Origin of the sequence: Dactylosporangium darangshiense (assembly GCF_039537565.1) — a bacterium.
In the GTDB taxonomy this organism is placed as follows: Bacteria; Actinomycetota; Actinomycetes; order Mycobacteriales; family Micromonosporaceae; genus Dactylosporangium; species Dactylosporangium darangshiense.
In genome coordinates, this window is the sequence record NZ_BAABAT010000015.1 from 55,902 (window position 1) to 171,244 (window position 115,343).

Below are 115,343 nucleotides of genomic sequence, written 5' to 3' on the forward strand. Positions count from 1 at the left end.
TCGAGGCGCACGGGATCATCGGCGGCGGGTCCGGCCACTCCTCCTACGAGGAGCTGCCGTGGATCCGGCGGGTGAAGGAGTACCTCAGCGAGGCGCAGCGCCTCGGCGTGCCCGAGCTGCACATCTGCTGGTCGCACCAGGCGAAGGCGGAGACCGCCAGCGCGGTGTGCAAGGTCGGGCACCGGGGGCGGCGCTTCGGCATCGAGCAGCTGACGCTCACCCCGGCCGGGCGGCGCGACCCGCTCTTCCACGGCCTGCCCGACAGCTTCGACGTCTTCACCTCGCACGTCGACGCGGTGTACGACGTGCCGGCGTCCTCGCCGCTGGGGCCGGTGACGGAGCTGGCCTACGGCGAGGTGTACCGCAACGAGTCCCTCGCCATCGGCCCGACCGCCCGCACGCTGCAGGTCCACCCGGAGCTGACCTCGGGCATCGCCGCCGCCCTGGCCCGGGTCCGCCGCCCGCAGCTCGTCGCCGAGGGGCACCTCGGCCCGTCCGAGGCCGACTACGCGGCGTTCCTCGAGGAGCTGGACTGGGCCGACCTCGAGATCCGGGCAAGGATGCGGATGCTGCTGGACAACTGGCTGCGCTACTACGTCGCCTCCGCGATGAGCCCGGCGGTCGCGGCCTCGGCCCATCGCTGAGGGGCCGCCGCGGTCAGCTCGTGAACATGCCGGTGACGTTGAACCAGGTGCCGGTGATGCCGCGGGCGGCCGGCGAGGCCAGGAACGCGATCGTCTCGGCGATCTCGGCCAGGCTCGGGGAGCGGCGCAGCATCCGGGCCGCGTCGAGGCCGGCGTGGATGCCGGCGAGCGTGCCCTCGTCGATGGCCGCGTTGACCGCCTGCAGCTTCGGCAGCGTCAGGGTCTCCAGGATGCCGGCCACCCAGATGCCCATGACCCGCACGCCGCGCGGCCCGATCTCCATGGCGAGGTTGCGCACGAGCGTGTCGATGGCCGCGTCCGCCGGGCCGGTGCTGCCCATCATCGGGCTGCCGTGCGCCGAGCCGCTGTCCAGCGCGAGGATGACCCCCTCGCCCTGGGTGACCATGCGCTGCGCGGCGGCCCGGGCGGTGATGAAGTTGGTGGTGATCCCGTTGGTGACCGCGCGGGACAGCTCGGCGACGCTCATGTCGATCAGCGGGATGCCCTGCACGTCGCCGCGCGGCACCAGGTTGAGCGACACATCGATGCGCCCGACGCTCTCGGCGTGCTCCTCGACCGCCGCCTCGTCGTAGGCGTCGACGACCGCGGCCTCGGCCTTGCCGCCCTGCTCGCGGATGCGCGCGGCCAGCGCCTCGAGCGTCGCCGCGGTGCGGCCGGTCAGGTGCACGGTCGCGCCCCGCCGGGCGAACTCCTCCGCAACCGCCGTGCCGATGTCGCCCGCCGCGCCGTAGATGATGACGTTCACTGCTGTGGCTCCTCGTGTCGTTCCCGGCCGTGTGCCGTGGACGCGAGGTGTAACGCCGCCCTCCCGCGGGACTCATCGGTCCCGGTTGCAGAATTTTCTATTCGAGTTGGAGGGCCTGGGTGACGACGAGGTCCTCGATGCCGAGCAGGAAGCGCTCCATGTCGGGGCGGGGCAGGACGGCGGCGTCGGCGGTCATCGCGAGCTCGAGGCTGCCGGGGGCGTCCTGCGCGTCGAGGGCGAACGTGGTGTTGCGCCGCGGCGCGTGCTCCAGCGGCCAGGTCAGCGTGGTGCGGGACCGGGCGTGGTCCAGCGGCTCCGGCTCCGGGCCGGCGTAGCCGAGGATCGGCATCAGCCCGCGGGTGTCGTTGACGAAGCACGAGTGGTCGCAGGCGGCCTGCAGGGCGGCGATGTCGCGGTCCAGGGCGAGCTTGTCGTAGTACGCGTGGCGCTGGGCGGACAGGGCGGCGCCGAAGCTGCGCCGGACCAGCCCGGCGAAGTCGCCGCCGGTGCCGGGCAGGTGCAGCAGGCCCTCCTGGGCGATGGTGTTGACCGCGCCCGCCATGCCGGGCCGGAAGCGGTTGTTCACCACGATCTGGAAGACGGCGTCGGGCGCGCCGCCGAGCCGGGCCGCGGCGGCCGCCGCCGCGGCGAGCAGCACCGCGTGCTGGTTGACCGCGAGGCCCGCGGCGACCCGGTCGAGCGCCAGGGCGAGGGCGGGCGAGTTGAGCACGGCGTTGGGGAAGGCGTCGGCGGCCGGCCGGCCGGCCCGGTCCGGGAACTGGCTGGCGGGGCCGCGCTCGAGCTTCTCGCGCCAGGACCGGCGGGCGGCGGCGTCGGCGCGGCGGCCCCGCTCCGAGACCTGGTACGCCGCCTCCTCGAGCGGCTGCTGCCGCTGCTCGTCGCCCGGCTCCCGGCCCGCGCACAGCGCGGCGCAGTCAGCGAGCAGGTTGCGCAGCCCCCAGCCGTCGGAGGCGGTGTGCGACACCGACAGGATCACGTAGGCCGCGCGGCCGCCGGCGAGCACCGCACCGACCCGCAGCGGCAGCTGCCGTTCGGCGTCGAACGGGATCGCCGCCAGCTCGTGGTAGAAGGCGTACGCGGTCTCGACGACGTCGCCGGGCTCGGACGCCCGGGTGTGCACGTCGATCGCGCCGGCCGTGTGCGCGACCTGCTCGAGCCGGTCGCCGTCGAAGCGCAGCGTGGTGTGCAGCGAGTCGTGGTGGCGCAGCAGCGCCCGGATCGCGTCGCCGAGGCGGTCCATCGGCAGCGGCGGGTCCAGCGGCAGGCCGCCGGCGACGTTGTACCGCGCAGCATCGTCCCCGAGCCGGCGCACCACGTCCCAGATCGCGCTCTGTCCCCAGGTGGCCGGGCCGGTGCCGGAGCGGGCGCCGGCGAAGGCGATCTGCGACTCCACGCGAGGAAGTCTCACGGATCGATGGACGGTTGTCGACGCCAGGCCCGGGCCTATATACCGGGCGCCGCTGCATTGTCCTGGCCGTGCGCCGCGATCATGGGAGGCGGCCGGCGACGGCGGCGAGGGGGTCGGCGTAGCAGGCGTCGAGCACGGGGGCCGCCGCGCCGCGGACCAGCGACACCGGCCCGGCGAGGGCGGCCGGCAGCACCGGGGTCCCGTCGTGCGGCAGCGCGGTGCGCTCGCGCGCGGCGGCGACGAGGCCGTCGAAGTGCTCCGGCGCGAGCAGCACGCTGCCGCCGACGACGACCACGTCCGGGTCGAAAAGGTCGAGCAGGACGCCGATCGCGGCGCCGATGCCGCGGGCCCGCTCGGCCAGTAGCCGGTCGGCCGCGCCGGCGTGCGGCGTGTCGCCGCGGGCCACGGCGACGAGGTCCTCGATGTGCGCGCCGCCGGGCACGAGGTGGTGTTCCTGAGCGGCGGCGATGACCGCGGCGTCGCCGGCCACCGACCTCAGGCGATCGGGCCGGGCTGTCCCGATGAGGTGGTCGATGGTGCCGGCGGCGGACCGGCGTCCGCGGGCGATCCGGCCGTGCAGCACGTGTGCACAGCCGATGGCGTCGCCGACGAGGACGTACAGGACGTCGTCGACGCCCTGCGCCGCGCCGCCGCGGGCCTCGGCGAGGGCGAGGGAGCGCACGGTCGAGTCGACGGCCGGTTCCGGCAGTCCGTCGACCCGCAGCCCGTCGCGCAGGGCCACGTCGCGCCAGCCCAGGCCGGGGAACTCGCGGACCACGCCGGTCTCGGGCACCACCCAGCCGCCGACGCAGGCGCCGTAGCCGAGAATCCGGCCGGGGCCGGCGCCGTCGTGGGCCAGCACCTCGTCGACGAGGCGGCGGGCGCGGGCGGCCACCGGACCGGGGCGGGTCGCGGCGCCGTGCGCGCGGGCGCGCAGCGCGACGACCTCGCCGGCGAGGTCGACCAGGCCGGCGGTGATGCGCCGCGGGCCGATGTGCACGCCGACGAAGCGGTGCCGGGTGCGGTCCAGCTCGACCGGCACGCGCGGGCGGCCGGGCTCGCGGGCGGCGGGCGCGGGCTCGTGTACCTCGGCGATGAACCCGGCCCGGAGCAGCTCGGCGGTGATCTTCGTGACCGCCGTGGGGCTCAGGCCGACGGCGAGCGCGATCTCGGAACGCGCCAGGGGCCCGCGGGTGCGGACGGCGCGCAGGACGGCGCCGGCGTTGCGCCGGCGCAGCCCCTCGAGCTGCAGGCCGTCGCCGTCGTTCACGCCGCCGCGCATCCTTTCGGCGTACCGCAACGTGCCGGTCGGTGCTTCCACTGCACGGACACGCTTTCCCGCACGATCGGGGGCGAATCCGCTCCGGCGGAGGATGCCGTCTTATGCGGATAAAGGCGATAAGTCCGGCCTCCGGAGGAGGCCGGACTTATCGGACACGCGGGGGATCGGGCGCTGTGCGTGGTCAGCGCAGGGGCATCGGGGCTCGTGACGGGGCGGCGCCCGGGGTCGTCGGCTCGGACATGCAGGGGTTCGGGCGCTGTGTGGTCAGCGCAGGGGCATCGGGGTTCGCGACGGGGCGGCGCCCGGGGGCGTCAGCGAGCGGCGGCCGGAGGTCCGCGGTGGTGGGGCGGAGGCGAGGAGGAGTTCGGCGATCCGGTGGCTGCGCCAGCTGCCCACCGCGGTCGCGCCCGCCGCGGCGGCCTCGTCCGCCTCCGCGCGCAGGCGGAGCGCCTCGGGGGTGCGGGAGCGGGCCTCCAGCAGCGCCGCCCGGTGGTACAGGATGACCGCCAGCTGCGCCTTCACGCTCGCGAAGTCCTGCCGGCGGGCGGCGTGCACGTACTCGTCGGTCACGGACAGGGCGGCGTCGCTACGGCCGGCGGCCGCCAGCGCGATGGACGCGGCCAGCAGGGGCCAGGGGCGCAGGGCGTACGGGTTGATGCGGAGATCGGACCGCAGCTCGGCGGGGGAGAAGGCGCCCCGGGCCACCCGCAGCGCGGCCCAGTCGCGCAGCGCCGTCGCGGCCTCGGTCAGCAGGCGCTCGCAGGCCTCGGGGGGTGCGGCGGGGGAGAAGTCGTCCACGAAGCGGGCCAGCGCCTCGGCCAGCCGCGGCCCATACGCCCAGGGGTTCTCGGCGGCCAGGATCCGGTACGCCTGGACGCGCTCGTAAGGGCGAGGGTAGTGCTGCAGCAGGACCACGCGGGCCCACGTCACCATGCCGGGATCGACCAACGGATACCTCCGACTCGTCGTGAGCCGCGAGCTTATGCCGAAGAAACCGCAGGTCAACAGGCCTTTTCGACCGATCGATCAGAGCCGCTCGGTGCGGTATGCTGATCTCACCTCCAACCACCGCACGCCCTCGCGATGCGCACGTCATGCACAGGCGCGCCCAGCAGGGCCGACGATGCGAAGGCCGATGCCGCTCATGGAAGGGGCCGCCGAAGCCACGGCGATGGGCGCGTCGAGCCGATCGCGCGGGCGCGCTCGTAGTGCACCTGCCATCGGATGGCTGCGGCGCCGCAGGTCTTGAGGGGGTGCGGGTGGAGCGGAGCTCCCCCGCCGCGAGCGCAGCGAGCCAATGACACAGCACCGAAATTGCAGATGCTGCGAAACGGCGTGCTGTGCTTGCGTCAAGATACGCAATAACATCGATGCGTCCTATTGCGAAGGACCGATGCTGGACGCATCGGCCCTCCGCTACGCGCGATCAAGCGTCATCGGTTTGAGCACGTGGCACGATGAGGTGCCGTTGCGGGTTGCAATGACGGTGTCGGCAGCACCGCCGTTGCTTCGTCACATCGTTTCGTGGGCGGGCTCGAAGCGGCCCCGCTTCGCGCCGTCCACAAACGATTCCCAATCCATGGGCGTAAATTGCAGAATTGGCCCGTGAGGATCCTTGCTGTCGCGCACGCCGATTCCTGTGTCGACGGTCGCGACCTCTACGCAATTCGCGCCGCCATTGCCGTTGCTCCGGCTGCTCTTACGCCAGGCTGCATGTTGAAAATTCGTGGTCATGCATAGCACACCTCCCTTCCTGGCGGACTCCCCAGCGGTCAGAGGGCGTCGAGCAGGCTCTGGATCATGCCGGTCGACTCCTCCGGCGTGAGTGCTCTCGTGCTGAGGCGTTCGAACTCGAGCCGGTAACGCTTGACCTCTGCAGGCTGCTCCTCGTAGTAGTCCCCGGCAAGCCCTTCGAGATACACGACATCCAGGTGGGCGACGTCCGGGAACTCCAGCAGTGCGACGGAACCGCCGAGGAACGCATGCTCGCCCGCGTCGAACGGCAGCACCTGCAGCGTGACGTTGGGCAGCTGGGCGACCTCGATGAGCCGGCGCCACTGGCCGGCCATGACCTGCGGGCCGCCGACGTGGCGGCGGACGACCGACTCGTCGACGATAGCCCACAGCTCGAGCGGCGACGGGCCCGACAGGCGTTTCTGCCTGGTCTTTCGCAGCTCGACGCGGCGGTCGTTGGCCGCCTGCGGGTCGTGGCTGCGGCCGCTGCCGATGAGCGCGCGCATGTAGTCCTCGCTCTGCAGCAGGCCGGGTAGCACGATGGGCTCCCAGACCTTGGCCGAGGACGCGTCGGCCTCCATGCCGACGAAGTTCCCCGGGCGCATGACGTCCTTGTAGTCGGTCCACCAGCCGCGCTGGCGGGCCAGCCGGGCCAGGGTCATCAGGGCGTCGCGGTAGTCGCTGTCGCCTACGCGGTACAGCGTGAGCAGGTCGTTGACGTCCCGCGGGGTCACCGGGACCCGCGCGTTCTCGATGCGGGTGACCTTTGCCGAGTGCCATTCGAAGTGCCGGGAGACCTGCTCCTGGGTGTAGCCCGCGTCCTCGCGGCACTTCTTCAGCTCGGCGGCCAGCCGACGGCGGCGCAATGTTGGCCCCTCGTCGACAGCCACCGTTACCTCCTCGGGCGTTCTGGTGGTGTCCATCTGCACGTCGATGACCCTAGTCGCTATCCAACTTCGACGTTGTCCGATACTCCGAGTCTAGTACTCGTTGCACTACGCGCAGTGCTTGGTACATGATGCTTGGGACGTCGAGGATGAACCCCCATTCATTCATGATCTCCTTTTGCCCAGTGCCGAGGAGCGTGATTGCGGTGCTTGCCAACAGCTACTACCTCATTGCGCACGACGACCGGACGGGCCGTTCCCGGCTGCACCCGAGAGCGACCGGCCTCGGTCTCGCGGCGGGCCTGCTGGGCGAGCTCATGCTCTTCGGCCGGCTGCGTGCGATGACCGGCGATCTCTACGTTGTCAGCCACGAACCGCCCGGCGACTCCCTCGCCCATACCCTGCTCGACCTGCTCGTCGCACAGCCCCAGCACAAGGAGATCCGCACCTGGCTCGCCTATCTGTCGCAGGACGCGGCGGACCAGGTCGGCGAGCGGCTGCTGCGGGCCGGCGTGGTGGAGCCGGTGACGCGGCGCAAGCTGCTCAGCGCGCAGACCCTCTACATGCCCGTCAGCCCCGACCAGCGCAACGCCGCCGCCTGGGAGTCGATCCGGCTCGCCGAGGCGCTCGGACGGCGCCGGTCGATGAACCTCTCCGACCGCGTGCTCGTGGCACTGGTCGTGGCCACCGGCCTGACCCGCTACGTCTTCTTCAGCCCGCAGCAGCAGCGCGACTGCATGCAGAACATGCCCGGGATCATGAGCTCCCTCCCCGACGACCTCGTCCAGCTCGTGCAGTACACCGAGGCCGCCGTGGGCTCCGCCCTGGCCGCCGGCCGCCGCTGAGCCCCGCCTCAAGGAGAGACGAGAACATGGCGCGTACCACCCTGACCGGGCCCGACATCGTCACGCGGGGGCTGGCCAGCAACCGCCTCGGCGTGCCGTCCGTGGTGTTCTTCGGCGTCGCCGGGGCCGCACCGCTGACGGTGATCCTGGGCGCGATATCGACGATCTACGCCGTCGTCGGCAACACCGCTGTTCCCCTGGTGTACTTCGTGGCCGCCCTCATCCTGTCCCTGTTCACCGTCGGCTTCGTGGCCATGAGCCGGCACATCGTCAACTCCGGCGCGTTCTACAGCTACATCAGCCACGGGCTGGGCCGCATGATCGGCGTGGCGGCGGCGTTCATCGCGCTGCCCGCCTACGCCGCGATGCAGATCGGCCTGCTCGGGCTGTTCGGGGTCGTGGCGAAGGGCATCCTCGCGGCCAGCGGGGTGAAGGTCAGCTGGTTCGTGTGCGCGCTCGTCGGCTGGTTCCTCGTGGCGATCCTCGGCGTGCTGTGGGTGGACCTCAGCGGCAAGGTGCTCGCGGTCCTGCTCACCGTCGAGATCGCGATCGTGCTCGTCTACGACTTCGTCATGCTCGCCCACCCGCACGGCGGCCGGGTCGACTTCGGCCCGCTCAACCCGCAGCAGCTGGCCACGCCTGAGGTGGTGGCGATGCTGGTGCTGGCGATCGCGGGGTTCGTCGGCTTCGAGGCCACCGTCGTGCTCTCCGAGGAGGCGAAGGACCCGAAGAAGACCATCGGCCGCGCCACGCACTGGGCCGTGTTCCTGCCCGGCCTGCTGTGCGGGGTCTCGGCGTGGGCGATGTCGGTCAACGCCGGCGACATCGTCGGGCGGGCCAAGGCCGACCAGACCGACCTGGTGTTCAACCTCGTGGCGGCGTACGTGCCCGAGGCGCTGGTCAACATCGGGTACATCCTCTTCCTGACCAGCGTGTTCGCCGCGATGCTGGCGTTTCACACGTCGGTGACCCGCTACCAGTTCGCGCTCGGCCGCGAGCGTGTGCTGCCGCGGATCTTCGGCGTCGCGCACCCGCGCACCGGTGCACCGATCGCGGGCTCGCTCACCCAGAGCGTCCTCGCGCTGGGCGTGCTCATCCTGTACTTCGTGACGGGCACCGACCCGCTCGTGCACCTGTTCGCGTGGATGACGGTGGTCGGCGGCCTCGGCGTGCTCATCCTGATGTGGGCCACGTCGGCGGCGGTGGTCGGCTTCTTCCTGCGCAACCGCCGGCGGGAGAACGTCTGGCGCGCCCGCATCGCCCCGATGCTGGCGTTCCTGCTGCTCAGCGTCGTGCTCGCGGCGACCGTCATCGGCCTGGGCCAGCTGCTGCAGGTCAAGGCGGACTCGCCGTTCAACTGGGTCTTCCCGACCGCCTACGCGGTCTGCGCGACCTTCGGCGTCGGCTGGGCCGCGATCATGCGCGGCGCCCGGCCCGACGCCTACGCCGGCATCGGCCGCGGCACGGAGGGGTTCGTGGTGCCGGAGGGCGTCTTCGGCCGTCCCGCGCGCCCGCACCGGGTCACCGCCGACGTCGCGCACCACGCGGCCTAGCCGCATCCGTTCTCGGGAGAGGATGCTCATGACGCACGCCATTCAGGACGTGGTCGTCCGCGACATCGATCCGGTCGGCACCGAGGAGATCACCGAGGTGCTGGTCGCGGCGATGAGCGACGGCGCCGTCGCGCGCTGGCTGATGCCCGACGCGGCGCTGCGCCGCGAGTCGAGCCCGGCGTACTTCGAGATCTTCGCCGAGCACGCGGTGCGCTGCGGCGAGGTGTACGCCAGCGTCGACCCGATCGACGGCAAGCTCTCCGGGGTGGCGCTGTGGTTCCCGCTCACCCGGGCGCTGCCGCCGCCGGTGGACTACGACGCCCGGCTCAAGGAGGTCACCGGCCCGGCCTTCGACCGCATCTGCGTGCTCGACGCGGCTCTGGAGGCCGAGCACCCGCTCGTGCCGCACCACTACCTGGCGTTCGTCGCGGTGCGGCCCGACCGGCAGAACCTCGGCATCGGCAGCTCGCTGCTGGCCCGGCACCACGCAAGGCTGGACCGTGCGGCCCTCCCGGCGTACCTGGAGGCCAACGACCCGCGCAACCGCGAGCTGTACCTGCGCCACGGGTACACGAGCCGGGCGCCGGTGCTGCTGCCCGACGGCCCGCCGGTGTGGCCGATGTGGCGGGATCCGCTGCTGTAGGAGGGAAACGCTGCTACAGGAGGGGAACTAGGCAGCGGTTGGGAACTCGTAGAGCCAGTACTGCTGCTCGTCGATGCGCTGGGCCTTCACGTCGCCGGAGAGGCGGTGCAGCATCAGGCGCACGACGCGGGCCATGTGCCGCACCTCGTCGGTGCGGTTGCAGAAGTCCAGCGCGATCAGGCCGTTCTGCGCCGCCGCGGTGAGGTACATCTGCGTCACGAGCTCGCCGAACGCCGTGGCGGCCCGGGAGTCCGCCTGGGTCGCCACGAAGCCGCAGTACCAGATCCGGCCCTCGGCGTAGTGCGCGGGCCAGCGCCGCTCGAAGTACGCCGGTGAGATGAGCGGCACCGCGTCGAGCTCGTTGGTGTAGATCGAGAGCCCCCGGACCGTGTCGTCGGTGTCGAGGCAGAGGTACTTCGCGATCCGCGCGTCGCCCATGACGTCGTCGAACTCGTGGCGGTACATGAGATGGCGCTGGACGGCCAGCGCGTTGAGATCGGCGAATGCCTCCGAGTAGAGCGTCCACGCCGCTTCGCGTAGTTCGCCCTGCACTTGATCGACAATCTTGACGTTCATGTCCAGCACTCCGATCGCCGTCGGCCAGGCACGTGTTCCGGGGGTGGCAGTCGATCAACTGTCTTCGATCGATTGTGTATTGAGAGTAGTCCAAGTGTCACCGAGTGCAATATGGTGACTTCATTCCGTCGCCATTTGCGATCTCCGGAGGGTCCATGGACCGCCACGACGGCCCACCGCCAGCCCCCGAACTCGTCATTGACCTCGACCGGGTCGCCGCCGCATTCCGGACGCTCACCGCCGGTTTGCCAGGTGTCAATGTGCACTTCGCCATGAAATCGAATCCGCACCCGGAGATCCTGGCGCTGCTGCACGCGCTCGGGTGCCGCTTCGAGATCGCATCGGCGACCGAGCTCGACGCGCTGCTGGCGATCGGCGCCGATCCGGCGCAGGTGCTGTCGAGCAACCCGGTCAAGCCGATCGCGCACATCGCCCGCCAGCACGCGGCCGGGGTGTGGCGCTTCGCGTTCGACTCCGAGGACGAGCTGGACAAGCTCGCCGCGGCGGCGCCCGGCGCGGCGGTGCTCGTGCGGCTGGCCGCGCACCAGATCCGCAGCGGCGTGCCGAGCGAGGGCAAGTTCGGCGTCGACGTCGACGCCGCGGTGACGCTCATGCTCGCCGCCCGCGAGCGCGGCCTGCGCCCCTACGGCGCGGCCTTCCACGTCGGCTCGCAGATGCTCCTGCCGCATGCCTGGCGGGCACCGCTGCGCGCCGTCGCGTACGTCATGAACAAATTGGCCGCCGAAAATGTCTTCTTGCACATGGTGAACCTCGGCGGCGGATTTCCGGCACGGTACGCCGGCAGGACGCCGCCGATGACCGACTATTGGGCGACGATCGGCGCCGGCCTTGCGCAGCTGCCCTATCCCGTCGCCGCCGTCTGCGAGCCCGGCCGCGCCCTCGTAGCGGAGGCCGGCCGGCTCCGCGCGAACGTGATCGGCACCGCCGTGCGGGGCGGGCGGCGCTGGGCGCACCTGGACGTGGGCGCCTTCAACGGGCTCATGGAGAGCCTCGAAACCGGCAACCAGCTGCGGTTTCCCGCCTCCGACTCGCGGGGCAGCGCGCGGCGCGACCGGTTCCACCTCACCGGGCCGACGTGCGACAGCCAGGACACGATCATGTTCGACGTCGAGCTGTCGGCGGACCTGCGCACCGGCGACCAGGTATACCTCGACGGCACCGGTGCGTATACCACAGTATATGCCTCAAGATTCAACGGCTTCGATGTGCCTGCTGTGCGTTGTGTGACTGGTGTGGCCATTGAAACCAGTGATAACGCTGCGTACTGTGGTTGATGCGTTCAGTTTCCGCGAAGCTCCCGTGTACTTTGTCGGAGGAACCGTGTCCCGAACCCGCCGGGTCGTCAACGCGCTCGCCGCCGCCGCGCTCTTAGCCCCCGCCGTCGTCGTCGCCACGGCCGATCCGGCCGCCGCGGCCGCCGATGCGGTCGCCTCCGGCGGGTACGCCGCCGTCATCAAACGCACCTCCTACGGCGTGCCGCACATCAGCGCCAACAGCATCGGCAGCGTCGCCTTCGGCCAGGCATGGGCCTACGCCGAGGACCGCTTCTGCGACCTCGCCGACCAGATCGTCAAGGTGCGCGGCGAGCGCTCCCGCTGGTTCGGCCCCGGACCGGACGGCGCCAACCTCGCCACCGACTTCGCCTACGGCTCCCTCGGCCTCTACGACCGCGCCCGCACCCAGCTCGCGCAGCTGCAGCCCGAGGAGCTGCAGATCGTCAACGGCTACGTGCGCGGCTACAACGCCTTCCTGGCCACCCGGGGCGCCGCGCGCGTGCCCGGCTGGTGCGCCGGGCAGCCGTGGATCGCGCCGATCACCAATGTGGACCTGCTGGCCTACGAGCGCGACATCGCCCTACTCGCCAGCGGCGGCGCGCTGCTCGCCCCGATCGCCGCGGCCACGCCGCCGAGCGCGGCCGCGGCGCTGCCGATCTCGCCGGCGCTCACCCGCGACGGCGTGGAGCAGCTGACCGGCCAGAGCAAGTCGCTGTCCAGCAACGGCTGGGCCCTGGGCGCCGACAAGTCGCAGAGCGGCAAGGGCATGCTCATCGGCAACCCGCACTTCCCGTGGGAGGGCGAGCTGCGCTTCTGGGAGTCGCAGCTGACGGTCGCCGGCAACGTCAACGTCTACGGCGCGAGCCTGGGCGGCCTGCCCGGCGTGCAGATCGGCTTCACCGACAAGGTCGCGTGGACGCACACGATCGCCGCCGGCTCGCGCTACACGTTCTACCTGATGACGCTCGACCCGTCGTCGCCGACGAAGTACATCGTCGACGGACAGTCCGAGGCGATGACCGGCAAGTCGGTCACCGTCAAGGTCAAGCAGCCCAACGGCTCGCTGCAGAGCCTCACCCGCACCATGTGGTCGACGCGCTACGGCCCGGTCCTGGACCTCTCGGCCATCGACCCGTCGCTGGGCTGGAACGGGCAGACCGCGATCAGCTACCGCGACGCCAACATCGACAACGACCGGCTGACCCGGGTCTGGTGGAACATGGCCCGCGCCACCGACGTCAACGGGCTGCGCGCCTCGATCTCGCGCGACCAGGGCATCCCGTGGGTCAACACGATCGCGACCGACTCCTCCGGCAACGCCTTCTACGTCGACTCCTCGCCGACGCCCAACCTCTCGCCGGCCTCGCTCGCCGAGTGGTCGAGCAACCCCCTCGGCCTGCTCGACGGCAGCAACAGCGCCAACGCCTGGGTCGTCGCGCCCGGCGCCCGCTCGCCCGGCCTCGTGCCGTTCGCGCAACAGCCGCAGCTGCAGCGCCGCGACTACGTGTTCAACTCCAACGACAGCCACTGGGTGCCCAACGCCAACCAGTTCCTGACCGGCTTCACGCCGCTGCAGGGCCCGGAGGGCACGCCGCTGACGGTGCGCACCCGGCAGAACGTGAAGCTCATCAACAGCGCCGCGAAGTTCGACCTCGCCGGCCTGGGCACCACGATTCTGTCCGGCGACACGTACACCGCCGCGCAGCTGGCCGCCTACACCGTCACCGCCTGCCGGGCCCGCGGCAGCAGGCCCGTGGTCGTGGACGGCGCGAGCGTCGACGTCAGCCCCGGCTGCACCGTGCTTGCCAACTGGGACAAGCAGTTCGAGCTCGCCAGCCGCGGCGCGGTGCTGTGGCGGGAGACCGTCGGCGCCGTCGTGGCGAACAACCCGGGCGCGCTGGACGACGCCGGTGCCCTGTTCGGCACGCCGTTCAACCCCGCCGACCCGACCCGCACCCCGCGCGGCGGGCCCTCGTCGCCGGACGAGCTGCTGGCCGGGCTGGCCCGGGCCATCCTGCGGATGCGGGCCGTCGGCCTCGCGCTCAACGTGCCGATGTCCCAGGTGCAGTACACCGTGAAGAACGGCCAGAAGATCCCGGTGCCCGGCTCGACGGAGAACATCGGCATCGCGAACATGGCGCAGTACCAGCCCCTGCCGGGCTCGTCCCTGGAGCCGTTCATGGACCCGGGCACCTTCGTCGCCGGCAGCGACCTCACCGACAAGGGCTACGTCGTGAACTACGGGACCAGCTTCCTGCTGACCCTGGCGTACACGTCGAGCGGGCCGTCGGCCAAGTGCATCCTCACCTTCAGCGAGTCCGGCGACAGCGCCTCGTCGCACTACACCGACCAGACGCAGCTGTACTCCCAGAAGAAGCTGCGCGACTGCCGGTACTCGGACTCGGCGATCAGCGCCGACACCCAGTCGGTCGAGGTGATCGCGGCCACCGCCTGATCCACCGCCCCCGATCTCCGGATACAGGGCCCTGACCTGCTCGGCTGGTTTGCCGGGCGGGTCAGGGTCTAGGGTCTCGGTGAGCGGGGCACACGGCGGTGTCGAGCCGGGAGGTTGGCATGCAGGCCCAGGACCGGCCCAACATTCCGCTCCCAGCCACCGCGATGTCACCCTCCGTGTCCGTGCCGGTACCGGCGCCGCTGCGGCCCTCGTCGTTCCGCTCCCGCGTCTCCTGGGTCGGCCGCACCCTGGCGCCACGATCGCGCCGCGCCGCCACGATCGCCCCGGCCGCCTTCGACGACGAGACCACCGAGGACATCACGGCCCACACGGCCGGGGGAGCCTGGGCCATCGAACGGGTGCTCGCCGAGCGGGCCGTCGAGCCGCTGTTCCAGCCGATCGTCGAGCTGCACTCGCTGCGGCCCGTCGGCGTGGAGGCGCTCGCGCGCGGGCCCGCCGGCAGCGCCGTGCAGCGCCCGCGGGCGCTGTTCGCGGCCGCCGTCGCGGCCGGGCGCCTCGCGGAGCTCGACACGCTGTGCGCCGAACGGGCCCTCGAAGTGGCGCGGGGCGCGCCGGTGCCGCCGCCGCTCGTGTTCGTCAACGCGGAGCCGGCCGTCGTCGACCAGCCGCTGTCGGCGCGGCTGCTGGAGCTCATGACCGACGGGCCGCCGTTCCGGATGGTCCTGGAGTACACCGAACGCGCCCTGTCGTCCCGGCCGGCGGCGCTGCTGCAGCTCGCCGCGGCGATTCAGGCGCACGGGCACGGGCTCGCCCTCGACGACGTCGGCGCCGACCCGATGTCGCTGGCCTTCCTGCCGCTGCTCGAGCCCGAGGTCGTGAAGCTCGACCTGCAGCTGCTGCGGGCGCCGCACGCGCCGCGGACCGTGGAGGTGGCCGCGGCGGTCAGCGCCGTCGCGGAGCAGACCGGCGCGCTCATCGTCGCCGAGGGCATCGAGACCGCCGAGGACCTCGCCAACGCCAGGGCGCTCGGCGCCCACTGGGGGCAGGGGCTGCTGTTCGGCGGCCCGGCCCCGATCGAGCGAATGGCGCCGGGCGAGGCCGGTGCCGCCGCGGTCCTGCGCCCGTCGCGGCCCGGCCTGCACCTGCCGGCCGGCACGCCGTTCGAGGCGGCCGCGGCGCGGGGCAAGGCGCGCACCGGCACCGCCGAGGCGTTCGCCGCGCACCTCGAGCACGTGCTGCGCCGGGCCGGCTCGGGCGCGGTGGTCCTCGCCTCGTGCACCGACGCGGACACGGCGCGCTCGTGGCTGCCGTCGCTGCACGGCCTGTCGGAGCTGGCCGCGTTCGTCGGCCTGGTCGCGCCCGTGCACCCGGCGTCCGTCGGCCCGAACGTCCACTTCGCCCCCGGCCCGTCCACTGTGGACTCCGCGACGGAGGAGTGCGCGGTGGTCGTCGTCGCGCCCCGCTACACGGCGGCGCTGTGCGGCCGGGGAACCCGCGACGCGCCGGCCTTCGCGCACACCGAGGATCGCGCGCTCGTCGCCTCGATCGCGCGCATCATCCTGCAGCAGCTGCCCCGCTGAGGTTTGTTCCTGGCACCACGGACGTGGCAGCGAAGCGGTGTCTGGTGGGAACAACGGTCGTGCGTTGCACGGACCCGAGTCCATAAAGGACAACACAACGAAAACCGCTGGCTCCACCGATTTTCTGGTCCCTAACGTCATCGGGGTGACCAACACCTTCGTGCACCACCTCCAGCACCATGACGGGGTGCTGCGGGTGCCGCGCGCCGGCGCCGTCGTCTGGGACGACGAGGAGCTGCACGTCGCGGCGCACCGCGCCGACCCCGAGGGCTACGCGCTGTCCGCGCTCGCGCCGGGCGCGCTGGCCGGGCAGCGCGCCCGGATCCTGCTGCGCCTGCTCACCGCCTCCTGGGCGGGGATCGAGCCGGGCACGCGGGACACCCTGAACCGGGTGACCCGGGTCCTCGCGCTCGGGCTGCCGCCCGCCGACGTGCTCACCGTGCTGCTCGCGGCGCGCCGGCGGCGGGCCAACCACAAGCACGTCACGCGCACCACGCTGGCCGTGCTGTTCGAGCACCCGCACGCCGCGGAGCTGATCCGGGCTCGGCGCGGCATGGCCGTGGACTGTTTCGAGCACGCGCTGGGCAAGGCGACCGCGCGCGGGCGGTACGCCGCCGGTGGCGTCGCCGCGCTCTACGAGCCCGCGGGGACGGCCGTGCTCGCGCCGCCGCCGGCCACGCTCGACCTGGACCTCGCGGGGGAGCGGCCCGGCACGGTGACCGCCACCAACCGGGGCGACCTCGCCGCGACGCTCGTGCACGCCCTGCGCGGCGGGCCGAGCGCCGAGCTCGAGGCGGCCGCCGACGGCTACGCGCGCGCACTCACCGACGGCATGCCGCGCTACGGCGGGCGGATCGCGCTCGTCGTGGACGCCTCCGCGTCGATGCGCGGCTACGGCAACCGCGAGTGGGCCGTGATGTCGCAGGTCGCCGCGCTGCGGATGGTCCTGGACCGGCTGTGCGAGCGGCTGGTCGTGGTCCAGGCCGGCGGGCTGCCGGACGGGCGGCCGGGCGGGCACACCGACCTCGCCGGCGCGGTGCTCGACGCCGTCGCGCACGAGCCCGACGTCGTGGCCGTCGCCTCCGACGGCTACGAGAACGTGTACCCGGGCGACCTGGCCCGGGTGGCCGCCGCGCTGCCGGGCGCCGGGGTGCGCGCGCCGGTCGTGTTCTGCCAGGCCGCGTTCGGCCGGGCCGACGACCTGTCGCTGCGCCGCGCCGCCGACGGGCTGCCGCTGCGCACCTTCTGGCACTCGGCGGACCTCGCCGCGCTCGTGCTGTGGATGCTGTCCCATGTGGACGGTGCCGAGGCCGGCCGGTGGATCGGCCGGGAGCTGCGGCGCCGACTCGACGTATTGGAGGTTCAGCTGCGATGAACCAGCTCGCCATGCTCCCGCGCGCGGTCGACGCGTCGGGCTTCCGCCTCGGCACGCCGCAGCGGGCCGGCACGCTCACCATGGTGCCGGTCTTCGGCCCGGCCTACCCGGGGATCGTGCCGCCGCGCAGCGGGCTGAAGCTCAGCCGGGTCGTGCACTACGGCCAGGTGGAGCTGACCAACCCGGCCTCGTCCGGTGTCGCCATCGTGCCGCTGCACGTCGGCTACATCCAGGACGCGGCGCAGAACCACGCCCTGTGCCGTTCGGCGTTCATCGCCGCCGGGCAGACGCTGCGCTTCGACGACGCCTGCTGCGTGCAGGAATCGCAGGGCGGCTACCTCGCCGGCCGGGACGACCAGTGGTTCTTCGTCCTGCCGGTGGAGCTGCGGGCGGCGGCGCTGCGCCAGCGGGGCGTCGCGCAGTACAGCAAGCTGTGGTCGGCGATCGGCTCGTTCAACGGCCGCTACGGCCTGCCGGCGCGCGGGCACCTCGAGCAGGTGCTCACGCGGCAGCGGGCCGGGCTCACCCAGTTCCAGAGCCGCCTCGAGCCGCTCGACGGGCAGCTGGGCGCGCTGTTCTTCGTCGGCGGCGCGCTCGCCGGGGTGGAGATCGCGCCCGACCCGGCGTACTTCGCCGAGGTCTGGACGGCCCTGGCCTGCTTCGCCTACGGCCCGGCCGCCTGGTTCTCGGCGGGCGAGCCCGGCGAGGGCGCCGCCCTGAGCGCGACCAGCGTCGACGGGCTGCGGGCCGAGCTCGCGGCGCGCCGCCGCGGGGTGGCCGACGAGGTCGCCGAGTGGCTGGCGCGCGCCGCGTGGCAGCCGGGGGAGCCGGTCGAGGAGGAGCGCTACCTCGGCCTGCGCCTGTCCACCGTGGACAGCGGCCCGGTCGCCGGGCAGTACGTGACCGACGGCGACCGGCTCGTCTACGCGTCGTTGTTCGCGACCGCGGCGTAAATGCTTTGACCGCAACGGTTCGCCGGCGGTTGAATAGAGGACATGCGGGACTGAGTCAGGCCCGGCGACAGCCCCTCCGATTCCACATCGGGGTAACCGAGGGATTGCCTGAGAAGCAATAAACCTAGTCAATGCCGCACCGGCGCTGGCCGCCTGCCCGCACCAACCTGAGCCCCGGCTCCCCGGCAACGGGGGGCCGGGGCTTGATCGTTATCATCCGGCGCATGGGATTCTGGGGATACGTTGCCGCGGCCCGCACGCCGGACCCGGCCGCCCTTGGCGTCGCGATCGGCGCCGTGCTCAGCGACGACGACCTCGGCGGGGGCTGGCGGCTGTTCCAGGCCGAGGGCAAGGGCGACCCGGGGCGGCTCGCCCGGTCGATCGCCGAGCGGACCGGCGCACCGGCGCTGGCCGCGTTTGTGCTGGACAGCGACTGCGCCATCCTCGCCGCCGCCACCGGCCCCGGCGAGGCCCGGCAGGTCGCCGTCAACCCGCAGCTGCTGGAGGACTACGGCCCCCCGGAGGACGAGGAGCTGCTCGACGGTGCCGAGGCCGTCGCCGCGCTCGTCGCGTGGGCCGAGGCCGCCGGCTTCGAGCCGGACCCCGACGCGGTCGCCGCCGCGCTGGACGCCGACGAGACCTTCGTCGAGGAGAAGCTCACCGCGCTCGCCGAGGTTATTTCAGGCGCTCGTTGAGGCCCTCGAGAAACTCGAGCACGCCAGGCGGCCCGTCGACGATGAGATCGGCGCGGGCCGCCAGCTGCGGCACCTCGTCCGACCCGCTGCACACCTTCAGCCCGGCCACGCCCGCCTCCCGCAGCCGCTCGACGGCGTCGAAGGCGGCCAGGTCGCCGAGGTCGTCGCCGAAGTAGGCCACCGAACGGGCGCGGTGCCGCCCGACGATCGCCTCCAGCGCGTGGCCCTTGTCCACGCCGGGCGGGCGCAGCTCCAGCACCATCCGGCCCGGCTCCAGCGCGAGCCCGTGCCGGCCGGCCAGCTCCCGCAGCGGCTCGCGCAGCGCCTCGAGCGCCGCCTGCGGCTCGTCGGCCCGGCGGGTGTGCACCGCCACCGACATCGCCTTGTCCTCGACGGCCACGCCGCGCAGGTGCGGCCGGTCCAGCAGCGCCGGCAGCTCGGCGCGGGCCGCCGCCACCCCGGGCGGCACCGGCTCGGACACCACCGAGCGGCTCTCCCAGTCCCAGCGCTGCATCCCGTAGAGCCCGAAGATCGCGAAGTGCTCCAGCGCGGCCAGGTCGCCGAGGTCCCCGAGGCGCAGGACCGCCTCCACCGGGCGCCCGGTGATGATCGAGACCGAGCCGATCAGCTCGGCGAGGCGCCCCAGCGCGGCCACCATGCCGGGAAACGGCCGCGACTGCCCCGGGTCGGCGACGATCGGCGACAGCACGCCGTCGAAGTCGAAGGCCAGCGACGCCTCCCGCGGGCGGTCCAGGATCGCGGCCAACCCGGCGGCCCCGGCCGCCGAGTCCGGGGTCCTCAGCACCATGTACCGAAGGCTACCGGACGCCACCCCGGGGTGACCCGACGGTGACGCGGCGCACAGCCGCGTAGCTTTTTCGTCAAGAACATGGCCCCCGCGCCCGGCCGGCGCTGTGATGCCGCCATGAGCTCGGTGAGCGCGGGGGATCGACACCGCTTGACGGTGCTGGGCGGGCTGGCGGCGCTGTCGCTCGATGCGATGGCGTCCGTCGCGTACGGGCCGGAGGCGGTGGTGCTCGTCCTCGCCGCAGCCGGGAGCGCCGGGCTCGGGTACGCGCTGCCGGTCACCGCCGCCATCGCGCTGCTGCTGGCCGTGCTCACCCTGTCGTACCGGCAGGTGATCGCCGCCTTCCCCGACGGCGGCGGCGCGTACGCCGTCGCGAAGGCCCGCCTCGGCCGCCGCGCGAGCCTCGTCGCCGCCGCCTCCCTCGTCGTGGACTACGTGCTCAACGTCGCCGTCTCCGTCGCCGCCGGCGTCGCCGCGCTCACCGCCGCCTTCCCGGCGCTGCTGCCGTACACCGTCGAGCTGTGCCTCGGCGTGCTGGCCGCGATCACCGCGGTCAACCTGCGCGGCGTCGCGCACAGCGCCCGCGCGTTCATGCTGCCCACCGCGGTGTTCGTCGGCTCGGTCGGCGTCGTGGTCGTGCTCGGCCTGCTGCGGAGCGCGCCGCCGTCGCCGCCGTCGCTCTCGGGCTCCGTCGGGCCGCTGCTGCTGCTCAAGGCGTTCGCCAACGGCTGCGCGGCGCTCACCGGCGTGGAGGCGATCGCCAACGCCGTGCCGTCCTTCCGGGCGCCCGCCGTGCGCCGCGCCCAGCGCACCGAGGTCGCGCTCGGCGCGCTGCTGGCCGCGATGCTGCTGGGGATCGCGGCGCTGATCGCGAGGTACCACATCCATCCGCAACCCGGCACCACCGTCCTCGCGCAGATCACCGAGCGCGCCCTCGGCCACGGCGCCGGGTTCTACGTGGTGCAGGTGGCCACCACGGTCCTGCTCGCCCTCGCCGCGAACACCTCCTTCGGCGGCCTGCCGGTCCTCGCCCGCCTGCTGGCCACCGACCACTTCCTGCCGCACGTGTTCGCGTTGCGCGCCGATCGCCAGGTGTACCGCTACGGCGTCCTCGTCCTGGCCGGCGCCTCGGCCCTGTTGCTCGTGGCCGCCGGCGGCAGCATGAACGCGCTCGTGCCGCTCTTCGCCATCGGCGTCTTCATCGGCTTCACCATCGCCCAGGTCGGCATGGTCCGGCACTGGCGCGGTCGCGGCCACCGCGCGCGTCTCGTGCTCAACGCCACCGGCGCGGTGCTCACCGCGACCGTGCCCCTCGCCCTCGTTGACGCGCCGCACCGCGACCTGGGCCGCCCGATCGCCACCTTCGTCAACGCGCACTGCGCCGGCCGCCGCACGTTCGCGCTCATCGCCGAGATCGAGCCGGCGCACCCCTGGGAGCGCCTGCTGCGCAACCACCGCGGCGCCGTGATCGACCGCGCGCTGCGCCGCCACACCACCGCCATCGTGTGCCGCATGCGTTTCCGCCTCTCCTCGTGATGGAACGGCCTGGCACGCCGCAGTGGTCAGGACGCCCGATCGCTCGCCGAACAAGTAGCCCTGCGTTCGTCGCCCCGGCGCGGTCCGCCCTTGTGCGGACCGCGCCGCTCATGAGTCGGGCACGGCCAGCGTGATGGCGGCGGGTACGGCCTCGGCCTCCAGGCGCTTCACGCGCTTGCGGGCGCCGCCGTCGAGCTCCAGCAGGACGGGTTCGGCGAACTCGGCGTACACCTTCCTGGCGCTGGCGATTCGCACGAACGGTGACTTGTCGGTGCGGCCCGTTGCCATGCGGCCGATCGTGCGGGCCCACTGCAGGACGCCGTGCGCGGTGGCCACGCCGACCTCGAGGCGGCCGTCGAAAGGGCTTGCGTCGTCGAAGGCCTTGATGCCGCCGGCGATCGTGCCGATGTTGCCCAGCAGCAGGCAGGTCGACGGGCCCTCGAACCACGGCTGGTCGTCCACGTGCACGATGGTGTGGACCGGGGCGTCGCGGACGTGCCGCAGGGCCGTGCGGACGTAGGCGAAGCGGCCGGCGCGGCGCTTCAGGCGGCGGTCGGCGTCCTCGATCAGGGCCGCGTCGAAGCCGGCGCCCGCCATCACGGCGAAGTGCTCGCCCTCGATGCTGCCCAGGTCGTACCGGCGGCGCCGGCCCGTCAGGCCGATGCGCACGGCGGCGCGGATATCGCGCGGGATGCCCAGCGACGCCGCGAACAGGTTCGCCGTGCCGGCCGGCACGATCGCGACGGTGACGTCCGTGCCGGCCAGGGCGTCGACGCAGCGCTGCACCATGCCGTCGCCGCCCCAGACGAAGACGACGTCGGCGCCCGACTCGGCCGCCTTCCGGGCGTGCTTGGGTGCCTTTTTGCTCTTCGGTACCTCATGCCAGCCGAACTCGCCGACCCCGGCGCGCTGCAGCTCGCGGCGCAGCTCGGCCAGGCCGCCGCCGAGCGTCTTCTTGCGGTGTGCCACGACCGTGACGTTCACGAATGCCGCGTACCCAACGGCGGCGTCTGCCAATCGTGGCGGCCGATGACTACGATATGGCACTGATGGACACCACCGACGACGCGCTCGCCCGCATCGACACGACCGTCGCCCACCCGGCCCGGCGGTACAACTACTGGCTCGGCGGTAAGGACCATTTCGCCGCCGATCGTGCGTCCGGCGACGCCATCGCCGCCGCGATGCCGGGCGTCAAGCTCATGGCGCTGGAGAACCGCGCGTTCATGGGCCGGGCCGTGCGCTATCTGGCCGAGCAGGGCATCCGGCAGTTCCTGGACATCGGCACCGGCATCCCGGCGCCGAACAACACCCACGAGGTGGCCCAGGACGTCGATCCCTCCACGCGCGTGGTGTACGTCGACAACGACCCGATCGTGCTCACCCACGCGCGGGCGCTGCTCACGAGCGCGCCGGGCGGGACGAACGCGTACATCGACGCCGACGTCCGCGAACCCGCCTCCATCCTGTCGCACCCCGACCTGACCGCGACCCTCGACCTGTCCGAGCCGGTCGGGCTGCTGCTGGTCGCGGTGCTGCACTTCGTGCGCGAGGACGAGCACCCGCAGGAGATCATCGACGCCCTGACGGACGCCCTCGCGCCCGGCAGCTTCGTCGTCGCCTCCCACGCCACCTGGGAGTACCTGCCCGAGGAAACGATCGCCAAGCTGACCGCCAACAACCCGGACGGGCGCTTCCAGCCGCGGACCGGGACCAGGTTCGCCGAGCTGCTGTCGAAGTTCGACCTGGTCGAGCCGGGCATCACGTCGGTCGCGTACTGGCACGCCGATGACGTGCCGGGGCCGCGCCCGTCCGCCGAGGACGTCGCCTGCTACGGCGCGGTGGCCCGCATCTCCTGATGCCTCCGGGCGCCGGAGCGCGCCCCTGGCGGTGTGCCGCGCGCCCCTGGCGGTGTGCCGCGCGCCCCTGGCGGTGTGCCGCGCGCCCTTGGCGGTGTGCCGCGCGCCCTTGGTGGTGTGCCGCGCGCCCTTGGCGGTGCGCCGCGCGCCCTTGGCGGTGCGCCGCGGCGCGGGAGCGCCCGAGCGGTGTGCCCGCCGCGTGCCGTAGATGCCTGGACTCCACGATCGCGGGAGCAGGACCGCCGGCAACCGGCCGCCGTGATGACTTTCGTACCGTTTTGACGCCCGTCAGGGTATAAATCCGATAAGTTGTGGCGCGCCAGCGCCCGACTTGTCGTAAAAGTCCGAGCCGAGGTACCGCCGGGTCAAGAAATGCCGCAGATCGATGGGCTATTCCTCGGGGGTATATACCGGGTGTATATCCGTGGTGTATGGTCATCCGCATGAGCGTTCCCCTCACCCTGCTCGGGCTGCTCGAGCGCGAGCCCAGCCACGGCTACGACCTCAAACGCGACTACGACACATTCTTCGGGCGCGGGCGGCCGTTGCCGTTCGGGCAGGTGTACTCGACGCTCGGGCGGCTCGCCCGTGACGGGAAGGTCGTCATCAGCGAGGTGGCGGCGGGTGAGGGGCCGGACCGGAAGCGTTACGTCATCACCGAGCTCGGGGCGACCGAGGTCGACCAGTGGCTCACGCTGCCGGTCGAGCCGGAGCCGCACCTGCAGACGGTGCTGTTCTCGAAGGTGATGCTGTCGCTGATGCTGAACCGGCCCGCGGAGGAGTACCTCGACACGCAGCGCGCGGCGCACCTGCAGCGGATGCGCGAGCTGCACGAGATCAAGAAGGGCGACGACCTCATCGAGGCGATGCTGGCCGATCACGGGCTGTTCCACCTCGAGGCGGACCTGCGCTGGATCGAGCTGACCACGGCGCGGCTGGACCACCTCGCCGGGCTGGTGCGGCGATGAGCCCGATCATCGAGGCGCGTGACGCCGTGCTGTCGTTCGGGGAGACGCCGGCGTTGCGCGGGGCGTCGTTCGACGCCGACGCGGGGGAGATCGTCGCGATCATGGGGCCCAGCGGATCGGGGAAGACCACGCTGCTGCACTGCCTGGCGGGGATCCTCTCGCCGACGGCCGGCGAGATCCGGTTCGAGGGGCGGCGCATCGACTCGCTCGGCGAGCAGGCGCGCAGCACGCTGCGGCGGGAGCGGTTCGGGTTCGTGTTCCAGTTCGGGCAGCTGGTGCCGGAGCTGACCGTCGAGGAGAACGTCGCGCTGCCGTTGCTGCTCGGCGGGGTCAGGCGCGGTGAGGCGCTGCGGCAGGCGCGGGAGTGGCTGGAGCGGCTCGGGATCGGTGGGATGGAGCGGCGGCGCTCCGGTGAGCTGTCCGGCGGGCAGGCGCAGCGGGTGGCGCTGGCGCGCGGGATGATCAACAGGCCGCGGGTGCTGTTCGCCGACGAGCCGACCGGGTCGCTGGACTCGCTCACCGGTGAGCAGGTCATGGACCTCATGGTCGGTGCGGCGCGGGAGCACGGCACGACCGTCGTGCTCGTGACGCATGAGCCGCGGGTCGCCGTGTACGCCGACCGGGAGGTCGTCGTGCGCGACGGACGTGTGCACGCCCTCGCCGCCGGGCGGAGCGGGTCGTGATCCGCTTCGGGCTGCGCCTCGCCCTGGCCAGCGGGCGCGAGGCGTTCGTACGGTTCGTCGTCATCGCCGCCGCGGTCGCGCTCGGCGTCGGGCTGCTGCTGGCCACGGTCGGCGGGGTCCGGGGCCTCAACGCGCAGTTCAGCCGGATCGGCTGGATGGCCGCGCAGCCGTCCGCGACGGCGGCGCCGGCCGACCCGGTCGTGTGGGTGCACCGCAACGACTACTTCGGCGCGAGCGCGATCGAGCGCATCGAGGTCGGGCTGAAGGGCCCCAATCCGCCGGCCGTGCCGGGCATTCCGCGGCTGCCGGCGCCGGGGGAGTACTACGTCTCGCCCGCCCTGCACCGGCTCATCGAGGACAACCCCGTCGACCAGCTCGGCGCCCGCTTCCCGGGCCACGAGGCCGGCATCATCGCCGACTCCGGGCTCTCCTCGCCCGACGCGCTCGTCGCCGTCGTCGGGCGCACGCCCGGCGAGGTGGGCGGGATCCCCCGCGCGCGCGAGGTCACGTCGATCTCGAACGAAGGGATGGAGATCCCGACCGCCGCGCTGGACCTGGTGCTGTCCGTGATCGCCGGTGGCCTGCTCTTCCCCGTGCTCATCTTCATCGGTACCGCGACCAGGCTCAGCGCGGCCCGTCGCGAACAGCGCTTCGCCGCGATGCGCCTGGTCGGCGCGACCCCTCGGCAGGTCACGGGCCTGGCCGCCGTGGAGTCCGCGGCCGCGGCCGTGATCGGCGCCGCCGCCGGCTTCGCGCTGTTCCCGGCGCTACGGATGGCGATGGCGCAGTACCCCATCACCGGGCTGCGGCCCTATCCGGACGACCTGTCGCCGGGCTGGCTCGCGATGGTGATCGTCGCGCTCGGTGTGCCCCTCGCGGCCGCGGGCGTGTCGTGGATCGCGATGCGCCGGGTGCGCATCTCGCCGCTCGGCGTCGCCCGCCGCACCACCCCCAAGCCGCCGGGGGCGTGGCGGCTGATCCCCGTCGTCGCGGGCCTGGCGGAGCTGGCGTACTTCATCGGCCGCACCCCGCACAACTCCAACGCACAGGTCGCCGCCTTCCTGCCGGGCTTCCTGGTGATCATGAGCGGCCTCGTGCTCGCCGGCCCGTGGATCACCATGGTCGGCGCCCGGCTGATGGCGCGCCGCGCCCGGCGGCTGCCTTCCCTGGTCGCCGCCCGCCGCCTCGCCGACAACCCGCAGGCCGCGTTCCGGGCGGTCAGCGGCGTCATGCTCGGCCTGTTCGTGGTCAGCGTCGCCACCGGCGTCATCACCACGATGGTCGAGCGCCGCACGGTGCACAACGACCCGCTGTCGACCGTCACGATGTTGCAGCAGTTCCCCAACGAGGGCGGGACCGTCCCCGACGGCGTGCCGGACCGCCTGCGCGCCACCCCTGGCATCACGTTCGCCGTCACGCTGCACCGCAACCCGCACAGCGACCGCCCCGACGTGCCCTCCAACCTGATCGCGTGCTCGGAGCTGGCGAAGATTCCGCAGTACGGCAGCTGCGCACCCGGCGCCGAGACGGCCGCGATCTGGTGGGACCTGGTCGGCACCCGCCACGACTGGCCCTCCACCGGCTCGTCGACCGTCTGGCCGGCGTCGCCGATCACCGCCGCGGAGGCCGCCGCCACCCCCGTCGATATCCTGGTCGTCGGCCTGGACGGCACCGCCGCCGCGCACGAGCGGGCCCGCACGGTGCTGGAGCAGCAGTTCCCCGACTTCGAGGTCGGCCCGGCCACCGAGGTCGACTTCTCCGGCGACCAGCGCAGCCAGCTCCACCTGTACCAGCAGCTGGCCAACGCCATCATGCTCTTCAGCCTGCCGATCGCGGGCTGCAGCCTGGCGGTGAGCGTCGCGGCGGGCATCAGCGACCGCAGGAGGCCGTTCAGCCTGTTGCGGCTGACCGGGGTACCGCTGCGGATGTTGCGTCGTGTCGTGGCCCTGGAGAGCGCCGTGCCGCTGCTCGCGGTCGCGGTCCTCGCCTCGGTCACCGGCTTCGGCGCCGCGCAGCTGTTCCTGCGGGCGCAGATGGACTACACCCTGTCCCCACCGGGCTGGAGCTTCTACGCCCTGGCCGCGACCGGCCTGGCCGTGTCGCTGGCCATCATCGCCTCGACGCTACCGCTGCTGGAGCGCGTCACCGGCCCGGAGACCGCCCGCAACGAGTAGCCGCTGCCGGAATGCATCGGTCATCAGGATCGCAACGGCGCGCGAGCGGGGCCGGTAACGCCCGCTCGCGCGCCGTTGCGACCCTGACGCCGGCTCGGGAAGGTGTGGTCGCCGGGCGATCGGACCTTCCACGTCGAGACCCTGCGCGAGGGCACCACGGCCCGGCCGAACGCCTGCGCCGAGCCGGAGCGGCTCCTCGTCGTCGGGCGCGCCGCTGCAGGTGTTGAGGGGGTTCGGGTGGAGCGAAGCTCCCCCGGGCGAGCGCAGCGAGCTTGAAACAGTGTCCGGACGGCGACGGCCCGCAGCCGGAATGTCGATGCATTCCGGGTGCGGGCCGTGGCGGCTGGGTCAGGCGTGCTCGGGCTCCTCGCGGCGCACGGCGGCGACGCGAGGGTCGGCGTCGGCGGCGCTGGTGCTGTCGGGCTGGGTCGGCAGGGACTCGGGGATCTGGCGGACCGGGGCCGGGACCTTCGGGTACTCGCCGGTGTCGGCGCCGCCCGCGGCGGCCGCCATGACGGCCGCGGCGGCCAGGTCGGCGACGCGCTTGGCCTCGCGCTGGACGCGGGCGCGGACCTCCTTGGCGTGCCGCTCGGCCGAGTCGGCGGCCTGGCGGGCGTGCTCGAGGCGGGTCAGCTCGCTCGTCAGGCTCTGCTTGGTGTCGGCCAGGCGCTGCTGGAGCTGGTTGACCTCGCGGCCCAGCGTCGTGGACTCGCGGCGGGCCTCGCCGAGCTGCGTCTGGGTCGCCTCCAGCTCGGTCTGCAGCTGGGCCAGGGCCTTCTGCCGGGCCTGGATGTCCTGCTGTACCACGGTCAGCTGCTGCTGGTGGCGCGCGTTCTCGTCCTCGGCCCGCTTGCGCACGTCCGAGGCGAACTTCTGCGCGTCGGCGTGCAGCGCGGCGTTCTTCTGGTCGGCGGCCTGGCGCTGCGTGGTCAGCTCGCGCTCCGTGGCGGCGCGCTGCTCGTTGAGGTCGCGGTCGCAGGCGGCCTTGAGCTCCTCGATCTCGCGCTGCGCGTTGGCCTTCCACTGGGCCAGTTCCTGCTGCGCCTGCGCGCGGCCGGCCTTGACCTCCTGCAGCACCTGCTGGCGGGCCGCCTCGGCGAGCGCGTCGGCCTCGGCGCGGGTCTTCTCGAGGTGCTCCGCGCTCTGTTCGTTGATGCGCTTGGCCTCCTGCTCGGCGCGCTCGTGCGCGGCCTCGCCGTCGGCGATGAGCTTCTCGGCCCGTTCCTTGGCCTCGGCGAGCACCTTCTCGGCGTTGGCCTGGTGCTCGGCCGCCTTCTGCTCGGTGTTGTCGATGATGACGCCGGCCTGCTTCTCGGCCAGGGCCAGGATCTGGTCGACCATCGGGCCGAGGTGGCGGAACGAGGCCCGGTCGACGCGGGCGGGGCGCTGGCGCACCTCGGCGACCTCGGCCTGCAGCTGCTTGAGCTGCGAGGTGAGGTCCTGGACCTGGTTGGCCAGATCCTGTGCCTGACCGGCGGCGCGCTTGCGCTCGGCGGTGAGGTTGTTGATCTGCCGGTCCAGCTGGTTGAGGTACTGGTCGACCTGGCGCTTGTCGTACCCGCGAACCTGCTGCGTGAAATTCGGCCGCGTGCCGGAGTCGTCGCGCTGTGTCAACAGATCCCCGCCGTGGGTCATGGTGGATCCTCCATACGATCGGGAAGCTTGTGACGCCGACGCTCACGGACGGTGGCATACGGGTCCGCCAGCACATCCAAAACGCTACCGAGCCCCTTGCGCAAGTCTTCGGTTTGGCAAGTGGTTGTTTCGGGCAGGATAAGCCCTGGGCCCGTTATGTTTGCATGTTTCAGGAAGTGTCCAGCCGAAAGCGGGCGATTCGCCGCTCTTCCCGGTGCGCCGGCGGGCGGGCGGTGGTCCTACGCTGGTCGCCATGGCCGACCTGCCCGAGCGTCTCGACCCCCGCCAGATGCGAGCCTCGGACGCCGATCGCGAGCGCGTCGCCGAGGTGCTGCGCACCGCAGCCGCCGAAGGCCGCCTCGACCTCGACGAGGTCGACGAGCGGCTGCACGCCGTCTATGCGGCCCGCACCTACGCCGAGCTCGAGCCCATCACCCGCGACCTGCCCAGCGCGCGCACGGCACCCGTGCCGATGGACGGCGTGCCGCCGCGGCCGGGCGAGGTGCCCTCGACCGGCACGGCCGTCGCCGTCATGAGCGGCTTCACGCGCCGCGGCCCGTGGGTCCCGCCGCGGCTGTTCACCTGCTTCGCGTTCTGGGGCGGCGGCACCGTCGACCTGCGCGAGGCGCGCATGCTGCACGGCGAGATCAAGATTCGCGCGTTCGCGGTCATGGGCGGCGTCTCGGTCATCGTCCCTGAGGACGCCGAGGTGCACGTGACGGGCGCCGGCCTCATGGGCGGCTTCGGTCACGATGCCGCGGGACCGGGCCGCCACGGCGCGCCGCGCATCGTGGTCACCGGCTTCGCCTTCTGGGGCGGCGTCGCCGTGGAGCGGCGCCGCCGCAAGCGCCGCGCGGTCGAGGGGCGTGACGGCGACTCCTAAGAGTTGAGTCGAAACTCGTGGTCTGGCCCCGGGCGGGGCCTGTCCGGGCTGGTGGCGTGGTCCGCGCGTGGTCCCGGCAGCAGGCTGCCGTCGCTCATCGGGGGTTGCGCCACCAGTGGTGTGACCGTTTCGCCGGCAGAGGCCACACCGCTGGTGGGTGTGGCTGCCGCCCCTACCACCGCCCCAGCGGACGCTGGATTGGGAGCGGGTGCGGTTGACCGGCGCAGGGCCTCTTGCTGCCCTGTAAGACGTTGCCGCAGCGCGGCTCGCAAGGTTGCATCGATGAACGCTGACCCGGGCACGTTCGGGTCGGTGAGGCGGACGCAGGCAGCCATCGCCGCCGCGACGAGGTCGCGGTCGCCGACCAGCCCGCACTGTGGGCAGTGGTGGGTGCGTTGGGCGAGTGGCTTCTTCGCACGGTGCCCGCACGGGCACTGCTGTGACAGGGCCGTCTGCTGGGTGCCGGCCCGCTGGAGACGTCCGCCGGCGGCAACGCATTCGCGGGCGAGCGCAGCGACGAGCATGCCGGGCGAGAACAGGGCGATACCGCGTCCCCACATCCGCGCCCACGCCCGCATGTCCAGGTGTTCGACGGTCAGGTGCGGGCCGTGGGCCTGGATGACCCGGACGGCGACGTCGCGGGCGCGGGCCTGTTTCGCCTGCGTCGCGGATCGTCCCGCGGTCGCGTGCTCGGCCCGGGTCCGCCGGTACGACGGGGTCAGCACGTCGTACCGGTAGGCGCGTTGCGGGCGTCCAGCCGCGTCCGCGACCCGCGGGCCGGTCGGCGTGTCTACCCGGCGTTCCGGCAGGCCGGCGGCGTCGCGCCGGTCGGCGCGGGCCTGCTCACGGGTCGAGAGCCGGTACTGGTCCCGGTTCGCATTGCGCCGGGACCGGTCCAGGGCCTTCTGCCGACGGCGGGCGGTCAGACGATCCTGCTCCGCGGCGGCCCGCTGCTCGGGGGTCACCAGCACCTGATCCACCGCCAGGCCGCCGGCGATGCTGGGATCGGCGGGCATGGAGACGATCGCGAGGTTGGACACGTTCCCGTCCACTCCGCCGGTGCGACCTTGGGCAGCGAGGAGCCGCTGGGCGTGCACGGCCGGGCTGGTCCAGCCCTCGCCGAGGATCATCAGATGCGCGGAGTACCGCCACCCGCCGGGGGCTTTCGAGTCTTCGACCCGGACCAGGTCGATCTTGTGCCACCGGCTTGGGCCGGCGAGGAAATGCTCCAACCGCGGCCACTGCCCGGCGCCCTGCGGCAGGCGGACGGGTAGGACCACGTCGTCGCCGGCCCCGGTGAGCACAACCGTGAGCGGACCGTGGTAGGCCCACCATCCGGACTGGCCCTCGGGACGGGCCGCAGTGGGCAGGGTCTTCGGCTGCGACAAGGCCGACCCGGGCCGGGTTGCCGCGTACGCGGCCTGATGCTCGGCCAGGGAGCCGACGAGGCGGAAGGTTTCCCAGGTGCGGGGCTTGGTGTGGCTGCGGGCACGGCCGGGGATGCGGGTCGAGTCCCACCATGCGCCGACGCTCGGCGGCCCGTGGCGCTGGCCCGTCCGGTCCGGGAACAGGTGCCGGTCGCAGGTTGCCCAGACCTCGTCCGCGAGGTGCATCGCGAGGGCCTTGGTCAGATGATGCCGAAGCCAGCCCGACCGCTCGACGTGCTCGGCAGCGGCCCCTTCCAGGGCTTTGCGGGACAGCCCGAACCGCTGACGGGCCCGGGCCGGCCCAACCTGCTCCCGCAACCGGTGCGCAGCCCAGTACGCGGCCACCCGATCGCGAGCCTGCCGCTGCACGGCCCGGCGCAATGCATGGACCGCGGTGAACAACCCCTCCACCCGGTTGCGGGTAGCCGGGGCACTAGCGTCAACCTCCAGGCGGATCACGGCGACAGGGGCGTGTTCCTCACGGCGCCAGTTCCTGACCTTGGACTTGCCCCGGGTCCGGCGAACCGGCGCGGACACCAGCACAACGTCGGGCATGCTGGCCACCTCCCGCTCGCGTCCGGAACCCTACGGTTGATCCATCGGCAGGACTCATCATAGAACTCACGTACGACAGGTTCCGTCGCCGACAACCTACGACCCAAGTCCTAGGCTGCACGTCATGACGACGGTGGCAGTGCGAGGCGAGTCGGTACGCGAGGTCGAGCCCGAGCTCGCCGAGTTCACGGTGGTGACGGGCGCGCGGGACAAGGATCGGCAGGCCACGCTCGAACGGCTGCGGGAGCGCGCCGACGCCCTGCGCCAGTACCTCGACCGCTTCGGCGAGGGGATCGAGAAGCGGGAGACGGGCGGGCTGCACGTCTATCCGGAGGCGGGCCGGCGGGGGGAGCGCGTCACGGCGTACAACGGCAGCGTTTCGACGACGGTCACCGTCACGGACTTCGCGGCGCTGGGCGAGATGATGCTCGCCGTGGCCGGGCGGGACCAGACGCAGGTCCACGGCCCGAACTGGTCGCTGCGCCCGGACAGCCCGGTGCACAAGGAGGCGCGGGCGGCCGCGGTCACCGACGCCATCGCGCGGGCCCGCGAGTACGCCACCGCTCTCGGCGCCGAGGTCCTCGAGCTGATGGAGCTGGCCGACCCGGGCCTGAGCGGCGGGCGCTACGAGGCGCAGTCGGCCTACCCGGCCTACCGGGGGTTGAGCAGCAAATCAGCGGCGGCGGAGCTGCAGCTCGATCCGCAGCGCCAGCGGGTGTACGCCGCCGTCGAGGCGCGGTTCACCATCACGAGCCCGACCCTCTAGGCCGACAGCGCGGGCTCCTGCTCGGCCTCGATCTGGGCGTTCCAGGCGCGCTTGGAGGCCTGCCAGCCGTCCTCGTCGTGCCCGAGCCGCCAGTAGCCGGAGACCGACATCCGCTCGCGCGGCATGCCGCGCTCGATGCGCAGGTAGCGGCGCAGCTCCTTGACGAACGCGGCCTCGCCGTGGACGAAGGCGTGCACGTCCGATGGGTTGGCGCCGGCCGGGAAGGGGTGGGCCAGGACCGCCGGCACCAGCAGCGAGCCGATGGGCCGGCCGCCGCGGTACAGCCACGTCACGCCCGGCACGTCCTGCCGGTCGTCCGGGTCGCCGATCTCGACGAACGCCGCGCACGCGGCCCCGGCCGGCACGCGGGGCAGCGCGGCGGCGATGGCGGGCAGGGCGCTCTCGTCGCCGGCGAGCAGGTGCCAGCCGGCGGCGGGGTCGGGCGAGTATGCCCCGCCGGGCCCGCCGAAGTGCAGCGGGTCGCCGGGCCGGGCGCGCACGGCCCAGCGGGCGGCGAGCCCGGTGTCGCCGTGCAGCACGAAGTCGAGGGTGAGCTCGCCCGCGGCCGGGTCCCACTCGCGCACCGTGTAGGTCCGGGTGACCGGCCACTGCTCCCGCGGCATCGTGGCGCGGGCGGCGGCGGGGTCGAACGGCTCGTCGTAGCGCACCCCGTCCCGCGGGAACATCAGCTTGACGTAGTGGTCCGTGTACTCGCCGACGGCGAACCGCGACAGCCCGTCGCCGCCGAGGACGACGCGGTGCATGTTGGGCGTCAGGCGCTCGGTGCGTACGACGCGGCCGGTGTGAATCTGCGGGGCGGACACAGTGATCAGGGTAGTCCGCCGCGCGCCCGTCGCCCCGGGTCAGGTTGGTCACGGTGCCCAGGTCAACCGGATACCAATCAAAGTCACACCGACGAACCACCCAGATCAAAGCGCGGTCAGGGCGCCGGAGTCCGATTGCAGAGTGCGCTGAAACGCCGATAAGTCATGATGCCTGGCGGCATCATGACTTATCAGATTTATCTCCTGCCAGGGTATAAGTCCGAAAAGTCGTGGCGCGGAGCGCCCGACTTTTCGAGAAGCAGAGGTCAGAGAGCGGCGTCGAGTTGCTCGCGGAGCTTGGCCTTCGGGCGGGCGCCGACGTGCTGGGAGACGACCTCGCCGGCGCGGAACACCGCCAGGGTCGGCATGGCCATCACGCCGTAGGTGCGGGCCGTCAGGGGGTTGTCGTCGGCGTTGAGCTTCACGATGCGCGCCCGGCCCTCGTACTCCGCGGCCAGCTCGTCCAGCATCGGGGCGATGCGGTGGCACGGCGGGCACCACTCGGCCCAGAAGTCGACGAGCACCGGTACGTCGCTCTTGAGCACCTCCGCGGCAAAGGTCGCGTCGGTCACCTCGGTCGTCATGAAGGGGTCTCCAGTTCCTGTTCGATGGCGTGCGCCAGTTCCCGCTCGACCAAGGCCCGCGCGGCCTGCAGGCGGGCGATGCACCCGTCCAGGTCGGCGAGCTTGCGGCCGAGCACCTCGATCGAGCCGGGGCACTCGGCCCCGCTCGCCCGGCCCGAGCGCAGGCACTCCACGAACGGGCGGGTGTCCTCGAGGTTGAAGCCGATCTCCAGCAGCGAGCGGATCTCGCGGACCAGGCGCAGGTCGGTCTCGTCGTACTCGCGGTAGCCGTTGGACGTGCGACGGGCCGCGAGCAGGCCGTGCTGCTCGTAGTAGCGCAGCGCCCTCGTGCTCGTGCCGGTACGCTCCGCCAGCTCGCCGATCCGCATGTCATCGACGGTAAACCTTGACGCTGATGTCAAGGCCAGTGTGAACAGGGCTACTCGGACAGGCCCTCGATGCGCCGGGCGTGCTCGATCATGCCGTGGATCGCCTCCAGGCTCGGCGCCGACAGGCCCGCGGCCCGCAGTGCGACCGCCCGCACGGCGCTGTCGCGCAGCGCGGCGAGCAGGTCCAGCTGCTCCTCGATGCGCTGCACCGTCGCCGGGTCGTCGTCGAGGAAGTACGCGGCGTTGACCCCGAAGAACTCGGCCAGGGCCTCCAGGTGCCGCTTCGTCGGGTTGTCGCGCAGGCCCTTACGCAGCTGCCAGACGTACGTGTGCGAGATCATCACGCCGCGCTCGCGGATGGCCGCGGCGACCTCCTCGTACGTGTACTCGCCGCGGTCCGCGGGGTGCATGGTGCGAAACAGCCGGTCAAGCTTGCCCGCCAGTGACGGTTCACTCATCGCATCAACCCTTGACAATCCCACCTGCTCGGTGGAAATCTCCATCATAAGCTCAGATTTATGGGGCTACGGCGCGCTATCAACTCAGGTTGAGGGCGGGGGGACCGCCGGGTGGATCGTTGTGGCCAAGATGCTCGGCGTCGAGGTTGTCGACGGGGGTGGCCACAACGCTTCCTTCCCGCAGCAGGGCGCGCGCCTGCTCGTCCAGCGTCGCCTCCGTCGACGGGGCGTGCGCGACCAGGCCGAGCTCCCACTGCGCGTCGCGAATCTCGATGATCCGCCGGTACAGGCGCAGGTCCACGCTGCGCAGCGCCAGCACGTCCGTCAGGCGGCCCGGCGGGTCGCCCAGCACGACGTGCGGTACCGACGACACCAACGACGCCCACAGTGGACGCAGCCGCTGCAGCGCCGCATAACGGCCCGCCCACCGCCGCAACCCGCCCAGCGCCGGCAGCGCCGCCCCCGCCGCGAACAACAGCAGCATCGCCGCCAGCAGGCTGCGCGACGCGCTCTCGGCGGCCTGGCCGTTCAGCGCGTCGCTGCCCAGCGCGTTGCTGACCTGGAACGCCACCCGGTTCGCCATGAACAGCAGGCCGACGACCGCGCCCGCGGTGAGTAGGCGCAGGCCCAGCCGCAGCGACCCGCGCCCGGCCCGGCCGGCCGCCGGATGGAACAGCACCAGGCAGCACGCCAGGCCGACGAACAGGCCGAACTGCGTCAGCACCGAGTACGCGGTCACCAGCGGCGTGCCGGCCCGCTCCGCCACGAAGTCGCCGCGCGCCGGGTCCCGCGGCACCAGCACGAACAGGACCACCATCGCCGAGCCGGCCGCCGCCAGCAGCGCATACGCCAGCCGGCGCAGCCGGGGACGGTCGGCCGCGGGCCCCGGCAGCAGGCCGGTGAGGTGCACCATGGCCGCGGATGCCGCCACGGTCGCCAGATTCTTCAGCGGTACCGAAACATCGGCCACCTGCAGCAGCCGGTCCGTGGCGAACGAGATCTCGCGGCGGTTGACCGTGAACGAGAGCGTGACCAGCAGCGCGACGAGGCGCACCGCCCGGCCGCGCGGCGTCTGCGGCGTCGCGAACCGCCAGATCGTGAACGCCCAGAACGCGGCCAGGACCAGGAACTCGAGCGTGTCAGCGAAGGCCATGCGCCGGCCTCGGGATCAGCGCCTCGTGCAGGCCCTGCAGCAGCGGGTCGGCGGAGCGCGGCTCGGGCGCGCGCAACGCCCGGCCGCTGATCATCGTCGCGATCATCTCGGCGACCTGCTCCTGGGGCGCCGAGTAGGTGGAGCGGCGCAGCACGCGGGCGACGGTCGACGGGTCGAGGTCGGGCAGGACGAGGCCGGGCGCGCGGTGGTCGCACAGGATGTGCCCGACCTCGTGCAGGATGATGTGCCGGCGGTGCATCGGGTCGGTGCCCGCGGCGAAGAAGACGTGGTCGGCCGTGTCGGTGGCCAGCCACAGCCCGCACGGCGCGCCGGCCGGTGCGGGCTGTGGATGCAGGTGCAGGTCGCGGCCGCGGCGGGCGGCGACGTAGGACAGGAACGCGGACAGCTCGAACGGCTCCGGCACCTCGACGTCCGCGATCAGGCGCCGGCACTGCCGCTCCAGCCGTCGCAGTCGCACGCCGCCAGACTAACGGCCCGGCGGCGCATCGACGTCAGGCGGTGCGCCGCAGGTAGTCGGTGAGCTGGTTCGCGGCGCGCACCGCGGCCAGGCGGCCGTTCCAGATCAGCATCAGGTCCTCGACCGCGCACGCCGGCGGTGCGAAGTTCAGCGCCGCGGCGAGCTGCGGGTTGAGCCGCGCCCACTTCGCCAGCGAGTCGGTGACCTCGGCCTCCAGGGCCTCGGCCGACATCGGGCCGGCGGCGGTGACGGCGTCGAGCATCCGCTCGCGAAACGGCCAGTACGACCAGACCTTCGCCTCGTCGAGCAGTTGCGCCACGGCGTCGGGGCGGCGGTAGTACAGGGCCAGCTGGATCGAGTCCATGCGCCCGTCGTTGATGAACGCCTCGATCAGAGGGTGCCGGGCGTGTGCCCCGGCGACCTCGTAGAACGTGCTGCGGCTGCCGTTCGGCGCGGCCGCCTCCACGATGCTTTTCCACGTCAGCTGGGCCGTCGGCGCGCCGGCCACGAGCGTGGCGACGGCGCGGAAGTACACCGTCTTGGTCCGCCAGTGGCTGCGCTTGGCGGCCGGGTTGGCCGACAGCCGCCGGTGCCACCGGCTCGTGACCGTGTTGTTCAGGTCCGGGCTGGCCGTCAGGGGCGCCAGGGTCGTATTGCTCATCGGTCCTGTCCTGCCTGTCGGAGGTGCTGGGGTCCTCCGAGCCTCGCCTCCGGAGGCAGGCCGCCGGTATCACGTATTCACGTGGTCTTGCCGCTGACCAGGTCGAGCACGGCGTTCCAGTCGTTCGGCGGGGCGTCGGCGCACCACGCGACGTGCCGGTCCGGGCGCACCAGCGCCAGGTGCCGGTCCCAGCCGGCCCGCACCGCCGCGTCCGCGACCGGCAGGTGCCGCACCGGGATGCCGCGCGCCGCCGCCGCGGCGGCGAGCTGGGCGCCGGCCCGGTCGCCGGTGAGGTCGACGAGGGTCAGCTCGGGGCCGAAGCGGTCGGCGAGCGGGCCTCCGCCGTCCAGCCGCACGTCCGGGGCGCGCCCGCCGGGGCGCACGGCCGAGTGGGCCGCGCCGTCGTGCCAGACCACCGCCGACGTCGCGTGCCGGGCCGGCAGCGCGCCCGCGTCGGGGCGGTGCGCCTCCTGCCGCAGCAGCCCGGCCAGCAGTTCCGGCGCGGCGCCTGCGGCGTTGAGCCGGCCGAACCGGCGGCGGGTCTCCAGCGCACGCGCGAGCAGTTCCCGGTCGAGCAGGGCGAGCGGGCGCCGCTCCGACTCGTAGCTTTCCAGCAGGCCCGGGCCGCCCCAGCCGTTGATCGCCGCCGCGAGCTTCCAGCCCAGGTCGACGGCGTCGGCGAGGCTCGTGTCGGCGAGCTCGCCGGCCGGGTGGAAGCGGTGGGCGGCCTCGCCGGCCAGGAACACCGGGCCGCGGCGGTAGGCGGCGGCGACGGCGAGCGCGTCGTCCCACTCGGCGACGGCGATGACCTCGGGCACGTCCAGGCCGCTGCCGAGCCGGGACCGCAGCATCGCCACCGGGTCGGTGGTCACCGGCTCGTCGGCGCCGACCGGCAGGTGCGCCACCCAGCTGTCGCCGTTGCCGCGGCTCACGCTGGTCAGCCCGCCGACGACGACGGTGCCGCGGCGCCGGTCGGCGGCCGGCAGTCGCGGGTCGGCGCTGCGGAAGAACACCGAGCAATATTGAACGGCCGGACTGTGCCCATTGATGAGCCCATCCATCGGGACCTCGAGGCAGCGCCGCACCGTGCTCTGCGCCCCGTCGCAGCCCGCGAGGTGCCGTGCCGCGACGGCGTGGCGCGCGCCGGAGCGCACCTCCAGCATGTTCGCGACCGCGCCGCCGGGCTCGATGCGCAGCCCGGTGAACGTCCAGCCCTCCCGCAGCTCGACCAGCGGGTGCGCGCGCAGCTCGTCGCGCAGCCGCCTGGTCAGCTCGGCCGCGGCGATGCGCAGCTGCGCCCCGGCGTCGGCCGGCCCCGGCGAGACCAGCAGCGGCTCGTCGTCCAGGCGGGTGCGCCATTCGACGCCGTCGGGGCCGTCGTCCGGCCCGGCGCCGGCGCCGTGCCGGCGGACCAGGTCGGCGAGGCCCAGGCGGCGCAGCAGGTCTACCGCGTGGCCGGTCAGCCGGTCGACGCCGGGGTGGCGTGGCGGCGCGATGGCGCGCTCGACGACCAGGCACGGTACGCCGTGGTGTGCCAGCTCCAGCGCGAGCACCGCGCCGGTCGGGCCGGCCCCGACCACGAGTACCTGGGTGCGCAGCGTCGGCGTCGGCACCGGTACCTCCCCATGGCTTGCCAGCGGCGGCGACCACCGCGTCGCCACACGCCCATGCTGGAGTCCCGGCCCGGCCGCGTATATCACGTGTTCAAGCGGTCTTCCGGGTTCAAGCGGTCCCGCATCACGAGGTTGGCCAGCTCCACCCGGCCGCGGATGTCGAGCTTGGCGAAGATCTTGCGCAGGTGGCTGTCGACGGTGTGCCGCGACAGGTGCAGGGAGCTGGCGACCTGCCGGTTGGTGAGGCCGTCGGCGACGAGCAGCGCGACGCCCCGCTCGGCGGGGGTGAGCTGCTGCAGCGGCGACCCGGCCCGGAACACCGGCGCCTCCGCGGGCGCCTTCGGGCCGCCGAGGGAGAACTCGAGGCGGCGGCGGGCCCGCTCGGCCCGGCAGTCGGTGACGATCGCGATCGCCTCCGCCGCCCAGGCGCGGCCCTGCTCGGTGTCCTCGGCGCCGAGCGCCGCGTCCTCGAGGGCCGCGGCGAGGGCGAGCCGGCGCGGGGTGCGCCGGAAGCGTTCGACGGCGCCGCGCAGCATCCACGGGTCGCCGGTGAGCACGCCCTCGGCGTGGTCGGCCGCGGCGGCGAGGGAGATCACGCCGGGGTTGCGTTCGGCGAGGCCGCGGGCGGCGGCGACGGCGAGGCGGGCCCGGTCGGTGTCGCCGGCCCGGGCGGCGATGTGCACCAGCTGCGCCGCCGCGGCCGGGTCCTGCGCGATGAGGACCGGCCGTTCGGGCAGGGCGTCGTACATGCGCGCGAGCGTGCCCAGCGCCGCGTCGGGGCCGGCGATCGCCTCCTGCAGCACCGCCTCGGCCCACACGACGTCCTCGGGCGCGGCGGTGATGCCGGTGGCCGTGCGCCGGTGCATGTGCGCCAGGTGCGCCTGCGCCTGCGGCAGGTCGCCCTGCTGCACGGCGATTCTCGTCAGCGTTCCCAGCAGTGGTACCGCGAGTGCGTACGCCGTCAGGTTCAGCGCGACGGCCACACCGGCCTCGGCCTCGGCGGCCGCCTCGTCGAGGTGCCCGCGGGCGGCGTGCACCCCGGCCTGGTAGTAGTGCCACAGCGGCGTGGACCAGGCGGTGCCGAGCCGCTCGGACTCCTTGCGGCCGCGGCGGTAGGTCTCCTCCGCCTCGTCGAGCCGGTCGAGGGCCGCCTGCGCGCTGCCGAGCCAGATGCGCGGGTGGCGGTGCGCGGCGTCGCCCCGGACCCGGTCGGCGATGCCGGTGGCCCGCTCGGCGTGCGCGTGCGCGTCGTCGAGGCGGCCCTGCGCGTGCGCGACGAGGCTGCGGGCGGTCAGCCCGAACACCGACGCGGCGCACTCGCCGGCGGCGATGCCCGTGGCCGTGGCGGCCTCGCCGTCGGTGTCGGCGCCGGCGAGGTCGTCGCTGTAGAAGCGGGCGTGCGCCCGGATCGCGTAGAGCTTCGCCCGCACCGTCTCGGGCACGTCGGGGTTGGCCAGGGCGCGGTCGGCGTACTCGACGGCGGTGCGGTTCTGCCCCGCGTGCTTGAACGCCTCGGCGAGGCCGAGCAGCAGCATCGCCTCGGTGCGCGCGTCGAGCCCGCCCCGCAGTGCCGCCTCGCCCAGGTCGTGCGCCTTCTCCAGCCGCCCGGCGGAGGCGAGCAGCCCGACGGCGTCGGCGACGAGTGGCGTGCGGCCGGCGTCGTGCTCGCCGAGCACGTCCAGGGCGTGCACGATGAGGTCGGCGGCGGTGCTCGGCGCGGCCGGCGCGACCTCGAGGGCGGACTCGTGCAGGATCGTGACCGCCTCGCGGCTGCCGGAGCGGCCGGTCTTGAGCAGGTGCTCGGCGACCTCGACGGGCGAGCGGCCCTCGGCGCGGGCGACGGCCGCGGCGAGGCGGTGCAGCATCGTGGCGACGGCGCCGTTGAGCGTGCCGTACACCGCCAGGCGCACCAGGTCGTGCACGAACCTGAGCTCGTCGCCGTGCGGGACCAGCACCCGCGCGGCGGTGGCCTCCCGGATCTGCTTGAGCAGCGTCGCCGGGCGCACTTCGAGCAGCTGGGCGACGCCCTCGACGCTGAACGGCCGCCCGAACACCGACGCGGCCTGCAGCAGCTCCTGGGCGTCGCTGGACAGCCCGTGCAGCATCTGGTCGACGATCGTGATGAAGCTCGAGGGCAGCTCCTCGCCGACGACGGTGGCGATGCCGTCGGCGACGACCAGCTGCCCGGTCATGTGCAGGGTCCGGACCAGCTGCTCGACCTGCAGCGGGTTGCCGTCGCAGCCGCCGGCCAGGGCCAGCACGGTGTTGTCGACGTCGGCGCCGACGACCTGGGCGCACAGCCCGCGCACCGCCTCGTCGTCGAGGGTGCCCAGCGTGACGTGCTCGTGCCCGTCGCGCACGAGCCGCTCCATGAGCTGCTGCCCGGGCGTGCCGGCCGGCGCGGGCCGGTGTGCGAAGAGCCACCGCACGGGCGAGGACGCGAGGGCGGGCACGAGCTCGGCGACGGCCAGGGCGGACAGCTCGTCCATCCACTGCGCGTCGTCGATCGCGATGACGAGGGGGCGCACGGCGGCGTAGTCCTCCAGCGCGGCGCCGAGGCGTTCCAGGGTGCGGTACTGCGCGTCGTCGTCGCGCAGCCAGCCGATCGCGGGCTGCGCCGGGCGCAGCTGCTGCAGCGCCGAGGCGAGCGTGATCAGCGGCGCCGCCCGGTCCAGCTCGAACGCGGCCCGCGCGGCGATCGCCACCCCGCGCTTGCCGGCGCACTGCGTGGCGACCTGCATGAGGTGCGACTTGCCGATGCCCGCCGGCCCGGTCACGACGGTGCAGCCGCCGAAGCCCTCCGCGGCCCCGGACACCGCCCGGCGCAGCACGGCCAGCTCACGGTCGCGGCCGAACGTCGACGTCGTCAGCAGAATCACCCTTGCGGTCCGGAACGGCATTGCGGTCTGTCGTGATTCTCGCGGCCGTTGAAGATCGACTTGAACAGCCTTTCGGGTGACCCGGGCGAACCCGGACGGCATCGGCCGACAGGCCGATTTAGGCCAGCTGGGGCCCGCCCGTCGGCGGCTCGAGGATTTCGGACAGCAGCCGGCGCAGAATCGCCGGGCCACGCTCGGTCAGCACGGATTCGACGTGGAACTGTATTGACCGCGCTCGTGTCATACGCATTGCGTGCACGGCGCCGGTGCGCGCGTCCCGCAATATCCGGATCCGCTCCGGTGTGCCGTCACGCACGGTTGTCACATGAAGGGTATTCATTCGATGTCCGGGTGCGTCGCTCACCGCGACGAACGTGTTGTAGAAGCCGACCCGGCCGAATCCGGGAATGCTTCGCGGCAGCCCCTGCGCCGGTTGTGGCAGGCGGCGGATCGCCAGCCCGCACTCGTCGGCGAGCACCTGGTGGCCGAGGCAGACGGCGAGCATCGGGGTGCGCTCGGCCAGCAGCCGCCGCACGATCGTGTGCAGCCCGTCGATGCGCGGGTCGTCGCGGTCGCGGGGGTCGCCGGGGCCGGGGCCGACGACGACCGCGTCGTAGCCGTCGCGCAGCTTCGTGTCGACGTCGACGGCGAGCCCGAGCGCCTCGGTGAGCCGGGCCAGCATCGCGGTGAACGCGTCCTCGGCGTCGACGATCAGCACCCGCCCGGTCAGCGGCGGCAGCGACACGGGCCGGCCGAGCCAGAACGGCGACAGGCCCGCGTTGCGCCTGCGCAGCGCGCGGGTCGACGGCGCCAGGGCGGGCTCTGGGTGTACCGATGCGGGCTCCTGATCCGCGCCCAGGGCGGTGAGCAGGGCCGCGGCCTTGGCCCGGGTCTCGGCGGCCTCCCCGTCCGGGTCGCAGTGCCGCACGAGCGTGCCGCCGACCCCGACGACCACGCCGCCGTCCGCGTCGATCTCGGCGGTGCGGATGATCAGCGCCGAGTCCAGCGTGCCGGGGCCGATGAGCGCGACGGCGCCGCCGTAGTAGCCGCGCCCGGCGCCCTCGCGGGCCGCGACCGTGCGGCAGGCGGCCGCGAGGGGGCTGCCGGTCACCGTCGGGGCCGGCATGGTCGCCCGCAGCACCTCGCGCGGGCCGAGGCGGGTCGGGCCGTCGACGACGTACTCGGTGTGCGCCAGCCGCGACATCGGCCGCAGCCACGGCCCGCGCAGCCGGGCGCCGCCGTCGCAGAACGCGGCCATGGTCTTGAGCTCCTCGTCGGCGACCATGAACAGCTCCTCGACCTCCTTGCGGTCGGCGAGGAAGCGGCGCAGCCCGCGTGCGGTCGGTCCGCCGGGCGGGTAGCGGTAGGTGCCGGAGATCGGGTTCATCGCCGCGACCCCGCCGGCCAGCCGCGCCTGGCACTCGGGCGTCGCGCCGATCAGCGTCCGGCCGTGGCAGTGCACCAGGAACGTCCAGTAGGCGCCGCGCTCGGCCAGCAGCAGCCGGCGGAACACCGCGAGGGCCGCGCGCCGGGTGAAGCCCGGGATCCGGGCGCGGTAGGCGCGGCGGATCACGAAGTTGGATCCGGTACCGCGGCCGATGTCCTCGGCGAGCACGTCGCGCACGATGCCGGCGTACTCGGCGTCGCTCGTGTCGAACCCGCCGTCGACGATCCGGGTCGCGTCGCGCGGCAGCTCCCGCAGCGCCTCGTCCAGGTGCAGCTCGGTCCGCTCGGCGACGGCGAAGGCCAGCAGCGGCGCGCCGTCCTCGACGCACGGCAGCCCGCGCTCGGCGATCGCCCGGTACGGCAGCGCCGCCACCACCTCGCCCGCCCGCTCGGGGTCCTCCGCGTTTGCGAAGCCGCCCGGGGCGGGCAGGTCCGGCAGCGGCGGGCCGGCGAGGACTTCTACGCGGTCGCCGCGGCACAGCAGCGCGAACGCCTCGGCGTGCGCGATCCGGTCCAGCATCATGGCGGCCACGCTGCCAGCACCCCCGCGCGGCCGGCCACTACCCATTGAGGTAGTGGGCCGTGCACCGCGGCGTGGCTAGCGTCCGGAGGCGTGGCTCACAACGACACCTTTGCCCGCCGGGTGCGGCTGGACCGGCTGTACCGCAACGGAACCGGCGGCCTGCTCGTCGTGCCGCTGGACCATCCGATCAGCGGCGCGCCCGTTATCCACAGTGGACGTACGGGCAGCCTGGACCGGCTCGTCGGCGAGCTCGCCGCGAACGGCGCCGACGCGGTCGTGCTGCACAAGGGCGCGCTGCGCCACGTGGCGGCGCGCCGCTTCCGCGACCTGTCCCTCATCGTGCACCTCTCGGCCGGCACCGGCCTGTCCACCGACCCCGACGCCAAGGTGCTCGTCTGCGGGGTGACGGAGGCGCTGCGGCTGGGCGCCGACGCGGTCAGCGTCCACGTCAACGCGGGCGCGGCGAGCGAGGACCGGCAGCTGGCCGACCTCGGCGCCGTCGCCGGCGAGTGCGAGCGGTGGGGCGTGCCGCTGGTGGCCATGGTGTACGCCCGCGGCCCCGGCATCGCCGACGGGCGCGCACCGCGGCTCGTCGCGCACGCCGCGGCCATCGCCGCCGAGCTCGGCGCCGACCTCGTGAAGACCTCGATGCCGCGCGCGGTCGCCGACCTCGAGGTGCTCACCGCCGGCTGCCCGATCCCGATGCTCGCCGCCGGCGGCGACGCCGCCGACGGGCCCGCCGCGCTGGCCCACCTGGCCGACGCGATGCGGGCCGGCGCCGGCGGGATCGCCGCCGGGCGCCTGGTGTTCAACGCCGCCGACCCGGGCGCGATGCTGCGCCGCCTCGCCGCCCTCGTCCACGACCGCGCCCTCACCCGACCCTTGAAGGGAATCTCACAGTGAAGCAGTGCTGGCTCGACATCCGCGCCGCCAACGGGCTCAAGCCCGCCCTGTGCCAGGAGGCGATCCACCGCGGCTTCGACGCGATCGTCGCCGCGGACCCGGCGGACCTCGCCGGCCTGCCGCCGACCGTGACCCGGGTGCTGCTGCCCGGCGCCGAGCTGCCCGACGGCTTCGGCGACGCCGACCTCGTCGTGCTCGACCGGCGCGTGCACGGCGAGTCGGCCCGCCTCGCCCAGCACCACCCGGGCACCCGCTTCGGCCGCTACGTCGAGGTCACCGACGCCGAGAGCCTCGCCGACGCCTGCGAGAGCGTCTGCCAGGACCCGTGCACGGTGCTGCGCTTCGCCGACCCGACCAACATCCCGCTCGAGATCGTCCTCGCCGCGGCCGCCGACGCGCACGGGCTCATCATCACCACCGTCGAGCGGGCCGAGGAGGCGCCGGTGTTCCTCGGCGTGCTCGAGCACGGCCCCGACGGCGTGATGCTCGCACCGTCCGCGCCCGGCGAGCCGGGCCGGCTCAAGGACGCCGTCGAGGAGCGCACCGCCGACCTGGAGCTGGTGGAGCTGACCGTCACCGCGGTCACGCACGCCGGTATGGGGGAGCGGGCCTGCGTCGACACGTGCACCTACCTGGCCAAGGACGAGGGGATCCTGGTCGGGTCACGGGCCAAGGGCCTCGTGCTGTGCGTCAGCGAGACGCACCCGCTGCCGTACATGCCGACCCGGCCGTTCCGGGTCAACGCCGGCGCCATCATGTCGTACACCCTGGCCGGCGGCGGCCACACGCGCTACCTCAGCGAGCTGCGCGCCGGCAGCGTCGTGCTGGCCGTCGGCGCGGACGGGCGCACCCGCCCCACCGTCGTGGGCCGGGTGAAGATCGAGACCCGGCCGCTGCTGTCCATCGACGCCGTCGCCGACACCGGCGAGCCGGTCAACCTGATCGTCCAGGACGACTGGCACGTGCGCATCCTCGGCCCGGGCGGCGCGGTGCTCAACTCGACCGCGCTGCGGCCCGGCGACCGCATCCTCGGGTACCTGCCGCAGCGGGAGCGCCACGTCGGGTACCCCATCGACGAGCTGTGCTACGAGCAATGATCTTCGACTTCCACGCCCGGCTCTCGCCCGGTCTCCTCGGTGCGCTGGACGAGGCGGGCATCGAGCGGGCCGCGGTCTGCGCCGGCGGGCTGGTCGACCTCGACCGGCTCTCCGCGCAGATCGACGACGGCGGGCGGAGCGAGGCGCGGGCCGACAACGAGGGGGTGCGCCGGGCGTGCGAGGCGTCCGGCGGCCGGCTCGTGCCGTTCTTCTTCGCCGACCCGTGCCGTGACGCCGACGCCTATGCGGCGGCGGCGTCACGGTTCCGGGGCCTGGAGATCTCCCCGGCCGTGCACGGCTTCCGCCTCGACGAACCCGGAGTCGACGCGCTTGCCGAGACCGCCGCGGTGACGGGGCACCCCGTGTACGTCGTCTGCCTCGGCCGCCCCGGCACCCGGGCCGTCGACCTGGCCGCGCTCGCCGGCCGCCACCCGGCCGTGACGTTCGTGTCCGGCCACTGTGGACACACGGGCCTCGACGCGTCCGGGCTGAACGTGCTCGCCGGGGTGCCGAACACCTGCGTCGAGATCTCCGGCTGCTACACCGCCGTCGCCCGCCTCGCCGTGGCGCGGCTGGGCGCCGCGCGGGTCCTGTTCGGCACCGAACATCCGCTGCAGCACCCCTCGGTCGAGGTCGCGAAGCTTCGTCACCTCGGCCTCCCGCCCGCCGACCTCGCGCTGGTCGCGTCGGGCAACGCTCTGCGACTCTTGGGGGAATCATGAACCTCGGTGACTGGCAGGACTTCGACGGCCTGGCCCGGCTCCAGCGCGACCGGCTGCCCGCCGTGCTCGCCGCCGCCGAACGCTCGCCCTTCTACCGCAAGCGCGGGGTGGCGGACCTCGCGGAGCAGCCGCTGACGACCAAGCAGGACCTGCGCGACGCCTACCCGTTCGGCCTGCTCGCCTGCGACCGCGCGGACCTCGCCACCTACCACGAGTCCAGCGGCAGCAGCGGCGAGCCGACCGCGTCGTACTACACCGAGGCCGACTGGGACGACCTCGCCGAACGCTTCGCCCGCAAGTGGGTCGGCATCACCGCCGAGGACACCATGATGGTCCGCACCCCGTACGCCCTCATGATCACCGGCCACCTCGCCCACGCCGCCGCGCGCCGCCACGGCGCCACCGTCGTGCCCGCCGACAACCGCTCCCTCGCCACCCCGTACTCGCGGGTCGTGCGCCTGCTGCACGACCTCGGCGTCACGCTCACCTGGTCGCTGCCGACCGACACGCTGCTGTGGGCGGCCGCCGCGCGGGCCGGCGGCTACCGGGACTTTCCGTCGCTGCGCGCCCTGTTCGTCGGCGGCGAGCCGGTCGGCCCCGCCCGCAAGGCCCGCATCGCGCGGGTCTGGGGCGCGCCGGTCGTGGAGGAGTATGGCGCCACCGAGACCGGCAGCCTCGCCGGCGAGTGCGAGCGCGGCACCATGCACCTGTGGGCCGACCGGGCCGTCTTCGAGGTCCAGGACCCGGCGACGGGCGAACTGCGCCCGGACGGCCGCGGCCGGCTGGTCGTCACGCCGCTGTTCCGCGAGGCAATGCCGCTGCTGCGCTACGCCATCGAGGACGAGGTGGAGGTGTCGTACGCCGAGTGCCCCTGCGGCTGGCACCTGCCCGCGGTCCGCCTGCTCGGCCGCGCCGCCTTCGCCGTCGGCGGGCTCACCCAGCTCGGCCTCGAGGAGCTCGTCTTCGCCCTGCCCGAGGAGTACGGCGTCTGGTTCTGGCGCGCCCGCGCCGACGGCGCTCGGCTGCGCGTCGAGATCGAGGTCCCCGACCGCTGGCGCGCCGCCGCCGTGCACGACCTGACCGCCGCGCTGCGGGCGGCCTTCCCCGGCGTCGAGCCGCTCGTCGCACCCGTCCCGGCCGGCGGCCTGGTCCCGTTCTCCCTGCTGACCGCCCAGGCCGAGGTCATGAAGCCCCGCGGCCTGTTCGGCGCAGGCGAGGACTGGGACTCGGCGCTGCGGTACTACTGATGGACGCCGTTTCCATCGCCGGCGGCGGCGTCGGCGGCCTGACCGCGGCCCTCGCCTTCGCCGCCGGCGGCGTGCCGTGCACGGTGCACGAGCGCCGCCCGGCCCCCGCGCCCGGCGGCTTCGGCATCCAGCTGCCGCCCAACGCGACCCGCGTGCTCTTCGGGCTCGGACTTGGCCCCGCTCTGGAGAAGGTGTCGGTCCGCCCGGCCGCGCGCGAGATCCGCCGCTGGTCCGACGGCGCCGTGCTGGGCCGGATCCCGCTCGGCGAGGCCGCCGAGGCGCGCTACGGCGCCCCGTACCTGACCCTGCGCCGCGCCGACCTCCTCGGTGTGCTGTCGGACGCCCTCGCACCCGGCACGGTGCGCCTCGGCTCGCCCGTCGACGGTTCGTTCCGCCCGCCCGGGCTGCTCGTCGGCGCCGACGGCCTGCACTCCTCGGTCCGCGGCGCGCTGTGGGCCGACGAGCCGCACTACATCGGGTACACGGCCTATCGGGCGCTGCTGCCGCTGCCGCCCGACCCCGGGCCGCCGGTCGTCACCGTGTGGCTGGGCTCCGGCCGGCACGTGGTCGCCTATCCCGTCCCCGGCGCCCTCAACCTCGTTGCCGTCACCGCCGGCCCGCTGGAGGGCGCCTTCGAGTCCTGGCACGCTCCGGTGCGGGACCTGGTGCGGGCGGCGGCGCCCGCGACGCAGCACGCGCTGTTCACCCGGGATGCGCCGCCGGCCTGGCAGCGGGGCCGGGTCGTCCTGCTCGGCGACGCCGCGCACCCCATGCCCCCGTTCCTGGCCCAGGGCGCCGCCCAGGCCATCGAGGACGCCGCGGCCCTGGCCCTCGACCTCGACGGCTACGAGGCGGCGCGCAGGCCCCGGGTCGAGCGGGTCGTCGCCGCCAGCGTCGCCGGCGGCCGTGAGTATCACCTTCCCGACGGGCCCGAACAGCGCCGGCGGGACGAGCGGATCGCGGCCTCCGGGCTGCCCGACCAGGATTGGCTGTACGCATGATCCCGACCATCGCCCCGTACCCCATGCCCACCCCCGCCCGCTCGGGCCCCGCACCGTGGCGCGCCGACCCGCGCCGCAGCGTGCTGCTGATCCACGACATGCAGCGGTACTTCGTGGACCGCTTCCCCGCGGACCGCTCACCCGGCCGCGAGCTGCTCGCGAACGTCGCCGCCCTGCGCACCGCGTGCGAGGCGCTCGGCGTGCCGGTCCGCTACACGGCGCAGCCCGGCCGCATGACCCGCGCCGAGCGGGGCCTGCTGCACGACGTGTGGGGCCCCGGCATGACGGACGACGAGTCGAGCCGCGGCATCATCCCCGCCCTGGCGCCCGCTTCCCCGGACGCGGTGGTGACGAAGTACCGCTACAGCGCCTTCCACCGCACGGGGCTGGCCGCGACGATGCGGGACCTGTCGCGCGACCAGCTCATCGTGTGCGGCGTCTTCGCCCACCTCGGCTGCCTGCTGACCGCCTGCGACGCGTACGCACACGACATCGAGCCGTTCCTGGTCGCCGACGCGATGGCCGACTTCACGCCGGAGGATCACGCGATGGCCCTGGACTTCGCGTCACGCAGCTGCGCCGCGACGCCCACGACGTCGACGGTCCTCGCGTGGCTGGACTCCTCCTGATGCGGATTTGGGGGATTTATCCGGCCGCTGGCGCGTCCAGATAAATCCCCCAAATCCGGCATTTATCGATCATCGAGCGCTGCGGGCCAGGGACGCGAGCTCGACCCGCGACGTGATGCCGAGCTTGTGGAAGATCCGCCGCAGGTGGTAGTTGACCGTGTGCCGTGAGCGGCCGATGCGGGTCGCGATCTGCTGGTTCGTCAGGGCCCGGCCGACCAGGCGGGCGATGTGCAGCTCCTGCTCCGTCAGCGCCTCCCAGCCCGGCGGCGCAACGGTCGCCACCGATGAGGGTCGCGAGCGGTCCGTGGCGTGCCGGTCGGACCGGTGCGGCAGCACTGCCAGTTCCGCACGCAGGGCGGCGGCCGCCGGACGGCAGACGGTGGCGGCGACTGCCGCGTGTACCACGGGATGGCTGAACTCGAGGCGCTCCTCGCCGCTGACGAGCAGGCCCGATGCGATGGCCTCCTCGAGGGCGGGCAGCAGCTGAGCGGTGCCGCAGCGCATCAGGCGAGCGAGCTCGAGCACGCCGAACTGCGGGCCGATCGCCGAGGCCACCTGCAGGAGGCGGCGGGCGGGGGCGGACAGGGCGCAGATGCGTGCCGCGACCGTGTTCTGCATGCTGTCGATCCTGCGGCGGGCGGCGCGGCGAGACCGGGTAGAACTAGGGGGTTCCGGGGTCCAGTTCCGCCAATGTGCGCATGCCGGCCGGGTCGAGGATCGTCAGGCGGCGGTAGCCGGTGCTCAGCAGGCCGCGGCGGCGCAGCTCCTGGATGGCCTTCTGTACCGTGGCCTGGGCTATGGCGATCATCGTCGCGAGCTCCGGCTGGCTCAGCGGCACGCCGATCTCGACCCCGCCGCCGGGCGCCGGGCGCCCGCACAGCTCGGCGATCTCGACGAGGAGGCGGGCCAGGCGGACGTGCGCCGGGTACACGGCGAAGTCCGTCCGCCGCCGGTTCGCCCACCGCAGCTGATCGGCGAGCGACGTGGTGACCAGCGCGGCGGCGCCCGGGTGGCGGCGCAGGAACGCCTCGAACTCGGCCCGGTTGAGCACCCCGGCGTCGACCCGCCCGCACGCGGTCACGGTGGCGTTGCGCGGCGCGCCGGTCAGCGCGCCGACCTCGCCGACGAGCTCGCCGGGCGCCCGGATGCCCAGCAGCGTCTCGAACCCGTCGACCGACGTCGTCACCTTCACGAACCCGCTGAGGATCAGCTCGAGATGGGTGTCGCGGTCGCCCTCGCGCAGCACCACCCGCCCGGGCGCGAACTGCCGCTGGACGCTCAGGCCGATCAGCTCCTTGGCCGTCGCCTCGGGCAGGCCGCCCAGAAACGTTCTCGGGTTCCAGTTCATGCGGTCAGTCTGACGGCTCCAACCGGGCATAGACGAGGATATTGCCCCGGTATTCGTGCCGCGCGTGGTCGAACGTGCCCCCGCACGTCACGAGCCGCAGGGCCGGATAACCCACCGGCCCATAGACGTCGTCCGTCGGAAAATCCGTCTTCGGTACCTCCACCACGCGCTCGACCACGAACACCGCGGCACCGCCGTCCGCGCGCCGCACGGTCGCCCGGTCGCCGGGCCGCAGCTCACGCAGCCGGTAGAACACCGCCGGCCCGTCGTGCGCCGTGTCCACGTGCCCGAGGATGACGGCGGGCCCGACCTCGCCGGGCGTCTTCAGGTTGCGGTACCAGCCGGCCGGCGCATCCGCGCGCAGCGGTGGAACCTCGACGGTGCCATCGGGGTTGAGGCCCAGCTCCATGAGCGGCGTGTTCACCCCGATCACCGGGATCTCCAGGCGCACCGGCTTCGAGGCCGCACGTGATGCGGCGACGGCGGGGGACAGCGCGACGGAAGGCGACGGCGCGGCGGCCGCGGCCGGGCGCTGCGGCGGTGCCGGCGGCGGCGCGGGGGAGGCGCCGATCACCAGCATGGTCAGGCCGCCGGCCGCGATCACGCCGATCGCCGCGTCGAGGACGAACCGCCGCATCAGCCCTCGCCGGTCCGTGGACGCAGGCGGAACACCAGCAGGGCACTCGCGCCGAGGAGCAGCACGATGCCGAGGCCGGCCAGCAGCGGGCTGCGCATGCCCAGGCCGTCGCCGCCGCCCGTGTGCGGCGCACCCGTCGGCGCCGCCGGCCGCGTCGAACCGGGCGTCGTCCCCGGCCGCGTCGTCGCCGGTGTCGTCGCGGGCTGCCTCGTTGCCGGTGTCGTCGCGGGCTGCGTGGTGCGGGTCGCGGTCGCGGTGCCGGCGGCACCGAGGCCCGCACCGGCCGAGCGGCCGTCCGCCGTCGCGCCGCCCCCGGGGGCCGTGGTCCCGCCGCCCGGGGCGGAGCCGGCGCCCGACGGGCCGGTGCGCTCCGGCGCGGCCGTGCTCGACGCGCCGGGCGCGGCGTCGCCGCCCCCGGTGCCGGAGCCGTTGTACTGGCAGTAGGCCAGCAGCGCCAGGAGCATCACGATCAGCGCCGCACCCCCCGCCGCGACGGCTGTGCGGTTGTCGCGGCCGGTGGCGCGCCGCCGTCCCGGATCGGTCATCGGTCCGCCCCTCCCGAGCTGGCGCCGAGAAATCCCTGGTGGGTTCGAGTGTGGTACCCAACGGCCACCGCACTATAACGATCAATGACCCGTCCGGGTGGTGGGCACGAGCGCCCCGACCGAGGCTTGCAACGACGCGTGCAAGTATTTCTCTATTTAAGTCAGTATCTTGCGCGCACATGTCGAGCGGGTTACGGTTCCGTCGACCCCTGGAGCCCCGCCAACCTCCGGAGTCCGCCATCCCTCCCTGCCCGCCGCCCGGGCTTAGCTCTGGAGCCGTCATGGCCGCACGCCGGCTGGTCGCCGCCCTCCTGCCACCACTCCTCGCGCTCGGCGCCGCCGTTGCGCTCACCAGCTCCGCCGCCGCCGACGAGACGACCGTGTCCGTCGACACCCTCCGCACCGGCTGGGACCCGAACGAGCCCGCGCTCGGGCCCTCCGCCGTGTCGGCGGCCGACTTCGGGCAGCTCTTCAGCACCCAGCTCGACGGGCAGATCTACGCCCAGCCGATCGTCGTGAACGGCACGATCGTCGCCGCCACGGAGAACAACTGGGTGTACGGACTCAACGCACAGACCGGCGCGATCGTCTGGTCACGCAGCGTCGGTCCCGCCTGGCCCGCCTCGGCGATAGGTTGTGGTGATCTGGTACCGAACATCGGTGTCACCAGCACCCCCGTCTACGACCCGGCGACGCAGTCCGTTTTCTTCACCGCGAAGGTCAACGACGGCTCCGACGCCAACCACCCGCACTTCTACATGCACTCGATCAACCCGGCGACCGGCGCCGAGCGGTCCGGCTGGCCGGTGACGATCCAGGGCTCGCCGACGAACGACCCGGCCAACACGTTCAACGCGAAGACCGCCGCCCAGCGGCCGGGCCTGCTGCTGCTCGACGGCGTCGTGTACGCCGGTTTCGCCAGCCACTGCGACTACGGCCCCTACGTCGGGTACGTCGCCGGCGTGAAGACCACCACGCCCGCGATGTCCACGCTGTGGTCGACCGAGGCCGGCCGCTCGACCGGCATGGGCGGCATCTGGCAGTCCGGCAGCGGCCTCGTCTCCGACGGGCCCGGGCGGATCATCGTGGCCACGGGCAATGGCGTGTCGCCGGCGCCCGGCCCGGGTACCAACCCTCCCGGAACGCTTGCCGAGTCGGTCATCCGCCTGCAGGTCAACGGCGACGGCTCGCTCGCCGCGCGGGACTTCTTCAGCCCGGCAAACAACGGCAAGCTCGACCAGGACGACACCGACTTCGGCTCGGGCGGCCCGGTGGCGCTGCCGGCGTCGTTCGGCACCGCCGCGCACCCGCGCCTGCTGGTGCAGACCGGCAAGGACGGCCGCGTGTTCCTGCTCGACCGCGACAACCTCGGCGGCATGGCGCAGGGCCCCGGCGGCTCGGACGCCTCCCTCGTCCCGGCGGCCGGGCCCTACAACGGGGTCTGGGGCCACCCGGCGGTGTGGGGCGGCGACGGCGGGTACGTGTACCAGGTCGAGAACCAGGGCTTCCTGCGCGCCTTCAAGTACGGCGTGAACGGCGCCGGCCTGCCCACGCTCACCTCGACGGCCACCAGCCCGTCCACGTTCGGTTACACGTCGGGCTCGCCGGTCGTGACGTCCAGCGGTACCACGTCGGGCTCCGCGATCGTCTGGGCCGTCTACAGCGACGGGTCCAACGGCGCCAACGGCCAGCTGCGCGCGTACGACGCGCTGCCGGTCGGCGGGCAGCTGCACCTGCGCTACTCCGCGCCGATCGGCACCGCGACCAAGTTCGCCGTGCCCGCCACCGACGGCGGCCGCGTCTACGTCGGCAACCGCGACGGGCGCATCTTCGGCTTCGGCCGGCCGACCACGGCCGCGCTGACCGCGCCGCCGACCGACTTCGGCAACGTCGCTGTCGGTAGCACCGCGAACGCGACCGTGACCGTCACCGCGACGCGCGCCGTGCGCATCACCGCCGTGTCGGCCGCCGCACCGTTCGGCGTCACCGCTCCCGCACTGCCGGTGAACCTGAACACCGGCCAGACCCTCGCCGTGCCGGTGCGGTTCACCCCGACCGGGCCCGGCGGCGCCGCCGGCAGCCTCACGTTCACTACCGACGCCGGCACCGTCGCGCTCGACCTGCACGGCAACGGCACGCAGGCCGGCCTCGGCGCCACCCCGTCCGCGCTGGCCTTCGGCACCGTACCCACCGGAGCGAGCAAGACACTCGGCGTGAGCATCACCAACACCGGCACCAGCGCGGTGACCATCACCGGCTCGACCCAGCCGGCCGCGCCGTTCACCGCGACCGGGTTCCCCGCCAACGGCACCACGATCGCGGCCGGCGCCTCGGTGTCGGTCACGGTGAAGTACGCCCCGACCGCGGCGGGTAACCAGTCGAGCTCGATCGCGGTCGCCAGCAGCGCGGGCTCCGTCACGGTTCCGCTCAGTGGTACCGCGGTCACCGGCGCCGCCCACCTGAGCATCACGCCCAACCCGGTGTCGTTCGGCTCCGTGCCGATCGGCACCACGGCGACGCAGACCTTCGACATCGCCAACACCGGCAACATCATGCTGACGCTCACGAAGGCGGCCCCGCCGGTCGGCGCGTTCAACACCACCACGCCGGTCTCCGAGGGCCAGCAGCTCTCGCCCGGCGACGTCATCCACCAGACCGTCACGTTCACGCCGACCGCGCAGGGCGCGCAGTCCGCGGTGTACTCGATCACCGGCGACGACGGGCAGGGCGCCGTGCTCGTGCAGCTGACCGGCACCGGCGTGCCGCCGACGAACACCACCAACCTGGCGGCCGGCCGGCCCGCGACCGCGCAGTCCACGCAGGGCGGCTACCCGGCGAGCAACGTCACCGACGCCGATCCGGCCTCGTACTGGGAGAGCGCCAACAACGCGTTCCCGCAGTGGGTCCAGGTCGACCTCGGCTCGTCCGCGAGCGTCGGCAAGCTGACCCTGCGCCTGCCGCCGCCGACCGCCTGGGCGACCCGCCGGCAGACCCTGTCCGTGCTGTCCAGTGTGGACGGCAACACCTTCTCGACGGTCGTCGGCTCGGCGGACTACGTGTTCGACCCGGCCACCGGCAACACCGTGAGCATCGCGTTCCCGTCCGTGACGGCCCGCTACGTGCGGCTCAGCATCACGGCGAACACCGGATGGCCGGCCGGGCAGCTGTCGTCCTTCGAGGTGTACGGCACGAGCGGCGGCACGGCCACCCTCGCGCTCAACCCGACGAGCCTGACGTTCGAGGACACCGACGTCAACACGAACAGTGACTGGCAGACCGTGACCGTCACCAACACGGGCACCGCGCCCGCCACCGTCCAGTCGGTGACCGCATCCGGTGACTTCACCGTCACCACGACGTGCGGCTCCTCGATCGCCCCCGGCGCGAACTGCACCGCCACGGTGACGTTCCACCCGAGCGCGCCCGGCGCGCGGACCGGCACGCTCAGCATTCGCAGCACCGCCTCCAACGCCGAGGTGACCGCCGCCCTCAGCGGCACCGGCCTCCCCGGCGCCACCACGAACCTCGCACTGCAACGCCCGACGACCCAGTCGTCGAACACGCAGAGCTACGGTTCGGCCAACGCGGTGGACGGCAACGCGAACAGCTACTGGGAGAGCGCGAACAACGCCTTCCCGCAGTGGATCCAGGTCGACCTCGGCTCCTCGCTGAGCGTCGGCCGGGTCGTGCTGCGCCTGCCCCCGGCCACGGCCTGGGCGGCCCGCACGCAGACGGTCACCATCAGCGACGCCACCACGGGCGCGGTGCTCGTCTCGAACCGCCAGTGCGCCTTCGACCCGGCAACGGGCAACACGGTGACGCTGACGTTCCCCGCGACCGCGGTGCGCAACCTGCGCGTCACGTTCACCGCGAACACCGGCTGGCCGGCGGGCCAACTCTCAGAACTGGAGGTCTACTCCTCGTAGTGAGGCGTGTCCCGGCAGTCCGACGTACCCTGCTCACGGACTGTGGCCTTCCCTCACCGGATGTCCACTACTCGTAGCGCCGAACCTTCGGCCGTCGGCCGATCGCACTCGGTCGGGTGCCTCGCTCGCGGGCCGTGGACTTCCCGCACGGGATCTCCACTGCTCGTAGCGCAGCCGGCCGCTCGCGCTCGGTCACGTGCCCCGCTCGCGGACCGTGGTCTTCCCGCACGGGATCTCCACTGCTCGTAGCGCAGCCGGCCGCTCGCGCTCGGTCACGTGCCCCGCTCGCGGACCGTGGTCTTCCGTCACCCAGGGGTGGGTGAGGGAGGACCACCCGTGGGCGGGGCACGGTGGTGTCGTGCGTCGCACCAAGATCGCGGTGCTGCTCGCCGCAGCCGGTCTTCTCGCCGGGTGCTCGTCCCCGGCGCGCGCCGCCGGCCGCGGGCTGCCACCCATCAACCCCACCGACTTCCACCACGGCGCCGCTGACCCGTCCGGCGGCGCCGACGCCTACCTCTCGGTCAGCACCGTGGCGAAGCACCTGAACATCCCCTGGGGCCTGTCGTTCCTGCCCAGCGGCGACGCTCTCGTCACGGAGCGCAGCACCCTGCGCATCCTCCGGGTGACGCCCGAGGGCAAGATCACCCCGCTGGCCCGCATCGGCGAGGCAACGGCCGACAACGAGGGCGGCCTGCTGGGCATTGCGGTGTCCCCGAACTACAAGACCGACCAGACGGTCTACATCTACTACACGACCAAAGCCGACAACCGCATCGCCCGCCTGCGCCTGGACGGCCACTCCCGCCCGAAGCCGATCGTCACCGGCATCCCGAAGGGCGGCATCCACGACGGTGGACGGCTAGCGTTCGGCCCCGACGGCTACCTGTACGCCACCACCGGCGAAGCCTCGCGCACCGAGGCGGCGCAGGACCTGAACAACCTCGGCGGCAAGGTCCTGCGCATGAACACGGACGGCAAGCCGCCCCCCGGCAACCCGTTCCCGCATTCGCTGATCTGGACCTACGGCCACCGCAACCCCGAGGGCCTGGCCTGGGACGCGGACGGCACGATGTACATCTCGGAGATCGGCCAGGCCGTCTGGGACGAGCTGAACATCGCCCGCCCCGGCGGAGACTACGGCTGGCCGAATGTCGAGGGAATCGGCGGCAACCCCAAGTACATCGACCCGGTCGTTGCTTGGCACCCCGAGGTCGGCGTCGCAGCCGGCGTAGCCGTGATCGGCGAGACGGCGGTCGTGACCTGCCTACGCGGCCAGCGCGTCTACCTGGTCCCTCTGGGTAAAACCCCTGCCAGCGCCATCCCCAGCGCCGCCGCGTCGGCCGGCCCACCTCCCGGCGCCGCTGCGCCAGGTGGTGCGGCTCCCGGTGGTGCTGCCCCGGGTAGCGCCGCTCCTGGTGGTGCTGCCCCGGGTGGTGCCGCTCCTGGTGGTGCCGCTCCTGGTGGTGCTGCCCCGGGTGGTGCCGCTCCTGGTGGTGCTGCCCCGGGTGGCGCCGCTCCTGGTGGTGCTGCCCCGGGTGGCGCCGCTCCTGGCGGCGCGGGTCCTTCGCCGGCCGCCCCACTGACTGCCGGCCCGCCCGGTGCGCTCGACAGTGTTCGCTGGCGTCCCAACGTCGGAGTAGCCGGTCGACCGGTGGAAGCGCTCGCCTTCCGATACGGCCGCCTCCGCGCCGCCCTCGCTGCCCCCGACGGCAGCGTCTGGATCGCCACATCGAACCGCGACGGCCGCCTCCCCGGCGGCCCGGCTCCCGATGATGACCGCATCCTGCGCCTGACCTTCCGCACCGGCTGACCTTCCGCACCGGCTGACCTTCCGCACCCGCTGGCCTTCCGCACCCGCTGGCCTTCCGCACCCGCTGGCCTTCCGCACCCGCTGGCCTTCCGCACCGGCTGACTTCGGATGGCGAACGTTAGAGCCTCGAACGAACCCGCTCCGGTTTGGTCGTTGACTGTACGAACGTTATTCCTTCGAACGGTTATGCCGCCGGCTTGACGCTTCGGGGAGCGAACGTTGGGCGACCGAACGGTTGTGCTGCCGGCCTGACGCTTGGGGGAGCGAACGTTGGGCAGCCGAACGGTGGTGGCGTTAGGCTGCGCGAGTGTTGACCGGACTGCCGAGCTGGCTGCTGACGCAAACCGCCCAGCACGCCCACCGCCTCGTCACGGAGGGCCTCGGCGCCGTCGGCGCGCGCGGCTACCACTACCGCGCGCTGACCGCCCTCGACCAGGACGGTCCGGCCAGCCAGGCGGACCTGGGCCGGCGCAGCGCCATCCACCTGAGCGACCTGGTCGCGACGCTGAACGAGCTTGCCGAGGGCGGGTACGTGGAGCGCGCCCCGGACCCGGCGGACCGCCGCCGCAACGTCATCACCATCACCGCGGCCGGTCGCCGCCACCTTCGGCGCCTGGAGAAGCAGATCGGACGAATCCAGGACGAGTTGCTGGCCCCGCTGTCGTTCGAGGAGCGCGCCCAGCTGACCGGCCTGCTGCGCAAGCTGCTGGAACACCACGGCGGCCCGCAGTAGCAGCCCGCGCCTCTCGCCGCCTCCCCGGTACAGCGGCCCCTCGCCGTGCTCACGCCACCAGTCGTCGATGAGGCACGCCGCGCACTTTCGGCCGCGGCGCGCGGGAAGGGAACAACCTAGCAACCTAGGATGCCTAGCGCGATGTGCTCTCGTAAGCACGCGTCAGCCAGGGCTTCGAGCAGCTCAGGCCCGAGGGATTCCAGCAGCGAGTGCCGGGATCCCTCGGGCCTGATTCTTACCGTGTAAGGCCGACCTGAGTCCTACCGTGTAAGGCCGAGCGGGACTGCGCGCCGAGTCCCAGGTCGGCGCCAGGAAACAGCGCCGCGTTCGGTGATCAGCGCAGGTACGGGCCGTCCGAGCCGATCTTGCCGGGGGCGGGGTTGCCGGGGAGCGACAGGACGTACGCGCGTAGGTCGCCCTTGCTGCTTACGGTGGCGGTCAGGGTGCCGTTCGTGACGACCTTGACGTCGCCCGTGACGGCGTCGGTGTAGGTGCCGTTCGGGATGCCGGTGAAGGTTGCCGTCGACGAGATCGTCACCAGGACGAAGCTGTCGACGGAGCCGCTGGTGTAGCGGCGCTTGAAGGCGATCTGGCTGCCGGTCACGCCGGACGTGGAGTACTGGCCCATCTGCAGGGCGGGGATCGCGCGGCGGATCTGGTTGAGTCGCTGCAGGTGCTTCACCAACGGCTGGCTCAGCGTGGTCGCGACGGCACCCGACGAGGTCGACACCACGCCGTAGTCGGAGGCGACGACCGAACCGGAGATGCGGTCGCCGTAGTAGGCGCGGCCCGTTGTCGCCAGGGGGCAGGTGGGGCCGCAGTCGATCTGCTTGCCGGCCTGGAACTCGATCTCCGAGCCGTAGTAGAGCACCGGTACGCCGCGGAAGGTCCACATCAGCGACATGTTCTCGGCCCAGGCGTCGGTGCCGCCGGCGTACCGCGTGGAGCTCTTGTTCGGGCCGTAGTCGTGCGAGTCGACGTAGACGGCGTTGTACGTGGCGTCGTTGGTCGAGTCGTCGGAGTCGGCGCCGTTGCGGAACGCGTTCGGGGCGTCACCGAAGTTCATGTGCATCCGCATGTCGATGATGTTCATGCCGGAGAACTGGCTGTGGTCCGGCGCGTGGTAGTCGTTGCCGACCAGGAACGCGTTGGCGCTCGTCGGCTGGTTGCCGGTGCCCAGTTGCTCCTCGTGGTTGTACTGGTCCAGAGCCGCCTGCACGTCGTCGTCCACATAGGAGCGTCGCTCCTTCCACGTGTAGAACTGCGCGGAATGGTTGACCGAGCCGCGGTTCCACTTGTCGTTGACGAACGCGGCGACCTCGCCGAAGACGTAGAAGTCCTTCGCCTTCTCCGCGCCGTACTTCTGCACCAGGTGCTGCTGCAGGGCGGGCAGGAAGCGGCGGTTCCACGTCACACGGGGGATGTGCACGGCGGTGTCGACGCGGAAGCCGTCCACGCCCATGTCGATGTAGGAGTTGTACGCCCCGATGAGGTACTGCTGCACGACCGGGTTCTCGGTGTTGAAGTCGGCGAGGTCGTCGGCGAGCCAGCAGGAGCGGGAGTCCTCGCCCTCCCAGTTACCGATCCAGCACTGGTGGTAGAGGCTGGCCGGGAACATCTTCGCCGTCGGTGACGGCCACTGGCAGTTGTGGATCGTGTACCCCTCGGGGCTGACCTGGCCGTTGGGCAGCCCGTAGTTGGGGCAGGTGTTGCCGGGCGGCGCGGTCGTGGACCACAGGTCGCCGTTGTAGGCGCGGCCGAGCGAGTTCTCCTGCATCGGGTCGTACACGGCGCCGGGGACCTTCTCGCTGTACATCCAGTCCCACTGTCCGTCGCGAGCGCCCCACACGGTGGGTACGAACAGGCCGTTGGCGCCCCAGCGTGAGCTGTGGTTGTACACAACGTCCTGGTAGATCTTGAGGCCCTTGGCATGCGCGGCGTCGATGAGGTCCTGGTACGACGCGCCCGGCGACTCCAGGCGCGGGTCGACGCGGTAGAAGTCCCAGCCGTGGTACCCGTGGTAGTCGTAGTCCGACCGGTTGAGCACGACGGGCGTGATCCAGATGGCGGAGAAGCCGAGGCCCTTGATGTAGTCGAGCTTGTCGACGAGGCCCTTGAAGTCGCCGCGGAACATCGGGTCGTTGTTCGCGGCGTTGCCGGAGCGCACATTCTGGCTGCCGCCGCGGTCATTGGACGCGTCGCCGTCGTAGAAGCGGGCGGTGAGCACGAAGTAGATGCTCTCCTTGCGCGGGTCGCCGCCGAGCATGGTCCCGCCGGGCGGCAGCGGCGGCGCATCACCGGTCGTGGCGGTGACGGGCCCGCTCGCCGCCGAGAGGTTGCCGGCGGCGTCAACCGCGCGGACGGTGTACGTGTAGGCGGTGTGCGGCGCGAGGCTGCCGTCGATGTAGCTGTTGTAGGCGGTGGTGAGGACGTTCCCGCCGGGGTTTCGCGTTATCTGGTACCCCGTGACGCCGCGATCGTCGCTCGACGCGCTCCACCCGAGGGTGACGGTGACGTGGTCGACGCCGGCGGTGACGTTCGCAGGCACGGTCGGCGCCGTGGTGTCCGGCGGGACGGCGGTGCACGGATCGGTGGCGTTGCCGGTGGCGACGCCGCCGCTGACCCGGGTGGTGCCGGCGCCGATGCGGTAGTTGGCGCCGTGGTTGTTGTCCCACACGCCGGAGCCGTTGTTGAATACGGCCTGCATGCCGCTCGCCGCGCCGAGCTGGACCGTCTTCTTCACCCAGCCGGTGCACGCGGTCTCGTTCATGGCCACGCCCGGCACCGCGGTCCACGCCTCGCCGTCGGGTGCGTAGTGGATGTTCACCGAGGTCCAGCCGGTGCCGGCGGTGGCGTAGAAGACGGTGGCGGCGTTCCCGCCCGGCGGCGAGGACGGCGGGGCGGTTGCGCACGGATCCGCGGTACCGACGATGGCATTGCCTGTGATGGCGACGGACCCGGCGGTGACCGAATAGTTTGCGCCCGAATGGTTGTCCCAGACGCCGGATCCGTTGTTGAACGTCAGCTGGGCGCCGGTCGCGGAGCCGAGGTCGAGGAGCTTGGTGTACCAGCCGGCGCAGCTCGCCGCCGACATGGGGACGCCGGGCACCGCGGTCCAGGCGCCGCCGTTGGGCGCCCAGTGGACGTTGACGGTGCTCCATGCGCTCGGCGGTTTGTAGTACACGGTAAGACTGTTGCCGGTGGCCGCGAGGGCGCGGACGGCCGGCAGCAGCGCGGCGATCAGGGACAGGACGACGAGCAGTACTCGTCTGCGTCGGCGGGGCATGGTGGGGTGCTCCTTGCTCTCATCGGACGGTGGCGGCCGTGGGGCGAGACACAAGGCGTTGCAACGCGTGGGGGAAGACTGATCGCCGCATTCATGCTTGTCAAGATTCTTGCAGCATTTCGCGCAGCTCGCCGAGGCTTGGCCGGGACGAGCTGCGCGAACGCTGTGGAAGGCCGGCAAGATCTTGCAAAGATCAACTCAGTCGACGGCGGCCCCTGCGCTCATGTTGATCGACGCGCCGCTGACCGTCCGCGCCAGGTCCGAGGCCGCGAACACCGCGATCTCCCCGACGTCCTGCAGCGTCGCCGCCCGCCCGGCGAGCGCGTTGCCGTTGAGCAACTCGACGATTTCGTCGCGCCCGTCGTACCCCAGCGGGATCGTCTCCGGCAGCCCGCCCGTGTGCAGCGTGATCACCCGGATCCCGTGCCGCCCCAGCTCGCCGGCGAGCTGCCGCCGCATGGACTCGACGGCATCGAACGTGACCCCGATCCCGCCGACGCTGAGCTTGCGGGCAACCGTCCAGTCGAATTGCCCCCCGAAGAACAGGATGACCCCGCCCTGCTGCGGCACCATGACCCGGGCCGCGGCGCGAGCGGTGAGAAACTTCGACCGTACGGCGGTGGCGACCGGCCGCAGGTAGTCCTCGACATCCATCTCGACCATCGGCGTACCTTGCACGTCCTGGTCGCTGATCACATTGACGGACACGTCCAGCCGTCCGCCGCGCTCGACGACCCGCTTCATGTGCCCGTCCACGGCGGCTTCGTCGAGCGCATCAACCACGTCGACGTAGGCGGTCCCGCCGGCGCCCGCGATGTCGTCCGCAACGCTCTGGAGGGTGGCTTCGGTCCGCCCGGCGAGATGCACTGCGGCCCCGTTTCGTCCGAACGCCCGCGCAATGGCACCCCCGACGGACCCGCCACCGCCATAGACGACGGCCGTCTTCCCCTGCAGCAACATGCTCACTCCTGGAACCTCCGGTCGATGTTCGTCACCAGTACCGACGCAGCCTTCGCCATAACTCATCGATACCGTGCCACCCCACGCACCGTCACGCCGCCCCGCCGCGAACCCGCTCGTGGCGAACGTGTTCGTGGTTGTCGTCCGGATCGCGCTCGTGACGAACGTGTTCGTGGTTGTCGTCCGGATCGCATTCGTGACGAACGTGTTCGTGGTCATTGTTCGGATCGCACTCGTGACGAACATGTTCGTCGTTGGCGTTCGGATCGCGGTCGTGACGAACATGTTCGTGACGACCATGTTCAGCTAGGTTCGGTTGCCGGTTGCCGGTTGCCGGTTGCCGGTTGCCGGTGCTGGTGCTGGTGGCTGCGGGGAGCGGGAGTGGCGGCAGTGCGCCGCTGGTCCGCCGCGGTGCGGGCGTGTTCGTGACGAACGTGTTCGTTAAGGGGGTATTGAGCAGGGTATGACCGGCGGAACAGGCGACCGAGTGATGTTCGGCGGCTGGTCGGGTGGGAGAGTCTTGAGTTGTGATGGAGCACCAGCACGACGAGCATCGGGATGGCCGGGCTCGGGTTTGCGAACATGATCATGGCCTTGGTCATGGGCATGATCATGCGCATGGGCCGGAGGCGGACCGGCGTGCTGGGGTTGGGGACTGCCGGGAGCAGGAGGGTGACGGGCACACCCACAGCCAGGGGAGCGAGCGGCACACCCACGGCCAGGCGGGAGACCGGCACACTCACGGCCAGGAGGCAGACTGGCACACCCACGACCAAGTGAGCGACGGGCGTACCCACGAGGGTGGGGGCGACGGGCACATCCACGAGAGTGGAGGCGACCGGCACATCCACGAGAGTGGAGGCGACCGGCACATCCACGAGGGTGGGGGCGACCTGCGCGAACACGAACACGAACATGACCACCAACATGCGCATGGCCAGCACGGGCACTCGCATGGTGAAGATGGGCATTCGCATCAGCATGGGGTTGCTCGCGATGCTGATCGGCGGTGGCTTGGGCTCGCGCTGGCGTTGATTGCCGGGTACATGGCCGGGGAAGTTGTCGTCGGTGTGCTGGCGCGGTCGCTGGCGCTGTTGTCTGATGCCGCGCACATGCTGACCGACGCCGGAGCCATTGTCCTTGCGCTGGTTGCCATGCGGCTGGCCGGGCGGCCGCCCAAAGGCGGGTACACCTTCGGGCTGAAACGGGCGGAGATTCTCTCGGCGCAGGCCAACGGGCTGACGATGCTCATCCTGGGGGCGGTGCTTGCCGTTGAGGCCGTCCGGCGGCTGGTTTCGCCGCCCGATGTCGTCGGGGCGCCCGTGCTCGTCACGGCGCTCGTCGGGATCGCGGTCAATCTCGGGGCGGCGTGGGCGTTGAGCCGGGCCAATCGGAGGAGTCTCAACGTGCAGGGGGCGTTCCTGCACATTCTCAACGACCTGTTCGCGTTCGTGGCCACCGCCATTGCGGGGCTCGTCATGGTGCTCACCGGGTTCACCCGGGCCGATCCGATCGCGACGCTGATTGTCGTGGTGCTCATGGTCCGGGCGGGGCTGGGGTTGGTGCGGGCGTCGGGGCGCATCTTCCTCGAGGCGGCGCCCAGCGGGATCGATCCGCCGACGCTCGGGTCGCGGCTGGCGGGGGTGCCCGACGTGGTTGAGGTGCACGACCTGCACGTCTGGCAGATCACCTCGGGGGAGCCGGCGATGTCGGCGCATGTGCTCGTGGCCGAAGGGCGGGACTGTCACGGGGTGCGGGCCGCCATCGAAAGGCTGTTGCAGCGGGAGTACCGGATCACGCACAGCACGCTGCAGGTCGATCATTCCAGCGCGGACGCGGCGGCAGCGGTCGTTGAGGACCGGCATTGTGCTGACGCGCACGGGGAGACGTACCGGGCGACGCCCGCCATACAATAGAGACACACGAGATAGCGCGATGTCGCTACCGTGAACCGCATGGCCGCCGACCCCATGCGCCCCTCGCTGATGACGAAGATGCGCGCCTCGCTTGCCAAGGAGCGCGACGCCGTGGTGCTCGAGGCGCTGCGCGCCGCGGGCAAGGTCGCCTATGACGAGCTGATGGCCGCCGATCGGGCGCGGGAGCAGCTCGCCGCCGACTCGATGTCGTTGTGGGACGCGCCGCCGGCGACCGGGAGCCTGCTGCTCGCGGCGTGGAACGCGTACATGCTGCAGACGCTGGGGGAGCAGTTCCTCGACGCCGACTATGCCGCCCGGCCGGGGACCGTCGGGTATGTGCCGGCGGTGACGTTCGACCAGGTGTCGTCGTGGCTGACCGCGGTCGAAGGGTGGGCCTCGCGGTCGCGGCAGGCCCGGGTCAACCCGGACTACGACATCGCGAAGGAGCTCAGCCTGCCGGCGGGGCTGCCCGAGTGGGCCGAGGTGGTGCCCTGCCCGCCGGAGCACCTGACCGCGTTGATGGCCGCGGTGCTGCCGCTGCGGCAGCACATCGACGTCGCGCTGTACGGGCTGGAGCGGGCGGGGGTGCCGGCCGAGCATCAGGGTGCCGTCAACAAGATCAAGCAGCTTGCCGCCGAGGCCGCGGCGGCGGCCGACTACGCGATGGGGCTGCGCACGGAGCGGCACAACGCGGAGCTGCACGAGCTCATCGAGAACAACCTCAAGAACGCGCTCGAGCTGTGGTTCCACGTCGGGCAGCTGGCGGCCATGCCGCGGCTGCTCACGTCGTACCGGGCGATGCGGCCCGCCAGCCGGCCGGACGTGGCCACGTTGCCGGGCGGCAGCCGCTTCGACCCGTGGTGCCTCACCGACCGGGTCACGCTCAAGCGGTGGCAGCGCGACGCGAAAGCGAAGCGGGCGATCGCCGAGCTGTGGCGCTTCGACCCGGACCCGGCCGCCACGATGGCGCTCAAGGCGGAGATCGACGCGGCGGTGGCGGCCGGCGACGTGGTGCTGCACCGCAACCGCGACGGCAGCAGCTGCTACTTCGAGTGCCCGTGGTCGCCGCTGTACGAGGTGCGCCGGCCGGTCCGCATCGCGGGGCGCAACCTGCGGGTGCTGCAGCAGTTCACGCTGCAGGCGTCCGGCGACGACGTGCTCACTGGCGGCAAGTTCGAGCGCGGGATCATCGTGGGGCCGTTCGAGGCGACGGACGAGGTCGAGTACTGCGACCCGGACGGCCGCCATCTGAACCGCAACACATGACGGGTGGCTGAGCCGAGGCTCAGCCGGCCGCCTGCTTCACGAGGGCCGCGATCCGGGCCTCCTCGTCGGCGTTGAGGTCGCGCAGGGCGAAGGCGGTCGGCCACATGTCGCCGCTGTCGAGCATCGCCTCGTCGCTGAAGCCGAGGGTCGAGTACCGCGTCTTGAACTTCTGCGAGGGCTGGAAGAACAGCACGACCTTGCCGTCGCGGGCGTAGGCCGGCTGGCCGTACCACAGCCGCGGTGTCAGCTCGGGCGCGGCCTGCCGGACGATGGCGTGGATGCGCTCGGCCATGGCCCGGTCGCCGCGCTCCATCTCGGCGATCTTCGCCAGTACCTCGGGCTCGTTGTCGACCGGGCCGCGCGAGCTCTTGCGCACCTCCTGGGCGCGCTCCTGCATCGCCGCGCGCTCCTCGGCGGTGAACTTCCCGGTCTTCTTCCGCTCCGTCATCGGAGATCTCCCTCGGGGGTGCGTTGACCTGGACGAACTTCATCCTAGGGACGCACCCCCGGGCGGGGCTTCTCGAAAACGACCTAATGCTCCTGCAGCGTGCCGGCCAGCAGGCCCCGCATGAAGAAGCGGCCCAGCAGCACGTAGATGGCCAGCGTCGGCAGGCTGACCAGCAGGGCGCCCGCCATGGCCTGGCCGAACGGCACCGACTGCCCGCCGGCGACGTTGTTCAGCGCGATCGTCACCGGCCACGAGTCGCGGCTGGTCATCATCGCGCCGAACATGAAGTCGTTCCACGACGACGTGAACTGCCAGATGACGGCGACGGCGAAGGCCGGCTTCGACAGCGGTACCGCCAGATCCACCCACGTGCGAAGGACGCCGGCGCCGTCGAGGCGGGCCGACTCCAGCAGCGCGTCGGGCATCGACACGAAATGGTTGCGGAAGATCAGGGTGGTGATCGGCAGGCCGTAGATGATGTGGATGAGCATCAGGCCGAGCAGGCCCCCGGTCGCATCGCCGGAGCCGCGCAGGCCGACGGCGGTCATCGTCTGCGAGACCGGGATGATGACGGCCTGGTACGGCACGAAGATCCCGAACAGGATCAGCGGGAAGACGACGTTGGACAGCGGGAAGCGGAACTTCGACAGCACGAACCCGTTGGCGCAGCCCAGCAGCGCCGAGATGAGGCTCGCCGGGATCGACAGCGCCAGGGAGTTGCGAAAGCCCGAGGACAGCTTGGGCAGCACGGCGCTGAAGTTGTCGAAGGACAGGCTCGTCGGCAGCTCCCAGATGCGCGTGACGCTGACGTCGGCGGGGTTCTTGAACGACGTCACGATCAGGACGTACACGGGCATGAGGAAGAACGCCGCGAGCGCCCACAGGGTGATGTACCGCAGCGTCGTGCGCAGCGGTCCCGGGCGCTGCCAGCGCGGCAGCTCGCCGGGGCTTGACGGCGGCGGGGTGGGCAGGTTCCCCGGCCGCTGCGGTGGGGTTGGCTGCCGCGGTACGACGGCGGCGGTAGCGCGGACCATTTGACGACTCACCGCCGTTCCGTGCGAAGGCTGTACCAGACGTAGGGGCCGACGACGAAGGCGACCCCGAGGAGCAGGACCGTGGCGATGGTGGCGCCGCGGTCGTAGAAGCCGCCGTCGAACGTGGTGAACCACATGTACAGCGACGGCGTGTCGATGCGCAGGTTGCCCTGGTCGAGCGCGTAGAGCAGGTCGAACGTCTTGAGCGAGATGTGCACCATGATCAGCAGGGCGCTGAACGTGACGGGCCGCAGGGCCGGGCGCACGACGTGCCAGAAGATCTGCGTCTCGGAGGCGCCGTCCATGCGCGCCGACTCGCGCAGCGTCTCGTTGACGCCGCGCATGCCGGCCAGGAACAGCGCCATGACGTAGCCGGACAGCGCCCACCCGGCGGGCAGCGCGACGGCGCCGATCGCCCAGATCGAGTCCGACTTGTGCCAGTCGCTGCGCAGGAAGCCCAGCCCGACGTCGGCGAGCAGCTTGTTGATGCCGGCGGTGTCCTGGCCCTCGCCGTTGTCCAGCAGCCACCGCCACACGATCGCGGTGGCGATGAACGAGATGGCCATCGGGAACAGGTAGACGCCGCGCAGGAAGCCCTCGCCGCGCACGCCCCGGTCCAGCAGCATCGCCATGAAGAACCCGAGCAGCATCGCGCCGGCGACGAAGACGACGGTGAAGATGATCAGGTTGCGCACGTCGGTGCGGAAACGCTCGTCGCGCAGCAGCGCCGCATAGTTGTCGAAGCCCACGAAGTGGTACTTCGGGGAGAGGCCCCGCCAGTTCGTGAACGACACGCGCACGTTCCAGCCCAGGAAGCCGTAGACGAACACGCCGATGAGGATCAGCGACGGCGACACGAGCACCAGCCCCGGCAGCCAGCGCGGGCCGCGCTGCTTGCGGGGCTTGCGCCGGGGCGCGGCGAACCCCGGGCGCGCTGGCTCGGAGGAGTGCCGCGCCACGTGCGAGGCGGCGCCTTGCTGGTCGAGCGCGCTCACTGCGTCTCCCGGAACTGCTGTTCGACGGTCCGGGCGAACTTGCCCTGGTCGCCGTGCTGGACGAACAGGCCCAGCGCCGAGTCGATCTCCGCGTTGTACGCGTTGTTCGCCACCACGCCGTGTGTCAGCGAGCCGACGATGCGCATCTTCGGGTCGCGCCACTGTTGCAGCGCCCACTCGAGGTAGCCATGGTAGAGGGCGGCGTCGGCGTCCGTGCGCGCCGGTATCGAGCCCTTCAACGGGTTGAACAGGTTCTGCCCGGCGGTCGAGCCGCACTCGATCAGCCACTTGCGGGCCAGGTCAGGCCGGCGGGCGCCGGTGGGCAGGGTGAAGGAGTCGGAGAGGAAGTCGTACACGCCGTCGGTGCCCGGCGAGGCGACCACGTCGTAGTCGGACTTGTACGCGAGCTTCTTGGACTGCTCCAGGTAGGACGACGACCAGTCGCCCATGACGGCGTACACGGCCGAGCCGGAGAACACCTTGTCCAGCTGCGGCTGCCAGTCCCCGGCCGCGGACTTCACGTCGGAGGTGGCGAGGACCTTGGTGTAGACGTCCAGGGCGGAGGTGACGTCCGGCGAGAGCCAGCTGATGCCGCCGGACCACAGCCGCTCGTACTTGTCGGCGCCGAGCTCGCCGAGCAGCACCGTCTCCATGAGGTGCTTCTGCGTCCACTCCGGTCCGACGGCGAGCGGGGTCTTGCCCTTGGCCTTGATCACGTCGGCCTGCTGCAGGAACTCCGCCCACGTCTTCGGCGGCCCGGCCAGGCCCAGCTCCTTGAGCGCCTTGGGGGAGTACCAGATCAGGTTGGCCCGGTGGATGTTGACCGGCACGGCGTAGATCTTGCCGTCGATGGTCAGGTTGTTCACCAGGCCCTTGGGGAACACCTTCGCCCAGTCCTGTTCGCGGTACATGTCGGAGAGGTCCTGGACCTTGCCGGAGCGCACGTCGTCGAGCAGCTCGAGCCCGGCGTGGCGCTGGTAGGAGTCGGGCGGGTCGTTGGCCAGCAGCCGGCTGGCCAGGATCGCCTTGGCGTTGGAGCCGGCGCCGCCGGAGACGGCTGCGTTGACGAAGCGCACGCCCGGGTTGGCGCCCTCGAAGGACTTGGCCATGGCGGCCAGGCCCTCCTCCTCACCGGGTCCGGTCCACCACGAGTACACCTCGAGCTGGTCGTTGCTGGCGCCACGCACCGTGAACATCGAGAGCCCGGCGAGAAGCGAGACGAACAAGATCGTCACGATCGCCAAGCGGCCCTTCCACACGCCATATCCTCCTGGCTGCAGGACGCGGCGCGGCAGTTCCAAGCTCCCCAACCGGGCGGGGCGGCGCACGCATGTCGGTGGTGGGACCGTATTGCGTGCACATACCGGTTGGTGATTGAACCTTAGGTCGCTACCCACCGTCGATCGGCCACTTACATTCGCCGAATGGATGAGCTTCCATCATGCCGTAATGGAAGCATTGCGGGACGTGTTGTCTGACCTTTGGCCCTGGTAGCGCTCCCAAATAAGCAGTACGGCGAAGTGCCGATCGGCGAAGAGCTGTTCACATTCCGGTGTCAGGTTGGTTACGGTGATGCCGGTGCAACATCCACCGACACCTCGGAGGCGAGTGTGCCCGGCGAAGTCACCCTGCTGCACAGCCCCGCCAGCCCCGTAGCCGTCCAGTTCGACGGCGAGATCGACGCATCCTGGGCCGCGCAGGCCCAGCACCGGCTCGTCGAAGCCCTCCTGCACCACCGTCCCGACCCGATCGTCATCGACCTGCGCGGCGCCACCCGCCTCGACCCCCGGGTCGTCGGCGCCATCCTGGCCACCATCGAGGCGGCCGGCGACCTCGACGTCCCGATCGAGGTCCTGCTCGGCTCCGCCGACCCCACAGGAGGCCTGCTGGCCAGCGCGTAGGTAGCCGGGAGAGCATCGGGGCGAGCACGCCGAGGAGCGGCTCGCCCCAGACGCGTCCGGCACACGCGAGCACAGCTCGCCGTAGCCGTCACGGCGACCGGGATATCGGCGATCGGAGCCGCTCTGCTAACAATGTCCGCATGAATCGACTCGGGGTGAGGCTCGGCACCGCCGCCGCGGTGCTGCTGGTCTGCGGCGGCGGGCCGTTCGCGCTGACCTTCCCGCAGCGCTCGGCGTTCCTGGCCCGCCAGGAGCCGCGCGCCTGCGGGCTGGTCGCCCGGTCGTCCCCGTTCGGCGAGGTGACCAGCTGCATCGACCTGGGCCGGCGCACACCGCCGCTGCCCGCCGCCGGGCACGTCTTCCTGCTGCTGGAGACCTCCTCGGGCCCCGCCGTCGTGCGCGTCGACTACAGCGGCACCGACGACGCCACCTTCCGCGCCACCGCCGTCGAGGTCCCCACCTGGGAGTCCCCGGGCATCTCCCACGAGACCGGCGAGCGGCTCAAGACCGGGACCGAGGGCCGCGGCGGCCTGAAGACGCAGCCGTGGACGGTCCACCCGGCGTAGGGTCGCAGATGTGCAGCTGAGCATTCGCAACCGGCTGGCCGGCGAGGTCGTCGCGGTCGAGGCCGGCGAGGTCATGAGCACCGTGCGGGTCCGGCTTTCCGGCGAGCTGGAGATGACCGCCGCCATCACCCTCGACGCGGTGCGCGACCTGGGTCTCGCGCCCGGCAGCGTCGTGGTGGCGCTGGTCAAGTCGACCGAGGTCGCCATCGGCGTCGGCGACGTGCCGCGGATGAGCATCCGCAACCGCCTCCCGGGCCGGGTCACCGACGTCGAGCACGGCGCCGTGATGACCACCGTCCGGGTGGCGATCGGCAGCGGCGACACCCTCACCGCCGCCATCACCAAGGACGCCGCCGAGGACCTGGGCCTCGCCGCCGGGGCAGAGGTGACCGCGCTGGTGAAATCGACCGAGGTCAGCATCGCCCTGCCGTAGACGGTAGGGCTGGCCCTACCGCGATGAGACTGGTGCGCGGGCGTGTGGCGGCCGGTGCGCGCGCGGTTGTATCGACGCATGACCGAAGACGTCGTCGAGCTCGACCGCGTAGTCAAGCGGTTCGGCAGCATCACCGCACTGGACACGGTGACGCTGGGGTTCGCGCGGGGGACGTTCACCGCGGTGATGGGGCCCTCCGGGTCCGGCAAGTCCACGCTCCTGCAGGCCGCAGCCGGCCTGGAACGGCCCACCGCCGGCGCCGTGCGGGTCGCCGGCACCGACCTCGGCAGCCTCAGCGAGACCAGGCTGACGCTGCTGCGCCGGGAGAAGATCGGGTTCGTCTTCCAGGCGTTCAACCTGCTCTCCTCGCTCAGCGCCGAGCAGAACGTCGCCCTGCCGCTGCGGCTGGCCGGGCGCCGGCCCGCCAGGCGGGAGGTGCGGGCCGTCCTCGCCGCCGTCGGCCTCGCCGACCGGGCGCGGCACCGGCCCGCCGAGCTCTCCGGCGGCCAGCAGCAGCGCGTCGCCATCGCCCGGGCCATCATCACCCGGCCCGACGTGCTCTTCGCCGACGAGCCGACCGGCGCCCTGGACTCCCGCACCGGCCGCGAGGTCCTCGCGCTGCTGCGCTCCATGGTCGAGCGTCAGGGGCAGACCATCGTCATGGTCACCCACGACCCGTTCGCGGCCGCGCACGCCGACCGGGTCGTGTTCCTCGCCGACGGGCGCGTCGCCGGTGAGATGGCCGCGCCCACCCCGCAGGCCGTCGCCGAGCGCATGACCGGCCTCGAGGCGGCGGAGGTGCCGCGATGATGACCGGGATCGCGCTGCAGACCGTCCGGGACCGCTGGACGTCGTTCGCCGGGGTGTTCATCGCCCTCGGCCTCGGCGTGTGCCTGCTCGCCACCACCGGGCTCACCCTCGCCTCCAGCGTCGACGGGCACCGCGAACCCGCCTGGTACGACCGCGCCGACGTCGTCGTCGCCGGGCAGAACAGCGTCACCGTCGTCGTCGCCCCGGGCACCGACGAGCAGTACACGAGCACCACCACGACCCGCCGCTCCCGTGCCCTGCCCGCCGGCCTCGCCGCCCGGCTGCCCGGCGCCGTCGTCGACCGGTGGCTGCCCGGCGGCGCCCACCCGTGGTCCGCCGCCGCCCTGCACGACCTGCCGCCCGAATCCGGGCCCGCGGCCGACGACCAGGCCGTCGTCGCCGGCGGTAAGCACCGCGTCGGCGAGCGGATCGAGATCGCCGGGCGCGGCTTCACCGTCGCCGGGACCGTCGGCGGGCCCGAAGCCGTCTACGTCACCGACCGGGCCGCCGAGCAGCTCAGCGGCGGGCGCATCGACGCCGTCGCGGTGCGGGGCATGAGCGCCGAGCAGGTCCGCGCCGCCGTCGGCGACGGGCCGCGGGTGCTCACCGGCGACGCCCGCGCCCACGCCGAACCCAACCTCGACGGCGACCTGCTCGCCGTCGCCGCCTCCCTCATGGGCACCACCGCCGGCCTCGCCGCGTTCGTCGCCGTGTTCGTCGTCGCCGGCACCTTCGCCTTCGCCGTCGCACAGCGCCGCCGCGAGCTCGCCCTGCTGCGCGCCGCCGGCGCCACACCGCGGCAGGTCCGCCGGCTCGTGCTCGGCGAGGCCGTCGTCGTCGGCGTCCTGGCCGGGCTCGCCGGCTGCGGCGCCGGGCTGCTCGCCGCGCCGCCGTTCGCGCACTCCCTCGCCCGGGCCGGGTTCGCGCCGGCCGGCTTCACCGCCGGGTTCGTGCTGTGGCCGCTGCTGGCCGCGTTCGGCGCCGGGCTGCTCGTCGCCCTGACCGGCGCCGCCGTCGCCGCGCGCCGCGCCGGGCGGGTCCGGCCCATCGAGGCGCTGCGCGAGGCATCTGCAGAGCGGCGGGTCATGACCGCCGGCCGGTGGGTGTTCGGGCTGCTGTTCCTCGGCGGCGCGGTCGCCATGATCCTCGCCGTGCCGACCGGCGGCCCCGAGGCGATGGCCCTGGTGCTGCTCGAGGCGCAGCTGGCCATCACCGCCGTCGCGCTCTTCGCGCCGCTGCTCGCGCCCGGCACCGCCTGGCTCGCCGGGCGGCTCGTCCCCGGCCTCACCGCCGCCCTGGCCCGCGACGGCGCCCGCACCAGCGTGCGGCGCACCTCCTCCACCGTCGCGCCGATCCTCGTCACCGCCGGCATCGCCGCCTCGACCCTCGCCGGCACCGCCACCCTGTGGCACGCGCAGGAGCGCGCCGCCGCCGACCGGGTCACCGCCGCCGCGATCGTCGCCGCGCCGTCCGCGGTGCCGCCCGGCGGCGTCCCGGTCGCCCATTCCGTGGTGTACATCAACGCCGACGAGTACCCCGAGGAGTTCGACGCCGTCTTCGCCGGCCCCGGCCTCGCCCGCGTCATGCGCGTGCCCGCCGAGCCGGCCGAAGGCACCATCGTCGTCGGGCACGGCCTCGCCGGCGCGATGCACTGGCGCCCCGGCTCCACCGCCGACCTGTGGCTCGACGACTCCACACCGGTCCAGCTGCGCGTCGCCGCCGTCCTCGACCCGTCCGCCGACCTCGACGACAGCGTGCTGCTGCCCTGGTCGCTCGGGCCCGGCCGGCCCGACTCCGTCTACCTCACCGGCCCCGCCGACGGCGTGAGCGGCACCGTCGTCACCCCCGAGCAGTACTTCGCGGCACTGGACGCCGAGCAGCGCCACGAGAACAACTTCGCGCTGCTGGCGGTGCTGGGCATGGCACTGGTGTACACCACGATCGGCATCGCCAACACGCTCGTCATGGCGACCGCGGACCGCTCCCGCGACCTGGCCGTCCTGCGCCTGGCCGGCACCACGCCGCGGCAGGTCCTGGCCATGGTCGGGCTCGAGGCGCTGCTGGCCGCGGTGGCCGGCGTCGCCCTGGCCTGGCTGGTCGCCGGCGGCATGCTGCTGGGCCTGCTGCCCGGGCTGCGCGCCGCCGGCGCCGAACCGCACATCGTCGTGCCGTGGACGCCCGTGCTCGGCGTCGCCGGGGTCTGCGCCGCCGTCGCGCTCGTGGCCGCCCTCATCCCGGCCGCGCTCGCCCTGCGCACCCCGGCCGCCCGGATGGCCGCCGTGCGGGAGTGATCAGGCGCTGGTGCCCCGTGATCGAGTCGCCGAGGGCCATGATCCGCACCGGGGCGCCGGCCTCGGCGCCCCGGTGAACGTTTCACGCCCCGGCGAGCAGGGCGGCCAGGTCGTCCGGGCGGGAGAACATCGGCCAGTGGCCGGTCGGCAGCTCGCGCACCCGGTAGTGGCGGCGGTCGAGGCCGGCGAAGAACGGGTGCCCGGCGGCGATCATCCCGTCGACCGTCTCCTTTGTGAAGGTGCTGCAGACGAGGTCCGTCGGCGGCTGCTCGGCCGAGCGCAGGCGCAGCGGCTGCACGACCGAGCCGCGCGGGTGCGGGGTGGCCCGCTCGAGGATCCAGCCGGAGCGGCCCTCGAGGCCGGCGAACATCGCCGGGTCGTCGGCCGGGTCGAACGACGGCGGCGGGACGTCGCCTGCGGCGGCGGTGCCGTCGCCGGGGCTGAAGTCGGCCTGGGCGACGCCGTCCGGGACGGGGCCGCTGTCGACGTACACGACCCGGCGCACCCGCCCGGCGAGCCGGTCCGCGGCACCGCGCACCGGCAGCCCGCCGTAGCTGTGCCCGACCAGCGTGACCTCGTCGTGCCCGCCCGCGGCGGCGACCACGTCCGCGATGTGCGACTCGAGCGTCGCCGTGCCCGCCTCCGCGGCCCGCTCGGCCAGCCCGCCGAGCGTCACGGCCGTCACCGTGTGGCCGTCCCGCCGCAGCGGCTCCGCCACCGCGTCCCACGCCCACGCGCCGAGCCACATGCCGGGCACCAGGATGAAGTTCGTCATGCCGGCGACGCTACGATCGAATCCGGGCGGATCCCGCCCTGATTTACGGAGTGCCCTGTGTCACATTCCACCGGCAAGATCCTGGCGCTGCTCGAGGTGCTGCAGGCCCGGCCCGGGCTGACCGGGCCGCAGCTGGCCGAGCGGCTCGGCGTCGACGAGCGCACCGTGCGCCGCTACGCCGCGGGCCTGGCGGACCTCGGCCTGCCGGTGCGGGCCGGCCGCGGACGCTACGGCGGCTACAGCCTCGCGCCCGGATACCGGCTGCCGCCGCTCATGCTCGGCGACGACGAGGCCGTCGCGGTCGTGCTCGGGCTGCTCGCCGCGGCCCGCCTCGGCCTGGGCGTCGGCGCCGCCGCCCGGGAGTCGGCCCTGGCCAAGATCGAGCGGGTGCTGCCGGCCGCGCTACGCGAGCGGGTCCGGGCGGTGCGCGAGACGCTCGGGTTCACCGCGCCGGCCCGCGAGCCCGCCGCCGCGTTCGACGCCCGGCACCTGCTGAGCATCGGCGAGGCGGCGCGCGACCACCGGCGGGTCGCGCTCACCTACCGCTCGTGGCGCGGCGAGGAGACCGAGCGCGCCTTCGACCCCTACGGCGTCGTCTTCCACGCCGGCCGCTGGTACACCACGGGCCTGGACCACCGCAGCGGCGAGACCCGCACGCTGCGGCTGGACCGCATTGGCTCCATCGCGATCGGCGACGAGCGCTTCGAGCCGCCGCCGGAGCGGTTCGACCCGGTAGGGCACGTCGTCGGCTCGCTCGCCGCCGTGCCCTACCGCCACGAGGTCGAGGTCCTGCTGCGCGCCGCACCGGCCGAGGTGGCCCGCCGCGTGCCCGCCGCCTTCGGCACCGTGCAACCCGCGGAGGCCGACGGCTGGCCGACCCGGCTGACGTGCCGGGCCGAGCGCCTCGACGGCATGGCCCAGATGCTCGCCGGCCTCGGCTGGGACTTCGTGATCGTGCGCCCCGACGAGCTGCGCGCCGAGGTCGCGAAACTCGGGCGCCGGCTCGTCGCCTCGGCCGATACCGTGAGCCCATGACGGCCGCCTACATCAAGAGCGTCACGTTCGACTGCGCCGACGCCCTCGTGGTCGCGCGGTTCTGGGCCGCGGCCCTCGGCACCGACCTCGACGAGGACTCGACCTCCGACAAGGCGTTCGTCGAGGCGGCCGGCTGGGGCGGGCCCAACATCTGGTTCGCCCGGGTGCGGGAGCCGAAGACCGCCAAGAACCGCATGCACTTCGACCTGCGCGCGCCCGGCAGCATCGCCGACGAGGTGGCGCGGCTGGAGGCCCTCGGCGCGACCGTGCTGCACCGCGGCGAGGACCTCACCGTCATGGCCGATCCGGAAGGCAACGAGTTCTGCGTCGAGTGACGCTTCACCAGCCCCCGTTGAAGAAGGCCAGCAGCGCCGGCGCGGGGTCGGCGGCGACCGTCGTATTGGCCACGACCACCGTGACCACGGCCAGTGCCAGGACCGCCGAGAGCGCGCCGAAGGCGCCCAGCACGTGCCGCGCCCGCCGCTCGGCCGGCGCGACCGCGACGAAGCGCCGCCACAGCAGCACGCTGGCCGCGGCCAGGGCGGCCGCCACGACGGCGGCGATGACGACCATCGCCTCGTGGTAGCGGGCGAAGTCGACGATCATCACGTCGACGGCAGGTGCACTGCGGTCGTCGGCGCCCAGGCGCTCGCGGACCTGGGCCAGCGCGTCGCCGAGCGCGGCGTCGCCGGGCCCGTCGACCACCATGGGCAGCAGCGACGCGAACGGCGCCACGGCGCCCTGCGCGTTGGCCATCACCGTCGCGAGGGCCAGCACTGCGAGGGCCGTGACGGCGGCGCCGGCCGCCGCGAAGCGCACGCCGCCGGAGCGAGCGAAGGCCCGCCACAGCCGCACGCCGAGCATCCCCAGCACGACGAGCAGCAGCGCGGCGATCGCGCCCTTGGCCAGGTGGTAGCGGAACCAGTAGTCGACGAGCGCCTGCAGGTCAGGTGACAGGTCCCGGTCGCCGGAGCGCCAGTAGCCGACGAACGCGCCGCGCACCGCCGCGGTGAGGCGGTCCGCGTCGGCGTAGCCGCCGCCGGCGAGGGCGTTCGGCGCGACGAAGAAGGCGGCGACGAGGGCAACGGCGAGGCCGGGGAGGGCGGCCCGCTTGAGGGTCGGGGTCATGCACCGAAGCTATGAGCGGGCGGCGGCGCGAACCACAGCGCAGGGTTGACTCCCCGGGTAGCGCCAGCATTACCCCTCAGTGCAGCACGGCGCCCTCGGGCAGGCCCGGCAGGGCCGCGGCGCCGGCCAGCGGGGCCGACTCGCCCAGCGCGGCTGGGAGAAGAGCCACGCGTTGGTACGTCAGGATCCTCGCCAGCGCCGCCCGCAGCGACGGCCACAGCTCGGCCCGGCGCAGCGCGATCGCCCCGCCCAGTGCCACCGCCTCCAGGCCCGCCGCCAGCGCGAAGTTGGCGATGCCGAATGCCAGGCTCTCGCTGTACCGCTGCCAGAACGAAGCGTCGTCGACGGACTCCAGGCTCCGCCCGAGCCGGCGGGACAGCGCCCCGCCGCCGGTCAGCGTCTGCAGGCAGCCGGTCTGGCCGCAGTCGCACGGCTCGTCGTTGCCGGCGAGCAGCTGGTGGCCGGCCTCGGTGGTCAGGAACGTCCCGCCGAGGCGCACGGCCGCGCCGACGCCGGTCGACAGCGTCAGGTAGCCGCAGCGGTCGAAGCCGCGCAGCGCGCCCGCGGTCGCCTCGCCGAGCAGGCCGCAGGTCGCGTCGTGCGCGACCCGGACCGGGCGGCCCAGCGCCGTGGCCAGGTCGGCGGCGAGGGGCCGGCCCTCGTAGGCGCGCAGGTTCAGCGCCACCCGCACCGCGCCGTCCGGGGTGACCCGGCCGCCGAAGGACACGCCGAGCGGCTCGGCGCCCGCCGGCACGGCCGCGGCGACGCGGGCCAGCTGCCGCTCGTAGCCGGGGTCGGTCGGGAACCGCGCGAGCACCGCCCCGCCGGCCGCGACCCGGGTCCACGTCCCGCCGATGTCCAGCGCCACGGCTCCCACAGTGCCGCACACTCCTTTGTAGAAGTTTGTCGATGTGTGTGCGAATCTGGTGGTGGTTCGCACCACCGCCAGGGAGGACCGCACATGAAGCTACGCCTTGCCCTGTCCACCGTCCTGTGTCTCCTCGCCGCACAGCTCGTCGCGGTCGGGCCGGCCGCCGCGGCCACCACCGTCACGATCAACGGCACCGCCGCCGGGCGCACGTTCGACGGCGTCGGCGCCATCTCCGGCGGCGGCGGCAACAGCCGCCTGCTGTACGACTACCCGGAGCCGCAGCGCACCCAGATCCTCGACTACCTGTTCAAGCCCGGCTACGGCGCGGCGATGCAGATGCTCAAGGTCGAGGTCGGCGGCGACACCAACTCGACCAGCGGCGCCGAGCCGAGCCACCAGCACACCGCCGCCGACCTCAACTGCAACCGCGGCTACGAGTGGTGGCTCGCCGAGCAGGCCCGGGCCCGCAACCCGCAGATCAAGCTCTACGCCCTCGCCTGGGGCGCGCCGGGCTGGATCGGCAACGGCAACTTCTGGTCGACCGACATGGTCAACTACTACCTGAGCTTCCTGGACTGCGCGAAGAACAGCCACGGGCTCACCTTCGACTACATCGGCGGCTGGAACGAGCGCGGCTACAACAAGGCCTGGTACGAGCAGCTCAAGTCGGCGCTGGGCAGCCACGGCTACGGCAACGTGCAGGTGGTCGCCGACGACACCAGCTTCAACCCGGCCAACGACGTGGTCAGCGACCCGGCGTTCGCCGCGGCCGTGGACGTGCTCGGCTCGCACTACGTCTGCGGGTACCGCGGTTCGCAGTCGAACTGCCCCAGCAGTACCAACGCGATCAACAGCGGCAAGAAGGTCTGGGCCAGCGAGAACGGCTCCGACGACTACAACCTCGGCGCCGTCGCGCTCGCCCGCGGCATCAACCGCGGCTACCTCGACGGCAAGATGACCGCGTACATCAACTGGCCGGTCATCGCCGCCATCACCCCCAACATCCCCTTCCCGACGATGGGCGTGGCCCTCGCCGCGCAGCCGTGGTCGGGCAGCTACTCGGTCGGCAAGAACGCCTGGGTGATGGCGCACACCACGCAGTTCACCGCGCCCGGCTGGCGCTACCTGGACCCGGCGTCGGGCTACCTCGGCGGGAACCGGGCCAACGGCAGCTACGTCACCATGCGCGACCCGAACAGCGGCAACTACAGCGTCGTCATCGAGACCATGGACGCCACCGCCGCGCAGACGTTGACCGCGACCGTCACCGGCGGGCTGTCCACCGGCGCCGTGCACGTCTGGTCGACGCTGCTGAGCTCCTCGTCGCCCGCGGACTACTTCGCGCACACCGCCGACGTCACGCCGTCCGGCGGCTCGTACACCGTCACGCTGCAGCCCGGCCGGGTGTACACGCTCAGCACCACCACCGGCCAGGGCAAGGGCACGGCGGCCTCGCCCGCGGCCGGCAGCCTCGCCCTGCCCTACAGCGACAACTTCAACGGCTACGCGATCGGCCGCGAGGCCCGCTACCTCGCCGACATGCAGGGCGCCTTCGAGATCGCACAGTGCGGCGGCACCACCTGCGTGCGGCAGATGTCGCCGCGGGCCCCGATCACCTGGGACGACCTCAGCGACCCCTACGCGCTGCTGGGCGACCTCGGCTGGAGCAACTACAAGGTGTCAACCGACGTGCTGCTCGAGCAGGCCGGCTATGCGGAGGTCATCGGCCGGGCCGGCACCCAGCACGCGTTCGGCCCCGCCGGGCTCAACGCCTACTACCTGCGGCTGTCGAACACCGGCGCGTGGAGCCTGCTGCGCAACGACGTGAACAACGCCATGACGGTGCTGCGCAGCGGTACCGCGGCCGCGCCCGGCACCGGCACCTGGCACAACCTGGCGCTCACGTTCTCCGGCACCACGCTCACCGCCCAGCTCGACGGCGCGACCCTGGCCACCCTGACCGACTCGACGTGGAGCACCGGCCAGGTCGGCATCGGCACCAGCCAGGGCGAGACCGCCCAGTTCGACAACCTGTCCGTGACCGCGGTCGCGGGCCCGCCGCCGCCGGTGAGCGGCGCGCTGGTCTCCGCACAGTCGGGCCGCTGCCTGGACGTGCCCAACGCGACGCAGACCAACGGCACCCAGGTCGAGATCTGGGACTGCAACGGCGGCGGCAACCAGCAGTGGACGCAGCTGTCGAACGGGGGGCTGCGGGTGTACACCAACAAGTGCCTCGACGTGCTCAACAACGCCACGGCGGCGGGCTCGCCGGTGGCGATCTGGGACTGCAACGGCGGCGCCAACCAGCAGTGGCGCGTCAACACCGACGGCACGATCGTCGGCGTGCAGTCCGGGCTCTGCCTGGACGTGACCGGCCAGGGCACCGCCAACGGCGCCCTGGTGGAGATCTGGACCTGCAACGGCGGCGCCAACCAGCGCTGGAGCCGGTCCTAGTACCGCTCGACCGGTCCGGCGCCCGGGCGCCGGACCGGTCCTTCTTCACAGGCCTAGCGGGTCGTCCACTTCTGGGCGCCGGTGCCGTTGCACTGGTACAGCTGGACCAAGGTCGCGTTCGCGGTGCCGCTGGAGGTCACGTCGACGCACTTGCCCGAGCCGGCGCCGACGATGCTGCCGTCGGCGTTGAAGGTGAACCTCTGGGCGCTGGTGCCGTTGCAGTCCCAGATCTGGATCTTCGTGCCGTTGGCGGTGCCGTTGCCGTTGACGTCCAGGCAGCGGTTGCCGTAGACGCGCAGCTCGCCCGCCGCCGTGCGGGTCCAGGTCTGGTTCGCCGAGCCGTGGCAGTCCCAGATGATGATCTGCGTGCCGGCGGCGGTGCCCGCGCCGGTGACGTCCAGGCAGCGGCCCGACTGCGGGTTGAGCACGGAGACGGCGGCGCCGACCGGGGGTACGCCCACATAGGAAAGGCTCGCCGGAACCGACTGCAGCGCCGAGAACCACCGTGCGCCCATCTTGTCGTAGCCGCCGGCGTTGGGGTGCACGCCGTCGGCCAGGTCGGCCGTGGTCAGCGCCGAGTGCATGTCGACCAGGTGGGTGTGCGAGCCCTTCTGCGCCACGATGCCCGGGATCGCCGCGTTGTACGCCTGCACGCGCGACTCCAGCGTCGGATCGCTCTCCGGGGTGATCTGGGCGACGAACAGCTCGACGGTCGGGTCGTTGGCCCGGATCTTGTCGATCAGCGCCGACAGGCGCGCCGGGGCGTTGGCGATGTCGTAGTTCTGGTTCATGTCGTTGGTGCCGATGTGCAGCAGGATGGTGCGCGGTGCGTACGCCTGCAGCCAGCCCACGATGTTGGCGTCGATCTGGTCGATGCGCCAGCCGGAGTGGCCCTCGTGGTCGTGGTCGCCCAGGTTCGACGGCCCGTTGAAGCCGGACCCGACGAAGTCGGTCGTGTAGCCGCCGGCGGCCAGGCGCCGCCACAGCTCGATGCGGTAGCCGCCCGGCACGTTGTAGCCGTCGGTGATGGAGTCGCCCAGCGGCATGATCTTCACGCCGCCGTTGGACTCCGCCTGGGCCGGTGCGGCGGTGGCCAGGGTGAGCCCGGCGGCCAGGGCCAGGCCGAAGGCGCCGGCGGCGAGCCGGCGCACGATGGAACGCATAGGTCGGTCCTCCCGTGGTCGACCTGCACGCCGCCCTGGCGGAGGCGGCGTGCAGGAGCTTTCGAGGTTGCCGGCGGCATCGATTCTCAACGATGTGCGGCGCTCGGCGAGCCGGCCGGGCCCGGCGGCGCGGCGAGCGCCCCCGCCGGTGCGCCGAGCGGTTTTTTGGGCGTCGATGACGCGTCCGGCGCGCCGGTGGCGCACAATTCGGCGGGTGGTGAACACGCTGACGATCGACTGCGGCGGCGGCGGCCTCAAGGCGGCCGTCGTCGACGACTCCGACGTGTTGGTCGGGGGGCCGATTCGGGTGCCGACGCCCTACCCGTTCCCGCCGGAGCGCTTCGTGGGCGCCCTGCTCGACATCGCCGCCGAGCTGCCCGGCGCCGAGCGCGCCACCGTCGGCCTGCCCGGCATGATCCGCCACGGGGTGGTGGTGGCCACCCCCCACTACGTGACGAAGGCCGGCCCGCACACCGCGGTCGACCCGGCCCTGTACGCGGCCTGGACCGGCTACGACGCGCGCGCCGCGCTCAACCGCGCCTTCGCCCGGCCCACCCTCGTGCTCAACGACGCCGAGGTGCACGGCGCCGCCCTCGTCGTCGGCACCGGCCTCGAGCTGGTGCTCACCCTCGGCACCGGCCTAGGCAGCGCGCTCTTCGACGACGGCGTGCTCGCGCCGCACCTGGAGCTCTCACACGGGCCCATCCGGCGCAAGCGCACCTACGACACGTACATCGGCGAGATCCGGCGCCGGGAGCTCGGCAACGCCCGCTGGTCGCGGCGCGTGCGGCGGGTCGTCGACGGGCTGCGGCCGGTGTTCCGCTGGGACCGGCTCTACATCGGCGGCGGGAACTCCGCGCTCATCGACGCCGACACCGTCGCCCGCCTCGGCGAGGACGTCACGATCGTGCCCAACACCGCCGGGGTGGTCGGCGGCTCCCGCGCCTGGAAGCTGATGGGCGCATGACGTCTCCCACGGAGTTGCGCGACCTGACCAACGCCGACCTCGACCTGCTGGACACGCCCGAGCTGCTGGCGCGCATCCATGCCGCGGACGCCACCGTCCCGGCCGCGGTCGCCGCCGCCCTGCCCGACCTCGCGCGTGCCGTCGACCTGGCCGTGGCGGCGATCCGGGCCGGGGCCCGGGTCCACTACGCCGGCGCCGGGTCGTCCGGCCGCATGGCCGTGCTCGATGCGGCCGAGATCCCGCCGACGTTCGGCCTGGTCTTCAGGGCACACATCGCCGGCGGCGAGGCGGCGCTGCGCAACGCCCTCGAATCGGTCGAGGACGACGCCGAGCGGGCCCGGTCCGAGCTCGCCGCCGCCCTCGCGCCCGGTGACGTGCTCGTCGGGCTGGCCGCCAGCGGCCGCACGCCGTACCTCGCCGGCGCGTTCGCCGCGGCCGCCGAGGCCGGGGCCGCGACCGTGCTGGTGACGTCCAACCCGGGAGCGCCGCTGGCAGCCGGGCGCGACGTCGTCGTGGTCGTGGACACCGGGCCGGAGGTGATCGCGGGGTCGACGCGGCTCAAGGCGGGCACCGCGCAGAAGCTGGTGCTGCACACGTTCTCGACCGCCGTCGCGGTGCGGCTCGGGCACACCTACTCCAACCTCATGGTCGGGATGCGGGCCACCAACGCGAAGCTGCGCGAGCGCAGCGTGGCGATCCTGGCCGAGGCGAGCGGTGCGCCGGCGGGGGAGTGCGCGGCGGCCCTCGCAGCGGCCGGCGGCGAGCTGAAGACGGCCCTGGTGACCCTGCTGACCGATGCCGGCGTGGACGAGGCGCGGGCGCTGCTGGACGTCTCGGGCGGGCGCGTCCGGAGCGCCATTGCCCGACAGAACCGGACATAACCGCTTAGCTGTCGGGTGCTCACGGTCCTCCTCAGGTAGTACGACCTCGCGCGGACGACCGCCGGAACCGGCGGCCATAGCGTCGGCAGGCGTGAGGAACCAACTCGCCGTGCTCCGCCGGCCGGGCGACTGACATGCTGCGGATCTCGCTGCCCGGGCTGCGGCTGCAGCGTCTCGTGCCGACGCTCCTCGCTGTGGTGCTCGCCGTGGCCTTCGTCGCCGGCACCCTCATCTACCGCGACACCGCCGAGGCGACGCTCTACGACGAGTACGCCCGCGCCGCGCGCAACGTCGGCGTCGCCCTCACCGCGCGCAGCGGCGCCCGGCTCGCGCCGTCCACAGTGGACACCATGCGCGCCGACCCGGCCTATTCGGCGGTGGACGGGCGGATGGCCGAGCGGCTGCCGCTGCTGGACTCGCGCGGCCGGCTCGTCACCGACCTCGGCGAGCCCGGCTACGGCGTCAACACCGGCACGGCCGCGGCGCTGCGTCCCTATGACGTCCACAGTGGACGCCTGCCGGAGCGCGACGGCGAGGCCGCCCTCGACACGCGCAGCGCGCAGCGGCTCGGCGTGGCCGTAGGCGGCACGATCACCGTGGTCGACGCCGCCGAGGCCCGCCGCAGCCTGCTCGTCGTGGGCCTGGTCGACGCCACCGGTTTCGGCGGCAGCGGTACCTCGACCGTCGTGCTCACCGACGCCGAACTGACCCGGCTGACGGGCGCCACGGGCTACCGCGAGGTGGTCGGCCGGCTGCGCACCGGCGCCGACGCGACCGCGGCGCGCACCCGGGCGCAGGCCGCCGACCCCACCGCGCGGGCGCGCACCGGCGAGCAGTTGCGCCGCGACCTCGCCCGGGAGGCCTCCGGCCAGCTCGGCGGGCTCTTCGTCGGCATCGCCCTGTTCGCGCTCGTGGCGGCGCTGGTCGCCGGGTTCGTCATCGTCAACACGTTCACGATCCTCATGGCGCAGCGGCTGCGGGAGACGGCGCTGCTGCGGTGCGTGGGCGCCGGACGGGGCCAGGTGTTCCGCCTCGTCCTCGCCGAGGCCGTTGTCGTCGGGCTGCTGGGTTCGCTCTGCGGTACCGCACTGGGCCTGCTCGTCGCCTACGGCCTCTCCCGCCTCTCGCCGGCGCTCGGCCTGCCCGAGGGCGGCGTGGTGCTCGGCGCCGTGCCGCTGCTGGCCGGCCCGGCGCTCGGGGTGCTGGTGACCGTCGGCGCGGCCGTCGTGCCGGCGCTGCGGGCGGCGCGGGTGCGCCCGGTGGCGGCGCTGCGGGCGGCGGTACCCGAGACCGCTGCCCGCCGCCGCCTGCCCGTCGTGCTCGCCGTGCCGGCGGCGGCCGCCGGCACCGCGCTGACCGTCGCCGGAGTGCTCGGCACCGGGGGCGCGCTGCCGGCGATGACGCTCGTCATGCTCGGCGGCATCGGCAACTTCGCCGCGCTGCTGCTGCTCTCGCCCCGCCTTGCCGGGCCCGCCGTGCGCGTGCTCGGCTGGGTGCCGGCGCGGCTGTTCGGCGTACCGGCTAAGATGGCGGTGGCCAACGCGGCCCGCAACCCGGCGCGGACCGCGGCCACGACGGCGACCCTCGTGATCGGGGTGGCCCTGATGGCCGGCGGCGGCACGGTCGCGGCCACCGTCAACCGCACCGCCGAGGCGCAGCTGAACGCCGCCTTCCCGGTCGACTTCCTGCTCACCCCCGCCGTGCCCGGCTCGCTCGTGCCGGCCGCGGTGGCGGGGGAGGTCCGCGCCGCGGGCTTCCCCGTGGCCGCCCCGGTGCGCCAGGGGTGGTCCGGTTCCGTCCTGGTCGGGACGGTCGACCCGGCGGCGTTCCGGCCGAAGGTCACCGCGGGCCGCCTCGAGGACCTGCGCGCCGGCACCGCCATCGTCCCCGCCGCCTCCGACGCGCTCGGCAGCCGGCCGGTCGGCTCGCGCATCGACCTCGCCGCCGGCGACCGGCGCCTGTCGCTCACCGTCGCGGCCACCGTGCAGAGCTCCAGCCTGGTCGGCGACGTGATCGTGAGCGACGCCGACTTCGCGGCCCTGTTCCCCGGCGTCACGGACGACGCGATGGTGCTCGTGCGCGCGCCTTCCGCCGACGCACGCGCGCGCCTGGACGCCGCGCTGGAGGCGCACCCGCTGGTGCAGGTCGCCGACCTTGCGCAGGTGCGCGACGAGCGCAACGCCGCGATCGACCAGCTCGTCGGGGTGATCGCCGCGCTGCTCGGGTTCGCGCTCGTGATCGCGGTCATCGGGATCGGCAACACGCTGTCGCTGTCGGTCGTGGAGCGCACTGCCGAGATCGCTCTGGTGCGGGCGCTGGGGCTGACCCGCGGCCAGCTGCGCGCCACGTTGCTGGCCGAGGCGTTGCTCATGGCGCTGGCGGGGGCGTTGGGCGGGGTGGCGTTCGGCGTGCCGTACGGCTGGCTGCTCACCATCGCGGGGTTCGGCGCCGTGGACCCGCTGCTCAGCGTGCCGATCCTGCGGCTGTCCCTCTTCGTGGCGCTCGCCGCGGCGGCCGCTGTGCTGGCGGCCGTGCTGCCGGCCCGGCGAGCCGCTCGAACGACGAATCTTGTCGTACCCCAGGCCTAGTGTGGTCCGCGTGAGGGAGAGGGTGTTCGACGCCGGGGTCGCCGCGGGGCTGGTGCTGCTGCTCTATCTGGAGCGCATGCTGGCGCCGGTCCCGGTGCTCGCCGCGGGCCTGTTGATGGCGGTTTCGCTGCTCTGGCGCCGCCGCCACCCCGTGCCCGTCCTCGCCGCCGTCTACGCCCTGGCCCTGGGGCACCTGGCGCTGCGCCCGTCGGTGCGGGCGTCCGCGGCGGGGCTGCGGGTGACCTTCGAGACCGCCGGTTTGTCGCGGTCCCTGACGGCCGCGGAGGACCTGGCCGCCTATCGGATCGTGCAGGAGTCGGTCACCAACGCCCTCCGCCACGCCGGTGCCGGCGCGGCGATCACGGTCCGCCTTGAGCACTCCGCCGACACTCTGACTATTACCGCTACCGACGACGGCGGCGTCGCCGGATCCGTGCGCGGCCGATCGCCGGCCACCGGCCCCGCGTTGGTTGCGCCGACGGGCAGCATCGTCGGCCATGGCCTGGTCGGAATGCGCGAGCGCACCGCGGTCCACGGTGGCACCTTCACGGCCGGGCCGCACGGCGACGGCGGCTGGCGAGTGGTCGCGACGATCCGGCTGGCCTCCGACGCCCGGGGCCCGGCCGATCCGCGCTCGTTCGAAGGTCCGGACCCGGTCGAGCTGGAGTCGCTTGTTGCTGCGGACTCGGGCGAGCTGCGGTCGCTTGTGGCTGCGGACTCGGACGAGCGGCAGTTGTCTGGGGGAGCGGGTGCCGGGGTGGTGCGGCCGGTGGTTGAGGCGGATGCGGGTGGGGGTGTGGTGTGACGGGGACGATCCGGGTGGTCGTGGTCGATGACCAGGAGCTGGTGCGGGCCGGGTTCCGGATGATCCTGTCGGCGCAGGCGGACATGGCGGTGGTCGGCGAGGCGGGAGACGGGGCCGAGGCGCTGCGGCTGTTGCGCACGGTCGCCGCCGACGTCGTGGTCATGGACATCCGCATGCCGGTCATGGACGGGGTGGCCGCGACCGCGGAGGTGGCGGGCATCGACGGCGGGCCGCGGGTGCTCGTGCTGACCACGTTCGACACCGACGAGGACGCGTTCGCGGCGCTTCGGGCCGGTGCCAGCGGGTTCCTGCTCAAGAACGCGCTGCCGGCCGAGTTGCTCGCCGCCATCCGAGTCGTGGCCGCCGGCGACGCCGTCGTGGCGCCCAACGTGACGCGGCGGCTGCTCGACCGGTTCGCCGACCGGTTCGTGCTGGCGGCGCCGTCCGCCGTGCCGGGGCGGGGTGGGGCCGGGCTCGAGCGGCTCGAGCTGCTCACCGACCGGGAGCGGCAGGTGCTGCTGCTCGTGGCCGAAGGGCTGTCCAACGCCGAGATCGGGGAGCGGCTGCGCGTTGCCGAGACGACCGTGAAGACCCACGTCGGGCGGGTGCTGGCCAAGCTGGGGCTGCGGGACCGGGTGCAGGCGGTGGTGCTCGCCTACGAGAGCGGCCTCGTCCGGCCCGAACGCTGACCGGGGCAACGCTGACCGGGGCAACGCTGACCGGGGCAACGCCGGTCGGGGCTACGGGACGACGTCGGCGAGCGACGCGATCCAGGCCAGCGCCTCCTGCTCGCCCGAGAAGGAGCGGCGCGTCGCATACATGTTGGCCGTGCCGCCGATGTTCACCACGAACGTGACCGCCCAGGTCTGCTGGTCCTTGCGCAGGAGGCGGGCCTTCGTGTCCAGGTGGATGGGGGCGATCAGCGTCGCGTGGTCGACGTTGAGCAGGGAGGGCTGGGACGTCGACATCTCCACCACCGGGACCAGCCTCACCGAAACACCATAAACCACCGTGCTACGGACCCGGTCGATGCTTCGAGGGTGTGCGCCGCCGCGGGACGTGCGGATCGTCGATGCGAACCTGCGGGGTGCGGCCGTGCATCCTGGGCGCGCGCGTCGGGCGCGCCGCTGCGGGGGTTGAGGGGGTTCCGGGGCGAGCGCAGCGAGCTTTGATACACAGTCCTGTCGTGCTCTTGCGAAGCGGAGCAAGAATCAAACAGGGACGCGTCTGGATATTGCGCGGCGGTGTCGGCGGCGTTACCGTCCCTCTTGCACCGACAAACCGCCGACCGGTGTCCCCCAAACGGCCGATGTCCGCCCTAGGCAGCGGCCTTCACCCCGCCGTACCGACCCTTCGGAAGCTTCGAACCAATCGAACGCAGTCAACCTGCGCGCCCGAACCGCCAACCGGGGGCGTGGGGCGATGGGTCGCGTGCCAGACACGTCGAAAGCGAGCAAACACCATGCTCCGGCACATCCGAACCAAGCGACCTCGGGCGCGAACCGCCGCCCTCGTCGCCGGCGCGACGCTCGCCGCCGCAGGCGTGGCCGTCGCCGTGGCGACGCCGGCCCTTGCGGCCGCCACCGGCGGCGTCGGTGCGACCCTGCCCTACGTCGAGGTCCAGGCCGAGAACGCCGCCACCAACGGGACCATCATCGGGCCGAGTGCGGCGTACAACACGCTGCCGTCCGAGGCGTCCTACCGCAAGGCGGTGACGCTGCAAGGGTCCGGCAAGTTCGTCGAGTTCACCACCCCGGTGGCGACGAACTCCATCGTGTTCCGGTACAGCATCCCGGACACCGGCGGCGGGTCGGTCTACACCGCCCCGATCTCGCTGTACATCGACGGCACCCGCAGCACCAACTTCACGCTGACGAACGCCTACAGCTGGTACTACGGCGGCTACCCGTTCACCAACTCGCCGGGCAGCAACCCCCACCACTTCTACGACGAGGTCAACCGGCTCTTCCCGACCACCTACCCGGCCGGGACGAAGTTCAAGCTGCAGGTCGACTCGGACTCGACCGCATCGTCGTACACGATCGACTTCGCCGACTTCGAGAACGTCGCCCCGGCGCTGTCGCAGCCCAGCGGCTCGGTCTCGGTGACCAGCAAGGGTGCCGACCCGTCCGGCGCGGCCGACTCGACGGCGGCGTTCAACTCGGCGATCGCCGCAGCGGGTGCTGGTGGCACTGTGTGGATCCCGGAAGGCACATTCCGGATCCCCGGCAGCAACCCCGGCTGTGGCATGGGGTGCAGTCACATCATCCTGAACAACGTCACCATCAAGGGCGCCGGCATGTGGCGCTCGCGGATCGTCGGCAATGCGCCCGGCTTCTACGGCGGGTGGGCGCCCAACGGCGGCTCCAACGTCCACCTCTCCGACTTCGCCATCTTCGGCAACGTCCAGGAGCGCAACGACGGCGACCAGGTCAACGGCATCGGCGGCGCGCTGAGCAACTCCACCGTGGACCGGGTGTGGATCGAGCACCTCAAGGTCGGCGCGTGGATGGACGGGCCGTTCAACAACCTGGTGTTCAACCAGATGCGGCTGCGCAACTACACCGCCGACGGCGTGAACTTCCACAACGGCGTCACCAACTCCAAGGTGACGAACTCCGACGTGCGCAACGCCGGCGACGACGGCCTGGCGATGTGGGCCGAGCAGAACGCCGATGCGAACAACTCGTTCGACCACAACACGGTGCAGTACCCGATCCTGGCCAACGGCATCGCGATCTACGGCGGGCACGACAACTTCGTGACCGACAACCGGGTCGTGGACTCCGGCCTGTCGCAGGGCGGCGGCATCCACGTCGCGCAGCGCTTCGCCTCCACGACGCTGGGCCGCACCGACGTGCTGCGCAACACGATCATCCGCTCCGGCAGCCTCGACCCGAACTGGCAGTTCGGCGTCGGCGCGCTGTGGTTCGACGCCCGCGACGGCGGCATGACCGGCCTGACCAATGTCGACAACATCCTGATCCAGCAGAGCCCGTTCGAGGCTGTCCAGTTCGTGTCGGGCTCGAACATCTCCAACGTGAAGATCAACAACGCGACGATCCAGAACACCGGCACCTGGGCCATCCAGGAGCAGGTCGGCGGCGCGGCGACGATCAGCAACTCCAGCGCCACCGGCGTGCAGGCCCCGGCCGCGATCTACAACTGCGGCGTCGGCTTCACGCTCACCGACGGCGGCGGCAACAGCGGCCTGTCCGGCACGGCCTGCTCGAACATCCAGAACCCGACCTTCCCGCCGTACCTGCCGGACAACGGCTCGAGCATCAACATCAGCCCGAGCGCGGTCGGCTTCGGCAGCGTCGTCACCGGCTCGACCAGCCCGTCGCAGGCGGTCACGGTCACCAACTCCGGCACCGGCGCCGCTCCCGTCGGCACCATCTCGGTCACCAGCGAGTTCGCCCAGACCAACAACTGTGGCAGCAGCATCGCCGCGGGCGCCTCCTGCACCATCAACGTGACGTTCAGCCCCGCCTCGGCGGGCACGCGCACGGGTACCCTCACGGTCACCGCCTCGGGCATCACCAACACCGTGCCGCTGTCCGGCACCGGTGTCGCCCCCGGCCCGATCGTGAACGCCAACCCGGGCAGCCTGACCTTCGGCGGTACCGTCGTCGGGACCTCCTCGGCCACGCAGACGGTCACGCTGAACAACTCCGGCACCACCACCGCCAACGTGTCGAACATCGCCGCGTCCGGTGACTTCAGCCAGACCAACACCTGCGGCAGCAGCATCGCCGTCGGCGCCTCCTGCACCGTCACGGTGAAGTTCACCCCGACGGCCTCGGGCTCGCGCACCGGCTCGCTGACGGTCACCAGCAACGCCAACAACAGCCCGACCGTCGTGGGCCTGTCCGGCAGCGGCATCGGCACCGACACCAACATCGCGCTCAACAAGCCGGTCACCGCCAGCAGCCAGGTCAACGGCACGCAGGCGCCGGCCACGGCGACCGACGGCAACGCCGCCACCTACTGGGAGAGCGCCAACAACGCCTTCCCGCAGTGGATCCAGGTCGACCTGGGCGCGGTCAGCAGCATCGGCAAGGTCACGCTGAAGCTCCCGCCGGACTCGGCGTGGGCGACCCGCACGCAGACGCTGTCCGTCCTCGGCAGCACCGACGGCACCAACTTCAACACCACCCTGTCGGCCTCGGCCGGGCGGACCTTCGACCCCGCGTCGGGCAACACCGTCGCGATCACGGTGCCGGCGAGCAACGTCCGCTACGTGCGGATCAACGTCACCGCCAACACCGGCTGGCCGGCCGCGCAGGTCGCCGAGCTCGAGGTGTACCCCAGCGGCGGCGGCACGCCGAACGCGCCGGTGCTCAGCGCCAGCCCGTCCTCGCTCACCTTCGCCACGCAGGCGCTGAACACCACCAGCGCGTCGCAGGCGGTCACCATCACCAACACCGGCACCGCGGCGGCCACCGTCTCGGGCGTCAGCGTCACGGGCGACTTCGCCCAGACCAACACGTGCGGCTCGATCGCGGTCGGTGCCTCCTGCGTGGTCAACGTGACGTTCCGTCCCACGGCGTCGGGCACCCGCACCGGCACGCTCACCGTCACCAGCAACGCCAACAACAGCCCGACCACGGTCGCGCTGAGCGGCACCGGCCAGGGCACGACGGCGACCAACCTCGCCGCCGGCAAGCCGACGTCGGAGTCGAGCCACACGCAGGTGTACGGCTCGGGCAACGTCACCGACGCCGACCAGAACACCTACTGGGAGAGCGCCAACAACGCCTTCCCGCAGTGGGTCCAGGTCGACCTCGGCTCGGCGCAGAGCGCCTCCCGGATCGTGCTGCAGCTCCCGGCGAGCTGGGGCCAGCGCGTCGAGCGCATCCAGGTCCAGGGCAGCACCGACGGGTCGACGTTCACCGAGGTCAAGGCCGCGACCGACTACACGTTCGCGCCCGGCTCCAGCAACACCGTGACCATCACGTTCACGGCGACCAGCCAGCGGTACTTCCGGCTGAACTTCAGCTCGAACACCGGCTGGCCGGCCGGCCAGCTGTCCACCTTCCAGGTCTGGAACATCTAGATTCCGGCGAACCTCGCCGCCCCGGGCGCAACCGGGGCGGCGAGGAGTTCGGTAAGGCCTTGACATAACCCATTTGCGGCAAGGAAGATTACGCGCCGTGGCGGCGCAGCAGACGCATCCCCGCGACCTGTGGCGCCGCGAGCTGGGCGGGACCGCCAGGAGGGTCGCGGATACCCTGCGCCTGTACGGCCCCCGCACCCGCGCCGAGCTCGTGTCGCTGAGCGGCCTGTCCCGCCCGACCGTCTCGGCCGTGCTCACCGACCTCGGCGGCGCCGGCCTGGTGAGCGAGAAGGTCGGCGCGGCCGCCCGGCCCGTCGGCGGGCGCCCCGCCTCCGTGGTCCAGCTGACCCGCCGCGCCGGGGTCGCCGTCGGCGCCGACATCGGCCGCCGGCACGTGCGTGTCGCCGTCGCCGACCTCGGGCACGCCGTCATCGCCGAGCGCGAGGCCCGCACCGACTTCGACATCGACGACCGGCCGCAGGACGCCCTGGAGCTCGCCGTCGGCCTCGTCGACGCCGCGCTGGGCGACATCGGCGCCAGCCGCGACGAGGTCGTCGGCGTCGGGCTCGGCGTGCCCGCACCGATCACCCGCGACTGGCGCATCGGCTCGCCGCCGATGCTGCCCGGCTGGGCCGACCTGCGCCCGGCCGAGGAGCTCACCGCCCGCCTCGGCCTGCCCGTGCGGGTCGACAACGACGCCAACCTGGCCGCCCTCGGCGAGTACGTCTGGGGCGCCGGCCGTGGCTGCACCGACCTCGTCTACGTCAAGCTGGCCACCGGGATCGGCGCCGGCATCGTGCTCGACGGCCGGCTCTACCGCGGCGCCGCCGGCACCGCCGGGGAGCTCGGCCACGTCACGCTCGACGCCCGCGGCGCGGTCTGCCGGTGCGGCAACCGCGGCTGCGTCGAGCTCGCCGTCGGCGGCCGGGCCCTGCTCGCGCACGCCCGCCAGTCCCATCCGGAGCTGCACGACCTCGGCGGCCTGATCGAGTACGCACACGCGGGCGACGCCGGCTGCCGGCGCCTCATCATCGACGCCGGCACGCAGCTCGGCTACGCGCTGGGCAACCTCGTCAACCTCATCAACCCGCAGCGGGTGCTGCTCGGCGACGAGCTCGGCGCCGCCACCGACCTGCTGCGCGAGCCGCTGCAGCGCGGCCTCGCCGAGACCGCCCTGGCCGCCGCGGCCGAGGCCGTCGAGGTCGTGCAGAGCGCCCTGTCGCTGCGCGCGGCCTCGCTCGGCGCTGTCGCCCTCGCGCTCGGCATCGACACGGTGCCGTTCGCCACCGCCGATCAGGCTTAGCCGGTACCGCCAAAACTCGGCAGAACATCCAGAGGCCCCCACGGCGTCTGTTGGTGGACGGTTCGCCAACACGACGGTTCGCCGACACGACGGTTCGCCGACACGAGGGGACGGGCGACGTGACGTTCGAGGAGTACGTGCACAGCCGGGGCACGGCGCTGGTGCGCTTCGCCCGGCTGCTCACCGGCGACGACGACCGCGCCGACGACCTCGTCCAGGACGTGCTGGCCAAGGCCTTCGTGCACTGGCGGCGCGTGTCGAAGGCCGACCGGCCCGACGTGTACGTGCGACGGATGCTGGTCAACGCCAACGCCTCCTGGTGGCGCCGGCGCGCCAGCGGCGAGCTCAGCGTCGCCGTACCGCCCGAACCGCCGCCCGGCGGCAGCGCCGACATCGGCAGCGTCCTGGCCGAGCGCGACCGGCTGCTGCGGCTCGTCGCGCGGCTGCCCGTGCGCCAGCGCGCCGTGCTGGTCCTGCGCTACTACGAGGACCTCGACGACCAGACCATCGCCGAGATCCTCCGCTGCTCACCGGTGACCGTCCGCACCACCGCCCAGCGCGCGCTGGCCACGCTGCGCGCCCGGACCGAGATGACGGAGCACGTGCGATGAACGATCTCGAACTCCAGCTGCAGGAGAGCTTCGGCGAGCGCGCCGAGCGCCCCGTCGACACCATTGCGCTCTTCGACGCCGCGGTGCGGCAGGGCCGCCGCCGGCGCGGCCTGTCCTACGCCCTGCGGGCCGGCGGAGCCGCCGCCGCGATCGGCGCCGTGATCGCCGGCGCCGCCCTGCTGCCCGGCGTCGGCGCCGACCGCGCGGCCCTGCCCGGCTCGCCGGAGCCGGACCCGCAGCTGTCGGCAGCGCAGTCGTGGCGGGGCACCGACCCGCCGCCGGCCGACGGCGCCGCTCCGGCGCTGCCGCCGGCCGCGGGCGTGCGGGGCGCGGCCGACGCACCGGGCACGGTGGGCGCCGACCCGGCGGTGCTGCACTTCACGATCGACCCCGCGCGCCTGCGGGCGGCGTACCTGACCTGGGAGAGCGGCGACGGCCTCGAGTCCGTCGCGATCAACCGGGCCGACGGCACGGTGTACCGCGTCTCCGTCGCCACCACCGCCGGGACGCTCGACGCCGTGCGCGACAGCGAGCTGTTCACGCCGAAGGCGGACTGGGCCGGTGCCACCACAACGGCCACGAGCGTCGCCGGCCGGCCCGCCACGCTCAGCGCGGCCGGCAAGCAGCTGCTGCTGCGGTGGCAGCCCGTCGACGGCCTGTGGGCGCAGGCGCAGGGCTTCGGCACGGCGCCCGATCAGGCCGCCCTCGCCGCGATCGCCGCCGGGCTGCGCCTGGACAAGGCCTTCCGCTGCGCGCTGCCGCTGCACCTGGCGAGCCTGCCCGCCGGCTCCCGGCCGGTGTCGTGCCTGCTGGTCCTGCGCGGCTACGACGCCAACGACGCCCTCGGCCGGTCCAATCCGGTGAGCCGGGCGCAGCTGGGCATTGCCGACGGCGACAAGTGGGCGTGGCTGGAGCTTTCCCCGGTCGTACCGGCCCCGAAGGGCTCACACGGCGCGGCGCTCCAGCCGCAGATCAGCCTGCCGCCCGGCGTGCTTGCCGAGGGCAACGCCTCCGACTACTCCCGCTCCTTCGACGTCGACGGCTACGACGTCGACGTGGCATCGAAGGGGTACGCCAAGGAGCAGATGGAGGCGACGGTGGCCGGGATGAGCGTCCGCCCCGGCGACTGGCGCGACACCGCGACGTGGCCGGAACGCATCGTCGGTTAGGACGATTGTGCAGCACCCCCGCCGGAATTCGATTCGGCGGGGGTGCTGCCATTGCATGTTGATCTATATACTGATGTCCTTGGGGGTCGGATCCGTCATGCCCGCGGAGGACGTGTGCTGTACTTTTTTCTCAGCTACGCGCGCGGGCCGGACGACCTGTTCGTAAGGAAGTTCTACAACGATCTCTGCAGCGAGGTCCGGGTCCACGCCGGGCGCAGCCATGACGACGAGGTCGGCTTCCTCGACAACCACAACATCGAGCCCGGGCAGCACTGGCCGCAGGCCCTCGTCAATGCGATCGCCGAGTGCTCGTGTTTTCTGGCCCTGTATTCGCCGGCGTACTTCCTGAGCCGCCCCTGCGGCAAGGAATGGAAGTTGTTCGAGCTGCGCTCGCGCCCTTCGGCCCGCGACGACAGCACCCCGCTACCGGGCCTGATCCCGATCGTCTGGCTGCCGCCGCGCGAGCTGCCCGAGGTCGCCCGCTCCGTGCACTACGACCTCGACGTGCAGGAGGACGACTACCGACGGCGCGGGCTGCGGCAGCTGCTGCGATTACAGCGCATGCACGACGCCTACATCGACTTCGTGTCCACGATCGCCGAGCACATCGTCGCCGCGGGGCGCACGCCGCCGCCGCGGGGCTTCACCGACCTGGACTTCGAGCAGCTGGAGAGCGCCTTCCACCCGGCCAAGGCCGGCCCGGAGGACAGCGGCGAGCTGCCCGCGCGCTTCGGCACCGGCCAGACCATCCACTTCGTGGTCGCCGCGCCGACCCGCGCCGAGGCCGAGGCGATCGAGCGCGACGGCGACTTCTACGGCGCCGACGCGCTGCACTGGGCGCCGTTCGGGCCGCAGCAGCCGCAGCCGCTGCGGGAGTATGCGCAGAAGGTCGCCTCGGAGTTCGGCTTCGAGTCGCTGTTCACCGGCCTGGACCGCCTCGCCGACCGGGTCAAGGTGGCGCAGCAGTACAACCACATCGTCGTGCTGCTCGTCGACCCCTGGAGCGCAGAGATCGCCGCGCACCGGGAGAGGCTGCTCGAGTACGACCATCATCGCGACCACGTCTCAGCGATGCTCGTGGTGATGAGCGCCGCCGACGCGCAGACGCAGGCGCACAGCGCCCGGCTCGCGGACCTCATGCACGACACCCTCGGCAACAACGAACGCCGCCTCGACGAGGTGATGCTGCGCCGCAGCGTGCTCACCTGGCCGTCGTTCGAGGCCGACCTGGCCGTGGTGCTGGCCGAGGCGCGCAACCGCCTCGTCGCCGACGGCCGCGTCTACCGCCGCCCCCCGCCCGGCGACTATGCCCCGCGCCCCATTCTCGAAGGCCCGTAAAGGAGGCACGATGACCGCGACAGACGAAGCACCGGCGGCGTCCGGCCGGATCGTGACCTTCTACTCGTACAAGGGCGGCTCCGGCCGCACGATGACCCTCGCGAACGTGGCCTGGATCCTCGCCAGCAACGGCTACCGGGTGCTCGTGGTCGACTGGGACCTCGAGTCGCCGGGCCTGCACCGGTACTTCCACCCGTTCCTGCTGGACAAGGAGCTGCGCAACTCCCCGGGCGTCATCGAGATGCTCACCGACTTCGTCACCGCCGCGCTGCAGCCCGACCGCGACGACGACCTCGGCTGGATCGACGCGCAGGCCCAGGTGCTCGACCACGCGGTCTCGCTGGAATGGCGCTTCCCCGGCAAGGGTGGCGTCGACCTGCTGCCGTCGGGGCGCCAGACGCGGTCCTACGCCGCCGCGGTCAGCACGTTCGACTGGCCGAAGTTCTACGACCGGCTGCCCGGCGCGGCGTTCATCGACGCGCTGGCCCGCAACATGCGCCAGCACTACGACTACGTCCTGGTCGACAGCCGCACCGGCCTGAGCGACGCGGCCGGCGTGTGCACGGTGCTGCTGCCCGACGTCGTGGTCAACTGCTTCACGCTGAGCATCCAGAGCGTCGACGGCGCCGTCGCGGTGAGCGAGTCGATCCGCCACCAGCGCCGCGGCCGGGCGCTGCGGTTCCTGCCGGTGCTCATGCGGGTCGAGGACGCCGAGCAGGTCAAGCTCGAGATCGGCCGCGACCATGCCCGCCGGCGCTTCCGGCCGTTCCTGGACCACGCGAACCCCGACGAGGCGAACCGGTACTGGGGCGACGTGGAGGTGCCCTACAAGCCGTACTTCGCCTACGAGGAGATCCTCGCGACCTTCGCCGAGCGGCCGCGCCTGGAGACCTCGCTGCTGGCCGCCTTCGAACGGCTCGTCGGCGTGCTCACCGAGGGCTCGGTGCGCGAGATGCCGGCCATGGACGAGGCCGAGCGGCGGCGGTGGCTGTACGAGTTCGAGCGGCCCCGCCCGACCAGCGCCTCCGACGTGCTCATCAGCTACGCCGCCGTCGACCGCATGTGGGCCGAGTGGATCAAGCAGCGGCTGGTCGACATCGACATGCGGGTGGCGCTGCTGGACATCGACTCCGTCACCGGGCCGCACTTCGTCGCCGAGATGGAGCGGCGCCTGACCACCGTCGGGCGCACCCTGGTGCTGCTGAGCAAGGACTACGTCTCCTCGCCGCAGGCGGCGCCGCTGTGGACGCTGCTGGACAGCCGCACCTCGGCGGGCGCGCCGGCGGTGGTGCCGATCCGGCTCGACGCCACGCGCATCACGCCGCCGTTCACCGAGCGGCTGCCCGCGGAGCTGGCCAACCAGCCGCGCGAGCGCGCGCACGAGGCGCTGCTGACCGCGATGGGCGCGCCGCTGCACACGGCGCTGCTGGAGCCCGACGACGACGGGCCGCGCTTCCCGGGCGCGCCGCCGCCGATCTGGAACGTCCCGCAGCGCAACCCCGCCTTCACGGGCCGCCGCGACACCCTCGAACAGCTGCGCGACCGGCTGTCGGCCAGCGCCAACGTCGTGTCGCCGCAGGCGCTCTACGGCCTCGGCGGGGTGGGCAAGACGCAGGTGGCGATCGAGTACGCGCACCGCTTCGCCGCCGACTACGACCTCGTCTGGTGGATCTCCGCCGAGCAGGTCTCCCAGGTCCGGTCCGCACTCGGCGAACTGGCCCGGGAGCTCAAGCTGCAGGAGGCGGACACCCTCGGCGAGAGCGTCCGGATGGTCCGCGAGGCGCTGCGCCAGGGCCGGCCGTACCGCCGCTGGCTGCTCATCTTCGACAACGTCGGCGAGCCGGAGACGATCCGCGAGTTCATCCCGCAGGGCGCCGGCCACGTGCTGCTGACCTCCCGCAACCAGGAGTGGACGCAGGACGCCCAGGTCGTGGAGATCAACACGTTCAGCCGGGCGGAGAGCGTCACGTTCCTGACCCGCCGGGTGACGGGCCTGGCGGTCGCCGACGCCGAGGCCGTCGCCAACCGCCTCGGCGACCTGCCGCTGGCGATCGAGCAGGCCGCGGCCTGGCTGTCGGAGACCGGCATGCCGGTGAGCCGCTACCTGGAGCTGCTGGACACCCAGCCGCTGCGCATCCTCGACGAGAACCCGCCGATCGGCTACGACCGCTCGACCGCGGCGACGTGGCAGCTGTCGCTGGAGCAGCTGCGGCGGCAGTCCCCGGCGGCGGCGAAGCTGCTGGAGATCTGCGCGTTCTTCGCGCCCGAGCCGATCCCGACGCGGCTGCTGTACACCCCGCGCTTCACCCAGCCGCTGCTGGAGTTCGACCCGGCGCTGCACGACCCGATCCGCCAGGGCCGGCTGATGCGCCAGATCGGGCGGTACGCGCTGGCCTCCGTCGACACCGGCCAGACGATCATGCAGATTCACCGGCTGGTCCAGGCGGTCATCCAGGACAGCCTCTCGCCGCAGGAGCGGGAGGAGAACCGGCGGCACGTGTACCAGGTGCTGGCCACCGCCGAGCGCTCCGACCCCGACGAGGTGTCGAGCTGGCCGGCCTACGCCCGGCTCCTGCCGCACGTGCGCGGCTCGCGGGCGAACTACTCCTCCGACATGCAGGTGCGGCTGTTCGTCGTCGACGTGGTGCGCTACCTGTGGTCCCGCGGCGACTTCTCCAGCAGCCAGGAGCTGGCGGAGGAGACCGTCGAGCTGTGGCGCGCCGACTCGCGCATCGGCGAGGACCAGGTGACGCTGCTGCTCGACTTCCACCTCGGCAACGCCCTGCGCTCGCAGGCGATGTTCGACCGCGCCCTCGAGATCGACCAGCACGCGCTGGCCCGGCTCAAGGAGACCGTCGAGGAGGAGGACGACCCGTACATCGTCATGACGGCCGGCGGCGTGGCCGCCGACCTTCGCGCGCTGGGCCGGTTCGAGGAGGCCCGGGGGCTGGCCGAGGAGACCTACGACCGGGCGCAGCGCACGTTCGGCGAGGACCACGACCGGACGCTGTCGGCGGAGAACAACCTCGCCGTGTCGCTGCGGCTCGTCGGGGACTTCCGGGGAGCGGCCGCATACGACGAGGACACCCTCGCCCGCCGGCGCCGCATCTTCGGTGACCGCAACCTCAACACCCTGCTCGCGGCCAACAACTACGCGCACGACCTGCGGGCCATCGGGCGCCTGGACGAGTCGCGGGAGCTGCTGGAGACGACGCTGCAGTCCTACCGCGGCCTGCTCGGCGACTCGGCACCGGCGACCCTGCGCGCGGCCAAGAACATGGCGGTGACGCTGCGCAAGCTCGGCGACATCCGGTCCGCGCGGCAGCTGACCAACGACACCCTGCAGCGCTACCGGGACCTGCACGGCGAGGAGCACCCGGACACGCTGTCCTGCCTCATGAACGCGGCGTTCGAGGAGTCGGCGCTGGGCAACGGCGACGCGGCCGAGCGCGTCGGCCGGCAGGTGCTGACCGGCTACGAGACGCTGTACGACGAGAAGCACCCGTTCCGGCTGGCCGCCCTGAACAACCTGGCCATCTTCGCCCGGCTCAACGCCAAGCCCGAGGACGCCCGGGCGTTCGCCCGCCAGGCGTGCGACCGGTTCGAGCAGGCGCTCGGCGCCGAGCACCCGTACACGCTGTCCTCGCGCATCAACCTCGCCAACCTGATGTTCGACGACGGCGACATGCACGGCGCCCGCGAGGTCGACGAGGGCGTCCGCGCGTCGCTGGAGAAGGTGCTCGGCGAGGAGAACCCGGACACGCTCGCGGCGGCGACCAACCTGGTGGTGAGCCGGCGAGCGACGCACGACCCGGTCGGCGCCGACGAGCTCTACATGCTGACGCTGGAGCGCAGCCGCCGGGCGCTGGGGGAGAACCACCCCAACACGGTGGCGCTCAAGGAGGGCCGCCGGCTCAACTGCGACATCTCGCCGCCTCCGACGTAGGCCGGCGCGGCACGGCGGGGGCCCGGTGCGGGAACGCTCCGGGCCCTTCGCCGTCGGCGCCCGGTGCGGTGCAACAAGATCAGCTATCGACGACGGTCAAGTCGCCGCAATTACACCGACGCCCGGCGAATGCGCGCGATCTGGTCGGCGCTCGCCGGGCGGCGTATGTCGGAGAACTTACAGAGCGGACGAAAAGGCCGACACGGTGAGCAGGTCGCGCTCGCGAGGGTCGAAGAGCCGCTTCATCACGGTGTCGAGCGTCGACGTCGTCGCCGAGTCGGGCTCGAGGAGCAGCGCCTGCAACCTCACGTGCGCAAGATCCAATAATCCATCCTGGACCTCGTCTGCCGTGACGTTCGCGCCTGGCTTGTCCATGCTTCCACCTAAGTGATCGATTGAAGGGCAACGTTGGAGTGGAGGCCTCCCATCCAGAGTCTGCACACGACGCACGTACACGCCGTGTGAAGTTCCCCTTCAAGATGACCTAGATACAAGATCTCGGACTCACCGGCCGCGGATGAAAAGGGCCGGCAAGATGATACGTCTGCGGCTCCTGGTGGCAACGTCAGGCTCGGCGTCGACACGCAAAAACCCCCGCTGAGTATTGCACAATCCAACGGGTGACGTTATCCGTTGCTGACCTGCACTCCCTTGGGTTTCAGCAGCTCAGAAGCGGCCGCCGGATGGTCTGACTGTTGCAGTTTGAAAACGGCGTCGCGCAGCAACTCGGGACGGTGCAACAGCAGCCGATGTACCAACGCTTCGGTCGGGTCCAAACGATCCTTCCGGCCGGCCGCGAGGGTCCGCGCGACGGCCAGCCCGATCCAGGCCTCCTCGTCGCCGGCGTCGGCGTCCAGGCGGGCCAGGCACGCCCGCTCCGCGCCGCCGGCGTCATCGGCGAGCAGCATCGCTCCTGCTGTACCACGGTCAGGGCCAGACGGCCCCACCGGAGCCGTGTCGCCGTCGAGCCAGCGGTGCAGCTCGCCGAGCAGGCCGGGCGCGTCGGCCGGCCGCGCACTGCGTTCGGTGGCGATCCCGCCGCGTTCGGCTATGGTTCCGAGCGGCTCCCCGAAACGCAGGTGGCTGAGTATTCGTTCAGCCTCCGAAGCGTCCGCGCGCGCGTTGAGTAACAACCACCGCACCGTTTGTGCGGTCACGAACAAATGGGTCCGTTCGGCGATGTCGGGAGCGATCTCCTCGGTGTCCCAGCGGTGGAGTGTGGATCGCAGGACGGTCGCGAAATACTCACCCGCGGGGGACAATTCACCGCTGTTGATCAGGTCTTCGATGGCGATTCGGTTCATCTCGCGCCAGTAGGCGAACTGGGCCGCGGCCCGGCGGGTGTCGGCATCCGGACTGCGCCGGCGCATCCGCCAGTAGTCGGTGACCCCGGCGTGCGCGTAGATGCCCTGCAGCAGGGCGCCGGCCGGGCGCGGGTCGAGCCGCCAGGGCGCGTGCAGCCGGGCCGGGCCCGAGTGCGAGTGCAGCTCGCACAGGTCGAGCAGCGCGCCCAGCTTGGCGTGCATGTACTCGTGGATGAGCAGTAGGGCGAGATCGGCGGCGCTGTCGGGGATCGACGTGGCGATCGAGCCGCACGCGCGCCGCGACGACGCGCTGATCATGACGCCGTTGTCCGGGGTCGCGAGGGGCACGAGCGAGCGCAGGCTGTGCCGGAGCCCCTCGGCGTGCTCGGGGTGGTCGCGCTCGATGAGCCGCCAGGCGTCGGCGAGCAGCTTCGCCAGGTGCTCGGCCCGCGACTCGGACAGGGCCGGCAGCGGGCGCCAGTTGTAGCAGTGCCGGTAGGGGTCCTGATCCTCGATGGCCAGCCGCCAGTCGCCGAGTGCGACCGAGCGGCGCGGCTGCCAGCCGGGGCCGTCGATGTCGACCGTGGTGCCGCCGGCGCCGGTGATCCGGGCGGCGCGGCCGTCGCTGTCGACCCGCGCCCAGCCGGCGCCGAGCCCGGGCGCGGTGCCGAGGCCGGGCAGGCCGGCGGCGCCGTCGACGGTCGGCACCTCGATGACGAACGGCAGGCGGGCGGCGATGGCGGCTGCGGCGGCATACGAGCCGAGATGGCCGAGCACGTCCTCGAGGCCCTCGGCGGCTCCGGTCCCGGCGTGGTCGGCCAGCCGGTGCAGGCAGGCGTTGGCCCACGCGTCCAGGTGGGGGTGTGCCAGGACCGCGGCGACGGCGGGCTCGTCGGCCGCCTCGGCCCGGAAGACGAGTTCGGCGGCGGCCAGGACGCGGGCCGCGAACGGCGTGTCCCGCGCCGCCTTCAGCACCATGACGAGCAGGGTCTTGCGCTTGGCGAGCTGGCCGGCCGCGAGCACGGCCATGGCCCCCGCGTCGCCGTAACCGGCGGCGACGCCCGAGAACTGCTCGGCGCTGAGCAGCATTCGTTCCGTACTCACTGAGTGACCACCGCAGGCTGGGTGAGGTCGGCGCGCACGCGCTCGCCGATGTGGTTGATGAGGGCGAGCAGGTCGTCGCAGTACACGGAGGGGTTGTCGAAGCCTGTCGCCTCGGCGTAGCGGTGTGCGCGCAGGCCCCCGCCGCAGACCTTGACGACGGGGCAGGACAGGCACTTCGCGGAGAGCCGGTAGGGCGCGGCGACGGCCAGGTGGGACAGCACGTCGGCGACGCCGGCGTCGGCGAGGGCGAGGCCCGTGGCCGGGCCGCCCTCGGTCGTGGTCTTGAGCGCGTCGGACTGTTCGTATGCGCCGTCGGTCTCCACGGTGATGATCCCGGGCGCCTCGCCGCCGATGGTCTCGGTCTCGCTGGGCAGGCCGAAGAGCCGCGCGATGATCGACTCGAAGAGGCGGATGCGGGTGCCGGATGCGACCGGGCGGTGCTCGTACCAGCGGTCGAAGACGCGGATCAGCCAGCGGGCGTAGGCCAGCGGGCGGTCGTGGTGCGGCGGCGGCGTGGTCCAGTTGCCGTGCGGCAGGAGCAGGTCGACCCGCGGCGGGCGGAAGGCGAGCAGCCCGTCGTAGACCTCGTCCGGGTCGTTGTCCACGTCGATCGTGCACAGCAGCCCGCCGTAGATCGCGGCGTGCTCGGGCTGCATGAGCCGCGCGATGCCCGCCGCGATGCGGTCGTAGGAGCCGCGGCCGCTGGCGTAGCGGCGGTGGCGGTCGGTCTCCGCGGGCCCGCCGTCGACGCTCACCCCGACGCTCACGCCGTACTCGTGGAACAGCGCCAGGAACGCGTCGTCGATCAGGATGCCGTTGGTCTGCATCGAGAACCGGGTGGGCGGAAAGGCATCGCGGATCATGCGCAGGGCGGATGCCAGAAGATCATGCCCGGCGAGGAGGGGCTCTCCGCCGTGCAGCACGACACGCAGCTCGCGCATTTCATGATCGCGAGCATGCTCGTCAATACGCTGCGCGACCCGTTCGAGCGTCTTCATGGTCATCGTCGTCGGCCGGGTCCGCCAGCTTTGGTCGATGCTTTCGTATACGTAACAGTAATCGCAGCTCAGATTGCATCGACTGTGAATCTTGAGGACCATTTGGCGCATCGGCGTGCCCACGGGCACCAATCTTGGATCTGGCGCATCGGCTTGTCCAGCGGATCCAAGTAGTTTACTCCTCCTTCTCCAGCCGGCGGGGCGTCTTGTCGCTCTCCGCGGTTTCGCGGCACTGGTCGGCGCCACTGCGCGGCTCGTATTCTGACCATCCGGCGGTAGCGCCGGAGATCGGTTCACGGCGCTGGGAGGCTTGCCTTGCTCGAGGTGCTCGACCTGCCCGGCGACCGGCGCGTCGTCTTCGAGGACTCCGGCAAGCGCGGCGGCCGCCCGGTCTTCCTGCACCACGGCACGCCCGGCAGCGGCGACGGCCCCAAGCCGCGCCACTCGATGCTCTACCGCCACGGCGTGCGGCTCATCGCGTACTGCCGTCCCGGCTACGGCGGCTCCACCCGCGCCCGCGGCCGCACAGTCGCCGACGCCGTCGACGACGTCGCCGCCCTGGCCGACGCGCTCGGGATCGAGACGTTCGCGGTGCTCGGCCGCTCCGGCGGCGGCCCGCACGCGCTGGCCTGCGCCGCGCTGCTGCCCGACCGGGTCACCCGGGTGGCGGCGCTGGTGAGCCTGGCGCCGCCGGACGCGATCGGCCTGCACTGGTTCGACGACATGGTGCCGTCCAACCAGCGCTCCTACCGCGCGGCCTCGATCGACGAGGACCTGATCACCGAGGAGCTGCGGCTGCGGACCGACCGGGTCCGCGCCGATCCGGCGCACCTGCTGCGGCTGCTGCGCGCCGAGATGCCGCCGGCGGACCTGCACGTGGTCGAGGACATCGCGATCGAGCGGCTGCTGCTGCGCACCTACGCGGTGGGGCTCGGCGACGGCCCGTGGGGCTGGATCGACGACCTGCTGGCGCTGCGTGCCGACTGGGGCTTCCACCTCGACGACATCCGCGCGCCGGTGCGCCTGTGGCACGGCGCCGACGACCGCTTCGCCCCGGTCAGCCACACCCGGTGGCTCGCCGAGCACATCCCCGGCGCGCAGCTGGAGGTCGAGCACGGCGCGGCGCACTTCGGCGCGCTGCGGGTGATGCCGCGGATGATCCAGTGGCTCGTCGACCGCGAGCCGCCGAGCGCCGTCGCCTAGCACCGCCCTGTGCAGTGCTAGTAGGGGTCGATCGAACGCAGTGCATCGGCTGTCGGATATACGACATCGGGCGGGCCGGCCTCGGCGCGCCGCGTCTCCGGGTGGTCCTCGCCGAGCACCCGGCGCAGCCGGTCGGCGAGGTCGGCCAGGCGCCGGGCCGCGGCGTCGCGGTCGGTGCGCCCGGCGTCCAGCAGCGCCAGGTTCACCGCCGCGGTCATCGCCAGGGGGTGCTGCGCCGGCAGCGCGGCCGCCAGCTCCGCGGTGGTCTCGGCGGCGAGGCGGTGCGCCGGCTCCCGCTCGCCGGCGGCCCACGCGACCAGCGCCAGGTTGGCGCGGGCCACGACGGTGCGGGGGTGCCCGGTGCCGAGCAGGTCGCGGTAGCGCCGCTCCACCCCGCTGAGCTCGGCGCGCGCCCGCTCGACGTGGCCGGTGGCCAGCAGGGTCAGCGCCCAGCTGTGCCGGCAGGCCAGGGTGTCCGGGCCGGCCGGGCCCGACGAGCCGGCGAACTGCTCGTAGGCCTGCTCCAGCAGCGGCGCCGCCTCCGCCGCCCGCCCGGCCAGCCGCAGCGACACGCCGAGGCTGGTCCGCACGGTCAGCGCGGCCCGGGACGTGGCGCCGTAGGCGTCGGCGACCGCCGGCTCGAGGCGGCGCAGCAGGTCGGCCGAGGCCGAGTACCGCCCGGCGTCGCGCAGGTCGCGGCCGAGGTTCGCCGCCGCGTGCAGCACCGCCGGGTGCCGGTCCGGGCCCGGGAACGGCCGGAAGCCGCGCACCCGCTCGTCGCAGCGCATCGCCGCCCGGTAGCGCCCCGCCGCCCGGTAGGTCGTGGCGAGGCTGTTCAGGGCGTTGAGGGTCTGGGCGTGCTCGGCGCCGACCACCCGCGACCAGGCCCGGTACGTCGAGCGGGCCAGGTCCAGCGCGTCGTCGTAGCGCCCGAGCGCCCGCAGGTCGGCCGCCTGCCGGTCCCGGGTCGCCAGGGTCGACGGGTGGTGGCGGCCCAGCAGGTCCTCCTGCGCCGCGCGGATCTCCTCGTCGAGGCGCATGGCCTCGGCGTAGCGGCCCTGGTCGCGCAGCAGCGCGGCGCGGACCCCGCGCAGCTGCAGCAGCTGCGTGCGGTGCGTGTCCCGCCCGGACCACTCGGCGTCGACGTCGAGCGCGAGCCGCTCGCCCTGCGTCCGGGCGCCGGCGTGGCGCAGCCGGCGGATGCGGTCGACGACCAGCGCGCGCACGGTCTCCTCGCGGCAGTCCTGCGCGCCGGACACCGCCAGGTGCGGCCAGATCAGGTCGAACTGCGGCCAGGAGCGCGGGTCGTCGACGTCGTGGCCCTTCGCGAGGCCGGCGAGGACCAGGTGCACCTGGTGGCGCGCCTCCCGCAGGTCCCCCGGGCTCATCCGCTCCCGGACGACCCGCTGCAGCAGCGGGTGCATGTGCACCCGGCCGCCGGGCAGGTCCGGTCGCAGCAGGCCGAGCCGGCTGGCCTGCTGCACCAGCGTGGCGGGCATGAGCCGGTCGGCGACCGTCTCGTCGTAGGGCTTGAGGACCTCGGCCATCACGTCGCTGTACACCACGTCGGTCGCGGTGTCGGGCGCCAGCACCGAGAAGAGCTGCAGCAGCCGGTGCGCGCCCGGCGACTGCGCCTGCAGCCGCTCCAGGGAGGCGTCCCAGACCCCCTCGACGGAGGGCAGCTCCCGCCGGTCCCGCTCCAGCGCGGCGAGGAAGTCGGGCGCCGTCGTCCCCGCGCGCAGCAGGATGCCGGCCGCCTCGGCGACGCCCAGCGGCAGGTCGCCGAGCGCCTCGGCCAGGGCGTTGGCGTCCGCGGTGCGCAGCCCCGGCACGTGCCGGCGCAGGTACACGATGCTCTCGTCCCGCCCGAACGCCTCCACCGGCAGGGAGGCGAACCCGCCGCCCCACGACAGGTTCCGCGAGCTGATGAGCACCTGACCGGCGCCCTGCGGCAGGAAGTGGCGCACCTGCTCGTAGTCGTCGGCGTCGTCGATGACGATCAGCCAGCGCCGATACGGCTCGCCGCGGCGCAGCGCGCCGAGCACGGCGCCGGCGGTCTCGCGCGCACCGCCCCGGGCCGGGATGCCCAGCGCCGCCGCCAGCCGGGCGACGCCCTCGTCCAGCGCGGCGCAGTCCAGCCACCACACCAGGTCGTAGGCGGCGGCGAAGCGGTGCGCGTACTCGACGGCGAGGGCGGACTTGCCGGCGCCGCCGAGGCCGTGCAGCACCACGGGCGGCGCCGCCTGGCGCTGGTCGGCGTGCTCGTCGGGGCGCAGCCGGGCGCGCAGCCGGGCCAGCAGGCCCTCCCGCCCGGTGAACCCGGCCGGGCGCGGCGGCACCTCGACCAGCGCCGGCGGGGCACCCGGATAGCGCAGCGTGCCAGGCGTCCGCGGCTCCTCGCCGTGCCCGACGAGGCGCAGCAGCTCCCGCGCGGCCTCGCTCTCGCTCAGCCCGTGCATCCGGGCCGAGGACCGCTCCGGGTAGGCCGGCACCGCCGCCACCGCGTCGGTGTAGACGGCCAGCGGCGGGCGGCCGTCCGGGTTGGGCGGGCGGCGCAGGGCCTCGGCCGCCGGGCGCCCGGCGGAGATGATGGCCAGCTCCCGCGCCACGCCGGCCCCGCGGCCGGGCGCCGGGTCGCCGAGGCGGCCCTGCAGCACCGTCACCCGGGCCGCGGTGAGCGTCGCGGCGATCCACTCGGCCCACACACCGTCCTCGGCGGCGTAGCGCAGCAGGACCCGGTCCTCGCGCGCGGCGGTCAGGCGCAGGTACAGCCCGGCCGCCCGGTAGCGCAGCCCGTCCTCGAGCGGGGCCAGGGACTTCACGGCGCCCTCGGTGATGTACCAGGTGAGGCGCTCGTAGGCCGACAGCAGCGGCTGCCCCTGCAGGTCGGTGAGCGTCGCGAGGATCTCCTCGTAGGCGTAGGCCGACTGGTACGGCACCAGCATGTCGCGCCAGTAGCCCTCGAGCTCGTCCTCGCGCATCCCGGCGGGCAGGCCGGCCAGCCGCTCGCGGGCCTCCCGGCGCCCCGCCTCGACCCGGGCGGCGTCGGCCAGGTCGACCCGCATCGGCACCGGCAGCACCCGCGGCGAGTGCTCCGCGTCGCGGGTGGCGGCCGCCGCCCGCGCGGCGCCCTCGATGCTCTTGGCGCTCAGCGTGAAGCAGGCCAGGACGATGTCGGGCAGGTGGGCCAGGCAGATCTGGGCCAGGTCGCCCAGGCCGGGCGGGCTGTCCACGAGCGTGAAGTCGTAGCCCTCGGTCATCGCGTCGCGCAGCGCGTCGAGGAAGCGCCCGCCGCCCTCGGCGTAGAACTCGTCCCAGTCCCGGCCGCCCAGCGCCGCCGCATAGGCCTCGTCCTGGCGCCCGGCGGGCAGGTAGTCCATGCGGCCGGGGAAGCCGAACTGCTCCAGGTGCACGCGCGAGGGCGGGGTGACCGCGAACGGCGACGAGGTCGCCTGCTCGAAGCGGCGGACCAGGTCGGTGACGCCGCCGGACTTCTCCACCTCGGCGGCGTCGAGGAACGGGTGGAGATACCGGTGCAGGCCGGGCGACTCGAGGTCCCAGTCGACCACGAGCACCCGCCGGCCCGCCGCGGCGAGGATCCACGCCACGTTGGCGATCGCCATCGTGCGACCGGTTCCGCCGGCGAACGAGTGAAACGTGACGATGCGTCCCCCACCCTGCTGCGACACCCATCGATCGTCCCTGAAGAGTCGAGTGGCGCCAAAGCCATCCGGAAAATATTTGGACATCGGCACCTGTCAGTAACGCCTCGGTTACCGCACACTGGAAATCCAGCTGTTTTTCCGCAGGCGGTTTCCGGGGGTGCGGTGTGGCGATGGCGGAGCTGGGCGGCTACCGCTCGCGCGTGACCATCCTGTACTCGTCGTTCGGCGTGGTCGGGGTCGCGGCGCTCGTGCTCGGCCTCGTCGGCATGCGCAAGCTGCACAGCGATTACACCTGGTTCGACACCTGGTACTACACGATCCAGCTGTACGTGGTGGGCTCCGACCCGCTGCAGTCCCCGCCCGCCGTCATGTCGTGGCAGTTGCAGACCGCAAGGTTCATGGCGCCGCTGTTCACCCTCGCCACCGTCGTGGAGACCGGCCGCGTACTGCTCGCCGGCGAACTGCGCAAGTTCCGCTCCCGCACCGCCCGCCGCCACGCCGTCGTCTGCGGCGACACGCCGTTCGCGCAGGCCCTCGCCGAGCAGCTCTTCGCCGCGGGACACCAGGTCGTGGTGGTCCGTTCGGCCCCGTTCGGCCCGTTCGAGCTGCGTCACCGCCGGCTGCTCGGGGTCGCCGGCGACGCGCGCTCGGCCGGCGTGCTGCGCGCGGCCGGGCTGCGGCGGGCGCGGTACCTCTACATCTGCGGCGACGACGACCAGTTCAACCACCGCGTCTCGGTCACCGCCGGCACCGAGCTGCAGCTGCGCCGATCAGCGCCGTGGATCTACGTGCAGCTCAACCGGCAGCAGACGTGCCACCTGCTGCAGGCCCGGCGTCTCGGCGCGGCCGGCACCAACCGCTTCCGCCTCGACTACTTCCACGTCGACGACATCGCCGCGCGCATGCTCTACCGCCGCCACCCCCTGCACCCGCCGGCCGCCGGCGGCGAGCCCGCGCGGCTGCTCATCAGCGGCGAGGGCTCCTTCCCGCGGGTGCTGCTGGTGGAGACCGCGCGCTACTGGCGCTCCGTCGGCGGCGCCCGGGACCTGCTGCACATCGACGTCATCGGGATCGACGCCGGGCGCACCGTGGCCACGCTGCAGGCGCGTTTTCCGTTCCTGGCCGCCGTGTGCCGCGTGCACGCGCACAACGAGCTGCTCGACACGTGGCTGCCGCGCATCACCCGGCCGGCCCGCTACGACCGCATCTACCTGTGCCACCGCGACGAGCAGTGGATGCTGGACCTGGCGCTGGAGAGCCCCGAGCTGTGGCAGGCGGTCGGGGAGGCGGTCTTCGTCGCCACCTACCAGGCCTCGGCCCTTGCCGAGGCCTTCCACGGCGGTGAGCACAACGACCTGCTCGACGAGGTGGGCGGGAAGCTGGTGGTGTACCCCATCATCACCCGCGCGTGCGACGCCAAGCTCATCGCCGACGACCTCACCGAGCGGCTGGCCCGCCGCTTCCACCAGCGCTACCTCGACGTCTCGCGGGCCGCGCCCAGCCCGACGAGCGCGATGGCCTGGTCGCAGCTGTCGGAGTCGATGCAGAATGCCAACCGCGCCCAGGTGCAGGGGATCGCGGCCAAGATGCAGGCACTGGGCTGCGTCATCGCGGTGCGCAACGGCGAGGACGGGCTCATCACCGAGCGGGAGCTGGAGCGGCTGGCGGAGCTCGAGCACAGCCGGTGGTGCGAGGAGCGGCGCAGCCTCGGCTGGCGCCACGGCGAGCGGCGCGACGACCGCCGCCGCACCCACCCGGACCTCGTGGACTGGTCGCTGCTCGGCGAGGTGAGCCGCGACAAGGCGCGGGACGCGGTTCGCTACATGTCCGAGATGCTGGCCGACGAGGGCTTTACGATCGTGCGGCTGAACGAACCGATCGGCGCGACCACCGTCTAGTCATCCGTGGGGGGAACCTCATGCGCATCGGCATCACGGGTCACACCAATCTCACCGAGGGCACGGCCGAGACCATCTACCGTGCGCTGGTGGCGTATCTGCGCGCCCTGGACGGGGCCGGCGTCGTCGGCGTCACCTGCCTGGCCGACGGCGCGGACCAGCTCTTCGCGCACGCGGTGCGCGAGGTCGGCGGCGCCTACGAGGTCGTGCTGCCGGCGCCGGACTACCGCGACGTGCTCGCCGCCGAGCGCCGGGCGGACTTCGACATCCTCCTCGCCGGCGCCCGGGCGGTCGTGCCGACCGGCGAGCCCCGCGCCGGGGTGCGCGCCTACGTCGCGGCCAACCGCATCATGCTGGACCGGGTCGACCGGCTCATCGCGGTGTGGGACGGCGAGGAGCGCGAGCACCCCGGCGGCACCGCCGAGGTCGTGCTGCACGCCCGGCGCCGAGGGGTGGAGACCACCGTCATCTGGCCCGCCGGCGCGCAGAGGGCGTAGGCGGGGGAAAGCGGTCGTAGGCGGGGAAAGTAGGAACGAATCGCGGAGACGGCCGCCCGGTGCTCGCCCGGGCGGCCGTCGTACGTGCCCGCCGCTCACGCGACGGTCGGCGCCTTCACCATGCGGGCGGTGACCGCGTGGGCCCCGTAGAGGGCGTAACCGACCAGCAGGGGAGCGGTGAGCGGCACCATGACCGCGAGCGCGGCGGCGACGGCCGACACCCCGGCCACCGCCGCCGCCGCACCCGGTTGCCGCCATGCCGTGCGGCCGGCCCACCGCAGGGCGTCGAGCCAGCCGGACCGGGAGGTGTCCCGGCCCAGCCGCACGATGCCCAGCATGCCGATCGCGAGCAGCACGGCGGCCGCGACGCACGTGCCGGCCAGCGCGGGTGACCCGCCCGGGACCCGGCCGGAGGCGACGGCGCCGACGTTGAACACCAGCAGCGCGCCGCACGCCGCGGCGACCGCCACGGCCAGGGCGCCCGGCAGGAGGGAGGAGCGGAACAGCCGCCACATCGCCCGGGCGTCCACGCCCTCGCCGTCGGCGATCGCGCGTACGGCCGCCGAGCCGGTGCGCAGTGCGGCGCCGGCCGTCAGCACGGGTACCGATGCGGCGGTCACGACGATGCCGACGAGGGCCAGGTCCGCGGCGACCGAGATCGTGTCGCGCCAGTCGCGTCTCATCCCTTGAGTCCTGACGTGTTGATGCCCTCGACGAGCATCCGCTGGAAGGCGAGGAAGAACAGGAACACCGGCACCAGCGAGAGCACCGACATGGCGAACATCGGCCCGACGGTGACCTGCCCGGAGGAGTCGATGAACGCCCGCAGCGCGACGGGCACCGTGTTCCTCTCGGTCTGCGAGACGTACACCAGCTGGCGGAAGAAGTCGTTCCACGTCCAGATGAACGAGAAGATCGCCGTGGTCACCAGCGCCGGGCGGCTCAGCGGGAAGATCACGCTGCGGAACACCCCGATCGGCGAGCAGCCGTCGATCTTCGCCGCCTCGTCCAGCTCGCGCGGGATGCCGCGCATGAACTGCACCATGAGGAAGACGAAGAACGCCTCGGTGGCCAGGAAGTGCGGCACGACCAGCGGCAGGTACGGGAAGTCTCCGCCGACCAGGCCCAGCTGCCGGAACAGGATGAACTGCGGCACGATCAGCACGTGGCCGGGCAGCAGCAGCGTGCCGATCATGACGGCGAACCACAGCTTCCGGCCGCGGAAGCGCAGGCGAGCGAAGGCGTAGGCGGCCAGCAGGCACGACACCCCGTTGCCGATCACGACGAGCACGGCCACCAGGGCGCTGTTCATGAAGAACCGGCCGAAGGTGACCGCGGCGCTCTTGAAGTGCGTCCAGCCCTCCGGGTAGTTGCCCGGCGTCCAGTGCTCCGGCCACACGGAGACGTTGCTGAGCACCTCCTCCTGGCTCTTGAACGAGCTGCCGACCATCCAGGCGAGGGGGTACAGGATGAGCGCCAGGACGGCGAGGATGACGAGCAGCCGCAGGCCCTGCTTCGCCGCGTTCACAGCCGTCATCGCTCGTCGCCTCCGTCGGAGTAGTGCACCCAGAAGCGGCCGGTGCTGAACAGCACGACCGTGAGCAGGCCGATGGCGGCGAGGAACACCCAGGCCAGCGCCGAGGCGTAGCCCATCTCGTACTCGGTGAAGCCCTTGATGTACAGGTACAGCGTGTACATCAGGGTGGAGTCGACCGGTCCGCCCGTGCCGCCGGAGATGACGAACGCCGACGTGAAGCCCTGGAAGCCGTGGATGGTCTCCAGCACCAGGTTGAAGAAGATGACCGGCGACATCATCGGCATCGTCACCGACCAGAACTTGCGCCACGAGCCCGCGCCGTCGACCGAGGCCGCCTCGTAGAGCTCGGCCGGCACCTGCTTGAGGCCGGCCAGGAAGATGACCATCGGCGCGCCGAACTGCCACACCGCCAGCAGGATCAGCGTGCCGAGGGCCCAGTCGGGGTCGTTGACCCAGCCCTCGCCGCCGATGCCGAACAGGCCCAGCAGCCGGTTGAACGAGCCGTCGCGGTTGAACATCGACATCCATACGTAGCCCAGCGCCACGCTGCCGCCGAGCAGCGACGGCAGGTAGAACAGGCCGCGGAAGAACCCGACGCCGCGCGTCTCGCGGTTGAGCAGCAGGGCCACCCCCAACGCGGCGGCCAGTTTCAGCGGTACCGCGATGATGCCGAACAGCACCGTCACCTTCACCGCGTGCCAGAAGGCCGGGTCGTCGGTGAACATGCGCCGGTAGTTGTCGAACCCGACGAAGTGCAGCTCCGACCAGTCGGACAGGATGTCGTAGTCGGTGAAGCTCAGCAGGAGCGAGCCCAGCATCGGCAGCAGGGTGAAGCCCGCGAAGCCGAGCAGCCAGGGTGAGAGGAACAGGTAGCCGGCACGGCCCTCGCGGCGGACCCCCCGCCCGGATCCCGCTGGGACCCGGGCGGAGTGTCGCGTCGGCCGTTCCGTGGTCGTGAGCGCCACTGGAAGGGTTCCCTACTTGGAGATGGCCGTCTTCACGGCGGCGATGAAGGCCTCGGCGGCCTGTGCGGAGCTTGCCTTGCCCGCCTGGACCGACTCGGCGGCCTTGATGAGCTCGGAGCGCAGCGTGCTGTGGCCCTTGAGCGGCACCTGCGGCGACGGGCCGAAGGTCTTGCCCAGCGTGTTCTCCACGTCGATGGAGGTCTTCATCGACTTGTCGGTGACGGTGCCCTCGACCGTGGTGCGCACGTCCAGGTTGGACGGCAGGCCGCGGTCAGTGCCGAGGATCTTGCCGGCCTCGGGGTCGTTGGCCAGGAAGTTGATGACGTCGACGGCGACGTCCTTCTTGTCGCTGCCGCGGTACACCGAGAAGTACATCGAGGCCCGCGCCCACTGCGCCTTCGGGTCGCCGGGGTACGCCATGACCCCGAGCTCGTCCTTGGTGTTCTTCTGCAGCTCGGGCAGCTGGTTGACCCACACCCACGAGGTGAGCGCCTTGCCGGTCACCACGAGCTGCTTGGTGATGTCGGTGGCGTTGCCCTCGCGGATGACGTCCGCCGGCGGCGTGGTGCCGGCCGCCGCCCGCGCGCCCTTCCACAGGTCGAACCACGCGGTCACGTCCTGGGCGGTGAAGCCGAGCTCCTTGCCCTTGTACAGGTCCTTGCCCTGCTGGCGCAGCCAGACCCAGAATGCCTTGTAGTCGGCGCTCGGGTCCTGCGTGCCGGGCACCTTGGCGGCCGTGCCGGCCGCCGTGGCCCAGCTGATGAACTGCTCCCAGCTCATGCCGGTCGTCGGCAGCGGCTGGTTGGCCGCAGTGAGCTTCGTTTTGTTGTACACCAGTCCCTGCGTGTTCTCGCCGAACGCGACGCCGGCGAGCTTGCCGTCCACGACGCCGTACTTCCACAGGCTCTCGGGGAACTTCGCCGTGTCGAGCTTGCCCGACTTCTGGTACGACGTCAGGTCCAGCGTGACGTTGCGCGCGGCGTACTCGGTCAGGTAGTTGTCGTCGATCTGGAAGATGTCGGGCGCGGCGTTGCCGGCGGTGAGGGTCGCCAGCTTGTCGAAGTAGCCCTGGTTGGCCTGCCACGTGGTCTTGAACGTGACGTTGGGGTGCTTGGCCGTGTAGAGCTTCAGCGCGTCCTCGGTGAGCTTGGCCCGGGCGTCGCCGCCCCACCAGAAGAAGCTCAGCTCGACCGGCTTGGTGGAGTCCGCCGTCGGGGTGGACCCGCCGTCGTCACCGCATGCGGCGAGGGGGAGCAGCAGAGCGGCCGCGGCGGCTGCTGCGAGCAGCCGGCGGCGCGGAGTACCGGACATGGATGTCACTCCTAGGCATTGGCCGCGACGTGATGGGGTGGCACCGGCGCAGGGCCGGTGGAGTCGCGGATGACCAGTTGGGTCTGGAGCGTGACGAGTGCGGTGGTGCGGTGTTCGTCGTCGTGTTGCAACAACATGTCCACGGCCGCCCGGCCGGCGGCAGCGGTCGGTGTCGCCACGGTGGTCAGCTTGGGGCGCACCAGCCGGCTGAGCATGATGTCGTCGATGCCGACGACGCTGAGCTCCTCCGGCACACTCACGTTGCGTTCGTGCAGGCCCTCGAGCAGGCCGATGGCCATGAGGTCGTTGTAGGCGAGCACGGCGGTGGCCCCGGTGCCCAGCACCGCGTCGCAGGCGGACCAGCCGGCCTGCTCGGTGGGCTGGAACGGCCCGAGGACCGTGAGCGTGGCGCCCGCCGCTCGGGCCGCGGCGGTGGCGGAGCGGCGGATCTCCCGGTTGGTCCACGAGCCGCGCGGCCCGCCCAGCAGGGCGATGGCGCGGTGGCCGAGGCCCACCAGGTGTTCGATCGCGGCCCGGGCGCCGCTGGCGACGTCCATGACGACCGCGGGCAGCCCCTCGACGGGCCGGTTGACCACGACCAGGGGCACCTCCTTGCGGAGCTTCTCGATGAGGTCGTTGCTCATGCGCGGGCTGCACAGCAGCACGCCGTCGACCTGTTTGGCGAGGGCGTAGACGAGCTGCTCCTCGACCACGGGGTCCTCGTTGGTATCGGCAACGAACAGGTGGTAGTCGCGCTGGCGTGACTGCGACTCGGCCGCCTTGATCAGCGGCGGGAAGAACGGGTTCGCGATGTCCGCGACGATCAGGCCGATGTTGTGGGTCCGGCCGGTGATCAGCGCGCGGGCGGCGCGGTTGGGGCGGTAGCCGAGGCTCTCCGCGGTGGACAGCACCCGGCTGCGTGTGTCGGGGTTGACCAGGTGTGGCGCCGAGAAGGTGCGGGACACGGTGGAGACGTGGACGCCTGAGGCGCGGGCGACATCCCGGATCGTGGCGGGCACTTGGTGATCCTCTCGGCAGGGCCGTCGCGCGGTGACCTGGGTCACGGCCACCGCGTCGGGTGCTGCCAATTATGCAAACGGTTGCGCCCGTGTCAACGCCTCTCGATCGGTTTCTCCAGCGGTATTGACCGGACCAGCGGCTCTTGCGCATAGTTTTCTGCAAACCTTTGCAGCCCTCCAGGGGGATCTCTTGAGAACGCGCTACGCGATCGTCGGCACCGGATCGCGGGCGGCCATGTTCGTCCGGGCGCTCACCGCCGAGCACCGCGACACCTGCGAGCTGGTCGCCCT

Annotated in this window: 98 protein-coding genes (2 of these 98 cut by a window edge); 52 read left to right on the forward strand and 46 right to left on the reverse strand. The window is 72.8% G+C overall.

Annotated features, from left to right (window positions below):
• A protein-coding gene (locus ABD901_RS26415) for a type 1 glutamine amidotransferase (protein ID WP_345130185.1) crosses the window boundary here: on the forward strand, positions 1–644 show its 3' portion. The gene continues 244 nt to the left of window position 1, outside the view; the window shows 644 of its 888 coding nt (coding positions 245–888); its start codon lies beyond the left edge, outside the window; it ends in the stop codon at positions 642–644.
• A gap of 13 nt (positions 645–657) precedes the next feature.
• Here ABD901_RS26415 and ABD901_RS26420 read toward each other — a convergent pair whose 3' ends face one another.
• The 6 genes from ABD901_RS26420 to ABD901_RS26445 all read right to left on the reverse strand — a co-directional run bounded on the left by ABD901_RS26420 (position 658) and on the right by ABD901_RS26445 (position 6,778).
• Entirely contained in the window at positions 658–1,410 is a 753-nt protein-coding gene (locus ABD901_RS26420) for an SDR family NAD(P)-dependent oxidoreductase (RefSeq protein ID WP_345130187.1), read from the reverse strand.
• Between the two features lie 97 nt (positions 1,411–1,507).
• A complete protein-coding gene (locus ABD901_RS26425) occupies positions 1,508–2,824 on the reverse strand; it encodes a condensation domain-containing protein (protein WP_345130189.1) in 1,317 nt (438 codons plus the stop codon).
• 94 nt (positions 2,825–2,918) lie between these two features.
• Positions 2,919–4,160 carry an ROK family protein gene (locus ABD901_RS26430; RefSeq protein WP_345130191.1) on the reverse strand — a complete coding sequence of 414 codons (1,242 nt, stop codon included), beginning with the start codon at positions 4,158–4,160 and terminating at the stop codon, positions 2,919–2,921.
• Between the two features lie 225 nt (positions 4,161–4,385).
• Positions 4,386–5,054, reverse strand: a complete 669-nt coding sequence (locus ABD901_RS26435; RefSeq protein WP_345130193.1) for a hypothetical protein — start codon at positions 5,052–5,054, stop codon at positions 4,386–4,388.
• 579 nt (positions 5,055–5,633) lie between these two features.
• Complete coding sequence (locus ABD901_RS26440) at positions 5,634–5,855, reverse strand: DUF397 domain-containing protein (protein ID WP_345130196.1); 222 nt, start codon at positions 5,853–5,855, stop codon at positions 5,634–5,636.
• A gap of 38 nt (positions 5,856–5,893) precedes the next feature.
• Complete coding sequence (locus tag ABD901_RS26445; protein ID WP_345130198.1) at positions 5,894–6,778, reverse strand: helix-turn-helix domain-containing protein; 885 nt, start codon at positions 6,776–6,778, stop codon at positions 5,894–5,896.
• A gap of 170 nt (positions 6,779–6,948) precedes the next feature.
• On the opposite strand from ABD901_RS26445, the gene ABD901_RS26450 reads away from it, so the two are divergent.
• Genes ABD901_RS26450 through ABD901_RS26460 form a run of 3 tightly spaced genes read left to right on the forward strand, consistent with a single transcriptional unit; the run spans position 6,949 to position 9,783 of the window.
• Entirely contained in the window at positions 6,949–7,587 is a 639-nt protein-coding gene (locus ABD901_RS26450; protein ID WP_345130200.1) for a GOLPH3/VPS74 family protein, read from the forward strand.
• Positions 7,588–7,613: 26 nt separating this feature from the next.
• Positions 7,614–9,140 (forward strand): APC family permease, encoded by a 1,527-nt coding sequence (locus tag ABD901_RS26455; RefSeq protein WP_345130202.1) that lies wholly within the window; start codon positions 7,614–7,616, stop codon positions 9,138–9,140.
• A 28-nt stretch (positions 9,141–9,168) separates the two neighbouring features.
• On the forward strand, positions 9,169–9,783 hold the full coding sequence (locus ABD901_RS26460; protein WP_345130205.1) for a GNAT family N-acetyltransferase: 615 nt from the start codon (positions 9,169–9,171) through the stop codon (positions 9,781–9,783).
• A 27-nt stretch (positions 9,784–9,810) separates the two neighbouring features.
• On the opposite strand, the gene ABD901_RS26465 is transcribed toward ABD901_RS26460, so the two are convergent.
• Positions 9,811–10,359 (reverse strand): hypothetical protein, encoded by a 549-nt coding sequence (locus ABD901_RS26465; protein WP_345130207.1) that lies wholly within the window; start codon positions 10,357–10,359, stop codon positions 9,811–9,813.
• A 155-nt stretch (positions 10,360–10,514) separates the two neighbouring features.
• Between ABD901_RS26465 and ABD901_RS26470 the strand changes: the two genes are divergently transcribed.
• The 6 genes from ABD901_RS26470 to ABD901_RS26495 all read left to right on the forward strand — a co-directional run bounded on the left by ABD901_RS26470 (position 10,515) and on the right by ABD901_RS26495 (position 18,673).
• Positions 10,515–11,654 carry a type III PLP-dependent enzyme gene (locus ABD901_RS26470; RefSeq protein ID WP_345130209.1) on the forward strand — a complete coding sequence of 380 codons (1,140 nt, stop codon included), beginning with the start codon at positions 10,515–10,517 and terminating at the stop codon, positions 11,652–11,654.
• Positions 11,655–11,700: 46 nt separating this feature from the next.
• Positions 11,701–14,109 (forward strand): penicillin acylase family protein, encoded by a 2,409-nt coding sequence (locus ABD901_RS26475; protein ID WP_345130211.1) that lies wholly within the window; start codon positions 11,701–11,703, stop codon positions 14,107–14,109.
• Between the two features lie 119 nt (positions 14,110–14,228).
• A complete protein-coding gene (locus ABD901_RS26480; protein ID WP_345130215.1) occupies positions 14,229–15,650 on the forward strand; it encodes an EAL domain-containing protein in 1,422 nt (473 codons plus the stop codon).
• 145 nt (positions 15,651–15,795) lie between these two features.
• Positions 15,796–17,025, forward strand: a complete 1,230-nt coding sequence (locus ABD901_RS26485) for a vWA domain-containing protein (protein ID WP_345130217.1) — start codon at positions 15,796–15,798, stop codon at positions 17,023–17,025.
• Positions 17,022–17,978, forward strand: a complete 957-nt coding sequence (locus ABD901_RS26490) for an ARPP-1 family domain-containing protein (RefSeq protein WP_345130220.1) — start codon at positions 17,022–17,024, stop codon at positions 17,976–17,978. Before ABD901_RS26485 ends, ABD901_RS26490 begins: the two co-directional genes overlap by 4 nt.
• 224 nt (positions 17,979–18,202) lie before the next feature.
• Positions 18,203–18,673, forward strand: a complete 471-nt coding sequence (locus ABD901_RS26495) for a hypothetical protein (protein ID WP_345130222.1) — start codon at positions 18,203–18,205, stop codon at positions 18,671–18,673.
• Here the strand turns inward: ABD901_RS26495 and otsB are convergent.
• Positions 18,654–19,481: a trehalose-phosphatase gene (gene otsB / locus ABD901_RS26500; protein ID WP_345130224.1), complete on the reverse strand. Its 828-nt coding sequence runs from the start codon at positions 19,479–19,481 to the stop codon at positions 18,654–18,656. The genes ABD901_RS26495 and otsB overlap by 20 nt on opposite strands.
• A gap of 117 nt (positions 19,482–19,598) precedes the next feature.
• Between otsB and ABD901_RS26505 the strand changes: the two genes are divergently transcribed.
• Complete coding sequence (locus ABD901_RS26505) at positions 19,599–21,017, forward strand: APC family permease (protein WP_345130226.1); 1,419 nt, start codon at positions 19,599–19,601, stop codon at positions 21,015–21,017.
• Positions 21,018–21,125: 108 nt separating this feature from the next.
• Here ABD901_RS26505 and ABD901_RS26510 read toward each other — a convergent pair whose 3' ends face one another.
• Positions 21,126–22,001, reverse strand: coding sequence for a diacylglycerol/lipid kinase family protein (locus tag ABD901_RS26510; RefSeq protein ID WP_345130228.1), 876 nt, complete (start codon positions 21,999–22,001; stop codon positions 21,126–21,128).
• Between the two features lie 65 nt (positions 22,002–22,066).
• Here ABD901_RS26510 and ABD901_RS26515 point away from each other — a divergent pair, with 65 nt between their 5' ends.
• From ABD901_RS26515 to ABD901_RS26530, 4 genes are all read left to right on the forward strand, one after another.
• Positions 22,067–22,876: an SAM-dependent methyltransferase gene (locus tag ABD901_RS26515; protein WP_345130230.1), complete on the forward strand. Its 810-nt coding sequence runs from the start codon at positions 22,067–22,069 to the stop codon at positions 22,874–22,876.
• A gap of 443 nt (positions 22,877–23,319) precedes the next feature.
• Positions 23,320–23,844, forward strand: coding sequence for a PadR family transcriptional regulator (locus tag ABD901_RS26520; RefSeq protein ID WP_345130233.1), 525 nt, complete (start codon positions 23,320–23,322; stop codon positions 23,842–23,844).
• On the forward strand, positions 23,841–24,527 hold the full coding sequence (locus ABD901_RS26525) for an ABC transporter ATP-binding protein (RefSeq protein WP_345130235.1): 687 nt from the start codon (positions 23,841–23,843) through the stop codon (positions 24,525–24,527). Before ABD901_RS26520 ends, ABD901_RS26525 begins: the two co-directional genes overlap by 4 nt.
• On the forward strand, positions 24,524–26,701 hold the full coding sequence (locus tag ABD901_RS26530; RefSeq protein WP_345130237.1) for an FtsX-like permease family protein: 2,178 nt from the start codon (positions 24,524–24,526) through the stop codon (positions 26,699–26,701). The genes ABD901_RS26525 and ABD901_RS26530 overlap by 4 nt, the downstream gene beginning before the upstream one ends.
• A 348-nt stretch (positions 26,702–27,049) precedes the next feature.
• Here the strand turns inward: ABD901_RS26530 and ABD901_RS26535 are convergent, their stop codons facing one another.
• Positions 27,050–28,336 carry a DivIVA domain-containing protein gene (locus ABD901_RS26535; protein WP_345130239.1) on the reverse strand — a complete coding sequence of 429 codons (1,287 nt, stop codon included), beginning with the start codon at positions 28,334–28,336 and terminating at the stop codon, positions 27,050–27,052.
• A gap of 253 nt (positions 28,337–28,589) precedes the next feature.
• Here ABD901_RS26535 and ABD901_RS26540 point away from each other — a divergent pair, with 253 nt between their 5' ends.
• On the forward strand, positions 28,590–29,219 hold the full coding sequence (locus ABD901_RS26540) for a DUF1707 SHOCT-like domain-containing protein (RefSeq protein WP_345130241.1): 630 nt from the start codon (positions 28,590–28,592) through the stop codon (positions 29,217–29,219).
• Here the strand turns inward: ABD901_RS26540 and ABD901_RS26545 are convergent.
• A complete protein-coding gene (locus ABD901_RS26545) occupies positions 29,216–31,201 on the reverse strand; it encodes a zinc ribbon domain-containing protein (protein WP_345130244.1) in 1,986 nt (661 codons plus the stop codon). The genes ABD901_RS26540 and ABD901_RS26545 overlap by 4 nt on opposite strands.
• A gap of 124 nt (positions 31,202–31,325) precedes the next feature.
• On the opposite strand from ABD901_RS26545, the gene ABD901_RS26550 reads away from it, so the two are divergent.
• Positions 31,326–31,967: an SIMPL domain-containing protein gene (locus ABD901_RS26550; protein WP_345130246.1), complete on the forward strand. Its 642-nt coding sequence runs from the start codon at positions 31,326–31,328 to the stop codon at positions 31,965–31,967.
• On the opposite strand, the gene ABD901_RS26555 is transcribed toward ABD901_RS26550, so the two are convergent.
• The 10 genes from ABD901_RS26555 to ABD901_RS26600 all read right to left on the reverse strand — a co-directional run bounded on the left by ABD901_RS26555 (position 31,964) and on the right by ABD901_RS26600 (position 42,954).
• Positions 31,964–32,797 (reverse strand): siderophore-interacting protein, encoded by an 834-nt coding sequence (locus ABD901_RS26555; protein WP_380139330.1) that lies wholly within the window; start codon positions 32,795–32,797, stop codon positions 31,964–31,966. The two genes, ABD901_RS26550 and ABD901_RS26555, sit on opposite strands and share 4 nt — an antisense overlap.
• 260 nt (positions 32,798–33,057) lie before the next feature.
• Positions 33,058–33,375, reverse strand: coding sequence for a thioredoxin (gene trxA / locus ABD901_RS26560; RefSeq protein WP_345130250.1), 318 nt, complete (start codon positions 33,373–33,375; stop codon positions 33,058–33,060).
• Positions 33,372–33,743 (reverse strand): MerR family transcriptional regulator, encoded by a 372-nt coding sequence (locus tag ABD901_RS26565; protein ID WP_345130252.1) that lies wholly within the window; start codon positions 33,741–33,743, stop codon positions 33,372–33,374. The genes trxA and ABD901_RS26565 overlap by 4 nt, the downstream gene beginning before the upstream one ends.
• 50 nt (positions 33,744–33,793) lie before the next feature.
• On the reverse strand, positions 33,794–34,201 hold the full coding sequence (locus ABD901_RS26570) for an XRE family transcriptional regulator (protein ID WP_345130254.1): 408 nt from the start codon (positions 34,199–34,201) through the stop codon (positions 33,794–33,796).
• A gap of 79 nt (positions 34,202–34,280) precedes the next feature.
• On the reverse strand, positions 34,281–35,354 hold the full coding sequence (locus ABD901_RS26575) for an MAB_1171c family putative transporter (RefSeq protein ID WP_345130257.1): 1,074 nt from the start codon (positions 35,352–35,354) through the stop codon (positions 34,281–34,283).
• Positions 35,341–35,832 carry a hypothetical protein gene (locus ABD901_RS26580; protein WP_345130259.1) on the reverse strand — a complete coding sequence of 164 codons (492 nt, stop codon included), beginning with the start codon at positions 35,830–35,832 and terminating at the stop codon, positions 35,341–35,343. The genes ABD901_RS26575 and ABD901_RS26580 overlap by 14 nt, the downstream gene beginning before the upstream one ends.
• 34 nt (positions 35,833–35,866) lie before the next feature.
• Positions 35,867–36,493: a hypothetical protein gene (locus ABD901_RS26585; protein ID WP_345130261.1), complete on the reverse strand. Its 627-nt coding sequence runs from the start codon at positions 36,491–36,493 to the stop codon at positions 35,867–35,869.
• Positions 36,494–36,570: 77 nt separating this feature from the next.
• A complete protein-coding gene (locus ABD901_RS26590; protein ID WP_345130264.1) occupies positions 36,571–38,106 on the reverse strand; it encodes an FAD-dependent monooxygenase in 1,536 nt (511 codons plus the stop codon).
• Between the two features lie 83 nt (positions 38,107–38,189).
• Positions 38,190–40,985 (reverse strand): helix-turn-helix transcriptional regulator, encoded by a 2,796-nt coding sequence (locus ABD901_RS26595; RefSeq protein ID WP_345130266.1) that lies wholly within the window; start codon positions 40,983–40,985, stop codon positions 38,190–38,192.
• A 118-nt stretch (positions 40,986–41,103) separates the two neighbouring features.
• Positions 41,104–42,954 carry an anthranilate synthase family protein gene (locus tag ABD901_RS26600; RefSeq protein WP_345130268.1) on the reverse strand — a complete coding sequence of 617 codons (1,851 nt, stop codon included), beginning with the start codon at positions 42,952–42,954 and terminating at the stop codon, positions 41,104–41,106.
• A 90-nt stretch (positions 42,955–43,044) separates the two neighbouring features.
• Here ABD901_RS26600 and ABD901_RS26605 point away from each other — a divergent pair, with 90 nt between their 5' ends.
• From ABD901_RS26605 to ABD901_RS26630, 6 genes are read left to right on the forward strand one after another with little or no spacing between them, the layout of a single operon-like run.
• Entirely contained in the window at positions 43,045–43,857 is an 813-nt protein-coding gene (locus tag ABD901_RS26605; protein ID WP_345130270.1) for a 2-amino-3,7-dideoxy-D-threo-hept-6-ulosonate synthase, read from the forward strand.
• Positions 43,854–44,954 (forward strand): 3-dehydroquinate synthase II family protein, encoded by a 1,101-nt coding sequence (locus tag ABD901_RS26610; RefSeq protein WP_345130272.1) that lies wholly within the window; start codon positions 43,854–43,856, stop codon positions 44,952–44,954. Before ABD901_RS26605 ends, ABD901_RS26610 begins: the two co-directional genes overlap by 4 nt.
• Positions 44,951–45,676, forward strand: coding sequence for an amidohydrolase family protein (locus ABD901_RS26615; RefSeq protein WP_345130274.1), 726 nt, complete (start codon positions 44,951–44,953; stop codon positions 45,674–45,676). The genes ABD901_RS26610 and ABD901_RS26615 overlap by 4 nt, the downstream gene beginning before the upstream one ends.
• Complete coding sequence (locus ABD901_RS26620) at positions 45,673–46,923, forward strand: phenylacetate--CoA ligase family protein (protein WP_345130277.1); 1,251 nt, start codon at positions 45,673–45,675, stop codon at positions 46,921–46,923. The genes ABD901_RS26615 and ABD901_RS26620 overlap by 4 nt, the downstream gene beginning before the upstream one ends.
• A complete protein-coding gene (locus tag ABD901_RS26625) occupies positions 46,923–47,924 on the forward strand; it encodes an FAD-dependent monooxygenase (protein ID WP_345130279.1) in 1,002 nt (333 codons plus the stop codon). Before ABD901_RS26620 ends, ABD901_RS26625 begins: the two co-directional genes overlap by 1 nt.
• Positions 47,921–48,553, forward strand: coding sequence for an isochorismatase family protein (locus ABD901_RS26630; protein WP_345130281.1), 633 nt, complete (start codon positions 47,921–47,923; stop codon positions 48,551–48,553). Before ABD901_RS26625 ends, ABD901_RS26630 begins: the two co-directional genes overlap by 4 nt.
• Before the next feature lie 69 nt (positions 48,554–48,622).
• Here the strand turns inward: ABD901_RS26630 and ABD901_RS26635 are convergent, their stop codons facing one another.
• Genes ABD901_RS26635 through ABD901_RS26650 form a run of 4 tightly spaced genes read right to left on the reverse strand, consistent with a single transcriptional unit; the run spans position 48,623 to position 51,083 of the window.
• On the reverse strand, positions 48,623–49,171 hold the full coding sequence (locus ABD901_RS26635; RefSeq protein WP_345130283.1) for a helix-turn-helix transcriptional regulator: 549 nt from the start codon (positions 49,169–49,171) through the stop codon (positions 48,623–48,625).
• Positions 49,172–49,214: 43 nt separating this feature from the next.
• Entirely contained in the window at positions 49,215–49,901 is a 687-nt protein-coding gene (locus ABD901_RS26640; RefSeq protein ID WP_345130285.1) for a Crp/Fnr family transcriptional regulator, read from the reverse strand.
• A 4-nt stretch (positions 49,902–49,905) separates the two neighbouring features.
• Positions 49,906–50,538, reverse strand: a complete 633-nt coding sequence (locus ABD901_RS26645) for a class F sortase (protein WP_345130287.1) — start codon at positions 50,536–50,538, stop codon at positions 49,906–49,908.
• Positions 50,538–51,083, reverse strand: coding sequence for a hypothetical protein (locus ABD901_RS26650; protein WP_345130289.1), 546 nt, complete (start codon positions 51,081–51,083; stop codon positions 50,538–50,540). The genes ABD901_RS26645 and ABD901_RS26650 overlap by 1 nt, the downstream gene beginning before the upstream one ends.
• Before the next feature lie 281 nt (positions 51,084–51,364).
• On the opposite strand from ABD901_RS26650, the gene ABD901_RS26655 reads away from it, so the two are divergent.
• The 3 genes from ABD901_RS26655 to ABD901_RS26665 all read left to right on the forward strand — a co-directional run bounded on the left by ABD901_RS26655 (position 51,365) and on the right by ABD901_RS26665 (position 57,552).
• Positions 51,365–55,009 (forward strand): choice-of-anchor D domain-containing protein, encoded by a 3,645-nt coding sequence (locus ABD901_RS26655; RefSeq protein ID WP_345130291.1) that lies wholly within the window; start codon positions 51,365–51,367, stop codon positions 55,007–55,009.
• Positions 55,010–55,367: 358 nt separating this feature from the next.
• Positions 55,368–56,819, forward strand: coding sequence for a PQQ-dependent sugar dehydrogenase (locus tag ABD901_RS26660; RefSeq protein ID WP_345130293.1), 1,452 nt, complete (start codon positions 55,368–55,370; stop codon positions 56,817–56,819).
• A 307-nt stretch (positions 56,820–57,126) separates the two neighbouring features.
• A complete protein-coding gene (locus tag ABD901_RS26665; RefSeq protein WP_345130295.1) occupies positions 57,127–57,552 on the forward strand; it encodes a MarR family winged helix-turn-helix transcriptional regulator in 426 nt (141 codons plus the stop codon).
• Positions 57,553–57,886: 334 nt separating this feature from the next.
• Here ABD901_RS26665 and ABD901_RS26670 read toward each other — a convergent pair whose 3' ends face one another.
• Together ABD901_RS26670 and ABD901_RS26675 are read right to left on the reverse strand one after the other, a co-directional pair.
• On the reverse strand, positions 57,887–60,838 hold the full coding sequence (locus tag ABD901_RS26670; RefSeq protein ID WP_345130296.1) for a carbohydrate binding domain-containing protein: 2,952 nt from the start codon (positions 60,836–60,838) through the stop codon (positions 57,887–57,889).
• Positions 60,839–61,036: 198 nt separating this feature from the next.
• Positions 61,037–61,798: an SDR family NAD(P)-dependent oxidoreductase gene (locus ABD901_RS26675; protein ID WP_345130297.1), complete on the reverse strand. Its 762-nt coding sequence runs from the start codon at positions 61,796–61,798 to the stop codon at positions 61,037–61,039.
• A 73-nt stretch (positions 61,799–61,871) separates the two neighbouring features.
• On the opposite strand from ABD901_RS26675, the gene ABD901_RS26680 reads away from it, so the two are divergent.
• Positions 61,872–62,108: a hypothetical protein gene (locus tag ABD901_RS26680; protein ID WP_345130299.1), complete on the forward strand. Its 237-nt coding sequence runs from the start codon at positions 61,872–61,874 to the stop codon at positions 62,106–62,108.
• Here ABD901_RS26680 and ABD901_RS26685 read toward each other — a convergent pair.
• Positions 62,101–62,715, reverse strand: coding sequence for a hypothetical protein (locus ABD901_RS26685; RefSeq protein WP_345130301.1), 615 nt, complete (start codon positions 62,713–62,715; stop codon positions 62,101–62,103). The genes ABD901_RS26680 and ABD901_RS26685 overlap by 8 nt on opposite strands.
• A gap of 129 nt (positions 62,716–62,844) precedes the next feature.
• On the opposite strand from ABD901_RS26685, the gene ABD901_RS26690 reads away from it, so the two are divergent.
• Together ABD901_RS26690 and ABD901_RS26695 are read left to right on the forward strand one after the other, a co-directional pair.
• Positions 62,845–63,714: a cation diffusion facilitator family transporter gene (locus tag ABD901_RS26690; RefSeq protein ID WP_345130303.1), complete on the forward strand. Its 870-nt coding sequence runs from the start codon at positions 62,845–62,847 to the stop codon at positions 63,712–63,714.
• Between the two features lie 39 nt (positions 63,715–63,753).
• On the forward strand, positions 63,754–64,980 hold the full coding sequence (locus ABD901_RS26695; RefSeq protein WP_345130305.1) for a hypothetical protein: 1,227 nt from the start codon (positions 63,754–63,756) through the stop codon (positions 64,978–64,980).
• Between the two features lie 19 nt (positions 64,981–64,999).
• On the opposite strand, the gene ABD901_RS26700 is transcribed toward ABD901_RS26695, so the two are convergent.
• The 4 genes from ABD901_RS26700 to ABD901_RS26715 all read right to left on the reverse strand — a co-directional run bounded on the left by ABD901_RS26700 (position 65,000) and on the right by ABD901_RS26715 (position 68,683).
• Positions 65,000–65,428, reverse strand: coding sequence for an iron chaperone (locus tag ABD901_RS26700; protein WP_345130307.1), 429 nt, complete (start codon positions 65,426–65,428; stop codon positions 65,000–65,002).
• 83 nt (positions 65,429–65,511) lie between these two features.
• Positions 65,512–66,462 (reverse strand): carbohydrate ABC transporter permease, encoded by a 951-nt coding sequence (locus ABD901_RS26705; protein ID WP_345130309.1) that lies wholly within the window; start codon positions 66,460–66,462, stop codon positions 65,512–65,514.
• Between the two features lie 8 nt (positions 66,463–66,470).
• Positions 66,471–67,457, reverse strand: coding sequence for a carbohydrate ABC transporter permease (locus ABD901_RS26710; RefSeq protein ID WP_345130311.1), 987 nt, complete (start codon positions 67,455–67,457; stop codon positions 66,471–66,473).
• On the reverse strand, positions 67,454–68,683 hold the full coding sequence (locus ABD901_RS26715; protein WP_345130312.1) for an ABC transporter substrate-binding protein: 1,230 nt from the start codon (positions 68,681–68,683) through the stop codon (positions 67,454–67,456). Before ABD901_RS26715 ends, ABD901_RS26710 begins: the two co-directional genes overlap by 4 nt.
• Positions 68,684–69,067: 384 nt before the next feature.
• On the opposite strand from ABD901_RS26715, the gene ABD901_RS26720 reads away from it, so the two are divergent.
• From ABD901_RS26720 to ABD901_RS26740, 5 genes are all read left to right on the forward strand, one after another.
• Positions 69,068–69,358, forward strand: a complete 291-nt coding sequence (locus tag ABD901_RS26720) for an STAS domain-containing protein (RefSeq protein ID WP_345130314.1) — start codon at positions 69,068–69,070, stop codon at positions 69,356–69,358.
• Between the two features lie 140 nt (positions 69,359–69,498).
• On the forward strand, positions 69,499–69,924 hold the full coding sequence (locus ABD901_RS26725) for a hypothetical protein (RefSeq protein ID WP_345130316.1): 426 nt from the start codon (positions 69,499–69,501) through the stop codon (positions 69,922–69,924).
• Positions 69,925–69,934: 10 nt separating this feature from the next.
• Entirely contained in the window at positions 69,935–70,357 is a 423-nt protein-coding gene (locus tag ABD901_RS26730) for a TOBE domain-containing protein (RefSeq protein ID WP_345130318.1), read from the forward strand.
• A gap of 78 nt (positions 70,358–70,435) precedes the next feature.
• Positions 70,436–71,167 (forward strand): ABC transporter ATP-binding protein, encoded by a 732-nt coding sequence (locus ABD901_RS26735; protein WP_345130320.1) that lies wholly within the window; start codon positions 70,436–70,438, stop codon positions 71,165–71,167.
• Positions 71,164–73,458 carry an ABC transporter permease gene (locus ABD901_RS26740; RefSeq protein ID WP_345130322.1) on the forward strand — a complete coding sequence of 765 codons (2,295 nt, stop codon included), beginning with the start codon at positions 71,164–71,166 and terminating at the stop codon, positions 73,456–73,458. Before ABD901_RS26735 ends, ABD901_RS26740 begins: the two co-directional genes overlap by 4 nt.
• Before the next feature lie 82 nt (positions 73,459–73,540).
• Here ABD901_RS26740 and ABD901_RS26745 read toward each other — a convergent pair whose 3' ends face one another.
• Positions 73,541–74,233: an alpha/beta fold hydrolase gene (locus ABD901_RS26745; protein WP_345130324.1), complete on the reverse strand. Its 693-nt coding sequence runs from the start codon at positions 74,231–74,233 to the stop codon at positions 73,541–73,543.
• Between the two features lie 57 nt (positions 74,234–74,290).
• On the opposite strand from ABD901_RS26745, the gene ABD901_RS26750 reads away from it, so the two are divergent.
• Positions 74,291–75,268, forward strand: coding sequence for a helix-turn-helix transcriptional regulator (locus ABD901_RS26750; protein ID WP_345130326.1), 978 nt, complete (start codon positions 74,291–74,293; stop codon positions 75,266–75,268).
• Complete coding sequence (locus ABD901_RS26755) at positions 75,265–75,603, forward strand: VOC family protein (RefSeq protein ID WP_345130328.1); 339 nt, start codon at positions 75,265–75,267, stop codon at positions 75,601–75,603. Before ABD901_RS26750 ends, ABD901_RS26755 begins: the two co-directional genes overlap by 4 nt.
• A 4-nt stretch (positions 75,604–75,607) precedes the next feature.
• Here the strand turns inward: ABD901_RS26755 and ABD901_RS26760 are convergent, their stop codons facing one another.
• Both ABD901_RS26760 and ABD901_RS26765 read right to left on the reverse strand, forming a co-directional pair.
• On the reverse strand, positions 75,608–76,396 hold the full coding sequence (locus ABD901_RS26760; protein WP_345130330.1) for a hypothetical protein: 789 nt from the start codon (positions 76,394–76,396) through the stop codon (positions 75,608–75,610).
• A 76-nt stretch (positions 76,397–76,472) separates the two neighbouring features.
• Positions 76,473–77,264, reverse strand: a complete 792-nt coding sequence (locus tag ABD901_RS26765) for an ROK family protein (protein WP_345130332.1) — start codon at positions 77,262–77,264, stop codon at positions 76,473–76,475.
• A 93-nt stretch (positions 77,265–77,357) separates the two neighbouring features.
• On the opposite strand from ABD901_RS26765, the gene ABD901_RS26770 reads away from it, so the two are divergent.
• Complete coding sequence (locus tag ABD901_RS26770; protein WP_345130334.1) at positions 77,358–79,721, forward strand: ricin-type beta-trefoil lectin domain protein; 2,364 nt, start codon at positions 77,358–77,360, stop codon at positions 79,719–79,721.
• Positions 79,722–79,774: 53 nt separating this feature from the next.
• Here ABD901_RS26770 and ABD901_RS26775 read toward each other — a convergent pair whose 3' ends face one another.
• Complete coding sequence (locus ABD901_RS26775; protein ID WP_345130336.1) at positions 79,775–80,884, reverse strand: RICIN domain-containing protein; 1,110 nt, start codon at positions 80,882–80,884, stop codon at positions 79,775–79,777.
• A gap of 214 nt (positions 80,885–81,098) precedes the next feature.
• Here ABD901_RS26775 and ABD901_RS26780 point away from each other — a divergent pair, with 214 nt between their 5' ends.
• The 5 genes from ABD901_RS26780 (at position 81,099) to ABD901_RS26800 (ending at position 86,814) form a co-directional block, all read left to right on the forward strand.
• The gene (locus ABD901_RS26780; protein ID WP_345130338.1) at positions 81,099–81,851 is read left to right on the forward strand and encodes an ROK family protein; all 753 of its coding nucleotides are present in this window, start codon (positions 81,099–81,101) and stop codon (positions 81,849–81,851) included.
• On the forward strand, positions 81,848–82,732 hold the full coding sequence (locus ABD901_RS26785; protein ID WP_345130340.1) for an N-acetylmuramic acid 6-phosphate etherase: 885 nt from the start codon (positions 81,848–81,850) through the stop codon (positions 82,730–82,732). The genes ABD901_RS26780 and ABD901_RS26785 overlap by 4 nt, the downstream gene beginning before the upstream one ends.
• Before the next feature lie 134 nt (positions 82,733–82,866).
• Entirely contained in the window at positions 82,867–85,320 is a 2,454-nt protein-coding gene (locus tag ABD901_RS26790; RefSeq protein ID WP_345130342.1) for an FtsX-like permease family protein, read from the forward strand.
• A 10-nt stretch (positions 85,321–85,330) separates the two neighbouring features.
• Positions 85,331–86,125 carry a sensor histidine kinase gene (locus ABD901_RS26795; RefSeq protein ID WP_345130345.1) on the forward strand — a complete coding sequence of 265 codons (795 nt, stop codon included), beginning with the start codon at positions 85,331–85,333 and terminating at the stop codon, positions 86,123–86,125.
• Positions 86,122–86,814 carry a response regulator transcription factor gene (locus ABD901_RS26800; protein ID WP_345130346.1) on the forward strand — a complete coding sequence of 231 codons (693 nt, stop codon included), beginning with the start codon at positions 86,122–86,124 and terminating at the stop codon, positions 86,812–86,814. Before ABD901_RS26795 ends, ABD901_RS26800 begins: the two co-directional genes overlap by 4 nt.
• Positions 86,815–86,865: 51 nt before the next feature.
• Here the strand turns inward: ABD901_RS26800 and ABD901_RS26805 are convergent, their stop codons facing one another.
• Positions 86,866–87,117, reverse strand: a complete 252-nt coding sequence (locus tag ABD901_RS26805) for a hypothetical protein (protein ID WP_345130347.1) — start codon at positions 87,115–87,117, stop codon at positions 86,866–86,868.
• A gap of 470 nt (positions 87,118–87,587) precedes the next feature.
• On the opposite strand from ABD901_RS26805, the gene ABD901_RS26810 reads away from it, so the two are divergent.
• The 6 genes from ABD901_RS26810 (at position 87,588) to fxsT (ABD901_RS26835) (ending at position 99,551) form a co-directional block, all read left to right on the forward strand.
• Complete coding sequence (locus ABD901_RS26810) at positions 87,588–91,184, forward strand: choice-of-anchor D domain-containing protein (protein ID WP_345130348.1); 3,597 nt, start codon at positions 87,588–87,590, stop codon at positions 91,182–91,184.
• A 97-nt stretch (positions 91,185–91,281) separates the two neighbouring features.
• Positions 91,282–92,487, forward strand: coding sequence for an ROK family transcriptional regulator (locus ABD901_RS26815; protein WP_345130350.1), 1,206 nt, complete (start codon positions 91,282–91,284; stop codon positions 92,485–92,487).
• A gap of 119 nt (positions 92,488–92,606) precedes the next feature.
• Positions 92,607–93,098, forward strand: coding sequence for a SigE family RNA polymerase sigma factor (locus ABD901_RS26820; protein ID WP_345130352.1), 492 nt, complete (start codon positions 92,607–92,609; stop codon positions 93,096–93,098).
• Positions 93,095–94,267 carry a hypothetical protein gene (locus ABD901_RS26825; protein WP_345130354.1) on the forward strand — a complete coding sequence of 391 codons (1,173 nt, stop codon included), beginning with the start codon at positions 93,095–93,097 and terminating at the stop codon, positions 94,265–94,267. Before ABD901_RS26820 ends, ABD901_RS26825 begins: the two co-directional genes overlap by 4 nt.
• A gap of 114 nt (positions 94,268–94,381) precedes the next feature.
• Entirely contained in the window at positions 94,382–95,605 is a 1,224-nt protein-coding gene (locus tag ABD901_RS26830; protein WP_345130357.1) for a TIR-like protein FxsC, read from the forward strand.
• A 10-nt stretch (positions 95,606–95,615) separates the two neighbouring features.
• Positions 95,616–99,551, forward strand: coding sequence for an FxSxx-COOH system tetratricopeptide repeat protein (fxsT, locus tag ABD901_RS26835; RefSeq protein ID WP_345130359.1), 3,936 nt, complete (start codon positions 95,616–95,618; stop codon positions 99,549–99,551).
• 177 nt (positions 99,552–99,728) lie between these two features.
• Here the strand turns inward: fxsT (ABD901_RS26835) and ABD901_RS26840 are convergent, their stop codons facing one another.
• The 3 genes from ABD901_RS26840 to ABD901_RS26850 form a co-directional block, all read right to left on the reverse strand.
• Positions 99,729–99,926: a hypothetical protein gene (locus ABD901_RS26840; protein WP_345130361.1), complete on the reverse strand. Its 198-nt coding sequence runs from the start codon at positions 99,924–99,926 to the stop codon at positions 99,729–99,731.
• Positions 99,927–100,177: 251 nt separating this feature from the next.
• Positions 100,178–101,959 carry an HEXXH motif domain-containing protein gene (locus ABD901_RS26845; protein ID WP_345130363.1) on the reverse strand — a complete coding sequence of 594 codons (1,782 nt, stop codon included), beginning with the start codon at positions 101,957–101,959 and terminating at the stop codon, positions 100,178–100,180.
• Complete coding sequence (locus ABD901_RS26850; RefSeq protein WP_345130486.1) at positions 101,956–103,068, reverse strand: FxsB family cyclophane-forming radical SAM/SPASM peptide maturase; 1,113 nt, start codon at positions 103,066–103,068, stop codon at positions 101,956–101,958. Before ABD901_RS26850 ends, ABD901_RS26845 begins: the two co-directional genes overlap by 4 nt.
• 204 nt (positions 103,069–103,272) lie before the next feature.
• Here ABD901_RS26850 and ABD901_RS26855 point away from each other — a divergent pair, with 204 nt between their 5' ends.
• The gene (locus ABD901_RS26855; RefSeq protein ID WP_380132113.1) at positions 103,273–104,160 is read left to right on the forward strand and encodes an alpha/beta fold hydrolase; all 888 of its coding nucleotides are present in this window, start codon (positions 103,273–103,275) and stop codon (positions 104,158–104,160) included.
• Positions 104,161–104,177: 17 nt separating this feature from the next.
• On the opposite strand, the gene fxsT (ABD901_RS26860) is transcribed toward ABD901_RS26855, so the two are convergent.
• On the reverse strand, positions 104,178–107,849 hold the full coding sequence (gene fxsT, locus ABD901_RS26860) for an FxSxx-COOH system tetratricopeptide repeat protein (protein WP_345130365.1): 3,672 nt from the start codon (positions 107,847–107,849) through the stop codon (positions 104,178–104,180).
• Positions 107,850–107,995: 146 nt separating this feature from the next.
• Between fxsT (ABD901_RS26860) and ABD901_RS26865 the strand changes: the two genes are divergently transcribed.
• Both ABD901_RS26865 and ABD901_RS26870 read left to right on the forward strand, forming a co-directional pair.
• Positions 107,996–109,723 (forward strand): RyR domain-containing protein, encoded by a 1,728-nt coding sequence (locus ABD901_RS26865; RefSeq protein ID WP_345130366.1) that lies wholly within the window; start codon positions 107,996–107,998, stop codon positions 109,721–109,723.
• A gap of 20 nt (positions 109,724–109,743) precedes the next feature.
• On the forward strand, positions 109,744–110,220 hold the full coding sequence (locus tag ABD901_RS26870; protein WP_345130367.1) for a hypothetical protein: 477 nt from the start codon (positions 109,744–109,746) through the stop codon (positions 110,218–110,220).
• A gap of 95 nt (positions 110,221–110,315) precedes the next feature.
• Here the strand turns inward: ABD901_RS26870 and ABD901_RS26875 are convergent, their stop codons facing one another.
• From ABD901_RS26875 to ABD901_RS26895, 5 genes are read right to left on the reverse strand one after another with little or no spacing between them, the layout of a single operon-like run.
• Complete coding sequence (locus tag ABD901_RS26875) at positions 110,316–110,903, reverse strand: hypothetical protein (RefSeq protein WP_345130369.1); 588 nt, start codon at positions 110,901–110,903, stop codon at positions 110,316–110,318.
• Positions 110,900–111,757 (reverse strand): carbohydrate ABC transporter permease, encoded by an 858-nt coding sequence (locus ABD901_RS26880; RefSeq protein ID WP_345130371.1) that lies wholly within the window; start codon positions 111,755–111,757, stop codon positions 110,900–110,902. Before ABD901_RS26880 ends, ABD901_RS26875 begins: the two co-directional genes overlap by 4 nt.
• Entirely contained in the window at positions 111,754–112,722 is a 969-nt protein-coding gene (locus ABD901_RS26885; RefSeq protein ID WP_425556721.1) for a carbohydrate ABC transporter permease, read from the reverse strand. The genes ABD901_RS26880 and ABD901_RS26885 overlap by 4 nt, the downstream gene beginning before the upstream one ends.
• 12 nt (positions 112,723–112,734) lie before the next feature.
• The gene (locus ABD901_RS26890; protein ID WP_345130373.1) at positions 112,735–114,033 is read right to left on the reverse strand and encodes an ABC transporter substrate-binding protein; all 1,299 of its coding nucleotides are present in this window, start codon (positions 114,031–114,033) and stop codon (positions 112,735–112,737) included.
• A gap of 11 nt (positions 114,034–114,044) precedes the next feature.
• On the reverse strand, positions 114,045–115,052 hold the full coding sequence (locus ABD901_RS26895) for a LacI family DNA-binding transcriptional regulator (protein WP_345130375.1): 1,008 nt from the start codon (positions 115,050–115,052) through the stop codon (positions 114,045–114,047).
• 190 nt (positions 115,053–115,242) lie between these two features.
• Between ABD901_RS26895 and ABD901_RS26900 the strand changes: the two genes are divergently transcribed.
• On the forward strand, positions 115,243–115,343 hold the 5' portion of the coding sequence (locus ABD901_RS26900; protein WP_345130376.1) for a Gfo/Idh/MocA family protein. It continues 1,153 nt past the right edge of the window; only the first 101 of its 1,254 coding nucleotides appear in the window; it begins with the start codon at positions 115,243–115,245; its stop codon lies beyond the right edge, outside the window.

Excerpts from the sequence above, each read along its gene's own strand:
- ABD901_RS26435 (WP_345130193.1), bottom strand. The coding sequence starts at position 5,054 with ATGGTGACGTGGGCCCGCGTGGTCCTGCTGCAGCACTACCCTCGCCCT.
- ABD901_RS26440 (WP_345130196.1), bottom strand. The coding sequence starts at position 5,855 with ATGACCACGAATTTTCAACATGCAGCCTGGCGTAAGAGCAGCCGGAGC.
- ABD901_RS26445 (WP_345130198.1), bottom strand. The coding sequence starts at position 6,778 with ATGGACACCACCAGAACGCCCGAGGAGGTAACGGTGGCTGTCGACGAG.
- ABD901_RS26455 (WP_345130202.1), top strand. The coding sequence starts at position 7,614 with ATGGCGCGTACCACCCTGACCGGGCCCGACATCGTCACGCGGGGGCTG.
- ABD901_RS26460 (WP_345130205.1), top strand. The coding sequence starts at position 9,169 with ATGACGCACGCCATTCAGGACGTGGTCGTCCGCGACATCGATCCGGTC.
- ABD901_RS26465 (WP_345130207.1), bottom strand. The coding sequence starts at position 10,359 with ATGAACGTCAAGATTGTCGATCAAGTGCAGGGCGAACTACGCGAAGCG.
- ABD901_RS26470 (WP_345130209.1), top strand. The coding sequence starts at position 10,515 with ATGGACCGCCACGACGGCCCACCGCCAGCCCCCGAACTCGTCATTGAC.
- ABD901_RS26480 (WP_345130215.1), top strand. The coding sequence starts at position 14,229 with ATGCAGGCCCAGGACCGGCCCAACATTCCGCTCCCAGCCACCGCGATG.
- ABD901_RS26490 (WP_345130220.1), top strand. The coding sequence starts at position 17,022 with ATGAACCAGCTCGCCATGCTCCCGCGCGCGGTCGACGCGTCGGGCTTC.
- ABD901_RS26495 (WP_345130222.1), top strand. The coding sequence starts at position 18,203 with ATGGGATTCTGGGGATACGTTGCCGCGGCCCGCACGCCGGACCCGGCC.
- otsB (WP_345130224.1), bottom strand. The coding sequence starts at position 19,481 with ATGGTGCTGAGGACCCCGGACTCGGCGGCCGGGGCCGCCGGGTTGGCC.
- ABD901_RS26505 (WP_345130226.1), top strand. The coding sequence starts at position 19,599 with ATGAGCTCGGTGAGCGCGGGGGATCGACACCGCTTGACGGTGCTGGGC.
- ABD901_RS26515 (WP_345130230.1), top strand. The coding sequence starts at position 22,067 with ATGGACACCACCGACGACGCGCTCGCCCGCATCGACACGACCGTCGCC.
- ABD901_RS26520 (WP_345130233.1), top strand. The coding sequence starts at position 23,320 with ATGAGCGTTCCCCTCACCCTGCTCGGGCTGCTCGAGCGCGAGCCCAGC.
- ABD901_RS26525 (WP_345130235.1), top strand. The coding sequence starts at position 23,841 with ATGAGCCCGATCATCGAGGCGCGTGACGCCGTGCTGTCGTTCGGGGAG.
- ABD901_RS26535 (WP_345130239.1), bottom strand. The coding sequence starts at position 28,336 with ATGACCCACGGCGGGGATCTGTTGACACAGCGCGACGACTCCGGCACG.
- ABD901_RS26540 (WP_345130241.1), top strand. The coding sequence starts at position 28,590 with ATGGCCGACCTGCCCGAGCGTCTCGACCCCCGCCAGATGCGAGCCTCG.
- ABD901_RS26545 (WP_345130244.1), bottom strand. The coding sequence starts at position 31,201 with ATGCCCGACGTTGTGCTGGTGTCCGCGCCGGTTCGCCGGACCCGGGGC.
- ABD901_RS26550 (WP_345130246.1), top strand. The coding sequence starts at position 31,326 with ATGACGACGGTGGCAGTGCGAGGCGAGTCGGTACGCGAGGTCGAGCCC.
- trxA (WP_345130250.1), bottom strand. The coding sequence starts at position 33,375 with ATGACGACCGAGGTGACCGACGCGACCTTTGCCGCGGAGGTGCTCAAG.
- ABD901_RS26565 (WP_345130252.1), bottom strand. The coding sequence starts at position 33,743 with ATGCGGATCGGCGAGCTGGCGGAGCGTACCGGCACGAGCACGAGGGCG.
- ABD901_RS26570 (WP_345130254.1), bottom strand. The coding sequence starts at position 34,201 with ATGAGTGAACCGTCACTGGCGGGCAAGCTTGACCGGCTGTTTCGCACC.
- ABD901_RS26575 (WP_345130257.1), bottom strand. The coding sequence starts at position 35,354 with ATGGCCTTCGCTGACACGCTCGAGTTCCTGGTCCTGGCCGCGTTCTGG.
- ABD901_RS26585 (WP_345130261.1), bottom strand. The coding sequence starts at position 36,493 with ATGAGCAATACGACCCTGGCGCCCCTGACGGCCAGCCCGGACCTGAAC.
- ABD901_RS26600 (WP_345130268.1), bottom strand. The coding sequence starts at position 42,954 with ATGATGCTGGACCGGATCGCGCACGCCGAGGCGTTCGCGCTGCTGTGC.
- ABD901_RS26615 (WP_345130274.1), top strand. The coding sequence starts at position 44,951 with ATGATCTTCGACTTCCACGCCCGGCTCTCGCCCGGTCTCCTCGGTGCG.
- ABD901_RS26620 (WP_345130277.1), top strand. The coding sequence starts at position 45,673 with ATGAACCTCGGTGACTGGCAGGACTTCGACGGCCTGGCCCGGCTCCAG.
- ABD901_RS26625 (WP_345130279.1), top strand. The coding sequence starts at position 46,923 with ATGGACGCCGTTTCCATCGCCGGCGGCGGCGTCGGCGGCCTGACCGCG.
- ABD901_RS26630 (WP_345130281.1), top strand. The coding sequence starts at position 47,921 with ATGATCCCGACCATCGCCCCGTACCCCATGCCCACCCCCGCCCGCTCG.
- ABD901_RS26635 (WP_345130283.1), bottom strand. The coding sequence starts at position 49,171 with ATGCAGAACACGGTCGCGGCACGCATCTGCGCCCTGTCCGCCCCCGCC.
- ABD901_RS26640 (WP_345130285.1), bottom strand. The coding sequence starts at position 49,901 with ATGAACTGGAACCCGAGAACGTTTCTGGGCGGCCTGCCCGAGGCGACG.
- ABD901_RS26645 (WP_345130287.1), bottom strand. The coding sequence starts at position 50,538 with ATGCGGCGGTTCGTCCTCGACGCGGCGATCGGCGTGATCGCGGCCGGC.
- ABD901_RS26650 (WP_345130289.1), bottom strand. The coding sequence starts at position 51,083 with ATGACCGATCCGGGACGGCGGCGCGCCACCGGCCGCGACAACCGCACA.
- ABD901_RS26655 (WP_345130291.1), top strand. The coding sequence starts at position 51,365 with ATGGCCGCACGCCGGCTGGTCGCCGCCCTCCTGCCACCACTCCTCGCG.
- ABD901_RS26670 (WP_345130296.1), bottom strand. The coding sequence starts at position 60,838 with ATGCCCCGCCGACGCAGACGAGTACTGCTCGTCGTCCTGTCCCTGATC.
- ABD901_RS26675 (WP_345130297.1), bottom strand. The coding sequence starts at position 61,798 with ATGTTGCTGCAGGGGAAGACGGCCGTCGTCTATGGCGGTGGCGGGTCC.
- ABD901_RS26685 (WP_345130301.1), bottom strand. The coding sequence starts at position 62,715 with ATGTTCGTGTTCGTGTTCGCGCAGGTCGCCCCCACCCTCGTGGATGTG.
- ABD901_RS26690 (WP_345130303.1), top strand. The coding sequence starts at position 62,845 with ATGGCCGGGGAAGTTGTCGTCGGTGTGCTGGCGCGGTCGCTGGCGCTG.
- ABD901_RS26695 (WP_345130305.1), top strand. The coding sequence starts at position 63,754 with ATGGCCGCCGACCCCATGCGCCCCTCGCTGATGACGAAGATGCGCGCC.
- ABD901_RS26700 (WP_345130307.1), bottom strand. The coding sequence starts at position 65,428 with ATGACGGAGCGGAAGAAGACCGGGAAGTTCACCGCCGAGGAGCGCGCG.
- ABD901_RS26705 (WP_345130309.1), bottom strand. The coding sequence starts at position 66,462 with ATGGTCCGCGCTACCGCCGCCGTCGTACCGCGGCAGCCAACCCCACCG.
- ABD901_RS26725 (WP_345130316.1), top strand. The coding sequence starts at position 69,499 with ATGAATCGACTCGGGGTGAGGCTCGGCACCGCCGCCGCGGTGCTGCTG.
- ABD901_RS26735 (WP_345130320.1), top strand. The coding sequence starts at position 70,436 with ATGACCGAAGACGTCGTCGAGCTCGACCGCGTAGTCAAGCGGTTCGGC.
- ABD901_RS26740 (WP_345130322.1), top strand. The coding sequence starts at position 71,164 with ATGATGACCGGGATCGCGCTGCAGACCGTCCGGGACCGCTGGACGTCG.
- ABD901_RS26745 (WP_345130324.1), bottom strand. The coding sequence starts at position 74,233 with ATGACGAACTTCATCCTGGTGCCCGGCATGTGGCTCGGCGCGTGGGCG.
- ABD901_RS26755 (WP_345130328.1), top strand. The coding sequence starts at position 75,265 with ATGACGGCCGCCTACATCAAGAGCGTCACGTTCGACTGCGCCGACGCC.
- ABD901_RS26760 (WP_345130330.1), bottom strand. The coding sequence starts at position 76,396 with ATGACCCCGACCCTCAAGCGGGCCGCCCTCCCCGGCCTCGCCGTTGCC.
- ABD901_RS26770 (WP_345130334.1), top strand. The coding sequence starts at position 77,358 with ATGAAGCTACGCCTTGCCCTGTCCACCGTCCTGTGTCTCCTCGCCGCA.
- ABD901_RS26775 (WP_345130336.1), bottom strand. The coding sequence starts at position 80,884 with ATGCGTTCCATCGTGCGCCGGCTCGCCGCCGGCGCCTTCGGCCTGGCC.
- ABD901_RS26785 (WP_345130340.1), top strand. The coding sequence starts at position 81,848 with ATGACGTCTCCCACGGAGTTGCGCGACCTGACCAACGCCGACCTCGAC.
- ABD901_RS26790 (WP_345130342.1), top strand. The coding sequence starts at position 82,867 with ATGCTGCGGATCTCGCTGCCCGGGCTGCGGCTGCAGCGTCTCGTGCCG.
- ABD901_RS26810 (WP_345130348.1), top strand. The coding sequence starts at position 87,588 with ATGCTCCGGCACATCCGAACCAAGCGACCTCGGGCGCGAACCGCCGCC.
- ABD901_RS26825 (WP_345130354.1), top strand. The coding sequence starts at position 93,095 with ATGAACGATCTCGAACTCCAGCTGCAGGAGAGCTTCGGCGAGCGCGCC.
- fxsT (WP_345130359.1), top strand. The coding sequence starts at position 95,616 with ATGACCGCGACAGACGAAGCACCGGCGGCGTCCGGCCGGATCGTGACC.
- ABD901_RS26840 (WP_345130361.1), bottom strand. The coding sequence starts at position 99,926 with ATGGACAAGCCAGGCGCGAACGTCACGGCAGACGAGGTCCAGGATGGA.
- ABD901_RS26850 (WP_345130486.1), bottom strand. The coding sequence starts at position 103,068 with ATGCGCCAAATGGTCCTCAAGATTCACAGTCGATGCAATCTGAGCTGC.
- ABD901_RS26865 (WP_345130366.1), top strand. The coding sequence starts at position 107,996 with ATGGCGGAGCTGGGCGGCTACCGCTCGCGCGTGACCATCCTGTACTCG.
- ABD901_RS26870 (WP_345130367.1), top strand. The coding sequence starts at position 109,744 with ATGCGCATCGGCATCACGGGTCACACCAATCTCACCGAGGGCACGGCC.
- ABD901_RS26875 (WP_345130369.1), bottom strand. The coding sequence starts at position 110,903 with ATGAGACGCGACTGGCGCGACACGATCTCGGTCGCCGCGGACCTGGCC.
- ABD901_RS26880 (WP_345130371.1), bottom strand. The coding sequence starts at position 111,757 with ATGACGGCTGTGAACGCGGCGAAGCAGGGCCTGCGGCTGCTCGTCATC.
- ABD901_RS26890 (WP_345130373.1), bottom strand. The coding sequence starts at position 114,033 with ATGTCCGGTACTCCGCGCCGCCGGCTGCTCGCAGCAGCCGCCGCGGCC.